The 112,214-nt window shown below is 68.7% G+C and carries 105 protein-coding genes (1 of these 105 running past the window's edge); 43 read left to right on the forward strand and 62 right to left on the reverse strand.

Going from position 1 to position 112,214, the window contains the following annotated elements:
- From AC3A57_RS00005 to AC3A57_RS00020, 4 genes are all read right to left on the reverse strand, one after another.
- The coding region (locus tag AC3A57_RS00005; RefSeq protein WP_487576982.1) for a DUF7507 domain-containing protein at positions 1-1,289 on the reverse strand (1,289 nt) is incomplete at its 3' end.
- Between the two features lie 998 nt (positions 1,290-2,287).
- Positions 2,288-2,656, reverse strand: a complete 369-nt coding sequence (locus tag AC3A57_RS00010; RefSeq protein ID WP_487576983.1) for an EF-hand domain-containing protein — start codon at positions 2,654-2,656, stop codon at positions 2,288-2,290.
- 318 nt (positions 2,657-2,974) lie between these two features.
- A complete protein-coding gene (locus AC3A57_RS00015) occupies positions 2,975-4,147 on the reverse strand; it encodes a winged helix DNA-binding domain-containing protein (protein ID WP_487576984.1) in 1,173 nt (390 codons plus the stop codon).
- A gap of 60 nt (positions 4,148-4,207) precedes the next feature.
- Positions 4,208-4,396 (reverse strand): CPXCG motif-containing cysteine-rich protein, encoded by a 189-nt coding sequence (locus AC3A57_RS00020; RefSeq protein WP_487576985.1) that lies wholly within the window; start codon positions 4,394-4,396, stop codon positions 4,208-4,210.
- A 271-nt stretch (positions 4,397-4,667) separates the two neighbouring features.
- Between AC3A57_RS00020 and AC3A57_RS00025 the strand changes: the two genes are divergently transcribed.
- Together AC3A57_RS00025 and AC3A57_RS00030 are read left to right on the forward strand one after the other, a co-directional pair.
- A complete protein-coding gene (locus tag AC3A57_RS00025; protein WP_221669960.1) occupies positions 4,668-5,171 on the forward strand; it encodes a hypothetical protein in 504 nt (167 codons plus the stop codon).
- A 226-nt stretch (positions 5,172-5,397) separates the two neighbouring features.
- Positions 5,398-6,546, forward strand: a complete 1,149-nt coding sequence (locus AC3A57_RS00030) for a PQQ-dependent sugar dehydrogenase (RefSeq protein WP_487576986.1) — start codon at positions 5,398-5,400, stop codon at positions 6,544-6,546.
- Positions 6,547-6,625: 79 nt separating this feature from the next.
- Here AC3A57_RS00030 and AC3A57_RS00035 read toward each other — a convergent pair whose 3' ends face one another.
- Together AC3A57_RS00035 and AC3A57_RS00040 are read right to left on the reverse strand one after the other, a co-directional pair.
- Positions 6,626-7,429, reverse strand: coding sequence for a lytic transglycosylase domain-containing protein (locus tag AC3A57_RS00035; RefSeq protein ID WP_487576987.1), 804 nt, complete (start codon positions 7,427-7,429; stop codon positions 6,626-6,628).
- 170 nt (positions 7,430-7,599) lie between these two features.
- Entirely contained in the window at positions 7,600-7,791 is a 192-nt protein-coding gene (locus AC3A57_RS00040) for a hypothetical protein (protein WP_487576988.1), read from the reverse strand.
- A 468-nt stretch (positions 7,792-8,259) separates the two neighbouring features.
- Between AC3A57_RS00040 and AC3A57_RS00045 the strand changes: the two genes are divergently transcribed.
- From AC3A57_RS00045 to AC3A57_RS00055, 3 genes are all read left to right on the forward strand, one after another.
- Positions 8,260-9,546: an APC family permease gene (locus AC3A57_RS00045; RefSeq protein ID WP_487577693.1), complete on the forward strand. Its 1,287-nt coding sequence runs from the start codon at positions 8,260-8,262 to the stop codon at positions 9,544-9,546.
- Positions 9,547-9,735: 189 nt separating this feature from the next.
- Positions 9,736-10,311 carry an NADPH-dependent FMN reductase gene (locus AC3A57_RS00050; protein WP_487576989.1) on the forward strand — a complete coding sequence of 192 codons (576 nt, stop codon included), beginning with the start codon at positions 9,736-9,738 and terminating at the stop codon, positions 10,309-10,311.
- Positions 10,308-10,835: a RidA family protein gene (locus tag AC3A57_RS00055; RefSeq protein ID WP_487576990.1), complete on the forward strand. Its 528-nt coding sequence runs from the start codon at positions 10,308-10,310 to the stop codon at positions 10,833-10,835. Before AC3A57_RS00050 ends, AC3A57_RS00055 begins: the two co-directional genes overlap by 4 nt.
- 3 nt (positions 10,836-10,838) lie before the next feature.
- On the opposite strand, the gene AC3A57_RS00060 is transcribed toward AC3A57_RS00055, so the two are convergent.
- From AC3A57_RS00060 to gnd, 4 genes are all read right to left on the reverse strand, one after another.
- Entirely contained in the window at positions 10,839-11,618 is a 780-nt protein-coding gene (locus tag AC3A57_RS00060; protein ID WP_487576991.1) for an N-acetylmuramoyl-L-alanine amidase, read from the reverse strand.
- Positions 11,619-11,707: 89 nt separating this feature from the next.
- Positions 11,708-12,181 (reverse strand): hypothetical protein, encoded by a 474-nt coding sequence (locus AC3A57_RS00065; protein ID WP_487576992.1) that lies wholly within the window; start codon positions 12,179-12,181, stop codon positions 11,708-11,710.
- A gap of 218 nt (positions 12,182-12,399) precedes the next feature.
- Positions 12,400-13,653: a family 8 glycosyl hydrolase gene (locus AC3A57_RS00070; RefSeq protein WP_487576993.1), complete on the reverse strand. Its 1,254-nt coding sequence runs from the start codon at positions 13,651-13,653 to the stop codon at positions 12,400-12,402.
- A 460-nt stretch (positions 13,654-14,113) separates the two neighbouring features.
- A complete protein-coding gene (gnd, locus tag AC3A57_RS00075; RefSeq protein WP_487576994.1) occupies positions 14,114-15,121 on the reverse strand; it encodes a phosphogluconate dehydrogenase (NAD(+)-dependent, decarboxylating) in 1,008 nt (335 codons plus the stop codon).
- Between the two features lie 211 nt (positions 15,122-15,332).
- Here gnd and AC3A57_RS00080 point away from each other — a divergent pair, with 211 nt between their 5' ends.
- Positions 15,333-15,734, forward strand: a complete 402-nt coding sequence (locus AC3A57_RS00080; RefSeq protein WP_487576995.1) for a YciI family protein — start codon at positions 15,333-15,335, stop codon at positions 15,732-15,734.
- A 40-nt stretch (positions 15,735-15,774) separates the two neighbouring features.
- Here AC3A57_RS00080 and AC3A57_RS00085 read toward each other — a convergent pair whose 3' ends face one another.
- The 5 genes from AC3A57_RS00085 to AC3A57_RS00105 all read right to left on the reverse strand — a co-directional run bounded on the left by AC3A57_RS00085 (position 15,775) and on the right by AC3A57_RS00105 (position 20,630).
- Positions 15,775-16,653 (reverse strand): aldo/keto reductase, encoded by an 879-nt coding sequence (locus AC3A57_RS00085; protein WP_487576996.1) that lies wholly within the window; start codon positions 16,651-16,653, stop codon positions 15,775-15,777.
- Positions 16,654-16,818: 165 nt separating this feature from the next.
- Complete coding sequence (locus tag AC3A57_RS00090; RefSeq protein ID WP_487576997.1) at positions 16,819-17,430, reverse strand: HD domain-containing protein; 612 nt, start codon at positions 17,428-17,430, stop codon at positions 16,819-16,821.
- 140 nt (positions 17,431-17,570) lie between these two features.
- The gene (locus tag AC3A57_RS00095; RefSeq protein ID WP_487576998.1) at positions 17,571-17,993 is read right to left on the reverse strand and encodes a RidA family protein; all 423 of its coding nucleotides are present in this window, start codon (positions 17,991-17,993) and stop codon (positions 17,571-17,573) included.
- Positions 17,994-18,155: 162 nt separating this feature from the next.
- Complete coding sequence (locus AC3A57_RS00100; protein WP_487576999.1) at positions 18,156-18,848, reverse strand: HAD family hydrolase; 693 nt, start codon at positions 18,846-18,848, stop codon at positions 18,156-18,158.
- A 273-nt stretch (positions 18,849-19,121) separates the two neighbouring features.
- Positions 19,122-20,630 carry an amidohydrolase family protein gene (locus AC3A57_RS00105; RefSeq protein ID WP_487577000.1) on the reverse strand — a complete coding sequence of 503 codons (1,509 nt, stop codon included), beginning with the start codon at positions 20,628-20,630 and terminating at the stop codon, positions 19,122-19,124.
- A gap of 173 nt (positions 20,631-20,803) precedes the next feature.
- Between AC3A57_RS00105 and AC3A57_RS00110 the strand changes: the two genes are divergently transcribed.
- From AC3A57_RS00110 to AC3A57_RS00120, 3 genes are all read left to right on the forward strand, one after another.
- Positions 20,804-21,484 (forward strand): SIR2 family NAD-dependent protein deacylase, encoded by a 681-nt coding sequence (locus tag AC3A57_RS00110; protein WP_487577001.1) that lies wholly within the window; start codon positions 20,804-20,806, stop codon positions 21,482-21,484.
- 133 nt (positions 21,485-21,617) lie between these two features.
- Positions 21,618-22,112, forward strand: a complete 495-nt coding sequence (locus AC3A57_RS00115; RefSeq protein ID WP_487577002.1) for an SRPBCC family protein — start codon at positions 21,618-21,620, stop codon at positions 22,110-22,112.
- Positions 22,112-23,002 carry a sterol desaturase family protein gene (locus tag AC3A57_RS00120; RefSeq protein ID WP_487577003.1) on the forward strand — a complete coding sequence of 297 codons (891 nt, stop codon included), beginning with the start codon at positions 22,112-22,114 and terminating at the stop codon, positions 23,000-23,002. Before AC3A57_RS00115 ends, AC3A57_RS00120 begins: the two co-directional genes overlap by 1 nt.
- Here the strand turns inward: AC3A57_RS00120 and AC3A57_RS00125 are convergent.
- From AC3A57_RS00125 to AC3A57_RS00135, 3 genes are all read right to left on the reverse strand, one after another.
- Positions 22,975-23,427 (reverse strand): hypothetical protein, encoded by a 453-nt coding sequence (locus tag AC3A57_RS00125; RefSeq protein ID WP_487577004.1) that lies wholly within the window; start codon positions 23,425-23,427, stop codon positions 22,975-22,977. The two genes, AC3A57_RS00120 and AC3A57_RS00125, sit on opposite strands and share 28 nt — an antisense overlap.
- A 143-nt stretch (positions 23,428-23,570) precedes the next feature.
- A complete protein-coding gene (locus tag AC3A57_RS00130; RefSeq protein ID WP_487577005.1) occupies positions 23,571-24,188 on the reverse strand; it encodes a glutathione S-transferase family protein in 618 nt (205 codons plus the stop codon).
- A 38-nt stretch (positions 24,189-24,226) separates the two neighbouring features.
- Positions 24,227-25,678 (reverse strand): M20/M25/M40 family metallo-hydrolase, encoded by a 1,452-nt coding sequence (locus tag AC3A57_RS00135; protein WP_487577006.1) that lies wholly within the window; start codon positions 25,676-25,678, stop codon positions 24,227-24,229.
- Between the two features lie 115 nt (positions 25,679-25,793).
- Between AC3A57_RS00135 and AC3A57_RS00140 the strand changes: the two genes are divergently transcribed.
- On the forward strand, positions 25,794-26,270 hold the full coding sequence (locus tag AC3A57_RS00140; RefSeq protein WP_487577007.1) for an Lrp/AsnC family transcriptional regulator: 477 nt from the start codon (positions 25,794-25,796) through the stop codon (positions 26,268-26,270).
- 101 nt (positions 26,271-26,371) lie between these two features.
- Positions 26,372-27,409 (forward strand): pyridoxal-phosphate dependent enzyme, encoded by a 1,038-nt coding sequence (locus AC3A57_RS00145; protein WP_487577008.1) that lies wholly within the window; start codon positions 26,372-26,374, stop codon positions 27,407-27,409.
- Between the two features lie 9 nt (positions 27,410-27,418).
- On the opposite strand, the gene AC3A57_RS00150 is transcribed toward AC3A57_RS00145, so the two are convergent.
- Positions 27,419-28,351, reverse strand: a complete 933-nt coding sequence (locus AC3A57_RS00150; RefSeq protein WP_487577009.1) for a LysR substrate-binding domain-containing protein — start codon at positions 28,349-28,351, stop codon at positions 27,419-27,421.
- Positions 28,352-28,439: 88 nt separating this feature from the next.
- Here AC3A57_RS00150 and AC3A57_RS00155 point away from each other — a divergent pair, with 88 nt between their 5' ends.
- Entirely contained in the window at positions 28,440-29,180 is a 741-nt protein-coding gene (locus AC3A57_RS00155) for a glutathione S-transferase family protein (RefSeq protein ID WP_487577010.1), read from the forward strand.
- A 247-nt stretch (positions 29,181-29,427) separates the two neighbouring features.
- Here AC3A57_RS00155 and AC3A57_RS00160 read toward each other — a convergent pair whose 3' ends face one another.
- Together AC3A57_RS00160 and AC3A57_RS00165 are read right to left on the reverse strand one after the other, a co-directional pair.
- The gene (locus tag AC3A57_RS00160) at positions 29,428-30,567 is read right to left on the reverse strand and encodes a fatty acid desaturase family protein (protein ID WP_487577011.1); all 1,140 of its coding nucleotides are present in this window, start codon (positions 30,565-30,567) and stop codon (positions 29,428-29,430) included.
- 16 nt (positions 30,568-30,583) lie between these two features.
- Positions 30,584-31,690, reverse strand: a complete 1,107-nt coding sequence (locus tag AC3A57_RS00165; RefSeq protein ID WP_487577012.1) for a ferredoxin reductase — start codon at positions 31,688-31,690, stop codon at positions 30,584-30,586.
- A 108-nt stretch (positions 31,691-31,798) separates the two neighbouring features.
- Between AC3A57_RS00165 and fabR the strand changes: the two genes are divergently transcribed.
- Positions 31,799-32,458: an HTH-type transcriptional repressor FabR gene (gene fabR, locus AC3A57_RS00170; protein ID WP_487577013.1), complete on the forward strand. Its 660-nt coding sequence runs from the start codon at positions 31,799-31,801 to the stop codon at positions 32,456-32,458.
- 199 nt (positions 32,459-32,657) lie between these two features.
- Here fabR and AC3A57_RS00175 read toward each other — a convergent pair whose 3' ends face one another.
- The 11 genes from AC3A57_RS00175 to AC3A57_RS00225 form a co-directional block, all read right to left on the reverse strand.
- Entirely contained in the window at positions 32,658-33,638 is a 981-nt protein-coding gene (locus AC3A57_RS00175; protein WP_487577014.1) for a cyclase family protein, read from the reverse strand.
- Positions 33,639-33,781: 143 nt separating this feature from the next.
- Positions 33,782-34,696 (reverse strand): LysR family transcriptional regulator, encoded by a 915-nt coding sequence (locus AC3A57_RS00180; protein ID WP_487577015.1) that lies wholly within the window; start codon positions 34,694-34,696, stop codon positions 33,782-33,784.
- 148 nt (positions 34,697-34,844) lie between these two features.
- The gene (locus tag AC3A57_RS00185) at positions 34,845-35,846 is read right to left on the reverse strand and encodes a hypothetical protein (protein WP_487577016.1); all 1,002 of its coding nucleotides are present in this window, start codon (positions 35,844-35,846) and stop codon (positions 34,845-34,847) included.
- Positions 35,847-36,203: 357 nt separating this feature from the next.
- A complete protein-coding gene (locus AC3A57_RS00190; protein WP_487577017.1) occupies positions 36,204-37,643 on the reverse strand; it encodes a hypothetical protein in 1,440 nt (479 codons plus the stop codon).
- On the reverse strand, positions 37,640-38,254 hold the full coding sequence (locus tag AC3A57_RS00195; RefSeq protein ID WP_487577018.1) for a hypothetical protein: 615 nt from the start codon (positions 38,252-38,254) through the stop codon (positions 37,640-37,642). The genes AC3A57_RS00190 and AC3A57_RS00195 overlap by 4 nt, the downstream gene beginning before the upstream one ends.
- A gap of 260 nt (positions 38,255-38,514) precedes the next feature.
- Positions 38,515-38,808, reverse strand: coding sequence for a hypothetical protein (locus tag AC3A57_RS00200; protein WP_487577019.1), 294 nt, complete (start codon positions 38,806-38,808; stop codon positions 38,515-38,517).
- A 107-nt stretch (positions 38,809-38,915) separates the two neighbouring features.
- Entirely contained in the window at positions 38,916-39,158 is a 243-nt protein-coding gene (locus tag AC3A57_RS00205; RefSeq protein ID WP_487577020.1) for a helix-turn-helix domain-containing protein, read from the reverse strand.
- 99 nt (positions 39,159-39,257) lie between these two features.
- Positions 39,258-39,554, reverse strand: a complete 297-nt coding sequence (locus tag AC3A57_RS00210) for a hypothetical protein (protein WP_487577021.1) — start codon at positions 39,552-39,554, stop codon at positions 39,258-39,260.
- A gap of 106 nt (positions 39,555-39,660) precedes the next feature.
- A complete protein-coding gene (locus AC3A57_RS00215; RefSeq protein WP_487577022.1) occupies positions 39,661-40,566 on the reverse strand; it encodes a hypothetical protein in 906 nt (301 codons plus the stop codon).
- A 201-nt stretch (positions 40,567-40,767) separates the two neighbouring features.
- Positions 40,768-42,411 carry a M28 family metallopeptidase gene (locus AC3A57_RS00220; protein WP_487577694.1) on the reverse strand — a complete coding sequence of 548 codons (1,644 nt, stop codon included), beginning with the start codon at positions 42,409-42,411 and terminating at the stop codon, positions 40,768-40,770.
- Between the two features lie 216 nt (positions 42,412-42,627).
- Positions 42,628-43,188, reverse strand: coding sequence for a GFA family protein (locus tag AC3A57_RS00225; RefSeq protein ID WP_487577023.1), 561 nt, complete (start codon positions 43,186-43,188; stop codon positions 42,628-42,630).
- A 122-nt stretch (positions 43,189-43,310) separates the two neighbouring features.
- On the opposite strand from AC3A57_RS00225, the gene AC3A57_RS00230 reads away from it, so the two are divergent.
- The 3 genes from AC3A57_RS00230 (at position 43,311) to AC3A57_RS00240 (ending at position 47,207) form a co-directional block, all read left to right on the forward strand.
- On the forward strand, positions 43,311-43,664 hold the full coding sequence (locus AC3A57_RS00230; protein WP_487577024.1) for a winged helix-turn-helix transcriptional regulator: 354 nt from the start codon (positions 43,311-43,313) through the stop codon (positions 43,662-43,664).
- Between the two features lie 274 nt (positions 43,665-43,938).
- Positions 43,939-44,838 carry a class A beta-lactamase gene (gene bla / locus AC3A57_RS00235; RefSeq protein ID WP_487577025.1) on the forward strand — a complete coding sequence of 300 codons (900 nt, stop codon included), beginning with the start codon at positions 43,939-43,941 and terminating at the stop codon, positions 44,836-44,838.
- Positions 44,839-45,098: 260 nt separating this feature from the next.
- Positions 45,099-47,207 (forward strand): NHL repeat-containing protein, encoded by a 2,109-nt coding sequence (locus AC3A57_RS00240; RefSeq protein ID WP_487577026.1) that lies wholly within the window; start codon positions 45,099-45,101, stop codon positions 47,205-47,207.
- 69 nt (positions 47,208-47,276) lie between these two features.
- On the opposite strand, the gene AC3A57_RS00245 is transcribed toward AC3A57_RS00240, so the two are convergent.
- The 3 genes from AC3A57_RS00245 to AC3A57_RS00255 form a co-directional block, all read right to left on the reverse strand.
- Entirely contained in the window at positions 47,277-47,780 is a 504-nt protein-coding gene (locus AC3A57_RS00245; RefSeq protein WP_487577027.1) for a GNAT family N-acetyltransferase, read from the reverse strand.
- 614 nt (positions 47,781-48,394) lie between these two features.
- Positions 48,395-49,012, reverse strand: coding sequence for a glutathione S-transferase family protein (locus AC3A57_RS00250; protein ID WP_487577028.1), 618 nt, complete (start codon positions 49,010-49,012; stop codon positions 48,395-48,397).
- A gap of 148 nt (positions 49,013-49,160) precedes the next feature.
- Complete coding sequence (locus AC3A57_RS00255) at positions 49,161-50,264, reverse strand: polysaccharide biosynthesis/export family protein (RefSeq protein ID WP_487577029.1); 1,104 nt, start codon at positions 50,262-50,264, stop codon at positions 49,161-49,163.
- Between the two features lie 853 nt (positions 50,265-51,117).
- On the opposite strand from AC3A57_RS00255, the gene AC3A57_RS00260 reads away from it, so the two are divergent.
- The 16 genes from AC3A57_RS00260 (at position 51,118) to AC3A57_RS00335 (ending at position 72,356) form a co-directional block, all read left to right on the forward strand.
- Positions 51,118-51,552, forward strand: coding sequence for a low molecular weight protein-tyrosine-phosphatase (locus tag AC3A57_RS00260; protein WP_487577030.1), 435 nt, complete (start codon positions 51,118-51,120; stop codon positions 51,550-51,552).
- A 34-nt stretch (positions 51,553-51,586) separates the two neighbouring features.
- A complete protein-coding gene (locus tag AC3A57_RS00265; protein WP_487577031.1) occupies positions 51,587-53,806 on the forward strand; it encodes a polysaccharide biosynthesis tyrosine autokinase in 2,220 nt (739 codons plus the stop codon).
- A gap of 842 nt (positions 53,807-54,648) precedes the next feature.
- Positions 54,649-57,012: a non-hydrolyzing UDP-N-acetylglucosamine 2-epimerase gene (gene wecB, locus AC3A57_RS00270; protein ID WP_487577032.1), complete on the forward strand. Its 2,364-nt coding sequence runs from the start codon at positions 54,649-54,651 to the stop codon at positions 57,010-57,012.
- Between the two features lie 143 nt (positions 57,013-57,155).
- Entirely contained in the window at positions 57,156-58,415 is a 1,260-nt protein-coding gene (gene wecC / locus AC3A57_RS00275) for a UDP-N-acetyl-D-mannosamine dehydrogenase (protein ID WP_487577033.1), read from the forward strand.
- A gap of 40 nt (positions 58,416-58,455) precedes the next feature.
- Positions 58,456-59,748 carry an oligosaccharide flippase family protein gene (locus tag AC3A57_RS00280; protein ID WP_487577034.1) on the forward strand — a complete coding sequence of 431 codons (1,293 nt, stop codon included), beginning with the start codon at positions 58,456-58,458 and terminating at the stop codon, positions 59,746-59,748.
- Entirely contained in the window at positions 59,745-60,266 is a 522-nt protein-coding gene (locus AC3A57_RS00285) for an acyltransferase (protein WP_487577035.1), read from the forward strand. The genes AC3A57_RS00280 and AC3A57_RS00285 overlap by 4 nt, the downstream gene beginning before the upstream one ends.
- A 7-nt stretch (positions 60,267-60,273) precedes the next feature.
- Entirely contained in the window at positions 60,274-60,807 is a 534-nt protein-coding gene (locus AC3A57_RS00290) for an acyltransferase (protein WP_487577036.1), read from the forward strand.
- Positions 60,808-60,823: 16 nt separating this feature from the next.
- Positions 60,824-62,155, forward strand: a complete 1,332-nt coding sequence (locus AC3A57_RS00295; RefSeq protein WP_487577037.1) for an oligosaccharide repeat unit polymerase — start codon at positions 60,824-60,826, stop codon at positions 62,153-62,155.
- The gene (locus AC3A57_RS00300; RefSeq protein WP_487577038.1) at positions 62,152-63,255 is read left to right on the forward strand and encodes a glycosyltransferase family protein; all 1,104 of its coding nucleotides are present in this window, start codon (positions 62,152-62,154) and stop codon (positions 63,253-63,255) included. The genes AC3A57_RS00295 and AC3A57_RS00300 overlap by 4 nt, the downstream gene beginning before the upstream one ends.
- An 88-nt stretch (positions 63,256-63,343) precedes the next feature.
- Complete coding sequence (locus tag AC3A57_RS00305) at positions 63,344-65,503, forward strand: bi-domain-containing oxidoreductase (RefSeq protein WP_487577039.1); 2,160 nt, start codon at positions 63,344-63,346, stop codon at positions 65,501-65,503.
- A complete protein-coding gene (locus AC3A57_RS00310) occupies positions 65,500-67,152 on the forward strand; it encodes a heparinase II/III family protein (RefSeq protein ID WP_487577040.1) in 1,653 nt (550 codons plus the stop codon). Before AC3A57_RS00305 ends, AC3A57_RS00310 begins: the two co-directional genes overlap by 4 nt.
- 6 nt (positions 67,153-67,158) lie before the next feature.
- On the forward strand, positions 67,159-68,412 hold the full coding sequence (locus tag AC3A57_RS00315) for a glycosyltransferase family 4 protein (RefSeq protein ID WP_487577041.1): 1,254 nt from the start codon (positions 67,159-67,161) through the stop codon (positions 68,410-68,412).
- Positions 68,413-68,416: 4 nt separating this feature from the next.
- Positions 68,417-69,184: a YdcF family protein gene (locus AC3A57_RS00320; RefSeq protein ID WP_487577042.1), complete on the forward strand. Its 768-nt coding sequence runs from the start codon at positions 68,417-68,419 to the stop codon at positions 69,182-69,184.
- Positions 69,185-69,637: 453 nt separating this feature from the next.
- The gene (locus AC3A57_RS00325) at positions 69,638-70,351 is read left to right on the forward strand and encodes a tRNA-dependent cyclodipeptide synthase (protein ID WP_487577043.1); all 714 of its coding nucleotides are present in this window, start codon (positions 69,638-69,640) and stop codon (positions 70,349-70,351) included.
- Between the two features lie 11 nt (positions 70,352-70,362).
- Positions 70,363-71,571 carry a cytochrome P450 gene (locus AC3A57_RS00330; protein WP_487577044.1) on the forward strand — a complete coding sequence of 403 codons (1,209 nt, stop codon included), beginning with the start codon at positions 70,363-70,365 and terminating at the stop codon, positions 71,569-71,571.
- Between the two features lie 17 nt (positions 71,572-71,588).
- Positions 71,589-72,356: a class I SAM-dependent methyltransferase gene (locus AC3A57_RS00335; protein ID WP_487577045.1), complete on the forward strand. Its 768-nt coding sequence runs from the start codon at positions 71,589-71,591 to the stop codon at positions 72,354-72,356.
- Positions 72,357-72,557: 201 nt separating this feature from the next.
- Here the strand turns inward: AC3A57_RS00335 and AC3A57_RS00340 are convergent, their stop codons facing one another.
- From AC3A57_RS00340 to AC3A57_RS00350, 3 genes are all read right to left on the reverse strand, one after another.
- The gene (locus AC3A57_RS00340; protein ID WP_487577046.1) at positions 72,558-73,685 is read right to left on the reverse strand and encodes a peptidoglycan DD-metalloendopeptidase family protein; all 1,128 of its coding nucleotides are present in this window, start codon (positions 73,683-73,685) and stop codon (positions 72,558-72,560) included.
- A 513-nt stretch (positions 73,686-74,198) separates the two neighbouring features.
- Positions 74,199-75,626, reverse strand: a complete 1,428-nt coding sequence (locus tag AC3A57_RS00345) for a phospholipase effector Tle1 domain-containing protein (protein WP_487577047.1) — start codon at positions 75,624-75,626, stop codon at positions 74,199-74,201.
- A 67-nt stretch (positions 75,627-75,693) separates the two neighbouring features.
- A complete protein-coding gene (locus AC3A57_RS00350) occupies positions 75,694-76,626 on the reverse strand; it encodes an NAD(P)/FAD-dependent oxidoreductase (RefSeq protein ID WP_487577048.1) in 933 nt (310 codons plus the stop codon).
- 106 nt (positions 76,627-76,732) lie between these two features.
- On the opposite strand from AC3A57_RS00350, the gene AC3A57_RS00355 reads away from it, so the two are divergent.
- Positions 76,733-77,182 carry an Rrf2 family transcriptional regulator gene (locus AC3A57_RS00355; RefSeq protein ID WP_487577049.1) on the forward strand — a complete coding sequence of 150 codons (450 nt, stop codon included), beginning with the start codon at positions 76,733-76,735 and terminating at the stop codon, positions 77,180-77,182.
- A 56-nt stretch (positions 77,183-77,238) separates the two neighbouring features.
- Here the strand turns inward: AC3A57_RS00355 and AC3A57_RS00360 are convergent, their stop codons facing one another.
- Complete coding sequence (locus AC3A57_RS00360; protein WP_487577050.1) at positions 77,239-78,285, reverse strand: tetratricopeptide repeat protein; 1,047 nt, start codon at positions 78,283-78,285, stop codon at positions 77,239-77,241.
- 368 nt (positions 78,286-78,653) lie between these two features.
- Between AC3A57_RS00360 and AC3A57_RS00365 the strand changes: the two genes are divergently transcribed.
- Positions 78,654-79,199 (forward strand): hypothetical protein, encoded by a 546-nt coding sequence (locus tag AC3A57_RS00365; RefSeq protein WP_487577051.1) that lies wholly within the window; start codon positions 78,654-78,656, stop codon positions 79,197-79,199.
- A gap of 126 nt (positions 79,200-79,325) precedes the next feature.
- Positions 79,326-80,513, forward strand: coding sequence for a hypothetical protein (locus tag AC3A57_RS00370; protein WP_487577052.1), 1,188 nt, complete (start codon positions 79,326-79,328; stop codon positions 80,511-80,513).
- A gap of 38 nt (positions 80,514-80,551) precedes the next feature.
- Here the strand turns inward: AC3A57_RS00370 and AC3A57_RS00375 are convergent, their stop codons facing one another.
- The 5 genes from AC3A57_RS00375 to AC3A57_RS00395 form a co-directional block, all read right to left on the reverse strand.
- Positions 80,552-81,469, reverse strand: coding sequence for a lysylphosphatidylglycerol synthase domain-containing protein (locus AC3A57_RS00375; RefSeq protein ID WP_487577053.1), 918 nt, complete (start codon positions 81,467-81,469; stop codon positions 80,552-80,554).
- On the reverse strand, positions 81,456-82,505 hold the full coding sequence (locus tag AC3A57_RS00380; protein WP_487577054.1) for a glycosyltransferase family 4 protein: 1,050 nt from the start codon (positions 82,503-82,505) through the stop codon (positions 81,456-81,458). Before AC3A57_RS00380 ends, AC3A57_RS00375 begins: the two co-directional genes overlap by 14 nt.
- Positions 82,502-83,440 carry a glycosyltransferase family 2 protein gene (locus AC3A57_RS00385; RefSeq protein WP_487577055.1) on the reverse strand — a complete coding sequence of 313 codons (939 nt, stop codon included), beginning with the start codon at positions 83,438-83,440 and terminating at the stop codon, positions 82,502-82,504. Before AC3A57_RS00385 ends, AC3A57_RS00380 begins: the two co-directional genes overlap by 4 nt.
- A 153-nt stretch (positions 83,441-83,593) precedes the next feature.
- Complete coding sequence (locus AC3A57_RS00390) at positions 83,594-85,645, reverse strand: hypothetical protein (RefSeq protein ID WP_487577056.1); 2,052 nt, start codon at positions 85,643-85,645, stop codon at positions 83,594-83,596.
- Between the two features lie 510 nt (positions 85,646-86,155).
- A complete protein-coding gene (locus AC3A57_RS00395; RefSeq protein ID WP_487577057.1) occupies positions 86,156-86,827 on the reverse strand; it encodes a hypothetical protein in 672 nt (223 codons plus the stop codon).
- 137 nt (positions 86,828-86,964) lie between these two features.
- Here AC3A57_RS00395 and AC3A57_RS00400 point away from each other — a divergent pair, with 137 nt between their 5' ends.
- Both AC3A57_RS00400 and AC3A57_RS00405 read left to right on the forward strand, forming a co-directional pair.
- A complete protein-coding gene (locus AC3A57_RS00400; protein WP_487577058.1) occupies positions 86,965-87,108 on the forward strand; it encodes a hypothetical protein in 144 nt (47 codons plus the stop codon).
- A 133-nt stretch (positions 87,109-87,241) separates the two neighbouring features.
- Positions 87,242-88,063, forward strand: coding sequence for a CPBP family intramembrane glutamic endopeptidase (locus tag AC3A57_RS00405; RefSeq protein ID WP_487577059.1), 822 nt, complete (start codon positions 87,242-87,244; stop codon positions 88,061-88,063).
- 27 nt (positions 88,064-88,090) lie between these two features.
- Here the strand turns inward: AC3A57_RS00405 and AC3A57_RS00410 are convergent, their stop codons facing one another.
- The 3 genes from AC3A57_RS00410 to AC3A57_RS00420 form a co-directional block, all read right to left on the reverse strand.
- Positions 88,091-88,906: a hypothetical protein gene (locus AC3A57_RS00410; RefSeq protein ID WP_487577060.1), complete on the reverse strand. Its 816-nt coding sequence runs from the start codon at positions 88,904-88,906 to the stop codon at positions 88,091-88,093.
- 264 nt (positions 88,907-89,170) lie between these two features.
- Positions 89,171-89,986: a hypothetical protein gene (locus AC3A57_RS00415; protein ID WP_487577061.1), complete on the reverse strand. Its 816-nt coding sequence runs from the start codon at positions 89,984-89,986 to the stop codon at positions 89,171-89,173.
- Between the two features lie 171 nt (positions 89,987-90,157).
- A complete protein-coding gene (locus AC3A57_RS00420; protein ID WP_487577062.1) occupies positions 90,158-90,451 on the reverse strand; it encodes a hypothetical protein in 294 nt (97 codons plus the stop codon).
- Between the two features lie 229 nt (positions 90,452-90,680).
- On the opposite strand from AC3A57_RS00420, the gene AC3A57_RS00425 reads away from it, so the two are divergent.
- The 3 genes from AC3A57_RS00425 (at position 90,681) to AC3A57_RS00435 (ending at position 94,212) form a co-directional block, all read left to right on the forward strand.
- The gene (locus AC3A57_RS00425) at positions 90,681-91,463 is read left to right on the forward strand and encodes a uracil-DNA glycosylase family protein (RefSeq protein ID WP_487577063.1); all 783 of its coding nucleotides are present in this window, start codon (positions 90,681-90,683) and stop codon (positions 91,461-91,463) included.
- Positions 91,464-92,277: 814 nt separating this feature from the next.
- Positions 92,278-93,573, forward strand: coding sequence for a S41 family peptidase (locus AC3A57_RS00430; protein ID WP_487577064.1), 1,296 nt, complete (start codon positions 92,278-92,280; stop codon positions 93,571-93,573).
- A 219-nt stretch (positions 93,574-93,792) separates the two neighbouring features.
- Positions 93,793-94,212 carry a hypothetical protein gene (locus AC3A57_RS00435; RefSeq protein ID WP_487577065.1) on the forward strand — a complete coding sequence of 140 codons (420 nt, stop codon included), beginning with the start codon at positions 93,793-93,795 and terminating at the stop codon, positions 94,210-94,212.
- A 249-nt stretch (positions 94,213-94,461) separates the two neighbouring features.
- Here the strand turns inward: AC3A57_RS00435 and AC3A57_RS00440 are convergent, their stop codons facing one another.
- The 13 genes from AC3A57_RS00440 to AC3A57_RS00500 all read right to left on the reverse strand — a co-directional run bounded on the left by AC3A57_RS00440 (position 94,462) and on the right by AC3A57_RS00500 (position 107,910).
- On the reverse strand, positions 94,462-95,946 hold the full coding sequence (locus tag AC3A57_RS00440; RefSeq protein ID WP_487577066.1) for a delta-60 repeat domain-containing protein: 1,485 nt from the start codon (positions 95,944-95,946) through the stop codon (positions 94,462-94,464).
- A 613-nt stretch (positions 95,947-96,559) separates the two neighbouring features.
- A complete protein-coding gene (locus AC3A57_RS00445) occupies positions 96,560-96,991 on the reverse strand; it encodes an ester cyclase (RefSeq protein ID WP_487577067.1) in 432 nt (143 codons plus the stop codon).
- Positions 96,992-97,416: 425 nt separating this feature from the next.
- Positions 97,417-98,100: an alpha/beta fold hydrolase gene (locus tag AC3A57_RS00450; protein WP_487577068.1), complete on the reverse strand. Its 684-nt coding sequence runs from the start codon at positions 98,098-98,100 to the stop codon at positions 97,417-97,419.
- Positions 98,101-98,290: 190 nt separating this feature from the next.
- Positions 98,291-99,244 (reverse strand): zinc-binding dehydrogenase, encoded by a 954-nt coding sequence (locus AC3A57_RS00455; RefSeq protein ID WP_487577069.1) that lies wholly within the window; start codon positions 99,242-99,244, stop codon positions 98,291-98,293.
- 114 nt (positions 99,245-99,358) lie between these two features.
- Complete coding sequence (locus tag AC3A57_RS00460; RefSeq protein WP_487577070.1) at positions 99,359-99,814, reverse strand: DoxX family protein; 456 nt, start codon at positions 99,812-99,814, stop codon at positions 99,359-99,361.
- Positions 99,815-99,868: 54 nt separating this feature from the next.
- On the reverse strand, positions 99,869-100,639 hold the full coding sequence (locus AC3A57_RS00465) for an SDR family NAD(P)-dependent oxidoreductase (RefSeq protein WP_487577071.1): 771 nt from the start codon (positions 100,637-100,639) through the stop codon (positions 99,869-99,871).
- A complete protein-coding gene (locus tag AC3A57_RS00470; RefSeq protein ID WP_487577072.1) occupies positions 100,636-101,193 on the reverse strand; it encodes an ester cyclase in 558 nt (185 codons plus the stop codon). Before AC3A57_RS00470 ends, AC3A57_RS00465 begins: the two co-directional genes overlap by 4 nt.
- A gap of 37 nt (positions 101,194-101,230) precedes the next feature.
- Positions 101,231-101,665: an ester cyclase gene (locus AC3A57_RS00475; RefSeq protein WP_487577073.1), complete on the reverse strand. Its 435-nt coding sequence runs from the start codon at positions 101,663-101,665 to the stop codon at positions 101,231-101,233.
- A gap of 72 nt (positions 101,666-101,737) precedes the next feature.
- Positions 101,738-102,337 carry an NAD(P)H:quinone oxidoreductase gene (wrbA, locus tag AC3A57_RS00480; RefSeq protein WP_487577074.1) on the reverse strand — a complete coding sequence of 200 codons (600 nt, stop codon included), beginning with the start codon at positions 102,335-102,337 and terminating at the stop codon, positions 101,738-101,740.
- Positions 102,338-102,413: 76 nt separating this feature from the next.
- Positions 102,414-103,076: a hydrolase gene (locus tag AC3A57_RS00485; RefSeq protein WP_487577075.1), complete on the reverse strand. Its 663-nt coding sequence runs from the start codon at positions 103,074-103,076 to the stop codon at positions 102,414-102,416.
- 153 nt (positions 103,077-103,229) lie between these two features.
- The gene (locus AC3A57_RS00490; RefSeq protein ID WP_487577076.1) at positions 103,230-103,895 is read right to left on the reverse strand and encodes a response regulator; all 666 of its coding nucleotides are present in this window, start codon (positions 103,893-103,895) and stop codon (positions 103,230-103,232) included.
- A 40-nt stretch (positions 103,896-103,935) separates the two neighbouring features.
- Complete coding sequence (locus AC3A57_RS00495; RefSeq protein WP_487577077.1) at positions 103,936-106,941, reverse strand: sensor histidine kinase; 3,006 nt, start codon at positions 106,939-106,941, stop codon at positions 103,936-103,938.
- A gap of 81 nt (positions 106,942-107,022) precedes the next feature.
- Complete coding sequence (locus AC3A57_RS00500) at positions 107,023-107,910, reverse strand: LysR family transcriptional regulator (RefSeq protein ID WP_487577078.1); 888 nt, start codon at positions 107,908-107,910, stop codon at positions 107,023-107,025.
- 95 nt (positions 107,911-108,005) lie between these two features.
- Between AC3A57_RS00500 and AC3A57_RS00505 the strand changes: the two genes are divergently transcribed.
- The 3 genes from AC3A57_RS00505 (at position 108,006) to AC3A57_RS00515 (ending at position 110,001) form a co-directional block, all read left to right on the forward strand.
- Positions 108,006-108,866: a pirin family protein gene (locus AC3A57_RS00505; protein ID WP_487577079.1), complete on the forward strand. Its 861-nt coding sequence runs from the start codon at positions 108,006-108,008 to the stop codon at positions 108,864-108,866.
- A 67-nt stretch (positions 108,867-108,933) separates the two neighbouring features.
- Positions 108,934-109,353 (forward strand): DoxX family protein, encoded by a 420-nt coding sequence (locus tag AC3A57_RS00510; protein ID WP_487577080.1) that lies wholly within the window; start codon positions 108,934-108,936, stop codon positions 109,351-109,353.
- A 54-nt stretch (positions 109,354-109,407) separates the two neighbouring features.
- Positions 109,408-110,001 (forward strand): NADPH-dependent F420 reductase, encoded by a 594-nt coding sequence (locus AC3A57_RS00515; RefSeq protein WP_487577081.1) that lies wholly within the window; start codon positions 109,408-109,410, stop codon positions 109,999-110,001.
- Between the two features lie 444 nt (positions 110,002-110,445).
- Here AC3A57_RS00515 and AC3A57_RS00520 read toward each other — a convergent pair whose 3' ends face one another.
- Together AC3A57_RS00520 and AC3A57_RS00525 are read right to left on the reverse strand one after the other, a co-directional pair.
- A complete protein-coding gene (locus AC3A57_RS00520) occupies positions 110,446-111,918 on the reverse strand; it encodes a cation:proton antiporter (RefSeq protein WP_487577082.1) in 1,473 nt (490 codons plus the stop codon).
- A gap of 6 nt (positions 111,919-111,924) precedes the next feature.
- Positions 111,925-112,214: the 3' portion of a carboxymuconolactone decarboxylase family protein gene (locus tag AC3A57_RS00525; RefSeq protein ID WP_487577083.1), read on the reverse strand. 106 nt of this gene lie beyond the right edge of the window; 290 of the gene's 396 nt are visible here — the last part of the coding sequence; its start codon lies off the right edge, out of view; its stop codon occupies positions 111,925-111,927.

Raw genomic sequence — 112,214 nt, forward strand, 5'->3', positions numbered from 1 at the left:
ACCACGTTGGTCAGGTTGCCGCTGGCGCTGGTGTTGGTCACGGTGACCGTGTAGGTCAGCGTGTCGCCCAGGCTCACCGTGCCCGAACCGTCTTCGTCGGCGTTGCCGGTCAGCGCCTTGCTCAGGCTCTGGCTCAGCGGGGTCACCGGCGTGGTCACCGTCGTGGTGCAGGCCGGGTCGGTGCTGCCCGCCGGGCAGATCGCGCTCGTCGACGTCGCGGTGTTGACGACATTGCCTGCGGTTACATCGGCTGCGGTCACCGTATAGGTACCGATCAAGGTGCAGGTGCCGCCCGGCGCGACGCTCGCGCACGGCGTCGTGCCACCGGTCGGAGTGATCTTGCTGTCGCTCACCACCACGTTGTTCAAGTTCGTGGTCGTGCTGGTGTTGGTCACGGTGACCGTGTAGGTCAGCACATCGCCCAAGGACACGGTGCCGCTGCCGTCGTTATCGGCATTGGCCATGGTCTTGGCGATCGTCTGAGTCGGCGGAATGTCGTCGTTGACGATGGTGCAGGTCGCGCTGACGCCGTTGGCCAGAGTCAGGCTGTTGCCCGACAAGGTGCCCGCGGTACAGCTCCAGCTACCGGCGGTGTAACCGGCCACGCTGGCTTCGCTCAGGGTGTAGACGCCGGCGCTGACCGGCGCATTGGTCACCGTCGCCGTGCCGCTGACGCCGGTGATCGTGGTCGGGCCGTTCGCGGTCAGCGGGAAGTTGCTCACCGTCGCCGTGCCGCCGCTGTCGTTGGTCACCGTCTTGACCAGGGTCAGGGTCGCCGGCTGGTCGTTGTTGTTGATGGTGCAGGTGGCGACGTCGCCAAAGGCCAGGGTCAGCGAATTGCCGGAGACCGGCGCACCGCCGTTGATCACGCAGCTGTAAGGAGTGGCGGTGTAGCCGCTGGGGCCGGTTTCGGACAGGGTGTAAGTACCCGGGTCGACCGGGAAATTGGTCACTCCGGTCGAACCGGTGGCGCCGGAAGTGGGAGTGGGCCCGCTGGCCGTCAGCGTCCAGGCGGTCGCTACCGCGGTGCCGCCATTGTCGTTGGTGACCGTCTTGACCAGGGTCAACATCGGCCTGATCGAATCGCTGTCGGTCGCGCTGTTGCACGGCGGATTGGCGACATTGCAGGTCGGGTCGGTCACGCCGGTCGGCGTCTGCACCGTCGCGGTATTGGAGGCCGTCTGCGCCGCCACGGGTCCGGAGGAGAACAGCAGGGTCGCGACGACCGCTGCCGGCATGATCAGGCGACGGCTCACCGCAGTCGCGAGGGCTTGGAATTTGGCGATCACGCTGTCTACTCCCCGGTTGTCGCCGCGCCCCGAGCTCTGGGGCAGGCGACGTGTCACTCAACTGATTCAGAAGATCCGAAACCGCTCCCCACTCCCCTGCCCGTGCCGGAGGCCGCTCGCGGAGCACCCGCTGCGTCGTCCGGCCCGGTCTGTCGTCCTGTTGTCTGAACAGGCAGATCCGACAAATCGGGAAAAAAGGCCGTGGCCATGCAGGCTGCGAACGCAAAAACCGTGCCACCGTTCTCATTTCGGAAAACTGGTGATGCCGATACCAGTCCTCCTGACGGCAACTGCCCCAAAGTGTCAGTTCCGTCACAATTCTCGCCAATTTGAGACTCGTGTCTCAAATTTGACCGCCCCGTCCCACTGCCGCCCATACGCGCGCACCGCCCCCTCTCGGGGACGGCCGGCCGCATGAACGAAGAAATCAGGAACGGGCACTCAGATTCGCCACGAGCCATACCCCCTCCCCCCGGGACCCGTATCGCGCTCTTTCCTTGACAGGCAGCACGCTCCGCACCGGAAGCGCCTTTCGGCTTTCCGAATCGGGCCCAGTCGGACGGCACGGAGCAATTCGAGCGCTGGCGAGGCCCTTCGGCCTCAGAAATATGATATAGCGCTCATTTTCCGTGCAACGATCCGCCTCCTTGAGGCCGATTGCCATTGCCGATGAAAAACAGCCTGCGCGCAATGCCGATGTAAAAGGCGACCGCTCGTCGCCTGAATGTCGACTGCGTCACTTAACTCAATGAACGACGAGACAGCCTGAAGAATTCATCATTCCAGCTGGGTCTCGCCCGCCGTCCGTCCGCTGTTGGGCCTTGATTTCGTTGGCAACTCGCGCCGGACGGTCGATCCGGCCGCCCCCCTCTCCGCGCTCGAGGGGCGAGGTCCCGGCCGCGGCGCCCCCGACGGCCCGGCTCGAACACAAAAAAGGCGGCCCGAAGGCCGCCCTTACACACACAACGCAGGAAAACCTGCCCCCAAGGGCAGCGGGGTCAGCCGCCGCTCTTGCTGGCGCCGCCGCCGTTGGACTGGACCTTGGCGACGTAAGACTTGTATTCGTCCGGGGTCAGCGAGCCGTTGGCGTCGGCATCGGCCTGGTCGAAGACCTGGCCCAGCGCCGGCACGGCCGAAGCCTCGCTCTTGCTGAGGTTGCCGTCCTTGTCGCCGTCCACGTCGGACCAGCTCTTCTTCTGCGGCGCGGCGGCCGGCTCGGCGGCAGTGGCCGCCTCGCTCTGGGCCCCGGTCGCCGGGGACGCCGCATCGCTCGCGGTCGGTGCGGTCTGGGCCATGGCCAGCGGCGCGGACAGCGAAGCGACCACGGCCAGCGCAGCGAGCAGCGACTTGCGGGAATGAAGGGTCATGGGAGTCTCCTTATTGAAAGGGATACGACAAAGGAATGCATTCGAGGGGATGCGGATCGCGCGGCCCTCGGCCGGTGGCGTGGAGTCCGCCGTGGGCGCCTGCCGCACGGGGTCCACCTTGCCGCGACGGTTCTGAACCGATCGGACGCCGTAACCGTTAAAGCTACGTTGGCTTAACCACAGCCCCGGCGAATGACGTTAGGCCGGCGCAGCGCAGGCCGCGTTGCGGCCGTCAAACCGTGATCTGCGCGCAGCTTTGCCGCGTTCGCGGCCTGCGCTGGCGGCTGAACGCAACACAACCTTTACGAACTCGGGCATTCACGCCTGCGCGGCGAGGAACCGCACCTCATGCCGCGCGCACTCGGGCGCGGCCGCCGCCATGCAGTCCAGCGCCTCGCGTTCCAGCGCCGCACGCACCTCGCTCGGCAGGCGCGAGGCGAACGGCGCGATCGTCGCCGTCGCCGAATCGCCGCTGCGCTGCAGCTTCCAGGTGCCGGCGACGAAGCCGTCGACCAGAAAGGTCGCCGCGACCAGGCCGTTGCGGGTGAAGATCGCGCCGCGCCGCTGCGCATCGAAGATCCGCGCGCGTTCGGCATGCGCGAGCAGGACGTTGTCGAACTCCGGCAGCAGCCGCGGCGGCACCGGCAGGGACGGATCCGGGCGCGGCGCCTCGGGCAGATCGAACAGCTCGATGCCGGCCTCGTCGCGCCCGCTCCACAGCCGCGGGCGCAGCCGCTCCAGCCGCTCGCGAGTCCCGTTCAGGCCGGACCAGACCGCGGCGTCGCGGGCGCTGGCCGGGCCGAAGGCGCCCAGGTAGCGCAGCAACAGGGCATCGGCCGCTTCGTCGCCGCCGTCTTCGTCGACGACCGTGCCGAGCCAGTCCGAGGCCAGGGCGAAACGCGCCGGCGCATGCTCGTCCCAGATTCCCGCCGGCGGCACATGCACCACCGGTTCGGCGCCGCGCACCAGCAGGGCGAGTTCGCCGGTGTCGTGCCCGGGCCAGCGCGCACGCAGCGCCTCGCCCAGCGCTTTCGCGCTCAGCGCGGTGCCGCGCAGCGCGGCGCGCCCGGCCTCGCGCACGCTGGCCAGCTCGAGCCCGTTCAAGGCGCGCGCATGGCCGCTTTGCAAAGACAGACGCTGCAGCATCGGCTGCAGCGCCGGGCGCAGCGCGCGGTAGTCGGCGGCGCTGACCAGGTGCAAGGTGCCGCGCATCATCGTCGCGCGCACCACCCGCCGCGCCTGCATGGCTTCGCTCAATTGTTCCAGGCGGAACTCGCGCAATCGCGTCCACAGCCCCAGATAGGGCGGATTGGGCGCCTGCGCCTGCAATCCGACCAGGCGCTCGATCATCGCCAGCGGCGATTCGTCGCTGCGCTCGATCAGGCTTTGCCGGGCCAGCAGGGCGCGATTGAGCGCGCGCGCATCCAGGCGCTGCGCGTCGCGGGATCGGTTTGCGGCGCCGGCGCGGCCGCCACGCGTATTCGACGCCATCGGCTCAGCGCCCGCGCAGGTGCGGCCGCAACCGCGTTTTGCGAGCCCCGAGCAAGACCGTCATGCTTCGTCCTCGGCGTGGACCGTCACCTGCGGTTCGCCGTCCTCGTCCAGTTGCGCATCGACCACGATCGGCCGGCAGCAGACCTGGCAGTCCTCGATGTAGCGCTGGTCGCCGGCCGAGTCGTCGATCAGCAGCACGATCGCTTCGCCGCAGTATGGGCATTGGACTTCGACGCCGGGCAACATGGCGGATCTCCTGCGGACGGGTCGCGACGGAACGCGGCGAAAGCATGCGACGACCGCCGCGCAGCGTCCAGTGACGAAGCTCACCCGGCCGCGGGCACCGGCACCGGCACCGTTCGTCGCCTGCCGCGCCTCGCTCACCCCGCGCTAACCGAGCGCGGCGGATGCTGATGACAGTACGGCCCGGACCGGCATCGGCCGTCGTGCCGGTTCCGGGCGAACCGCGTCCGCCGCGACGCGACGACGGCGCAGCGACTCGTGTCCGGAGACCGAGATGAAGACCCGCCACGTGTTCAGCACGCCCGACCTGGCCACCGCGCAGGCGACGATGGACGCCGCGCGCCAAGCCGGCGTGGACGACAACGACATCCTGCTGATCGCCCGTTCCGACATCGAGCTCGAATCGATTCCGAACGAGCGCAAGGAGGCCGACACCGACCTGATGCCCGCGGCGCTGCGCGGCGCCGGCTACGGCGGCGCGGCCGGCCTGCTCGCCGGCCTGGTCGCGGTGGTGGTGACGCCGATCGGCCTGACCATCGCCGGCGCCGCGGCGGCGGCCGCCGCCGGCGCGATGGTCGGTTGCTGGGCCTCGGCGCTGATGGGCTCGGCCCTGCCCGACCCGATCCGGCGCAAGTTCGACGAGCAGATCCGCCAGGGCCGGATCCTGGTGGTCATCGACGGCGACCGCGAGCTGTTGACCCAAGCCGAAGCGAGCGTGCTCGCGCGCACCGCCGGCGCCGAGCTGTTGCCGTTCGACGCGCCCAAGGCCTTGGCCTGAGCCGCGCGCCTTGAGCCATTCGCCTCGCGCCGCGCCGCGGCGCGCACCGCGCTAACGTCCGCATAGCGCCGCGTCCGCATTGCGCGCGTGATCGCGTTTGCGTTTCCTCGCTGCGCCCGCGCCTGCGCCGCGAACTGCAGAACCGGTCGCAAGACCGGACCTTGTTCGATGTCAATCTCGGCCGGCTTTCCCACCCCGACCCGGCCATCGAACACGGAGATCCGCAATGAAACGCTCGATGCTCTCCACCGTCTGCTTCGCCGCGCTGTTCGGCGCCACCGCCGTCGCTGCGGTCCATTCCGCCGCCGCATTCGCGCAGGAAGCCGGCGCCGACGCGGCCAAGGCGCCGCCGTTCACCGCCACCGAAGTCGCGCGTTTCAACGAACCCTGGGCGATGACCTTCCTACCCGACGGCCGCCTGCTGGTCACCGAGAAGCGCGGCGTGCTGAAGCTGCAGACCATCGGCGGCAGCGCGATCACCGTCAGCGGAACGCCGGCGGTGGCCTACGGCGGCCAGGGCGGACTCGGCGACGTGATCCTGCATCCGCAATACGCCACCAACCAGCTGATCTACATCAGCTACGCCGAGCGCGGCAGCACCACCGGCACCGCCGGCGCGACGGTGATGCGGGCCAAGCTGGGCTATGGCGCCACCGGCGCCTGGCTGACCGAGAAGCAGATCATCTGGCGCCAACCCAAACTCAGCGGCAGCAACCACTACGGGCATCGCCTCGCCTTCGGCCCCGACCGCAAGCTGTGGATCACCTCCAGCGAGCGGCAGAAGTTCGACCCGGCGCAGGACCTGAACTCCCCGCTCGGCAAGGTCATCCGCCTCAACGACGACGGCAGCGTGCCGACCGACAACCCCTTCTACAGCCGCGGCGGCGTTGCGGCGACGGTGTGGTCCTACGGCCATCGCAACCTGCTCGGCATCGCCTTCGACTCGCAGAACCGGTTGTGGACCCACGAGATGGGCCCGCGCGGCGGCGACGAGCTGAACCTGATCGAGCGCGGCAGCAACTACGGCTGGCCGCTGGTCTCGCAGGGCGATCATTACGACGGCACGCCGATCCCGCGCCACAGCACCCGCCCGGACCTCAACGCACCGGAGAAGTGGTGGACGCCGGTGATCGCGCCGGCCGGCTTCGTGATCTACTCCGGCACCCGCTTCCCGGCCTGGAACGGCAGCGGCCTGATCGGCGGCCTGGCTTCGCAGGCCCTGATCCGGGTCACGTTCAGCGGCAGCGGCGCGGCCGAGGCCGAACGCTACGCGATGGGCAAGCGCATCCGCGAGGTCGAGCAAGGCCCGAACGGCGATGTCTGGCTGCTGGAAGACGGAACCAATGCGCGGCTGCTGCGGCTTACCCCGTTGTAAGCAGAAGCGAGCGCAGAGGAGCGAGAAGTGAGCAATAGCTTGCGCTCGCTCCTCGCTTGTCTACGCCATTTCCTCGCTTTCACTGCGCCGCGCGCAGCGCCGGCTTGCCGGTGCCCAGCGCCAGCCGGTACAGCTGGTGCAAGGCCTGCACCTTGGCGATGTAGTCCTGGGTTTCGCGGTACGGCGGCACGCCGCCGTAGCGCGACACGGTGCCGATGCCGGCGTTGTAGGCCGCCGCCGCCAGGGTCAGGTCGCCCTTGTAGCGGCGGATCAGGCTCTTGAGGTGGCGCGCGCCGGCGGCGATCGATTCGGCCGAGGAAAACGGATCGGTCACGCCGTATTCCTTGGCGGTCTCGGGCATCAGCTGCATCACGCCCTGGGCGCCCTTGCTCGACACCGCCTTGGCGTCGAAACCGCTTTCGGCGTGGGCGATCGCGCGCAGCCAGGCGTCGTCCAGGCCGTTGGCCTGGGCCGCGGCGCGGAACTGGCCGGTGAACTTGTCGGTCTGCGGCTTGCCGACCTTGCCCAGGCCGGGATGGGCCGGCTCGCCCGGCGGGGTTTCGACGGTGAAGCCCATCACCCGCACCGAGCCGGGCAGTTTGCGCGTGCTGTAGACAGTCTTGCCGTCCTGCTGGCGTTCGTACAGCGAACCGTTGATGACGCCCATCTCGCCCCACAGGTTGGGCAGCTTGACCGCATCGTCGGGGATCTCGCGCGGCTCGCAGCGCGAACCCGGCTCCGGCGCCGTGGCCAGGCTGACGCTGCCGTCGCGCACGCAGCGGTACACGGTGCGCGCCTGCGCCGCGCCGGGCAGCGCCCAGGCCGCGAGCGCCAGCACGGCGATCAGGACGGCGGGAACGGCAGGGGCGGAACGTGCGCTCATGGGGCGCGATTCTAGGCCGCAGCGGCCGCCGCGCCAGCGCCGGTGGTCATGTCATGGGCGCGGCATTCACGATCGCGAAGACCGGGGGCCGAAAGCGTTCAGCCTCGCGGCCACAGTCCAAGCCCTTCATGCGACGGGGCGGCACGGCGCACCGCCCCGTCGCCTCGCACTCAGGTGCCGGAACCGTCGCCGCTGGCCGGCGGCGGGGTCGTGGCCGCATCGGCCGGTGCGGCCTCGGCGGCCGGCGGCGTGCTCGATGCGGCCGGCGCGTCGGTGGTCTCGCCCTTGCTCGCGCAGGCGGTGAGGCCGAGCAGGCCGAACACGGCCAAGGCGTACAGCGGAGTGCGGGTATCGATCTTCATGGTGCGGTCTACCTCCGTTCGAGATCCTGGCTACGGCGCGAAGCGCCGTTCGGTGCGCGCCGTTGCGGTGCGCGTCTCGACACTGCCGTCGCCTGGATGAACCGCGCCGCCGCCGCGAATCGAATTGCGACGATTCCTTAACCCCCTGCCCGGCGATCCGCGCTAGCGCCCGCGTCCGAACTGTGACCGCTTGCGCGCTCGACGCCCCGCCGGGCGCGCGGGCGCGCTGAACCCAACACAACGTTTACGAACCGGCCCGGCGTCGGGCTCATGCCCCGCGGTTGGGCGCAGATGCCGCAGTGCGGATTGAAAGGCGCCGCCCGCAGGCTCTAAGGTGGGGCGGAACCGGCACGCCTGCGCTCCTTCGCAGCCTTGGCCGCATCCGCCACGAGCGAGGGGAACCATCGTTTGAGCCAGCCGACGCCGCACGCGCCCGATTCGTCCCTGCCCGCCGCCGATGCGGCCCCGATCTCGGACGACGGCCGTCCCGGCACCGTCCGCGCGGTCAGCCGCTGGCAGATCGTCGGCCTGTCCATCAACGACGTGATCGGCAGCGGCATCTATCTGTTGCCGGCCACCGCCGCCGCCCTGCTCGGCCCGGCCAGCCTGTGGGCGGTGCTGCTGGCCGGCTTCGCGGTGGCCTTGCTGGTGCTTTGCTACGCCCAGGCGGCGAGCTATTTCGACCAGCCCGGCGGCGGCTATCTGTATGCGCGCGAGGCCTTCGGCCCCTTCGCCGGCTTCGAGGTCGGCTGGATGCTGCTGGTCACCCGCATCTCCACCGCGGCCTCGCTCAGCAACGGCCTGGCCGAGGCGGTGGGGCTGTTCTGGCCGGCCGCGCGCGAAGGCGCGGCGCGGGTGTTCGTGGTCGCCGGCTCGCTCGGCCTGCTGGTGCTGATCAACGTGCTCGGCGTACGCACCGCGGCCCGCGCCGGCGTTGCCCTGGCGATCGGCAAGCTGTTGCCGTTGCTGCTGTTCGTGGTGCTGGGCGCGTTCTATGTCGATCCCAGCCTGCTGCGCAGCGATGCGCCGATGCCGGTCGACCACCTCGGCGAGGCCGCCTTGCTGCTGCTGTTCGCCTATGCCGGTTTCGAGAACCTGCCCGCCGCCGCGGGCGAGTACCGCAATCCGCGCCGCGACGTGCCGTTCGCGCTGCTGACCATGATCGTCCTGGTCACGGTGATCTACTTCAGCGTGCAACTGGTCGCGCTGGGCACCCTGCCGGGCATCGCCCAGTCGACCAGTCCGCTGGCCGAGGCCTCGGCGCAGTTCGGCGGCACCGCCCTGGCGCTGGTGCTGACCGTGGGCGCGGCGATCTCGATCCTGGGCACCAACAGCAATACGGTGATGATGGGCCCGCGCTATCTGCTGGCCCTGTCCCAGGACGGTTACGGCCCACGCGCCCTGTCGGCGATCCACCCGCGCTTCCGCACACCGGCGCGGGCGGTATTGCTGCTCGGCGCGATCGCCCTGGTGCTGGCGCTGACCGGCTCGTTCAAGCAACTGGCCCTGCTGTCGGTGGTGGCGCGGCTGTGCACCTATATCGGTACCGCGGTGTCGGTGCTGGTGCTGCAAAAGCGCCATCGCGGCCGCGAAGGCGCCCTGCACCTGCCCGGCGGCCCGCTGATTCCGCTGGCGGCGATCGTGCTGTCGCTGGGCCTGCTGGCCAGCGCCAGCACCCAGAACCTGATCGCCGCGGCGATCGCGCTGGCGATCGGCGCGGTGATCTACAAGTTCCGCCGCGCGCCGGCCACCTGATCCGCGCCCGGATGCGGCCGCGCGCGCAGCGCGGCCGCGTCTTCGCAGCCATGGGCGTCGTACTCGCGCCGACGGCGCCCCCCGCCCGAACGCGCCGCCGGGCCGAAGCCGCCCTTGACCTGAAGCCCCCTTGACCTCAACCAAAGCTGAGGTCTTAGCCTGCGCGGGTGTTCCTTAACCGAACTTCCGATGAACTTCGATATCCGATTGGCGCTGATCTACGGCAGCGCCCGCGAGGGCCGGTTCTGCGACGTGGTCGTCGACTGGGCGCAGCGCAGGATCCAGCGCCACGGCGGCTACGCGGTCGAGCGCATCGACCCGCGCGACTGGCCGCTGGGCGGGCCCTCGCTGCGCGACGACGAGGCGCGCCTGCAACAGCTGCGCCAACGCCTGCACGCCGCCGATGCGTACCTCGTGGTCACGCCCGAGTACAACCACGGTTACCCGGCGCCGCTGAAGGCGCTGATCGACGCCTGCTACGAGCCCTGGCGGGCCAAGCCGGTGGCCTTCGTCAGCTACGGCGCCAGCTCCGGCGGGATGCGCGCGGTCGAGCAGTTGCGCCAGGTCTACGGCGAACTGCATGCGACCACCCTACGCGACTGCGTGCACCTGATGCACGCGCGGCGCCTGTTCGGCGCCGACGGCGAACTGCGCGAACCGCAGGCCGTGCACGAGGCCATGGGCGTGCTGCTCGCGCGGCTGGGCTGGTGGGCGCGGGCCTTGCGCGATGCGCGCACCGCCCTGCCCTACGAGGCGGCCGCATGAACCTGCCGCCGCCCGCCGTCCCCGTCATGCCGCAGCGCGATGCGCCCGAGCCGCTGCAACGGCACGAGTTCGAACACGGCCACGCGCAGGGCCCGCAGGCCGGCGACGCCCTGCTCGGTTCCGGCGCCGCGCTGCCTTTCCTGATCGGCGCCACCGTGCCGGCCGGCCGCCGTCTGCTGCTGCTCAGCGGGCATACGCCGCCGGTGATCGATACCCGGGCTCCGCCCGACAGCATCGCCGCCTTCGGCGACACCTATGCCCAGACCGACGGCACGCTGCGCGAAATCGAACGCAGCCTGCAGCGGCTCGGGCTGGGCATCGGCGATCTGGTGCAGTTGCGGGTCTATCTGGTCGGCGACCCGGCGCTGGGCGGACGCATGGACAGCGAAGGCTTTTCCCGCGCCTATGCGCAGTGGTTCGGCACCGCCGCGCAGCCGCACAAGGCGGTGCGCACGCGGGTGCAGGTAGCGGGCCTGGTCAACCCCGGCTGGCTGGTGGAGATCGAAGCGGTGGCGGTGGCCTGAGGCTCAGCGCGGCGCCGGCGCGCCGTCCGGCAAGGCCATCGCCTGAAGCTGCAGGTCGTACAGCACGGCGGCGTCCTCTGGCTGCCACTCGCGGCCCTCGTGGCTGCGATAGCGGCGATGGAACGCGGCCAGCGCGGCCGCGGGGTCGCTGAGGTCGTAACCGATCAGGCGCAGCGCCGCCCACGGGTCGAAGCCGGGCGGCGGCTCGGCGCGCGGTTCGCGCGGCCACAGGCCGTAACCGGCCTGGGCCAACTGCGGCCAGGGAAACAGCACGCTCGGGTCGCTCTTGCGCCCGGGCGCGAGGTCGCCGTGGGCGACGATGGCGTGGCGCGGGATGCCCAGCCGCGAGGTGAGATCGGCGAGCAACCGCAGCAGGCTCTGGATCTGCGCCGGCGCGAACGGCTCGCTGCCGTCGTTGTCGAGCTCGATCCCGATCGAGACCGAGTTCAGATCGGTCAGTTCGCCCCAGCGCCCGGCCCCGGCGTGCCAAGCGCGCGCCTCGTCGGCGACCAGTTGGTAGATGCGGCCGTCCTCGCCGATCAGATAGTGCGCGCTGACCGGCCCCTGCGAGTTGCGCGTCTGCAAGGTGCGCAAGGCGCGCTCGGCGCTCTCCATCTGGGTGTGGTGCAGCACGATCAGCTGCGCCTTGCGCGCATTGTGGTTGGGCGAACCCTGCCATTGCGCCAGCGGATTGCGCGCCGGCTGCACCGTGGCGCAGCCGGCGGCGAGCGCCGCCGCCAGCAGTGCGCCGGCGACGCGCCAGGTAGATGCCGTTCCGATCATGCGGGCAAGCCCCTTATCGCGAACCGCAGCGACGATGGCACGAATGCGCCATCGCGGCAATCCGGCCGGCCGGGTGCCGGCGCGGGTGTTTACTGGCAGCCTTCCGGACCGCAGGGCGAGGCCGCACGGCTCTGCAGCATCTGATCGGCATTGTTCTTGCTGGCCTCTTTCTCCGCACGCCGCTGCGCCACGGTCTTGCACACCCGCTCGACCCGGTTGCTGCCGGTGGTGCGGATGCGCTCGCAGACCAGGCGGTCGTCGTCCTGCTTGCCGGCGTATTCGATCCAGGCCATGTTCAAGCGCGCCTGATCCTGTTCCTCGGCGCTCAGCTGCTCGTAGCTGCGGCCGTCCAACAGCTTCAGCAACTGGTCCTGGCGCTCGCGCACTTCCTGGCGGGTGGCGATATCGAGCTTGCCGTAAACGCCGCGCTTGGCTTCGATATCGGCGCGTATCTGCTGCTGTTGCGAGATCACCGCCTGGGCGTCGAACGGCGTGCGCTCGGGCGCGGCAACGGCGCCGGTGCAGGCCGCGGCCAGAATCAGGGTCAGTACGAATTTGCGCATGGTTCCTTTGCCTCGTCTGTGGCGGCGCGAACGCCGCGGCCGGTCCGTCGCTGCAGCGACCCGGCGTGTCCGTGGATGGTGGCGCCACCGTCCCTCGGTGGCGCTTCGATCCTAACCGCGACTAGCGACACACTCCATAGGGTCTGGCGCCACGATCGGCAAAGTCATGCCTGGCCGCGATTCGGCCGGGGCGGAGCGCTCCGCCCCGGCCGCCGTACTCAGGGCCGCAGCCAGTTGTTCGATACCGCCAGCATCGACAACAGGCGCACGCTGTCGCCGTAGTAGTCGCCGGCGCCGCTGGTGGCCATGTGGTTCCACAACCGGTCCAGCCAGGCTTGTCCGTCCGGATCCACGGTCGCGGCGACCGCGAACGGCGCGGTGAAGAACATGCTGTTGTAGTTCTCCACCACCGAACCGTCGAGCTTGTAGCCGCTGCGCACCCGCAGCGGGTCGTTGCCGGTCTTGGCGCGGATCCACTGGCTGAGCTTGCGCGCCGCGGCGCGCGAGCGCGCATCGCCGCTGGCGGCGGCGTCGATGCCGATCCGCCACGGCACCCGGCCGGCGTTCCAGGAGTAATAGCCGTCGTAATCGCCTTCGAGGAACCCGGCCGGCGCCGGCCGCGCGCGGGTGTGGGTATCGACGACGAAGTCCGGCACCAGGCCGGTGCCTGCGGCGTAGCGGCTTTGCATATCGGCCAGCGCGGCCTGGTGCGCATCGAGCACGCCGGTCCAGTAGCTGTCGCCCAGGCGCGAGGCGAAGGCGCGGAAGTGGCCCATCATCCAGTCCGAGCTGCGGCTGCCGTTGTAGCGGACGGGCGATCCCGAATCGACCCAGTCGCCGAGGTGGGTGAGCTTGGTGGTCGGGTGGATGTTGCTGCGTCGGATCGCCGCGATCGTCCGCTTCGCCTCGGCCAGGTAATTGACGGTGCCGGCCGAGCCCCACTGGCGATCGGCCAGCAACAAGGCATAGGCGATGTCCAGATCGCCGTCGGTGGCCGAGGCGGTGCCGCCGACGTTGCGGCAGGAAGCATCCTGCGCCCAGGCGGTCAGGTCCGGATCGATCTCGCTGCGGTGATTGCGGTTGTAGCGGTGCAGGCCGTCGAACAAGGCCTGCGCCTCGGCGTCGCTGCCGGCCATCATCGCCGTGATCAACATGCCGTAGCCCTGGCCTTCGGAAACCACGTAGGCATCGTCGGTGTTCGCCACCACCCGGTATTCGCCGCTCTTGCAACCCGGCTTGAGATGGCGCTGCTTCCAGGTGCGGTAGAACGAAGCGGTGGACTGGTCGGCGGCGGCGCGGCCGACGCTGGGGCTCAAGGTGCCGGCGACATAAGGCTGGCGATGGCTGCCGAACGGGAAGTTCGGCGCAGCCGCGGCATTGCCGGCGAACAAGGCGGCCGACAACGCCAAGGCAAGGCCGTACAGGCCACGGCGCAACGGCGCGCGCGGGATGGATCGCGATAAGACGGGCATGGCGAGTTCTCCGAAGTGGACGGGGAGGCGACCGCCGCACGCAACGCTCCACCCGCGACCGCACAAGACGGACGCGCGAACACTCGCGGATTCGGAAAGCGGGCGGCGACGGCGTCCGCTCGCTGACGCGGCGGACGCGAACGCAGGCTAGCGCGCCCGTATTACGGCCGCCGTGACCGCACGTGTGAAGCCGGCTTGCCCGGCGCCACAGATCGACCTTGGTCTATGGCTCGTGGCTCGTGGCTCGTGGCTCGTGGCTCGGGACTCGGGACTCGGGACTCGGGACTCGGGACTCGGGACTCGGGACTCGGGACTCGGGACAGCAAAGCGGGAAATCGGCTTGCATGTCCATCGTCAGCTCGATCTATCTTCTATCCTCGAATCCCAAACCACGAACCACGAACCACGAACCACGAATCCCGAGTCCCGAGTCCCGAGTCCCGAGTCCGGAGTCCCAGCCTCACTCCTTGCGCAGCGCATGGCCGCCGAACTCATTGCGCATCGCCGCCAGCAGCTTGTCGGCGAACGAGTCTTTCTCGCGCGAGCGCAGCCGCTCCATCAGCGAGGCGGTGATCACCGGTGCGGACACGTCCAGGTCTATGGCTTCGGCCACGGTCCAGCGCCCCTCGCCGGAGTCCTCGACATAGGGCGCGATGCCGTCCAGGCGCGGGTTCTTGGCCAAGGCGTCGGCGCTGAGGTCGAGCAGCCAGGAGCGGACCACGCTGCCGTGGCGCCAGATCTGCGCGATCTGCTCCAGGTCCAGGCCGAACTCGGCCTTGCGGCCGAGGATGGCGAAGCCTTCGGCATAGGCCTGCATCAGGCCGTATTCGATGCCGTTGTGGACCATCTTGGTGTAGTGGCCGGCGCCGCTCGGGCCGACCCGGCCCCAGCCGCGTTCGGGCGCCGGCGCCAGGGTCTCGAAAATCGGCCGCAAGCGCTCCACCGCCGCCGCTTCGCCGCCGATCATCAGGCTGTAGCCTTCCTTCAGCCCCCAGATGCCGCCGCTGGTGCCCGAGTCGACATAGTGCAGGCCGTGCTCGGCCAGCCGCGCGGCGCGGCGCTGGGTGTCCTTGTAATTCGAATTGCCGCCGTCGACGACGGTGTCGCCCGGCGCCAGCAGCGGCAGCAGGGCGTCCAGGGTCGCATCCACCGGCGCACCGGCCGGCACCATCAGCCAGACCGCGCGCGGCGCCGGCAGGGCCGCGATCAACTCGGCCAGCGAGCCCGCCGCCTCGATGCCGCGCGCGGCGGCCTGTTCGCGCGCCGCCGCGCCGGGGTCGAATCCCACCAGCCGATGCCCGCCGCGCACCAGGCGCTCGGCCATGTTGGCGCCCATGCGACCCAGACCGACCATACCCAGTTCCATGCCCTCTCCTTCGTTGCCTTGGTTGCGCAGCGGCGTCGCCGTTGCGGGTGCGCGGCCATTGTCGTGGCGCGCGCGGTAATTCGCCGTGATCGTCCGCCACATGAGCGCGGTGCAGGCACGCTACAACCGCAGCGGCTGCAACGCTGCGATCCAGCCCGGCCGTTGCGCCCCCGACGGACCGGCGGCGGCGACGGCCGCAAAGAAAAATAAAAAAACTTCCCCGCCGCTGTCGATCCTTGCAGCCTGGGTTCGTCGCCTAGGCAAGAGCGGCGATCGGGCCGCACTGACAACCCAACCTCACCGGAGTACACCCATGCGCTTCATGCTGCTGATGATTCCCCAAGGCTACGAAACCGCCGCCGCCGACGCCCAGCCCAGCGTCGAGCAGGTCGAAGCGATGACCGCCTACAACAACGCCCTGATCGAGGCCGGCGTGCTGCTCGGCGGCGAGGGCCTGCACCCGCCGGCGACCGGCGCCCGGGTCAGCTTCGCCGGCGGCAAGCCGAAAGCGGTCGACGGCCCGTTCCCGGAAGCCAAGGAAATCCTCGGCGGCTACTGGATGATCGACGTCGCCTCGCGCGAGGAGGCGATCGAGTGGGCCAAGCGCTGCCCCGGCTCGCCGAACGAGATCATCGAGGTGCGCAGGGTGCAGGAGTTCGAGGATTTCGCCCCGGAACTGCAGGCCGCCGCGGGCGTCGAAGCCCAGCGGAGTTGAAACCGGGCGGGCTTGAGCGAGCTCGGCCGGGCGAGGCGGCTCAGGCCACCTCGCGTCCGGCGCCGGCCTGCCACACCGCGTACCAGTCCTCGGCGCTCAGGCGGATCGACAGGGACGCCGCCGCCTCGCGCAGGCCCTCGATGCGGCCGCTGCCGGTGATCGGCCACGGCCGCGACGGATGCCGCAGCAGCCAGGCATAGGCCAGGGTCGCCACCGAGGCGCCGCCATAGCGCGGCGCCAACTCGGCCAGCGCCGCGCGCACCCGTTCGGCGCGCTCGTCGCCGCCGCCGAACAAACGTCCGCCGGCCAACGGCGACCAGATCATCGGCCGCAGGCCCAGGGCCTGGCATTGGTCCAGGGTGCCGTCGTCCAGCGGCGCCAGGTGCAGCGGCGACCACTCGATCTGATGCGTCGCCAGCCGGTGCCGCGCATGCAGCAGGGCCAACTGCGAGGGGCTGTGGTTGGACACGCCGACATGCAGCACCTTGCCCGCGGCCTTGAGCGCCTCGAAGGTCGCCGCCAGTTCGTCGGCGTCCATCAGCAGGTCGGGCCGGTGGATCAGCAGCAGATCGATGCGGTCGGTGCGCAGCGCGCGCAAGGAGTGTTCGACCGAGGCCAGGACGTGCTCGCGCGAACTGTCGTAGGACTTGATCCGGTGCTGCGGCCGCTGCGCCGAGGTCAGCCTGATCCCACACTTGGTCACGATGCGGAGCCGGTCGCGCAGCCCAGGCGCGGCCGCCAACGCCTCGCCGAACATGCCCTCGACCGAGTAGTCGCCGTAGATGTCGGCATGGTCGAAGCTGTCGATGCCCAGTTCCAGGGCCGCCTCGATCCAGCGCTGGCGCTGGGCCAGGTCGAAGTTCCAGTCGCGCATCCGCCAGGCGCCGGCGACGATCGGAGAGAGTTGCAGGTTCGGCATGGGGTAAGGGCCGGGAATAGAGGATGGGAGGGGAATGGGCGTAGGCGGCCAGTCTAGCCGTGTCCTCATGCTCGCATCGCACGGCGCGCCACCGCCTGTAGGAGCGGCCCAAGCCGCGACCGGGAGGGCGCAGGACATCGTCCATCGGCGTCGCCTCGCGCAGCGCTACAACTCCCCCACCCGCGCCAGCAGACCGTCGAACACCTGCTCCAGCCCCGGATGCACCCCGCGCACGCCGGCGATCACCTGCGCCGACCAGGCGAAATACTCGCGCTTGCGTTCGACCGGCCAGGCCTGCGGCGGCGCGGTCAGCAGATCGCGCAGATTGCAGATCTTGTCGGCCAGCTTGACCAGTTGCGCCTCGCGCGTGGCGTGGGCGGCATGTTCGATCTGCAGGCGCTTGCGCTCGGCCTTGGCCAGGCTGCGGTCGTCGCTGACTTCCGCCACCACCGCGGCGATGCGCGCGCCGAACGCGGCCTCCAGTTCGGCGGCGGTGGTGTCGGTGTCTTCCAGGGTGTCGTGCAACAAGGCCGCGCACAGCACCACCGGGTCGTCGATACCGCCTTCGTTGGCCAACACGTCGGCCAGCGCGATCGGATGATTGATGTAGGGCGAGGCATCGGCGTCGCGGCGGCGCTGCTGCCGGTGGCGTTGCGCGGCGAAGGCGGCGGCGCGGATCAGCAGGCCGGCGACGCCGGGCAACGGACTGCCTGGGGCGGGGCCATTGGGCGTCGAACGATCGGAAGTCGGGCTCCTGTACACCGGGGTTCTGAACATGAGGCCTCCTGGCGGGGCATGGGTTCGCGTGCAGCCCTCGGCGCCACGCAGCGGAAGCTGCGCGGCGCGACGGGAGCGAGGGGGCGGCCCGGCGCGGAATTGCGCTGGCCGTGGCCCTATTGTACGCCGCCCCGGCAGGATCAGGCCGCGACCGCAGCCAGCGCCTCGATCTCGAACAGCATGCCGTCCAGGGCCAGGCGCGGCACCGGAATCAGGGTGCAGGCCGGGCGATGCTCGCCGAACGCGGCCGCCAGTTCGGCGCCGAACACGTGCAGCCGCGCTTCGCTATGGTCGACCACCAGCACGGTCAGCTTGGCGACATCGCGCGGCTGCGCGCCGCCCGCGGCCAGCGCAGTCAGCAGATTGCGCATCGCCTGACGCACCTGGGCCCGGAAATCGGGATCGAGCGCGCCATCGGCGGTTTCGCCGCCCTGCCCGGCGACGAACAGCCAGCGCGCCGGCGCGGACACTTCGGCCAAGTGGGAATAACCGTTCGGCGCCGGGTCGTACAGGCCGTCCGGGTTGCGAAGAGCGACGACGGAAGCGGTGGGTACAGCGTTCATGAGAATCCTTGCGCTAGCGAGAGGGATCGAATCGGATCGGCCCGGCCGAAGATTCGGCCGGTGCGACGGCATCGGCCGCCTGCATGGATACGACGATCCACCCCCAACGCCCGTGACATGCCGAACGGCTTCCGGCGCGGACCGCGCCGGGCGGGCGTTCGTTCAGCGCCGGCGCTGGCTGCGCTGATCGGCGTCGTTGCTGGCGGAGCGCTCGTCGGCCTGCCAGATCGGGGTTTGCGCATGAGCGCACAAGGCCCCGCTTTGTTCCAGCCATTGGCGCAGGCCGGCCGGATCGCGGTAATGATGGCTGTGCGCGCCCAGCGCGGCGGCGGCGGCGGCGTTGGCCTGGTCGTCGTCGACGAACAGCGCATGGCCGGCCTCGACGCCGGCATAGGCGAAGGCCGCGCGCAGGCAATAGCTGTCCGGCTTGGCGTGGCCCAGTTCGCTGGAATTGACCACCGCATGAAAGCGTTGCGCCAGGCCCAGCGCCTGCAAGTCGCGCGGCAGCCGCGAGGTCGCGTTGCTGACCAGCACCAGGCGCAGTTCGGGCCGGCACGCATCGAGCACGGCCAGCACCTCGCGGTCGAGTTCGCCGACCGCGGCCGACCAGCGCGCGACCGCCTGCCGGGCCTGGCTGTCGGGATGCTCGCGCTGCAGGTCCTGGGCGACGCCTTCGCGCCATTGCTCGTCGCTGATCCGGCCGAGCACCGCGGGCCCGACCCGTTCCGGCGCGAACGCGATGCGGCGCAGGCTGCCGGCCGGCAGGCCATGCGCGGCCTCCAGTTCGGCATCGTCGTCCGGCCAACGGCGCAGCACGCCGTCGAAATCGATCAGCAGGGCGTCGAATCGCGTCACGCCGCAGTCCTGGTTGACCCGGCACCGATTATGCGCAGCCGCCGCGCAGTATGTCGTGACGGTCGCCGGACCGGCGCCTGCGTGACCGACGTCCCAGTCCCGCACATCCGCGGCTGCGCGGCTGTCCGCTCACCGCCGCTTCGCCCGTGATTGATCTACCGAGGCCGCCCGCAACGCGTCGGCCACCGCTTGCGATCCCTGCCAGGACGGCACTGCCGCGACGCCCCTGCGGGGGCGCGCGGCAGGGGATCGCGTTTGCGCCCTGGCCTGCGCTTACTTCGCCTGCGGCGCCAGCCGCTCGGCCAGATCGCGTTCGAACGCCGCATCCTGCGCCAGCAGCGCCTCGATCCGCTCGCTCGGCCACCACTGCCCACGCACGAACACACCGGCGATCCGCGACACGTGGTGGATGTCGGCCAGCGGATCGGCGTCCAACAGCACCAGATCGGCGCGCTCGCCTTCGCGCACCGCGCCGCGGCCCTGGGCCGGGTCGAACAGCCGGTGCGCGTTGATCGAAGCCGCGCGCAGCACTTCGACCGGACTCAGGCCGAGCTCGCGCAGCTCGATCATTTCCTGCTGCACCGACACGCCGAACGCCAGCCCCGGCAGGGCCGCGTCGGTGCCCACGGTCAGCGGCACCCCGCGCTTCCATAATTGCCGGGTCAGCACGCGGGCGAAGTCGTAGCCGGCGGAAAAGCTGTCGGCGCCGTCCTGGGCGCGGAAGGCCTCGCTCAGATAGCGGTTGGCCGGCGGGTTCCATTCGCGCCGGGTGACCGGATCGACCCGCTGCGCCCAGTCGCCAGGCACCGCCGGCACCGCGCGCTGCACGTACATGGCGACGATGGTCTTGAGCGTAACCAGGGTCGGGGTGACCGAAGCGCCGCTGGCGGCCACCGCCTGCGCCAGCGCGTCGATGTCGGCCGGCGCCAGGTCGCTGCCGACGCGGGCGTAACGCGCCAGCTCCTCGCTGTGGGCGATGTTGCGCAGCGGATGGGCGAAGGCGAAATCGCGGTCGGCGCAATCGGCGCAGCCCAGCTCGGGCAGATGGCCGGTGGTGATCATGCCCTGCCGCTGCGCTTCCTCGACCACCGCACGATAGGTCTCGCGATTGAGGTGCTGATAGGGCTTGATGAAATCGTAACCGCGCTCGCGCGCCCGCCGCACCGCGGCGATGCCGTCGGCGGCGACGGTCGGCGCGTCCACGCTCGAGGCCGGCACCGCGCCTTCGGGCCGGACCGCGACCGCCGCGCGCGGGCCGTTGATGCGCTTGCCGACGTACAGCGTCGGCCCCGGCATGCGCCCGGCGGCGATCTCGTCGCGCAGCCACAGCAGATGCTCGTCGCTGGCCGCGCTGCCGCCGAGGTTGGCCGCGCCGGTGACGCCGGCGCGCAGCAGGTTCAGCAGGATGCGGCGGTCGTAGCGATGGCCCTCGCCCAGGGGCAGGCCGGCCAGCGCCGGATCCTTGCTGGCGCGGATCGCGCCCTCGTTGGCCAGATGCAGGTGCGCGTCGACGAAGCCGGGCACCAGGTATCTGCCGCGCCCGTCCACCACCTCGCCGTCTTGCGGCCGCAGCGCCGCGCCGGCGTCGAGGATGCGGGCGATGCGTCCGTCGCGGATCAGCACGGTGCGATGCCGCAGCACTTCGCCGGTGTCGGCCGGAATCACGGTGACGTCGCGCACCGCCCAGGCCGGCGCGGTGGCGACGCGCGCGGCCGCCAAGGCCGGCGCCGCGGCCGCGCCCAGCCACAGGCCGAGGATTGCGCTCCAGGCGCGTTTGCTCATGCTGCTCTCCCGTCTTGCCCGAGTCGAAGGATAGTCGCGGCCGCGGCGTTCCCGCACCCCGCACCCTGCAGCCGCCCGGCCGCGCAACAGCAGATGCGCCGGGCGGCGATATAGTTGAAATCCGATCGCCCAAGCGCCTGGGCGCCGCCCCGGCCGCCCGGCAAGAGAGCCTGATGAAAGACAAGATCGTGGTATTCACCGGCGCTGGCGTCAGCGCCGAAAGCGGCCTGAAGACCTTCCGCGACATGGGCGGGCTGTGGCATCAGTACCGGCTGGAGGAAGTCGCCTCGCCGCAGGGCTGGCAGCGCGATCCCGCCACCGTGCTGCGCTTCTACAACGAACGCCGCAAGGCGGTGCTGGCGGCTCGGCCCAACGCCGCCCATCGCGCCATCGCCCGGTTGGAAGAGAAGTACGAGGTGGTGGTGATCACCCAGAACATCGACGACCTGCACGAGCGCGCCGGGTCCAGCCGGGTCGTCCACGTCCACGGCGAAATCCTCAAGGCGCGCAGCACCGCGCTGCCGGAGCGGATCTACCCGCTCAAGGGCCCGACCATCGAACTGGGCGACCGTTGCGAGCGCGGCAGCCAACTGCGTCCGGACGTGGTCTGGTTCGGCGAAGCGGTGCGCTACATGGACGAGGCCGAAACCCATTTCTCCACCGCAGCCAAGGTGCTGGCGATCGGCACCTCGCTCAGCGTCTACCCCGCCGCCGGACTGGTCGCCCACGCGCCGTTCTCGGCCGAGCGTTGGTTCGTCTCGCCCGAGCCGCAGGAGATCCCGCGCGGCTATCGGCTCCTGGAGGGCAACGCCGCCGCAGTGGTGCCGCCGCTGGTCGAGCAATGGCTGGGCTGAGCCCGTCCGGTCGTCGCATCGGCTTGGACTGAGGCGCGCCAGCGAGACCCGCGCCGCCGGCGAAACCGGCCGGCCTGCGCAGAACCCGCGCCGGCGCGTGGATTTGCCGCCGGCGCCTGCCTAGACTGGCCGCATGCACGTCTCCCTGCTCGCCGAACGCAGCATCGCCGCGGCGCCCGCCGCGGTCTACGCGCTGGTGCTCGACGGCAATCGCTTCGCGCCGCTGTTCCAAGGCCACGGCCCGATTACCGGCCTGGATCGGATCCAGCCGCTGGGCCCGGTCGGGGTCGGTGCGGTACGCGAGGTACGCGACCTGCGCGGCGCGGTCCTGCACGAGCGCATCACCGCGCTGGAGCCGTCCGAGCGCCACGCCTACACCTTGTACGACCTGCCCGCGCCGCTGTCGTGGCTGGCGCGCGAGGGCCGCGCCGAATGGCGCTTCCAGGCCATGGCCGACGATCCGGGCGCGACCCGGGTCAGCTGGCGCTACGATTTCGAACTGACCGGCCCCTGGGCCTGGCCGCTGGCCTGGCCGCTGCTGCGCGGGGCGATGCAGCCGGCGATGCGCGGCTGCCTGGAACGCATCGCCCAGGCACTGGAACAGGCCTGGCGCGCGGAGCGGCGTTGATGGAAGAGTGGATCCTGCTCGGCCTGGCGCCGGTGTTCCTGATCCTGATCGCGGTCGAAGCCTGGTACTGGCGTCGGCGCGCGCCGGAGCGCTACAGCCTGCGCGACACCGCCTCCAACGCGGCCCTGGCGCTGATGCACCAGGCCAGCGACGCGATCGCCTGGCTGCTGGTGATCGGCCTGTACTACGCGGTCTACGCGCACCGCCTGTTCGACCTGCCGCCGGCCTCGCCGTGGACCGTGGCCGCGCTGTTCGTGGCCCAGGATTTCTTCTACTACTGGTTCCATCGCGCCAGCCACCGCATCCGCTGGCTGTGGGCCTCGCACGTCACCCACCATTCCTCCGAGCGGCTCAACCTGTCGACCGCGTTCCGGCAGAGCCTGACCTATCCGATCTCCGGCATGTGGCTGTTCTGGCTGCCGCTGGCCTGGATCGGCTTCGAGCCGCGCCACATCGTCGCGGTGGTGGCGATCAACCTGGCGTTCCAGTTCTTCGTCCACACCCAGGCGGTGGGCAAGCTGGGCTGGCTGGAAAAGGTGTTCAACACCCCCTCGCACCATCGCGTCCACCACGCCCGCAACCCGCAGTACATCGACCGCAACTTCGCCGGCGTGCTGATCGTCTGGGACAAGCTGTTCGGCACCTACACCGAAGAGGACGACGCGGTGCCCTGCGAGTACGGCATCGTCGGCCAGGTGCGCGGGCACAATCCGATCCGGTTGACCTTCCACGAATGGGTCGCGATGTTCGGCGACGCCTGGCGCGCGCGCGGCCTGCGCGGCGCGCTGGGGCAGTTGTTCGGCCCGCCGGAGCGCTCGCACTCGCATTTGCGCGCCAGCGCCGCGATCGCGGACGCGCCGGCTCAGGTCTTGGGCGAAAGCCCGAAGTAGGCGTACGCCGCCGACACCGCCAGTCCCAGCCAGGCCTGGCCGTGGGTGGTCAGCGCCGGCAGTTCCTTCGGGTGGTACAGGCCGACCAGGAACGCGCACAGGCCGGCGCCGATCCAGACCAGCACGTACAGCACCGACACCACGGTCACCGCGCGGGTGGCGTTGCTCGAGGCGCCGGCGTCGAGCACGCGCGCACCGGGCGCTTCGCCTGGCTTGGCCAGGGCCAGCTCGGCGATCACCAGCGCCGACACCAGACCGCCGATGACCGACAAGGCCTGGGCCATGCCGTCGTTGAAGTAGCTCAGGGGATACAGCGTGCAGCCGGGGCCGGACACGCAGTCCACCACCCGCACCGCGACGCTGATCAGGTGAACGTAGACGCCCAGCAGGATCACCGAAACCAGACCGCCGAACAGATTTTTCATGCGCCCCCCGGACCGCTCGCGCCGCCGCGGCAAGAGCGGCGCCATCGCGGCGCGCGTCGTCGCCGGCGCGGCCTGGCGCCGCGCCGTACCCCTGCCCTGCCTGAGTCAACGCGGCGCCGGCCCGGCGCAGGCCAGCGCCCGGCTCAGTCGTGGGTCTCGCCCGACAGCGGCGTGGCGCGCATCGAATCGCGCCGTTCGAAGGCGTCGAACCAGGCGCTCAGGCGCGGCCGGCCGGCGCGGAAACCGGGCAGTTCGCGGAACTCAAGCCAGCTCAGCGCGGTCGCGACCGCGATGTGGCCGAGATGCAGCGGCGCCGCGTCGTCGAGCTCGCGCTCCAGCCAGTCGTAGCTTTCGATCAGCTTCTGGGCGTAGCCCTCGCCCAAGGCCGGGTAGCGCAGCGGCTCCGGCCGGCGCACGGTTTCCCAGCGCACCTTGATGCCGAAGTCGGCCAGGCCCTGGGCGAGCGCCTGCAGGCGCAAGGCATGCCAGCGCGCTTCGCCCTCGGCCGGAATCAGCTTGCGGCCGTCGTGCAAGGTGTCGAGATAGGCGCAGATGATGTCCGAGTCGAAGATCGGCGCCTGCCCGGGGCGCAGCAGCACCGGCACCTTGCCCAGCGGGTTCTGCGCATACACCGCTTCGTTGCGCAGGGTCGGGCTGGTCTCGTGGTGGATCACTTCGATCCGATCGGCCAGGCCGGCCTCGCAGGCGAACACCAGCGCCTTGCGCGCGTAGGGGGAATGGGTCTGGTAGAGCAGTTGCATCGGGGTCTCCACGACAGTAACAAGCAAAGGACCGCGGCTCAGGCCGCGGCGGCGGCCTGCGCTCGTGCAGGCAGCCGCGCCTCGGCATCCGCCGCATCGTGCAGCACCTGGGCCAGCGCCGCGGTCAGTCGGCGCGCGGTCGGCAGGTGCAGGAACTCGTTCGGCCCGTGCGCGTTCGATTGCGGCCCGAGCACGCCGGTGACCAGGAACTGCGCCTGCGGATAGCGTGCGCCGAGCATCGACAGGAACGGGATCCCGCCGCCTCCGCCGATCAGCGCCGGCGGCGCGGCGAAGGCCTGCCGCGAGGCGCGCTCCAGGCTGGCCTGCAGCCACGGCGCGGTCTGCGGCGCATGCCAGCCGGGACTGAGCAGATCGAGCGAGAACTCCAGCTCGGCAGCGTAAGGCGGATCGGCCAGCAACAAGGCCCGCAACCGTTGCCCGGCTTGCACCGGGTCGACCGTCGGCGGCAGGCGCAGGCTCAGTTTGAGTTGCAGCGACGGCTGCATCACCGCCGCCGCCGCGGCGACCGCGGGCAAGCCGTCCAAACCGGTCACCGCCAACTGCGCGCGCCAGGCGCGGTTCAGCGCGAGTTCGCCGGTGTGGTCCGCGGCCGCGCGCACGCCGGGGCGGAACGGGAAGCCGTCCAACAGCTCCGCTCCCAGGGCCTGCGCCGCCGCTTCGGCCTCGCGTCGCCGCTGCGGCGGAATCCGCGCCTGGAAGTCGGCGATCACCTCGCCGCTGTGCGGGTCTTCGATCCGCGACAGCAACTGCCGGGCGATGCGGAAGCTCGACGGCACGATCCCGCAGGCGTCGCCGGAATGCACGCCTTCCTCGAGCACGCGGATGCTCAAGGTGCCGGCGACCTGGCCGCGCAGCGAGGTGGTGGTCCACAGTTGACGGTAATTGCCGCAACCGGCATCGAGGGCGACGATCAGCCCCGGCGCGCCGAGCCGCGGCGCCAGCGCCTCGATGTAGGCCGGCAGGTCGACGCTGCCGGATTCTTCGCTGGCCTCGATCAGGATCAGGCAGCGCGGATGCGCCAGGCCTTGCGCGCGCAGCCCGAGCAAAGCGGCGATCGCCGCGAACAGCGCATAGCCGTCGTCGGCGCCGCCGCGCCCGTACAGGCGCTCGTCCTCGAACACCGGCGTCCAGGCCGCGCGGCCGGGCGCCCAGCCGTGCATCGGCGGCTGCTTGTCGAGGTGGCCGTAGATCAGCACCGGCGCGGCCTCGTCGCCGGGCACCTCGATCAGGATCAGCGGCGTGCGCCCGGGCAGGCGCAGCGTGTCCACGCGCGCGCCCTCGACCGCGGCCAGCTGCCGCTGCGCCCATTGCGTCATCAGCGTCGCGGCCGCTTCCATGTGGCCGCTGCGCTGCCAGTCCGGATCGAACGCCGGCGATTGGCAGGGAATGGCGATGTAGCCGCACAGCGCCGGCAGGATCTGCGCCTGCCAGTAGCCGTCGACGAAACGCTGCAGTGCCGTAAAGTCCATGACGTCGCCTCGGGAAGAGGCGAAAATCCTAGCCGCGCGCCGGCGCGCTTTCGCCGCGATCGGCCGCCGCCCGGCGCGGATTTTCCGCGTCGCGCCGCCCTAAGATGCCCGGACCATGAAACTCGACCGATTCGACCGCCAATTGCTCAACCTGGTGCAGGAAGACGCCGGCCAGACCGCCGACCGCCTGGCCGAACAGGTCGCGTTGTCGCCGTCGGCGATCCAGCGCCGGCTGCGCAAGCTGCGCGAGCAGGGCGTGATCCAGCGCGACACCGTCGTGCTCGACCCCAAGCAGGTCGGCAAACCGACTTTCTTCGTCGTCGCCCTGCAGGTCGAACGCGAGCGCCCCGAGCTGCTGGCGCAACTGCGCAAGTGGCTGACCGGGCAGGCCCAGGTGCAGCAGGTGTTTTACGTCACCGGCGAGGCCGACTTCGTCTTGGTGGTGACCGCGCCCGATACCGAAAGCTACGACGCGCTGATGCTGCGCATGGTCGCCGACAACCCCAACATCAAGCGCTTCACCACCAACGTCGCGCTGAGCCTGGTCAAGCGCGGGCTGACCATCCCGGTCGCGCCGGACGAAGACGACTGAGCGCGGCGCGGCCGCGCCGGACGCCCGCCGCGCGCGTTTTTCCCGCGCGCAGCGGCGGCGAACGCGGCGCAAGCGCGCGACCCGGCGCCGACACTGTCGGCATGAACGATCATTGGCTCGACGATCCGGCCGCGCTATGGCCCGACTACCGCCCCACGCCCTTGCTGGACCTGCCCGCCCTGGCCCGCCGCCTGGGCGTGGCGCGGGTCCTGGCCAAGGCCGAGAACGAGCGTCCGCTGGGCAACTTCAAGGCGCTCGGCGGCCTGACCGCCGGCCTGCGCGCGCTGGCGCGCGCGACCGGCGCGGCCGATCCGGACGATCTGCGCCGTCGCTGCCGCCAGGCGCCGCCGCGGCTGTTGTGCGCCAGCGACGGCAATCACGGCCTGGCCGTGACCGCCGCGGCCCAGCGCGCGCAAGCGCGGGCCAGGGTGTATCTGCCGGCGGCGGCGAGCGCGGCGCGCGCGCAACGCATCGCCGCACTCGGCGGCGAGGTCGTGCGGGTCGACGGCAGCTACGACGACGCGGTGCTGGCCGCGCGCGCCGCGGCCGGACGCGGCGAGGGGCTGCTGATCGCCGACACGTCCGACGACCGCGACGACCCGGTGGTCGCCGACGTCATGGCCGGCTACGGCCTGATCGCACGCGAGTTGCGCGCTCAGTTGCCGGCCGAAGCGCGCGACCGGCCCAGCCATGTGTTCGTCCAGGCCGGCGTCGGCGGCCTCGCCGCCGCGTTGGCCGACGGCCTGTACGGCGCGTTGCAGGCCTCGGCGCGGATCGTCGTGGTCGAGCCGGCGAGCGCGGCCTGCGTGATGCGCGCCCTGGCCGCGGCGCGGCCGGTGCGGCTGCCGGGGGAACTGGCCACCGCCGCCGAAATGCTGTCCTGCGGCTTGGTCTCCAGCCCGGCCTTGGCGGTGCTGGCGCGCCATCGCGCCGCGGCGCTGACCGTCGGCGAAGACGAACTGCTCGCGGCGCCGCAGCGCCTGCGCGAACACGGCGGGCCGGCGAGCACGCCGTCCGGCGGCGCGGGCCTGGCCGGCTTGTGGCGCGCCGCGGCCGATCCGGCGCTGCGCGAGCGCCATGCGCTCGACGCGCATAGCGCGGTGTTGCTGACGATCACCGAAAGCGCGGCGCCGGCCTGACGCCGCGATCTACGCCGGCTCGCGCAGGCATTCGATCAGGAACTCGACCGTCGCGCGCACGCCCGGCAACTGGCCGCGCCGGTGCGGCATCACCAGGGTCGTGGTCACCCGGCCCGCATGCCAGTCCGGCAACACCCGGCGCAGGCGGCCGTCGCCGAGTTCGGCGCGGCAGATCTTCGCCGGCAGGCAGGTCAGGCCCAGGCCGGCGACCGCGGCCGCGGTCAGCACCCGGCCCTCGTTGGCGGTCATGCGCGGCTGCGGTTCGACCTGCACCGTAGTGCCGGCGGCGTCGCTCAGGGTCCACAGGCTGCGTCCCGACTGGCCGGTCATCAGCGCGTCGTGCCCGGCCAGTTCCTGCGGCGTGCGCGGTTCGCCGCGCTCGGCCAGATACCCGGGCGCGGCGACCACGACGATGTCCTCGACCGAGGCCTGGCGCTGGATCAGGCCCGAATCCGGCAGCGGCGCGAAATGGCTGCGCACGGCGATGTCGTAGCCGTCCTGGACCACGTCGACCATGCGGTCGCTGACGTCCAGCTGCAGGTGCAGGCGCGGATAGCGCCGCGCCAGTTCCGGCAGATGCGGCGCCAGGTACTCCTGCGCGACCGGCACGTTGCAGGTCATCCGCACCCGTCCGCTGGGCTCGGCGGCGCGGCGCCGGACCAGGTTCTCCGCCGCCTCGGTTTCGATCAGCGCCGCGCGCGCGTGCTCGTGGAAAGCCTGGCCGGTGTCGGTGAGGACGAAGCTGCGCGAAGTGCGGTGGATCAGGCGCACGCCCAGCTCCTGTTCGAGCGCGGCCACGCGCTTGCTGACCGTGGACTTGGGCACGCCGAGCCGGCGCGAGGCCGCGGCGAAGCCGCCGTGTTCGACCGCGGTGGCGAACAGGACCAGATCGTTGAGGTTGAGCATGCCGGCAAAGTACACATATGTGGACTTTGAGTCCATTTTCTGCCGACTACACGACCAAAGTACACGCACCTACAGTGAGCTCACCCCGCAACGACGGGCCCAACCCCCTCACTGGAGAGTCCCAATGTCCGCTGCCAAGACCGCTACCTCGACCGCTGCCGCTCCGATCCTGTTCTACGGCGTGCCGTCCGGGTGCTCGTTCGGTTCCATCGTCGCCCTGGAGTGGGCCGGCCAGCCTTACCGCCTGGCCCGGGTCGAAATGCCCGAACAGATCCACACCACGGCGTTCAAGGCCCTCAACCCGGTCGGCGAGACCCCGGTGCTGGTCAGCGACCGCGGCGACGTGGTCACCGAGAGCATGGCCATCCTCAACCACATCGGCGCGCGGGCGATCGAACGCGGCATCGCCTTCGCCCAGGGCACGCCGCAGTTCGACGAACTCAACCGGATGCTGGCCTTCCTCAACACCACCTTCTTCGGTTCGTTCTCGTCGCTGTGGCACGTGCTGGAACACGAAGTCGACGAGGCCTCGCGCGAGGCCCTGGTCGAGTACGGCCGCGGCCGGGTGGTGCAGGCCCACGCCAAGCTGGAAGCCATGCTCGGCGACAAGCGCTGGCTGCTCGGCGACCGCCCGACCCTGGCCGACGCCTACTTCGCCGGCATCGCCCGCTGGACCAAGTACCACAGCGTCGTCGACCGCCGCGATTACCCGAACCTGCAGCGTCTGTTCGATCAGCTCGAAGCCGACCCGGCGGTGATCTTCGCTCACGCCATCGAACAACAGCGACCGGCGGTCAGCGCCGGCGGCTTCCAGGGCGAGGTCGCGCTGGAGGAGGCGATCGCGGATTACCGCCTGGCGGCGTAAACGGTGCGGGGGATGGGCCGGAGCAAAGCAACGGCAAATCCCCCTGGCCCCCTTTTCAAAGGGGGAATGCTTCGGGAGGTGTCGGAGGCGTGGTGGCCTGTGCTTCGCCCGTATCCGAAACAGCGCCGCTGCCGTTGCCCCGTTTGAACAAGGGGGCGGCGACCGCGCAGCGGCCGCGGGGGGATTCACTATTGCTGTGCTGTTGCTGCTGTTGTGGCCGTGGCGTGACTGCCGCCCCCGCAGCGCCTCAGGCCTGCGCTTCCGCCCGCACCAGCGGCCGCCGCGCGCGCGGACGGCTCGGCCAGGCGTGGCGCAGGATCCGCCACACCACTTCGCCGAACTGCCGCGGCAGCGAGCCGGTATCGTAATGCTGGCCGTAACGGCCGCAGATTTCGCGCACTTCCACCGCCATCGCGGCGTAACGCCAGGCGGGAATGTCCGGGTAGAAATGGTGTTCGATCTGATGGCTCAGATTGCCGGTCATCAGGTCCATCCACTTGCCGCCGGTCAGATTCGACGACCCGCGCAACTGGCGCAGATACCAATGCCCGCGCGACTCGTTGCGCACCGACTCCTTCGGGAACACTTCGGCGTCGATGGTGAAGTGGCCGCAGAAGATCACCGTATAGGTCCACACGTTGCGGATCAGGTTGGCGACCAGGTTGCCCAGCAGCACCGGCAGGAAGAACGGCCCGGCCAGCAGCGGAAACAACACGTAGTCCTTCAACAACTGCTTGCCCATCTTGCGCCCGACCGGCACGAACTTGCGCCACATCGCCCGATGCTTGGTCTTGCCGGTCAGCCAGCGGCCCAGGCGCAGGTCCTGTATCGCCACGCCCCACTCGAACAGCAGCGCGAACACCACCGCGATCACCGGCTGGGCGAGGAAGAACGGCTTCCAGCGCTGCTCCGGGAACAGACGCAGCAGGCCGTAGCCGATGTCGTCGTCCATGCCGCGCACGTTGGTCCAGGTGTGGTGCTGGTAGTTGTGGGTTTTGCGCCAGTTGTCGCCGGTGGCGACGATGTCCCACTCGTAGGTCTTGCCGTCCAGGTGCGGGTCGCGCATCCAGTCGTACTGACCGTGCATGACGTTGTGGCCGACCTCCATGTTCTCCAGGATCTTCGACAGCGCCAGCGACAGCGTGCCCAACACCGCGGCGGTCCACAGCAGCCAGGTCAGGCCGAACGCCAGGCCGGCGGCGGCGACGAACAGCAGCAGCCGCCCGCCCAGGCCGAACCAGCGCACCGCCGCGACCACGCGCCGGATGTAGGCGGCGTCGATGCGGCCGACCTGGGCCAGGGTGCGCGCGCGCAGCGCGTCGAGTTCTTCGCCGAAGCGGTCGAGTTCCTGCGCGCCCAGCGCGCGGTTGCGTGGTTTGGCGGTCATGGTCGGTACGGTCGAATTACAGGTCGAGAACGAGATCGCTGCTGGCGGCGTTGACGCACAGGCGCAGCGCGGACGCCGGCTCGCTGTGGACGTCGCCGGTGTGCAGATGGCGAGTGGTGCCGGAGGCTTTGCCGCAGGCGCAGGTATTGCACAGGCCCATGCGGCAGCCGGACGCCAGCGACAGGCCCTGCGCTTCCAGCGCGCTCAGCAGGGACTGGCCGCGCGGCAATTGCAGGCGGCGGCCGCTGCGCGCCAGTTCGACTTCGACCGTGCCGGTATCGTCGTCTTCGCGCGGTGGCGGGGTGAAAGCTTCGGCGGCAAAGCCGACGGCGCGCGCCCCGGTGAGTTCGCGCGCGGCGGCGACGAAGCCGCCCGGGCCGCAGGCGTAGATGCGCCGCTGCGCCCAGTCCGGCGCATGCTGCGCCAGCAGGTCGGCGTCGATGCGGCCGCCGGCTTCGCCGGGATGCTGCGGCGCCTGCCGGGTCAGCAGCAGGCGCAACTCGAAATTCGGGTGGGTCGCCGCGAGTTCGCGCAGTTCGTCGGCGAAGCACAGCTCTTCGCGCTGCCGGGCCCAGTACAGCAAGGTCAGCGGCACCGGCATGCCGCGTTGCGCCAGTGCGCGCAGCATCGCCATCAACGGGGTGATGCCGCTGCCGGCGGCGAGGAACAGCCAGGCGCCGTCGACGCGCTCGGGCAGCACCATCTCGCCGAACGCCGGACCCAGTTCCAGCACGTCGCCGACTTGGGCGCGGTCGTGCAGATGGCGGCTCAGGCGCCCGCCCTCGATCGCCTTGACCGTGATCGCGATGCGCCCGTCGGCGCGCGGCGCGTCGCACAGGCTGTAGCTGCGCGAAACCGTGGCTCCATCGATGCGCGCGCCGATCATCAGGTGCTGGCCGGCGACGAAGCCGCGCCAGTGCCGGTTCGGCTTCAGGACCAGGGTCACCGCGTCGGCCGAGGCCTGCTCGCGCGCCTCGATCCGCGCCAGGGAACGCTCCCAACTCCAGGTCGGATGGAGCCTGGAAGCCCAGAAATCAAAGACTTGCGGCTTCACAAAGGGGGCCACCAGACCGCGAAGGCGGCTGCGCGGGCGATGGACGGCGGGGCGGACGACGGCGTTCATGGGCGCAACTATACACATATCCGCACAAATATATGCACACGTGTATAGCAATTCAGCTTAGGGAGTATCATGTCGGCTGCCGCCCCTGTGCCCGCCAGCCCGCCGCCCGTGAGCCAACGCCTCCACCCCGACATCGACGTCGATTCGCACCCGGGCCGCAAGGCGACCATTTCGCGCGAGGACCTGATCGCCGCCGCGCTCAAGCTGATCGGCCCGCATCGCAGCGTGTCCAGCCTGAGCCTGCGCGAGATCGCGCGCGAAGCCGGCATCGCCCCGAACAGCTTCTACCGCCAGTTCCGCGACACCGACGAATTGGCGGTAGCGCTGATCGACCTGGCGGGCCAGTCGCTGCGCAAGATCGTCGGCGAGGCGCGCCAGCGCGTCGCCACCCGCCGCAGCGCCGTGCGCAGCTCGATCGAAGCTTTCATGGAGCAATTGCGCGCGGATGACAAACTGCTGCACGTTCTGTTGCGCGAAGGCACGGTCGGCTCGGACGCATTCAAGCGCGCGGTCGACCGCGAGCTGTCGTTCTTCGAAGAAGAACTGCGGGTCGACCTGATCCGCCTGGCCGCCCACGACGGCGTGACCCTGCACGAACCGGCCCTGGTCGCCCGCTCGATCACCCGTTTGATCTTCGCCATGGGCGCCACCGCGATGGACATGACCCCGGAGAAGGACCGCGAACTCATCGAAGAGATGAGCACGATGGTGCGGATGATATTGGCCGGTTCGCGGGCGCTGGCGCAGCGCGGCCGCGCTGCGGGCTGATCGCCGGCGCGCTCGAGCGGCGACGCCGAGACCTGCGCGCCGCTCCTCTCTACGCAGCCCCGATGGCCTCCCCCCTTGAAAAAGGGGGCCAGGGGGACTTGCCTTTGCTCTTCTCTCAAGAAGCTTGGACCGGCTCGTTCTGCTGTTGCGCGAACCAGAGCGCGCGCATCGAGCGCGCGCTCCGCCACCGCAGCGGCGCTCAGCGCACCGGCAAGGCGATCGGCCGCAGCGGCGCGGCGTCGCCGCCGCGGATCTTCAGCGGCCCGCCGATGAAGGCGAACTCGTAGACCTTGTCGCGCGACAGTTCCTCCAGCGCGACCAGTTCGATGATCGGCACGCCGTGCTGGGCCAGCATATAGGTATGCACCGGGATGTAGTCGCCGGCGACTTCCGAGGGGAAGGTCTCCAGACTCAGGTTGTCGGCGCCGACGATCATCGCCCCGCCCTCTTCGACCAGGAACTTCGCCGCGTCCAGTCCCAGGCCGGGCGGGTTGGCCATGTAGCCGGCGGCGTCGCCGAAGCGCTGCATGCGGCCGGTGCGGATCAGCACCACGTCGCCGCGCTGCAGGCGCAGCTTCTGCTTGGCCAGCGCGTTGCGCAGGTCCTGGTGGGTGATGCGGTAGTTCTCCGGCAGCATCGGCAGGCCTTGCGCCGCGGCCACGTCGATCAGCACCCCGCGCGCGATCAGCGGCGGGAACTTCTCGATCCCGGTCTTCTTCCAGCCGCGGTCGCCCAGATGCTCGTCGGCGCTGAAGCCGTTCCAGATCTTGCCGTCCAGGCCGAAGTGATTGAGCGCGTCGATGTGGGTGCCGCTGTGGCTGTACATCGAGAACGCCGCGCCGGTGTAGCTGACCCGGTGGTTCATCTCCCGGCCGACGCCCATCGGGTCGTCGGCGATCGTGCCGCGCGGGGTGTGGGTCATCCAGAACTGGTAGTGCGGATCGCCCGCGGCCTGCCAGCTCGGCATGCCGATGTAGTAATCGGTGGCCAGGTCGTAGACCCGCTCGCCCTGCACCCGCGACAGGATCGCCGCGCGCGATTGCGGGGTGATCAGGTTGAGTCGGCCGATCTCGTCGTTCGGGCCCCAGGGGCTGGTGCCGACGCGGTCGGCGGCCTGGACGGAAGCGGCGACGCCCAGGGCCAGCAGGCCCAGGGTCGGCAGAAGAGTACGCAATTTCATTTCGGCTCCTGAAACGCGCCGGCCTCGTGGGCGGCGCTGACGTGGGGGCGGCGCCGCGAACCGCAGCGCCGGAACGACGTCAGGATGAGCCCCGCTCCCGCGGCGAAACAGCGCGCGCCGGTTGCGACAGTTTTCGCCCGCGCTCAGCAATCGGCCGGCGGCGGTTCCAACAACGGCGGCAGTTCCGCGGCCAGGAACTCGACCAGCGCCCGCACCTTGGGCTGCAGATGGCGCGTGGTCGGGTAGACCGCGTAGATCTGCCGCGGCGCGAAGCGATGATCCGGCAACACTCGCACCAGCCTGCCCGCCGCCATCGACGGCCGGGCCAGGAACGACGGCAGCGCGCCGATGCCCAGCCCGGCCTCGAGCAGGTCGCGCAGCACCAGGCTGTTGCCGACCGCCGCGCGCGGCAGGCCCTGCACCGCCACCGGCCCCTGCGGTCCTTCCAGCGGCCACACGCCCGGCGGCTCGGCCAGGCTGTAGTGCAACGACGCATGCCCCGCCAACGCCGCCGCATCGGCCGGCACGCCGTGTGCGGCCAAGTACGACGGCGACGCGCACAGCATTTGGCAGGCCTGCCCCAGCCGGCGCGCGATCAGCGACGAATCCGGCAACTGCGCGCGCAACCGGATCGACACGTCGAAGCCCTCGGCCACCGCATCCAGCAGGCGGTCTTCCAGCACGAGGTCCAGCTGCAGCTGCGGATAGCGCTGCAGGAACCGCGCCAGCAACGGCGACAGCACGCTCAACGCGAACGATAGCGGCGCATTGACCCGCAGCCGCCCGCTCACCTGCTGCGACTGCCCGCGCACCGAGGCTTCCAGCGCATCCAACTCGTCCAGCAAGCGCACGCATTCGCGGTAGTAGGCCTCGCCGACCTCGGTCAGGCCCATCCGCCGCGTCGTGCGCTGGATCAGCACCGCGCCCAGGTGCGACTCCAGCGCGCGCAACTGCTTGCTCAGGCCCGCCGCCGACACGCCCAGGTCCTCGGCCGCCTTGGCCAGACCGCCGAGTTCGACGATGCGGCGGAACGAGCGCATGAGGGTGAAGGAGTCCATGGGCGACTGAAAACAAGCGGGCCGCCATTGTCGGCGGCCCGCTCCTTCCAGCCAACACGCGCGGCCGAGATCAGGACCGGCCCGCCCCGCGAACGCGCCCCGCTGGGGGCAAGGCGACGACCGCGGAACGGGCGGAGGCTTCAGCGGCTTACTCGACCTTGACCAGCCCGCGCCAGGTGTTGCCGCCGCCGCTCATGACCGTGTCCGGCCAACCCAGCCACAGGTTGAGGTTGAACCAGTCCTCGTCGTCCTGGTGTACCCAGCCGTGCGCCAGCGCCCAGGGCTTGGGGAAGTTCGACGGTGCGTGCACGCCGTGGGCGAAGCCGAGCTTGGGGAAGCTGCCCATGTGGCCCAGCCACGAAGGCGCGCCGCCGTCGTAGTGGCAGTACCAGGTCATGGTGAAGTTGCCGAACTGCGCGCTCGGGAAGATCCCGCCCGAGTTCCAGTTCTGGTTGTTCCACAACTCGTTTTCCTGCAATCGGATCACCCGCCGCGCGCCCGAGGGGCACAGCGCGCCCAGGCTCAGCACCGCGTAGTCGTACTGGTTGCCGAAGTACGGCAAAGGCCGGTACGACAGCGCGCGCAGCGAATCGATGCGGCAATAGCGCCAGGTGGTGTTGTTGTTCGAGACGGTCGCGCCGATCCAGCCGCCGCGGCCGTTGGCGTTACGGCGGTCCTCGTCGTCGTGATGGAACTGCACCAACGGATACTGCGAGGGGCAGTTCAACCGCTCCGGAATCACCCCGATCGAGAACAGCCGCGGGTCCAGCCACGCCCACCAGCGCGCCAAGCCCGCCTTCGCCGTCTTGGCCGCGGCCGGAACGTAGGGCACGAACACCTCTTGCCCGTCGCGGATCTCGACCACGCAGGGCCCGTCGAACCCGATCGCCCGGCAGTAGCGCAGGGCCACGCCCTCGCCTTCCTCGGTCAGGAACTTCTCCGGATCGACCTGGGCGCTGTCCGGATAGCGCCGGTCCAGCTCGGCCATGTGATCGGCGAAGGCCTTGATCCGCGGCGGCATCTGCTCGAGGGTGGCGGCGTAGTCGCGCTCCTCCTGCGGGGTTTCCTCCTGCGAATCCTCGGCGAAGGCCGGCGGCGAGGCCGCCGCGGCCAGCGCCAGCCAAGCCAGACTCCATACGCTCTTGTTCATCACGCGATTCCTTTGAGAGAGAGACCGCCGGACCGGTGGCGGTCCGCCGCGCCGGCCCCGCCGGCAGGAATCACGCTAGGCCGCGCCCGCGGGCCGCGGCCAGGAACAATCCGGGAACGAATCGGCTCGGGATGGGAAGCGATGGGCGCACAATGCCGATGCAATCACAGGAAAAACCGACCTCGGTCGCATAGGCTTCGATGGCGCGGCGGACTCCTGCCGGGCCGCGCGCCGGGACTCACTTCGTGGGAATGCCATGGCGTGCTGGGCCGGCAGCACCGCTTCCAGCCACCCGACCATGCGCTTCGGCGCTCTAGTTGCGTTGGACGTTAAAAGGCGTGCCGGCGGGGCGTGCCTTCAATGCTGATGAGACATCCTGGGTCCAGCCTGGACTTGCGACTCCAGTTGCTGCGACCGCTCGTTCTGCTGCGCCTGCTGCAAACCGAGCTGCTCCACCTGAGCCAAGCTTCGCTCGACTGGAATTTGCACCGCTTTCGAGGCCTCTACGCTGGTCACGAACCGGGGTTCCCGGTCGCCATGCGGCAGGTACTCCGCGAATACATAAGTCTCGCCCGTGGCGGTGGGCCGGCCAATGGTGACCCGGTCCAACCGCTGACTGAGCGGGTCGGCCTTGTGCTCCACCAGCAACGCCGCCGCAATATTCCGGCTCTGCGCTTCATCCCAGCGCCCGTCAGCGCGCAGGGCGGAAAAGATCGTGCCGAGTACGGGCGGCTCCGGAACTGCGGATGCTCGCATAGCGGGCAAAACAACGTTCCCGGCCTCGACCTCGCCCGCCAGCGCACGTGGCGCATCGTTTCCCTCGCCAAGCGCGGTATGACGCGCCGTCGCCAGTTGCAGTTGGCCGTGGCTGGTATCGGTGAATCCGAACGAACGCCCGTCCAGGTCCAGTCCATTGCGTTCGATCTTACGGATGTCCAGTTCCAGCTCGGCCATGTTCAGGCGGACGTCGGCGGCGGTTTTTCCGCTCGATCTGGCGTAGGCATCTTCCGAGTGCCAGCGCTTTGCCACAACCTGGAACAGATCTACGCCGTTGTAGTTCTGGTACCCGGTGTCGCCATGAGGCCCCAAAGTACTCGACTTGTCGTGATAGCACTGGGCGATGGCTTCTACCGCAGATCGGTCATGGGCATCTTGGAAGCCGTACGTGTTCAAACGAATGCCTGGCGCCAAGGTCGGATCGTCAAGACCACGACGCGTCGCACAGGAGCTGACCGCGACCGCGCGGTCGGTGAAGTCGTCGAGCTTGAACTGGCCATCGTTCTCTACCCGAATGCGGCTAGCCAAAGCGTTCAAGCCCGTTTGTTCGGCCAGAGCTTCGTTGTAACGAATTTCGCTCAAATAGGCCTTGGCTGCGGACGTCAGATCGACAAAGGACTCGTTACCGGTCGCCTCTTGCAACCGCAGCTGCACCGTTTGCGCGAACCGATCCAGCGACTGCAATGCAACCGTCGACCGGATGGCGTGCGAGGCTTCGTGGCCCAGGGTCGCCGTCAACAGGTCGCCCTGCTGTTGCGGCGTATATCCGGGATCGTCCAGCGTGTTCGGCGACAGCAGGATAAATCTACTTTGGTAGTCGTAGCTTCCGGCTTGGTTCGGTTTGTTGCTTACCCCGATACCCAGCAAGCGGCCGCTCGCTGCCGCCCGATCGAGCATGATCGCCAGATACGGTGAGTTGACGATTGCGGCCTCGACTTTATCGATGTCGACCTGGCTTATGCCCGACCGCGTGTGCATTGCCTGGATCAGCCCCTGAACCCTAGGGGGAACATCGCTCATCCCCGGCTCCGATCAGCATTGACATCCACGCTCGAAACACAGGCGCGCCCTTCTTCGGTGCCATCGTCCACACGGTACAGATGCACTCCGATATAGATCGAGGTTCCGGCAGACGTCGAAGGGCGAACGAAGCCCCAACGCTCCAAATGCCTGACACCGCTCTTTCCCATGCTGTACCCCATCGCTACCAGTTCGTCGGCGAAGGGTTTGAAATCGAAGGTGCAGCTCCGAGGGGCATCGGGGGCGAATGTGATCTCGACGCTCTTACCTGGGGCGCCCTTGTACAACCGCTTCGAGCTTACGTAATACGATTCCAGATCGCGCACCTTGCCGACGGCGACGCCTTCGCCGATGGCCAGCAGTTCGGGAGCGAAGTGAATACCGAAGACCCGGCCGATATGCGCCGCCTCGGTCTGCAACGGGTCATTCAGACCCGACGCCAGTGTCAGCAACCTGGTACGCAACTCTGCCAACGACACGGCAGGCGCTACTACCTTCCGTCTGGGCACGGCGGGTGGCTTGGGATTGGCGCGCATCTGTGCCTGGTGAATGCGTTCGGCCGCTTCGACGGCCTCCACCGAAGCGGCAACGCCCGGATCGTTCGCGGCCATGGCTGGCTCCTGGCCCTTGGGTTCGCGTCCTGATGGCTGGGCGCAGGCGGACAATGTGCCTAGGCCCAGCGCCAGCCATAGCGGCCAAACGAATCGGCTCCGTTTCACACATCCTCCATGCCGTGCGGGGGCTGTGGTGAGGCTGCCCCAAGCGCGGTGAAGCTGCAAGGCGTACTTTTAGTTGCGCGCTAGACAGCAGCTTGCGCGAAATCGCTAGCCCCGCAATGGGTATTAGGTACCGAGCGCGTGAGGAAATGCGTTCAGGTCTGTCGCCTCGAATGCAATCGGTTCTTACGCCCTGACTCGACGGATGGTCCGCAGAGACTGACGCGCGACTTCAACTCCACCGCAAGCAGGCGTTGCTCATGTTCGGGCAACAAGCCGAAGGCCAGGATGACCTCCGCCAGATCACCGTTGTCGGCGTAGAGATAGGCCAATGGCACGCCGAAAACCTCAGCCCATTTGCGAACATCAGTCGGCACAACGTCGATGAAAGGTGCGTCAAGCCCCTTCAACGAAACCCGAGGTGCGGCAATCCTTTTGCGCACAGGCATGGTCGGTTCCTCTCATCACAAAGCGGCCTCAACTCCTTATACCCCAATTCGGGATATTCGTAAGCTGCTTGATTGTGCCGAGCAGCACCGCAATCGGAAGAAGGGCGCTACTTCTTAGCTTTTGTGATTTGACGAAGGATGTCGCCCGGATCCACTTCAAGGCAGGCACAGACGTGCATGAAGTCGATCACATCCAGCCGGCGCTCGCCCAGTTCGTACTTAGAGACGAAGGACTGAGCACGTCTGAGCTTCTGCGCAACCTGAACCTGAGTCAGGCCAGCACGTTCTCTAGCCTCTGCTAGCAACTGCCGGAGACGCTGGTATTCGGGCTGGGTGATAGATGTAGGCACGCCATAAGACTAAAGCCCAGGACCAAATAACCCATTTTGGGCTACTCGATCTTTTCAAACCAGTCCATTGACTACACACCAACCATCACCCGGGCGAACTCAATCCCTGGCAGATTCTATTGCACCCTTTAAAAGCATAATTACAGGTAAAGTGCTAAAACCCAGCATAATCAAATCCGAAGCCACCAACCAAGCCACCATCTCGATATATCTCTGGGTCGGCGCCACAAAAAAAAGCCGCAAAGAGACGCCAAAAGTAGCTATCAGTTCCAAAACAGTTAACCCCATAACTATTAGTAATGTTCTAAGATGCCCCTTTTTATGATACCGAACCAAGTGTCGCGAGCCGGCGGTAATACCAAACAACGCCAGGATCGCTGCCAGAAACCCCGCCATCGTAAATGCAAAGCTAGCTAGTAAGGATGCTAAAGACTCGACCCGCCCAGACGCTCCCCCGAGCACCTTGGCCGCATCGCATGGGACAAAACACAACACGGCTGCGCTAACGCTGTGGCTTAGCAGGATTATCGAGATCGGCAAACGTAGCTTTTTTAATAGCTGCATCTTCTCTCATCTCCCTGAGCTTTTCCTGAAGAAGAGCATTCTTCTTCATCTGATTGTCAAAATCCCTTTGTATTTTTCCGTCGCTATCGCCAGATATAGGATTGCGCACAATCCCCTGCCCCACTAAATACACATCTACAACCTTATCTGCCACTGCGGTAACTGCCCTGGCCTCGAAATCACTTACACCTGCCACACCAATATTATCGGAAACGCCTTGCAAGAACTTCTTGATATCACCCTTTCTTTTTTTTGGCCGAACAGATATTTCAACAGGGCCGATTTCTTCATAATTGACACCAAGCTCACCACCCAGAAACTCCATTAAATCTTGATGAAGCTTATTATCGCGCTGCAACTCCAAAGTAACTCGGCCAACACGCACCAGCTTTGATATATCCTTCCTCGCCATTTGATGGGTAAGCGCGACAACGTGAAATCTGTATGGGAGCGCCAAGGCCACAAAAACTTCATTCACATAATCAGCAAATACGGCACACCTTGGCGATAAAATCTTGCACGCGATCCCAAAAAAATCTTCACGAAAATTCACATATGACGCAAATCCCGCAGAATCATCCACAAGATACGCCTTCAGATCTGCCAAGGTCAGATTGTTTGAATCAATTTTTTTAATGATCTCATTGTCCAGCGTGTGAAGAAACATAAACTGATCGCCAACCGCATGAACAAGATAAAGCCGCTCTCCGTTATGAGTGAATTGCGCCTTGAATTTCGGCAACTTCCATGAGCAGTACTTCCTCAAGAATGGCCGAATATCCACCCAGTATTTCTTAGCCGAATTCCCTTTCGTAATATAATACTGATAATACGTTGCTTGCACGACGCCCCCTATACGCTATCGATGGCTTACCCATAGATTCACAGCCGCAAGCGACCCATAAAGTACTAAAGTCAGATCTCTGAGACTGCGACGCTTCTGAAGCCGTTACGTACTTTGAGGCAAAGATCGGCCATATCGTCAAAAAAAACCGCAGGAGATAGACTCCCGCGGTCTGAACATCTCTAGTGGACTTCAGATAGATTATTTGGCCGGCCGCTCGCCTGCCGTCTCATCCCGCGCCCCGCGGAACTCCGAGTCCTGGGCCCAGTTCGGCCAGCGGCGCGAGTTGGCCAGGTCGTTGCCGAGGGTGTAGAGGATCTGCAGGTCGCGGGCCATGCCGGTGAAGCTCCAGCTGGCTTCCCATTGGTCGGCCGGCTGGTGGTAGCGGTCCTTGACGTAGGCCTCGCTCTCGGCCTTGCCGGCTTCGACGCCGCCGTCGACCTTGTCCTCGCCCGAGCCGAACGACACCGCCGGCACGCCGCGCTTGGCGAAGGGGAAGTGGTCGGAGCGGAAGAAGTGACCGGCCTCCGGCTTGGGGTCGGTGACGTACTTGAGGCCCCAGCGCTGGGCGGTGGCGATCAGCTCGTCCAGCAGTTCCTGCTTGGCGCTGCCGGAGGTGGTGAAGTCGCGCGCCGGGCCGGTCGGGTCGAGCGCGTCGGTGTTGATCACCGCGACGGTCTTGGCCAGCGGGTACAGCGGCTTGGAGGCGTAGTACTCCGAGCCGAGCAGGCCTTTCTCTTCCGCGGTCACCGCCAGGAACACCACCGAGCGCTGCGGCTTCTTGCCCTTGGCGAAGGCGCGGCCCATCTCGATCAGGGCGGCGGTGCCGGTGGCGTTGTCGACCGCGCCGTTGTAGATGGTGTCGCCCTTGGCGTCGGGCGCGCCGACGCCGAGGTGGTCCCAGTGGGCGCTGTAGATGACGGTCTCGTCGGGCTTCTTGCTGCCGTCGATGCGGCCGACGATGTTCTGCGAGGTGATCACTTCGCTCTTGACCGCGTAGTTGGCCGACAAGGTCACGCCCTTGAGCGTCACCGGCTTGAACTCGCGGGTCCGGGCCTGCTGCTTGAGTTTTTCGAAGTCCAGGCCGGCGCTCTTGAACAGGCTCATCGCCAGGTCGCGCTGGATCCAGCCTTCCATGCTCGGATGGGCCTGGCCGGGCTGGTCGCGGACCACGTCGAACATGGTGTTGGTGTTGGAGTTCTTGACCGTGGCCCAGCCGTAGGAGGCCGGCTCGGTCTCGTGCACGATCAGCAGGCCGAGCGCGCCGCGGCGCGCGGCCTCCTCGTACTTGTAGGTCCAGCGGCCGTAGTAGGTCATGGCCTTGCCGCCGAAGTCGCCTTCGCCGGTGTCGAAATCCGGGTCGTTGATCAGCACGACCGCGATCTTGCCCTTGAGGTCGACGCCCTTGAAGTCGTCCCAGTCGCGCTCCGGCGCGCTGACGCCGTAACCGGCGAACACCAGCGGCGCGTTCTTGAAGGCGACGTTGTCGGCGCCGTTGAGCGCGGCGCGCACGGCGATTTCGTTGCCCTGGGTCAGCGCGCGCGACTTCTTCTTCACCGTCACGGTCAGCTTGGGCGAGCCCTCGATGTTGGAGCGCAGCAGCGGCACGGCCTGGGTCCACAGGCGCTTGCCGTCCTTGAGGTCGCCGCCGGGCTGCACGCCGGCCGCCTTGAGCTGGGCGACGACGTAGTCGATGGTCTTGGTCTCGCCGGCGGTGGCGGGGCCGCGGCCTTCGAACTCGTCGGAGGACAGCGCCTTCACTTCTTCGGACAGGCGCTTGGTGTCGAAGGTCGGCGCCTTCGGCGGCTTGGGCGCCTTGGCCGGCTTGGCGGCGAAAGCGGGCATCGACAGGGCGGCGGCGCAGAGCACCGCCAACGGTGTGGCGATCGGCAACTTCATGGGGAGGCCCTCGGGTGGTCGGGCCGATACTAGCCAGCCGCCCGGGGCCGGTCCATCGGCCAGAGGGCATGGCGCCGGGGCGGAAGGCGGATTTGCGTAGTTTGGCGTGAAGGCATCCGCCGGCGCGCAACGCGGGCGGGCGGCTTTGTAGGAGCACCGGTTTTACAACAAACGACAGTCGAGTTCGTACCAGCGGTGGCGGCGGGCGCTGCGGTGCAGCGCGCCGGGGGCGGCGAAGTCGGGGTCGGCGAAGGCGCCGATCGAAATCACCACCGCGTCGGACAAGGCTTCGGCTTCCATGTAGACCAGGCTGCCGCAACGTGGGCAGAAGCAATGCTCGACCCAGCGGCCGGCGTCGCTGCCGCGGCGCCAGCGGCGCGGCTCGCCGTCGACGGCGATGCGGTCCTTGGCGTAACGGGCGCGGTAGGAGAACGCCGACCCGGTGGCGCGCTGGCATTCCAGGCAGGCGCAGGCATAGACGCTGAGCGGTTCGCCGCGAGCGGTCACGCGCAGTTCGCCGCAGGCGCAGGCGGCGACGCGGGCGGGCGCTATCGCTGCGGCGGCATCAGCCGACGTGGCGGCCGGCGCTGCGGCGGATGCGCTGTTCGTCGGCATCGCGCCGCGGCGGTCGCCGCCATCGGCGAGCGCAGGGGTTCGCGCTTCGTTCGAGCCGGAGTAGCGGCCCTCGGCGCCATCGACCTCGTTCGCGGGGTCCGGGTTCATGTCCTGCTCCTGAAGCATTCGCGGCGGTCCGCCGCGCGCCGCACAGCGTGCCGCTCCCATCGACGCCCTGTAAATTAGCCACTTTCCGGTAAGCGCTTACCTGCACGTAAGGAGTCTTCGCGATGAAACGCCTGCCCGGCGACGCTTGCGGCCTGGCCACCGCGCTCAATGCGATCGGCGGCAAGTGGAAGACGATGATCCTGTGGGAGGTCAATCTGGCGCCGCGCCGCTTCGGCGAGCTGCGCCGCCTGCTGCCGGGGATCAGCGAGAAGGTGCTGACCGAGCAACTGCGCGAGATGGAGGCCGACCTGCTGGTCCGGCGCGAGGCGTTTCCGGGCGCGGTGCAGAAGGTGGTGTATTCGGTGACCGAGTACGGCATCGGCTTGAACGAGGCGGTCGCGGTGATGTCGGCCTGGGGCAAGGCGCACGAGGCGCGCCTGGCGCAGCGCGATGCCGCCCCTGTAGGAGCGGCGTGAGCCGCGACAGCCGAAGCGACGAAATACCCTGCTGACGGCCGAAGCGAAAACCGATGGACACCGCCGGTGGACCGCAGCCTCGGCGACGACGCTGACGCACACCGCTTCGGTGTCGCGGCCCATGCCCGAAGGAAATCCCGTGGGACGCCGCTCCTACAGGGACAGCATCGTCACGGCCGCTGCAAGAAAATCTTTCGGCAGCTCTTAGAAATCGTCGTTTGCGGCGATCGCGCGGCGGTTTCGATAATCGCCGCTCCTCCGAGGAGAGACTTCCATGCATCGACGCGACTTTTTGCAACGCAGCGGCGCCGCGTTGCTCGCCGCCGGTTTCGGCGGCTCCAGCTTCGCCCTGCTGGCGCGCTCGCCGGCCAAGGAGATCGGCGCGCATTGGACCGCGCAGCTGACCCGGCTGGAACGCGACAGCGGCGGCCGGCTGGGCGTGGCCGCGCTGGACACCGGCAACGGCCAGCGCCTGGCCTGGCGCGGCGGCGAACGCTTCCCGATGTGCAGCACCTTCAAGTTCCTGCTCGCGGCGGCGGTGCTGCGCGAGGTCGACCGCGGCAGGCTGGACCTGCAACGCAAGCTGCCGATCGCCAAGAGCGACATCATCGCTCACTCGCCGGTGACCGGGCCGCTGGTCGGCGTCGGCGCCAGCGTCGCCGCCCTGTGCGAGGCGACCATGACCCTCAGCGACAACGCCGCGGCCAATCTGCTGCTGCCGCTGATCGGCGGTCCGACCGGACTGACCCGCTTCCTGCGCGGCATCGGCGACCCGGTCACGCGCCTGGACCGGACCGAGCCCGAACTCAACGTGGTCGGCCCGGGCGACGAACGCGACACCACCTCGCCCGATGCGATGCTCGATAGCCTGCGCACGCTGGCGCTGGGCGACGCGCTCAAGCCGGCCTCGCGCGAACGACTGACCGCCTGGCTGGTGGCCAATAAGACCGGCGACAAGCGCCTGCGCGCGGGCCTGCCCGCCGGGCTCAAGGTCGGCGACAAGACCGGTACCGCCAACACCACGGCCAACGACCTCGCGGCGATCTGGCCGGCTGCGCCGCGCAAGCCCGTGCTGCTGACCTGCTACCTGACCGATGCCGGCAAGATCGACGCGGCCGGCCGCGACCAGGTGCATGCCGAAGTCGCGCGCACCCTGGCGCAGATCTGGCTGTAAGCCGGCCTTTGTCGGAGCGGCGTCAGCCGCGACCCACCACAGCGGTGTACGTCAGCGCCTTCGCCGAAGCCGCTGACCGCCAGCCCTGTCCACCGATCCTCGCTTCGGCGGCCGGCGCGGCTGTACGCCGCTTCGGCTGTCGCGGCTGACGCCGCTCCTACAGAAGCCCGGAGCGGGACACGGAACCCACCGCGCGTTCTAGAATCGGCCGATTCGCGAAAGCGCCGCCGGCCTGGGCGGCGCGCGCAATGAGGATGCGCATGACCCGAACCCATTGGCTGTGGCTGGCGATCGGCCTGACCGCGGCGGCCCTGGCCGCGACCTATGTCTACGAGTGGCAGCAACGCGAATCGGCGCCTGCCGCGCCGCGCGGCCCGGCGCCGACCCCGTTCGGCTGGCAGGGGCAGTTGCAATCGATCGCCGGCGACGGCATCGCCGGGCTGCGCGACGGCGCCGCGGCGCAGGCGCGCTTCGCCGATCCTTACGGCCTGGCGCGCGCCAGCGACGGCAGCCTGTACATCGCCGACGGCGGCGACAACAACCGCATCCGCCGGATCGCGCCGGACGGCCGAGTCAGCAGCTTCGCCGGCGGCGGCGAAGGCTTCGCCGACGGCAACGGCGCGGCGGCGAAGTTCCATACCCCGTCCGGCCTGGCCTTCGATCGGGCCGGCAATCTGTATGTCGCCGATACCGGCAATCACGCGATCCGCCGCATCACCCCGCAGGGCGCAGTCAGCACCGTCGCCGGCACCGGCGCGGCCGGCTATCGCGACGGGCCCGCGGCGCAGGCGCAATTCGACGGACCGGTCGGCGTCGCGGTCGACGCGCGCGGCCGGATCTTCGTGGCCGACACTTACAACGACCGCATTCGCGTGATCGGCACCGACGGCAACGTCAGCACCCTGGCCGGCGGCGCGCACCCGGGCTTCGTCGACGGCGCCGGCGCGACGGCGCGGTTCGACACCCCGACCGCGCTCGCGGTCGGCCTGCGCGGCACGGTGTGGGTCGCCGACACCCGCAACGACGCGATCCGCCGCATCGACGCGCAAGGCACGGTGACCACCCTGCCCGGCACCGGTCCCGACAGCGAGAGCGGCGCGCCGCACCGCCCGATCAGCCTGGCGCTGAGCCACGACGGCTTGCTCTACGTCGGCGAAATGACCTGGGGACGAGTGCTGCAGTTCAAGCCCGACGGGCAATGGCGGCCGATCAGCGGCCGCGAGCAGGCGCAGCGCCTGCCGCGTCCCTCCGGCCTGGTGCTGGACGGCGCCGGCGGCCTGTACGTCAACGACGCCGCCAGCTATCGCGTGCACCGCGTCGCCACCGCCTCGGCGCCGGCCTCGGCGTTGCCGCTGGAAGTCGGCCCGTCGCTGGACAACCCCTTGCCGGCCACCGCCGGGCGCTGGCCTTTGCGTCCGCAGGACGGCTGGCACGAAGTGGTCGGCACGCTCGGCGAAGTACGCGGCGACGGTCGCGGCGAAAGCCGCCACCACCTGCACGGCGGCCTGGATATTCGCGGCGACGTCGGCCAGGAGGTGCTGGCCATCGCCGACGCCAAGATCGGCAGCCCGGCCGCGGCCTGGGGCTATGGCGGACTCGGCGAAGGCCTGATGCTGGATGCGCTGAGCTATATCCATATGCGCGTCGGCCGCACTGCCCAGGGCCAGCCGCTGGACCCGCAGCGCTTCCAGGCCCTGACCGACGACGCCGGCGCGAAGCCGCGCATGCGCGTGCGCCGCGGCGCGCGCTTCCAAGCCGGCGACGCGCTGGGCACGATCAATCCGATGGCGCACGTGCACCTGGCCTACGGGCCGTTCGGCTTCGAGCGCAACGCCGCCCTGCTCGGCTTCGTCAACTACGCCGACAGCTACCCGCCGCGGATCGAGCGCATCCAGTTGCTCGACCCGTCCGAACAGCCGCTGGCCGAACGCCAGGACGGCCGCCTGCTGCTGTCGCGCGCCCTGCCCGGCGTGCACATCGTGGTCGAGGCCTGGGACCAGGTCGACCGCAACCTGCCGCGGCGCCGGCTGGGCCTGTACGCGCTCGGCTATCAGTGGCTGAGCGCGGCCGGGCAACCGCTGCCGGGCTACGAGAACCCGCGCATGAACATCCAGTTCGACCGCATGCCGGCCGCCGACGACGCGGTCAAGGTGGCCTATGCGCCGGACAGCGGCATCACCGTGCACGGCAGCGCGATCACCCGCTTCCGCTACATGGTCAGCAATACCGTGCGCGACGGCCGCCTGGCCGCGGGCAGCTATTCGCCGAGCGAACTGCCCGCGGGGGATTACCTGTTGCGGATCACCGCGCGCGACTACAGCGGCAACGTCGCCGCGGCCGGGCGCGATCTGGCGGTGCGGGTGCAGTAGGCGGATCGCGCACTCGGCGGCGACGCCGGGACATCCGGCCTCTCCGATCCGGCCGGGGCCGGACTTGGCTCAGCCGCGCTCGATCGCGTACAGCCGTTCCGGACGCGGGTCGCCGGCGAGCATCAGTTCGCCGGCGGGCCGCAAGCCGAGCTTGCGCAGCCAGGCGTCGGCGGCGACGTGATCGGGATCGATCGAGGCGATGATGCGGCGCAGGCCCAGGTGGTCGAAGCCGTAGTCGAGCACGGCCTGCGCGGCCTCGCTGCCGTAGCCGCGCCGCCACCAGGCCGGGGCCAGGCGCAGCATCAGTTCGGCCTCGCGGCCACCGTCGCCGGGACGCAGCGCGGTCAGGCTGGCGTAGCCGATCACCTGCTCGTCGGCGCGATCGGCGACCGCCCAGGTGCCGAGGCCGCGTTCGCCGGCCAGATGCGCGATCCAGCTCGCCGCGTACTGCGCCGGCTGCGCGCCGATGCGGCTGTAGCGCATCGCCTGCGGATCGCCGAACACCGCCTGCAGGGCGTCGGCATCGGACGCGAGCACGGGACGCAAGGACAGGCGGCTGCTACGGAGCATCATGGACGGCGATACGACGGCGGAGTGCAAGCCGCATTGTAGGCCGCGTGCGCGGCCGCGGCTTGTCCGCTTTCAGCCGGGAGTCATCGAAAGCGCACAGCGCGAACGACCGCATCGGCACAGTGCGTTCGTGCGCAAGGGCACGTAGCGCCGCCGCGCGCGTACATTCCGCGGCCCAGGCACGTGCGCGGCACGACCGCGGTCACGCCGGGACGGTGTGACGGCAGCACAGCGGGCTTGGAGATCCGCCTGGATGCAGCCCTGGGCTCCCGCCTGCGCGGGAACGACGGCAGGAGGGTCGAGCGGCGGCTGGACGGCTCCGCGCTGTACCGTCGCCACCCTTCGCGATAGCCGGATGCCTTGCCGCACCGTCATCCCAAGAGAGCAGGAAGTCTTGCCGCAGGTCATCCCCGCGGAAGCGGGGATCCAGAGACTTCAGCGCCTTGTCTCCGCCGGGCGAAGGGGCGCGCCGCAGAAGCGAACGAGTGCGTCTGCGCTGGCTTCCCTCACCCGTCCCTCTCCCGCAAGCGGGAGAGGGACTCGCGGTGCAAGGCTGCCGCTACGACCTCAGCGCCATCCCATTTTCCACTCCAACCACCCCGCTTGGACCGATGCGCTCACGCCGCCTGCGGCCAGGGCTCGGCCCAGGCCGGCAACGCCATCAGGCCGTCCAGCCAGGCCAACAGGTTCGGATAGCCGTGCAGGGGCATCTGCGCCTGGCGCCAGTCGCAGGCCATCGACGCGGCCTGGAAGTCGGCGATGGTCAGGCGGCCGCAGGCGAGATGGCGACGGCCGGCCAGATGATCGTCGAGCACGCGCGCGTAGCGGTGCAGCGCGGCTTCGCTGGCGGCCAGCAGGTCCGGGTCCTGCTCGCCGATGCCGAACTGCGGTTTGACCACGCGTTCGAAGTAGAACGGCGACACCGCCGGGTCCCAATGCTGATCGTTCCACGACAGCCAACGCAGCACTTCGATCTGTTCGTCCGCTCGGCTCGGCCACAACTCGGAGCCGGCGCGCCGGCACAGGTAGGCCATGATCGCCGACGACTCCCACAGCGCGTAGTCGCCGTCGACCAACAAAGGCGCCTTGCGGTTGGGATTGAGCGCGGCGTAGTCGGCGGCCTGCAGTTCGCCGGCCATCAAGTCCTTTTCGACCAGCTCGACCTCCAGGCGCAGATGCTTGGCCAGGGCGAGGACGCGGCGCGGGGCCTGGGTGCGGATCCAGTAGATCTTCATGCGTAGCGATTCCTTGGGAGGTATCGGTACGACGAAGCGGGGGACGGCGGATCGACAGGGGGCGTGCGGGAAGAGCGAAAGCAAATCCCGCGCCCCCCTTTTCAAAGGGGGGAAAGGCTCGATGGCGAACGGGATTACGCCGCCAGGCTCAGCGCTCCAGCAGGTCCTGGGTATTGGCCGAGTTGTTCAGGATGTTGGAGAACGGCAGCAGCTGGTTGACGAAGCGGTTCCAGCGGGTGACGCCGGCCGGGCCGACGAACACCACGTCGCCGGGCCTGACCGAGAACTGACTCGCCAGGGCGAAGGTCGCCGGCGACTTGGCCGCGAGGTGATAGATCTTGGCCGGCTGCTCGCGCAGGTCCTGGCTGCCGCCGCGGATCACGTACACCGCGTCGCCGTTGGCGGTCAGCGGGTTGAGCCCGCCGGCGCGGCCGAGCACTTGACTCAGGCTCATGTCGGTGGTCTTGAAGCCGATCGCCGCCGGGCGCACCACTTCGCCGACCACATAGACTTCCTTGCGGTCGTTGTAGGGCAGATAGATGTGGTCGCCGGCCTTGAGGAAGATGTCCGGCGCGACCGAGGTGCGGTTGAGCGCGTCCAGGTCGAGCGGGTACTGGTGGCCGTCGCGGGTCAGCACCAGGCCGGACAGGTCCGCGCGCAACGGGTCGATGGTGGCCGCGCCGATCGCCTGGGCCAGGGTCAGCGGGGTGGCGGTGATGCGCTGGCGCTCGGTCTTCACGAACGCGCCCTGCAGAGTCACCTGCTGGCTGCCGTAGTCGATCACGGTGACGTCGACCTGCGGCGACTCGACCACCGCCGCGATGCGCTGGGTGATCAGCGAGCGCAGTTCCTCGATGGTCTTGCCGCGCGCCTGGATCACGCCGACATAGGGATAGAACAGGGTGCCGTCCGGGCGCACCAGGCGGCCGTTGGCGGCCGGCTGCTGCTGGTTGCCGGCCGGCGAGGTCAGCTCGGGGTGGTCCCAGATGGTGATGTACAAGGTGTCGCCGGCGCCGATCCGGTAGGCCTCGGGCTGATAGTCGAGCAGCTCCGCCGGCACCGCCGCGGTATCCGCCGAGGCGCGCTCGCTGGCCACCAACTGAGCGTTGATCGGCACCAGCTCGACCTCGTCGGCCTGCAACGCGTCGCCGCGCAGCAGTTGGTTCGGGCTCATGTGCTGGCCCGGCGCCCACATGCAGCCGTTGAGTCCGATGGCGGCCAACAGCGCCATGCCAACTGAAAGCTTTCTCATGAACGAATCTGTCTCTAGGTCGTGGTCTTGCCGAGATGAAGCCGGCCGTGGTGAAGCCGCAAACGCGCGCTGCGACGCCGGCCGCGCCGCCTTCCCTGCGGTGCGACACGGCCAACCGAGCGCGAAAGCCCGCCAGCGTTGCTTCGGCAACGAAGTACGGACGTCGAAAGTGGAACGCTGCGCCGGAACTGGCGCAGCCGTGGCGGAAACCGGATCGGCCGGCCCGATGGACGGGGCGCAGGGACGAGATCGGTGACGCGAATCTGTGGCGGGACGTGACTCCTGATGTTGCGTGCGAACGGATCGCGCGAGTTAGCCCCTGGGCGCAGTATAGCCAGCGACGGCGGCTGCGGCGGGAGGCGACGGCTTCGGTAAGAGCATCGCATCACAGTTATGAATCCTCGCTACCCGCGGACAACCGGCCGCAGAGCGCACGGCATCGGCGTATGACGCGGCGATGACGAGCGCGCCGTTCGATGCATCGCGCGGCCGCGCATTCGGGTTTCGTTCACTTGCGTCGCCGCGGCCCGTGCGCATCGCCGCAAACGCAACAGCGGCGGGGATTCGCCGCGCGCGAGGCCTCGTTCACGATTGCGCGCTCGGCGCGAGTTCGCGGGTGACCGACGTCACGTCTCGACGGTCGCGCCGGCATCGGCGGTTGACCCTGCCGGAGGCGGCTCGTACATTCCGCACCGTCGTAATTCGATGCACCGCAGCATCGCGGCCCCCGCGTGTCGGCATGCGTCGCTGTTCGGTTCACTGCCGGGCGAACGGTCCTCCGGGCCGGTCGCGCCATCAACCAAACGCTGTCGGCGCCGTGCGCGCCGTGGTTCAACAGTGAGACGTAGCGCGCGTGTTCAAACGGGTATTGATGGTCTGCATCGGCAACATCTGCCGGAGCCCAACCGCCGAAGTGCTGCTGCGGCATCGTATGCAAGGCAAGGACATCGTCGTCGAATCGGCCGGGCTGGCGGCATTGCGCGGCCATCCGATCGACGCCACCGCCCTGGCCCTGCTCGAACAGCACGGCCTGGACGGTACGTTGCACAAGGCGCGGCAGATCGATCGCGAGATCATCGACGCCGCCGACCTGATCCTTACGATGGAACGTAAGCACCTCGACGGCGTGCTGGCGCTTGCGCCGCACGCGCGGGGGAAGACGTTTCTGCTGGGCAAGTGGTTGGACGATGCCGGCGTGCCGGATCCCTACCGCCAGTCGCACAGCGCGTTCGAACGGGCCTACCAGCTGATCAACTCAGGGGTGAGTAGCTGGGTGCCCTACTTATGACGTAGGACTCCAACTTTTTTAAGGCCCTCACCCCATGCCGACCAGTTCCGCCGCCCTCGACGTTCAACGGGACGGCAACGAAGAAATCGACCTGGCCGCCCTGCTCGGCACGCTGATCGACCACAAGTGGCTGATCGCCGGCGTGACCGCGGCCGGTTTCGCTCTCGGCACCGCTTACGCCCTGCTCGCGCCGCCGGTGTACCAGGCCAACGCGATGATCCAGGTCGAGCCGAACACGCCGACCCTGCCGGGTCTGGACGCGGTGTCCCAGGTGCTGACCGATTCGGCGCCGCAGGCGGTGACCGAAATCGCCCTGCTGACCTCGCGCACCGTGCTCGGCAAGGCGGTCGACGACCTGCGCCTGGACGTGCAGGTCGAACCCAAACGGTTCCCGCTGATCGGCGGGGTGATCTCGCGTCGCTACGAGCCGGCGACGCCCGGCGCGGTGGCCGAGCCCTGGTTCGGCCTGGACGGCTACGGCTGGGGCGGCGAGCATCTGGACGTGTTCAAGCTGTCGGTGCCCGACGCGCTGGTCGGCACCGAGATGGAGCTGGTCGCCGACCAGGCCGGCGGCTACCGTCTCTACGACGAGGACGGCGGCCTGCTGCTCAACGGCAAGGTCGGCGAGGAAGCCAGCGGCCGCGGGGTCAAGCTCACGGTCAAGGCGCTGGCGGCCAATCCGGGCATGCGCTTCGAAGTGATCAAGCTGCAATCGCTGGCGATCATCACCTCGCTGCAGCGCAACCTGACCGCCGGCGAGAAGGCCAAGGACTCGGGCATCATCCAGCTCAGCTACGAGCTGCCCGATCCGGTCAAGGCCACCCAGACCCTGGACGCGATCACCCGCCAGTACACCCGACAGAACGTAGAGCGCAACTCGGCCGAAGCCGCCAACCGGCTGGTATTCGTCAAGGAACAACTGCCCAACGTACGCCGCGAACTGGAAAAATCCGAGCAGGCGCTCAACGCCTATCAGTCGCAGTCGCATTCGGTCGACATCAGCCTGGAAACCAAGTCCTACCTGGACCAAATCGTCTCGCTCGATACCAGCATCTCGCAGCTGAAGATGCAGCAGGCCGAAGTCAGCCGCCGCTACACCCCCGCGCACCCGGCCTACCGCGCGCTGATGGCGCAGCTGGGCGAGCTGGAAGGGCGCAAGAACGAGATGAGCAAGCGCATCGAAGGCTTGCCGGAAACCCAGCAGGAACTGTTGCGCCTGACCCGCGACGTGCAGGTCGGCACCCAGACCTACACCAACCTGCTCAACCAGGCGCAGCAGCTCGACATCGCCCGCGCCGGCACGGTCGGCAACGCGCGCATCGTCGACCGCGCCGTGGTCGACGTCAGCCAGCCGGTCAAGCCCAAGCGGCTGATGATCGTGGTCATCGCGACCTTCCTCGGCGGCGCCTTGGCGATGGCCTGGATCCTGCTGCGCCAATTGCTCAACCGCGGAATCGAGGACGCCAAGGAGATCGAGCAGCTCGGCCTGCCGGTGTACGCGTCGGTGCCGATGAGCACCTATCAGCGCGATCACGAAAGCGTCGACAAGCACGCGCGCACGCCGTCGAAGATCAGCCGTGCGCGGCTGCTGGCGGTGGACGCCCCGGGCGATCTGGCGATAGAGGCGATCCGCGCCCTGCGCACCGGCCTGCACTTCGCCCGACTGGAGGCCAAGAACAACGTCCTGATGATCTGCGGCGCCAGCCCGAACGCCGGCAAGACCTTCGTCTCGACCAACCTGGCCACGGTGATCGCCCAGGGCGGCCAGCGCGTGCTGCTGATCGACGCCGACCTGCGCCGCGGCACCCTGCACCGGGTGATGGGGCTGAACGGACAGGAGGGGCTGTCGGACCTGCTGACCGGGCGCATCGACTTCAACAGGGCGGTGCACGCCTCCTCGGTCGAAGGCCTGCACTTCATCGCCCGCGGCCAGGTTCCGCCGAACCCGTCCGAGCTGCTGATGCATCCGAACTTCCCGGCGCTGCTGAACACCGCGTCGCAGCGCTACGACCTGGTGATCGTCGACACGCCGCCGATCCTGGCGGTGACCGATGCGGCCATCGTCGGCCGCCACACCGGCACCAACCTGCTGGTCGCGCGCTTCGGCTTCAACACCGCCAAGGACATCGCGGTGGCCAAGCAGCGCTTCGAGCAGAACGGCATCGAGCTCAAGGGCTCGATCCTCAACGCGGTCGAACGCCGCCACGGCGCTTATCACGCTTACGGCTACGATTATTCTCCGATCGAAAAATGATCGGCGGCCCGCGTTCGCGCGGGCATCGCGCCAACGCGCCGCCGCCCGCCGAACCGTCTACGCGAAGCGCCACGCCGGTTAGCGCATCGCCCACGCACGCTCACGCGGGTTCGCGAATCCGCTCGCAATTTTTCGCCGACCGATGAACGAAAGCAAAACGAAGAACGGCTCGAAGCGCATTGCGCGCACCCTGGAAGTGAAGGAAAACCCCGCTAAAAATAGGGTTTTCGCAGATTCATTTGCGGATAACGAAATCGCATAAGGCGAACTACGCAATGCGTAAACGCGACGCATCGACGCGCGACCGCACATTGCCGCGTAACGCCGCCGTTATTCCGCGCCGCGCATCGCAAACGCGATTTGATCGAAGACAGCAAGCGCGATCCGCCGGATGAATCGCAGCTGACACAAAGCAGATTCGCGCACGAATCGGCCCCGTCACCGCGACCGCACAACAAAAAGCCTTACGGTTTCACAGTATTGATCGCGCGACGAATGGCAGTCTATTCGCACTAAACAGCAGTTCGCGCGCACTCGTAGGGGGAGCGCGACGCGGACGCGGACCGACGAGATGTCATAAAGATCGGGCACAAGAGCAAGAGCGGAACGTTGTACGTAGCGCATCGAACCCACGGCGGACGGACGCGCCACTTCAATCCACCCCTACCACCACAGCGACAACAACCCAGCATCGCTTCGCCCGACGCGGCCTCGCCGCTGCGTCTGGCTGCGGCACCACTACGACTCTTAGAAAATTCAGAACACATCGATGGATGATCGACCGCGGGGGGCGGCGATCGTTGGCTTTGTCTAACGAAGACTTATTCCCCGGACCTTACGTCATGCTGGACACCAAGATCGCGATCGCATGCGCCCTGGCGCTGTGCATCACAGGCATCGCCATCTACGCGATGCGCCCCCTGGCCAAGTCGTTCGGCCTGGTCGACCGCCCTGGCCAACGCAAGCGGCACCAAGGCGACATCCCGCTGATCGGCGGGCTGGCGATTTTCGCCGGTCTGTTGTGCGGGGCCGCCTTGCTCGGCCTGGCCGACCGCTTCACCCTGTCGCTGCTCGGCAGCACCGCGCTGATCGTCATCGTCGGCGCGATCGACGACTCCAAGGACCTCAGCGTGCGCGCGCGTCTGCTGGTGCAGAGCGGCGCCTGCGTGCTGATGATGATCGGCAGCGGCTTGTACCTGAACGACCTGGGCAACCTGTTCGGCCGCGGCCCGCTCTCGCTCGGCCTGCTCGGCGTGCCGTTGACGGTGATCGGCGTGGTCGGCCTGATCAACGCCTTCAACATGCTCGACGGCATCGACGGACTCGCCGGCAGCCTGACCCTGGTCTCGATCGTCGCGATCATGCTGTTCGCCGACGGCGTCGCGCCCTCGTCGATTTCGCTGCCGCTGCTGCCGGTGCTGTTCGCGGCGATCGTGCCCTACCTGTTCGCCAACCTCGGTCTGTGGCGCGGGCACAAGATCTTCATGGGCGACGCCGGCAGCATGGCGATCGGCTACCTGCTGGCCTGGAGCCTGGTGTATCTGAGCCAGCGTGGCGGCGCGCGGCTGGACGCGGCCGACGCCCTGTGGTGCGTGGCGCTGCCGGTGCTGGACACCCTGGCGGTGATGTACCGGCGCATGCGCAAGGGCCTGTCGCCGTTCAAGCCGGACCGCCAGCACCTGCACTACATGCTGCTCGACAGCGGCTGCTCGCCGCGCACCGCGCTGGCGATCCTGGTGGTGACCGCGACCGCCCTGGCGGCGGTCGGCTATTCGTTGCGCAACCTGCCGCTGGGCGTGGACCTGGCGATCTTCGCCGCGCTGCTGATCGCCTACACCGTCGGCCTGACCCACGGCTGGAAGTTCGAGCCGCGCCTGCCGAGCTGGCGCCCGGAGAACGACGCGATGGAGCTGGAAGCCGCGCATGCGCCGGGCCTGAGCCTGCCCGACGCCGCCGTCCTGCCCGCGCACGCGCGCACCGGCCTGGCCGAGGACGCCTCGGCGGTGACCAAGCTGCCGGCCGCGGCGCCGGCCGCCGCCGCGGTCGCCGCGCCGCGCAAGATCAAGACCCTGTGCGTGTTCGGCACTCGTCCGGAAGCGATCAAGATGGCGCCGCTGGCGCTGATGCTGAACGCCGATCCGCGCTTCGAAGCGCGGGTGTGCGTGACCGGCCAGCATCGGCAGATGCTCGACCAGGTGCTGAGCCTGTTCGACATCCAGCCCGATTACGACCTGGCGATCATGAAGCCGGGCCAGGACCTGACCGACATCACCACCGCGATCCTGACCGGCATGAAGAAGGTGCTGGCCGAGCTGAAGCCGGACGTGGTGCTGGTGCACGGCGACACCTCCACCACCATGGCGACCACCCTGGCGGCCTATTACCAGCAGGTGCCGGTGGCCCACGTCGAGGCCGGCTTGCGCACCGGCAACCTGTACTCGCCGTGGCCGGAAGAAGCCAACCGCAAGCTCACCGGCGCGCTCGCGGCGATGCACTTCGCCCCGACCGACCTGTCGATGCAGAACCTGCGCGCCGAAGGCATCGCCGCCGACCGCATCTCGATCACCGGCAACACCGTGATCGACGCGCTGAAGGAAGTCGTGCACCGGATCGAGCGCACCGACTCGTTGCGCGAGCAGCTGTCGCAGCAGTTCGGCTTCCTCGACCCGAAGCGGCGCATGATCCTGGTCACCGGCCATCGCCGCGAAAGCTTCGGCGGCGGTTTCGAGCGGATCTGCCACGCCCTGCGCGACATCGCCCTGCGCCACCCGGACGTGGACATCGTCTACCCCGTGCACCTCAATCCGCAGGTGCGCGAGCCGGTCAACCGCCTGCTGCGCGACATCAAGCAGATCCACCTGATCGAGCCGCTGGACTACCTGCCGTTCGTGTACCTGATGAACGCCGCCCACATCATCCTCACCGACTCCGGCGGCATCCAGGAAGAAGCGCCCTCGCTGGGCAAGCCGGTGCTGGTGATGCGCGACACCACCGAGCGCCCGGAAGCGGTCGCCGCCGGCACGGTCAAGCTGGTCGGCACCGACCGCCAACTGATCGCCGACGGCGTCAGCGCCCTGCTCAGCGACCGCTCGGCCTACGAGGCAATGAGCTTCGCCCACAACCCCTACGGCGACGGCAAGGCCTGCGAACGCATCGTCGAGGCGCTGGCCACGATCAAGGTCGAGGTCTCGCAGTTGGCCGCCTGATCCGCGCCCCATCCATCGGGCGCGGGCCGTTCCGGCGCGCGCGACGCACAGGCGGCGAGATCCCTCGCCGCCTTGTGCGTTGAACGAACCGGCCGCCCGCGCCGCCGCATCCCCCCGCTCCACGGGAGCACCTCGGAGTCCTTATGCAATTCGAAACCGTTTCGGTCATCGGCCTGGGTTACATCGGCCTGCCCACCGCCGCCGCGTTCTGCGCCGCCGGCAAGCGCGTGATCGGCGTCGACGTCAACCGTCGCGCGGTCGAGACCATCAACCGCGGCGAGATCCACATCTTCGAGCCCGAGCTCGACGTCGCCGTGTACGCCGCGGTCAACAAGGGCCTGCTGCGCGCCACCGACACGCCGCAGGCCGCCGACGCGTTCCTGATCGCGGTGCCGACCCCGTTCAAGGGCGACCACCAGCCCGACCTGAGCTACATCGAGGCCGCCGCCAAGGCGCTGGCGCCGGTGCTGGCCAAGGGCAACCTGATCGTGCTCGAATCGACCTCCCCGGTCGGCGCCACCGAACAGTTGGCCGCATGGCTGGCCGCCGCGCGTCCGGACCTGAGCTTCCCGCAGCAGGCCGGCGCCCAGGCCGACGTCAACGTCGCCTACTGCCCGGAGCGCGTGCTGCCGGGCCACGTGATGCGCGAGCTGATCGAGAACGACCGCATCATCGGCGGCATGACCCCGCGCTGCGCCGAACGCGCCTGCGAGCTGTACCGGGCCTTCGTCCGCGGCGAGTGCATCGTCACCGACGCGCGCACCGCCGAGATGTGCAAGCTGACCGAGAACGCGTTCCGCGACGTCAACATCGCCTTCGCCAACGAGCTGTCGATCATCTCCGACAAATTCGGGATCAACGTCTGGGAGCTGGTGCGCCTGGCCAACCGCCATCCGCGGGTCAACATCCTGCAGCCCGGCCCGGGGGTCGGCGGCCACTGCATCGCGGTCGACCCGTGGTTCATCGTCGACAGCGCGCCGGAAGAAGCGCGCCTGATCCGCACCGCGCGCGAGGTCAACAACAGCAAGCCGCACTGGGTGATGGACAAGGTCGACGCCGCCATCGCCGAGGCCAAGGCCGCCGGCAAGGAAGACAAGAACCTGACCATCGCGGTGTTCGGCCTGTCGTTCAAGCCCGACATCGACGACCTGCGCGAAAGCCCGGCGCTGGACATCGCGATCGAGCTGGCCCAGCGCCATCCGGGCAAGGTGCTCGCGGTCGAGCCGCACATCGACGTCCTGCCGGAGAAGCTCAAGTCCTCGCCGAACGTGATCCTGGTGGACTTCCCGACCGCCAGCGCCCAGGCCGACATCGGCCTGCTGCTGGTCGACCACAAGCCGTTCAAGGAGCAGGCGGCGCCGACCCATCTGCGCCTGGTCGACACCAAGGGCATTTGGACCTGAGCCCGGCGCCGGCCGCCCGCACCGACATGACCGAAGTCCGATGATCCGCAGACTGATCACCACCGCCAGCCTCTCGGCGATCAGCGCCATGGCCTCGCGCGGCGCGATCTTCGCCGGCGTGCTGCTGATCGCCTACTTCCTGGGGCCGGAGGCCTTCGGTCAGTTCACCCTGATCCAGACCACCGCGCTGCTGTTCACCACCTTCTGCGCCCTCAGCCTGGGCCAGATGGCGACCAAGATCGTCGCCGAGGCGGTGGACGGCCCGCGCGAGCGGCTGCAGGTGGCGTTGTCGGTGTCGTACGGCTCGGCGCTGCTGATCGCCCTCGGCTTCGCGGTGTTGATCGTAGCCCTGTCGCCGCTGCTGTCGCGCCAGGTCGGCCACACCGCGGCGCTGACCCCGGTCTACGCCAGCGCCAGCATCCTGGTGCTGGCCGGCTTCGTCACCGCGATCCAGAACGGCGTCGCCCTGGCCCTGCACCGGGTCAAGGAGCAGGCCTACGCCAACATCGCCAGCGCCCCGATCGCGTTCGCGATCATGGTGCTGGCGGCGATGCGCCACGACCTGCACTGGGCGGTGTACGGCTACATCGCCTCGCAGGCGGTGATCGCGATCGGCCAGGAACGCAGCCTGCGCCGCTATCGCCGCGAGCACGGCCTGCGCCTGTCCTGGCGCGCGACCCGGCGCGAGGACTGGGCGGTGCTGTGGAAGCTGGGCCTGCCTTCGTCGCTGGCCGGCCTGCTGACCGTGCCGGCGATGTGGATCGTGATGGTGATGCTGTCGCACACCGCCGACGGCGCGGTCGACCTGGGCAACTTCGCCCTCGGCAACCAGGCCCGCTCGATCCTGCTGTTCGGAATCGGCGTGGTCGCCAACGCGGCCCTGCCGATGCTGTCGGCGGCGCTGGCGCGCGGCGACCGCGACGGCGCCTCGACCGTGCTGCGCCATTCGATGCTGCTGCTGATCGCGGTCACCGGCGGCATCGCCCTGCTCGCCGGCCTCGCCGCGCCGCCGCTGATCCACGCCTTCGCTCCGGACTACGCCGGCTCGACCGAGCCGCTGCAGTGGTTGCTGGCCTCGGTGGTGGCGACCGCACCGACCACGATCCTGATGCGCAAGGCCACCGCCGACGGCCGTCCCGGCATCCTGCTGGCCGGCAACGCGGTGTTCTGCGTCGTCCTGCTGGCCGCCGCCGCGATCGCCCTGCGCCTGCACGGCGGCGCGACCGGCCTGGCCCAGGCCTATTTCGTCGCATCGATCCTGCAATTGCTGACCTTCGCTTTGTTCAACCGCAACGAGCTGCGCTTCAAAGCGGTGGCCCGGAGTAATCCATGAGAGTCGTACGTCTGCTGAAGAAGTCCGTGATCCTCGGCGCGATCCGGGTCGGCTGGCTGATCAAGCCGGGCCTGGTCACGCGCATGTTCACCTGGTACCTGAAGTCGGAGGGCGCGCAGATCGACGGCATGCCCAACTACCTGTCGGCCAAGATCTGGTTCGACGGCACCGACTATTCGCTGATCCGGCTCGGCGAGGGCTGCACCATCTCCAGCAACGTGCGCATCCTGACCCACGACGCGGCGATCAATACCGCGGCCAAAGAGCTGGGCGTACGCTTCGAGCGCCCCGAGATCCGGGTCAAGCCGGTCTCGATCGGCCGTTACAGCTTCGTCGGCACCGGCTCGATCATCATGCCCGGCGCCGACATCGGCCCGGGCTGCATCATCGGCGCCGGCAGTGTGGTGCGCGGCAAGATCCCGCCGCTGAGCATCGTGGTCGGAAGTCCCGGCCAGATCGTCGGCTCGGTGACCGAGTACGTGGCCAAGCTCTATCCCGACCAGGTCCGGGCCGGCTGAGGCGCGCATGTCGTCCTTGTCCAAGACCGCCTACGTGATCGCCCGCACCCTGTCGGCCTTCGGCCTGCCGGGGCTGCGCGGACTGCGCACGCGCATCTACGCCTGGCATTTCCGCGCCGCGGGGATGAGCGTGTCCGACCGGGTGATGGTGGTGGCCGCGCATCGCAGCGACAGCGCCTCGATCGCCTTCGGCCGCGGCGTCGAGCTCGGCGCCGACAGCTACATCGACTACTCCGGCGGAGTGCGCATCGGCGACCACGTCGCGGTGTCGGAAGGCGCCAAGGTCTTCACCCACAACCACGTGGTGCGGCGCGGCCACGCCAACTGGCACCGCAACCCGATCGAATTCTCGCCGCTGCATATCGAGGACTACGCCTGGATCGGCGCCGGCGCGACCGTGCTGCCGCGGGTACGCCGGATCGGCCGCGGCGCGATCGTCGGCGCCGGCGCGGTGCTGGCCGAGGACGTGCCGGATTTCGCCGTCTACGCCGGCAACCCCGCGCGCGAGATCTTCCGCCGCGACATCACCGAGCAGGACTGAGGGAGGCCGGACCGGTTTGGCGACGCTCTACGTCATCTTCTTCATGAGCCTGGGACTGCTGGCGTTCGCGCGCATCGGCGGCCGGTTCGATCGCCTGTTCGTCAACCCGATCCTGGCCTTCGTCCTCACCGTGGCCTTCATCTATGGCTTCATCCCGTGGCTGAAGGACCTGCAGCAGGTGCAGACCTACCCGTTCTACTACTCCTTCGACGCCAAACTGTTCGCCCTGCTGTTCTCGCTGGTGTTCTGCCTGTCCGGGATCGGCGGCTACCTGCTCGCCGGCGGCGGCGCGCGGCCGGCGCTGCCGCAAGTGCGCGCGCTGACCAAGCGCGAGCGGCGCCGGGTGCTGGTGCTGGTCGGCATTCCGGCGATGTGCGCGGTGCTGTATCTGGCCCGCACGGTCTCGGCCTACGACCTGGCCGACTACATGAAGGACCGGATCATGATCCGCCGCGGCATGGGCCCGGCGGTGGTGCTGGCGTTCGCCGCGATCTGCTACGCCGCGATCCTGGTCACCGACTACTTCGCTTCGCGGCGCACCTCGAGCCGGCCGATGTCGCGCTGGCGGCTGCTGCCGATCGGCGGCGTGGTGCTGCTGGTCGCGGTGGCCTTCGTCGCCATGGGCAACCGCAACTTCGTCTTCATCCTGATCGCGATCGTGCTGTTCGCCTCGCTGTCGATCTTCAAGGGCCGGATCAGCCGCGCGCTGATGCTGCTGCCGGTGATGCTGGCGATCGCCCTGGGCCTGTCGGCCTGGGCCAAGATCCGCACCACCCTGGACAGCGCCGACGCCTCCAGCGTGACCAGCGAGGGCCCGGTGCAGTTGCTGGTGTACGGCCTCAACGGCGCCTTCGGCAACGCCGAGAACCTGATCTGGCTGGCCCAGCACGAACGCGACTGGGACCCGGTCTACGGCGCCACCGTGGTCGCCGCCGCGCTCAATCCGATCCCGCGCGCGTTCTGGCCGGACAAGCCGTTCGGCGGCGGCCCGGCGCTGCGCAACATGATCTACCCCGGCAGCTACACCCTCGACGGCGAAAAGCTGACCTCCTACACCACCGGCCTGCCGACCGAGGGCTACATGAACTTCGGCCTGCTCGGCCTGGTGCTGTTCGGCCTGGCCAACGGCGCCTGCCTGGCGGCGATCCGCAATCTCTACGCGCGACGGCGCGAGGTCACGCCGGTCGGCGTGGTCGTCTACAGCTTCTCGATCTTCATGTTCTCTTCCGGATTTCTGTATATGGAACTGCTCGGCGGCTGGAGCCGTTACTTCATCACCGTGCTGCTGTTGTTCGCGGTCACCTGGCTGGGCAATCGTCCGATCCGCATGCGCGGGGTGACGGCATGAACGCGATCATCCTCGGCCAGGGCAATCCCTACCTGAAGAATCCTTACCTCAGCAAGCTGTCGCAGGTGTTGGATGCGGCGGCGATCCCGTACGAATTCTGGATCTGGAGCCGCGACAAGCAGGCCGCCGAGCTGCCCAAGGTCAAGGTGCTGCTGAGCTTCGGCTCCTGGGGCGGCGGCGCGGTCAACGCGATCGGCTATGCGCTGTGGGTGGCCTGGCTGACCCTGCGCGTATTCGTCCAGCCGCGCGCCGGGGTGTACTTCTGCTCGCGCCTGGACGCGGCCCTGCCCTGCGCCCTGGTCGCCAGCGTGCGCGATTGCCAGTACGTGTTCCTGGACCGCGACAAGCTGTCGAAGAGCTATGCCTGGCCGAGCCCGGTCAAGCGCGCGATCGAGGCGATCGAACGATTCGTCGGCCGCCGCGCCACCCTGCACGTGGTGCCGGGCGCGTCGCGCGCGGTCGACGGCGACGGCGGCAACATCCGCATCGTCCGCAACACCCCGCACAGCGACGTGATCCAGCGCGCGCGCGGCCTGGTCGCGAGCATGCCGCCGCGCGACGGCCGCCTGCGGGTGCTGATCAGCGGCCTGATCTCGCCCGAGCGCGGCGCCAGGATGATGCGCGAAGCGGTCGAAGCGGCCGGCGACCGGATCGAATTCGTCGCCGCCGGGCGCCTGCTCGGCGAGGACGCCAAGCGCCTGGCCGAACTGCTCGGCGAGCGCTACCGCGGCATCGTCAGCAACGAGGACGCGCTGGCCCTGCTGCTCAGCGCCGACCTGGTGCTGGCCTTCTACGACCCGTCGCTGGAGATCAACCGCCTGGCCGAACCGAACAAGTGGTTCGACTGCGCGGCGCTGCAGATCCCGTTCGTGACCAATCCCGGCCTGGACACCTCGCAGCCGTTCGAGGCCGCCGGCGCCTGCTTCCTGTGCGACTACGGCGACGGCCGGGTGCTGGCCGAGGAGCTGCTGCGCATCGCCGCCGACCCGCAGGCGCTGGAACGGCGCCGCGCCGGCTTGCGCACCCTGCGCTACGAGGCCTGGGACACCGCGATGGCGCGGGTCATCGCCGAGTGCGCCGGCCTGAGCCGCGCCCGCTGAGACCGCGCATCGAGCCGAACCGACCGATAACGCGCCGCCGCCTGCCCCGCCGCGACGCCCCACCTTCCCCCTTCGTACTGGAACCACCATGCAACAGGTCCTGCAAAATCTGCGCGACGGCAGCACCGAAGTCGTCGACGTCCCGGTCCCGGCGCTCAAGCCCGGCCATCTGCTGATCCGCACCGGCACCACCCTGGTCTCGGCCGGCACCGAACGCATGCTGGTCGAGTTCGGCAAGGCCAACATGCTGCAGAAGGCGCGCCAGCAGCCGGACAAGGTGCGCATGGTGCTGGAGAAGGTCCGCACCGACGGCTTGGCCACCACCATCGACGCGGTGCGCAGCAAGCTCGACCAGCCGCTGCCGCTGGGCTACTGCAACGTCGGCACGGTGATCGGCGTCGGCGCCGGGGTCAACGGCTTCGAGGTCGGCGACCGGGTCGCTTCCAACGGCAAGCACGCCGAAGTGGTCGCGGTGCCGGCCAATCTGTGCGCGCGCATTCCCGACGGCGTCGACGACGAGGCCGCCTCGTTCACCGTGCTCGGCGCGATCGCCCTGCAGGGGATCCGCCTGGTCCAGCCGACCCTGGGCGAGGCGGTGGTGGTGACCGGCCTGGGCCTGATCGGCCTGATCACCGTGCAGTTGCTGCGCGCGCACGGCTGCCGCGTGCTCGGCATCGATTTCGACCCGGCCAAGCTGGCCCTGGCGCGCAGCTACGGCGCCGACACCGTCGACCTGTCCAAGGGCGAAGATCCGGTCTCGGCCGCGCAGACCTTCTCGCGCGGCCGCGGCGTCGACGCGGTGCTGATCACCGCCTCGACCAAGAGCAACGAGCCGGTCTCGCAGGCCGCGCACATGTGCCGCAAGCGCGGCCGCATCGTCCTGGTCGGGGTCACCGGCCTGGAGCTGTCGCGCGCCGACTTCTACGAGAAGGAACTGAGCTTCCAGGTCTCCTGCTCCTACGGCCCGGGCCGCTACGATCCGTCCTACGAAGAACGCGGCAACGACTATCCGGTCGCATTCGTGCGCTGGACCGAGCAGCGCAACTTCGAGGCCATGCTCGACATGATGGCGGCCGGCTCGATCCAGACCCGGCCGCTGGTCAGCCATCGCTACGCCATCGCCGAAGCCGAGCAGGCCTACGCGGTGCTCGGCGGCGCCGAGCCCTCGCTCGGCATCCTGCTCGACTACGGCCGCCCCGACGATGCGCTGGCCACGCCGCTGCGCCGCACCGTGCCGCTGCCGACCGCGGTGCAGGCACCGGCGGCGCCGACCACCGTCGGCAACGGTTCGGTCGCCTTCATCGGCGCCGGCAACTACGCCGGCCGGGTGCTGATCCCCGCCTTCGCCAAGGCCGGCGCGTCGCTGCACACGGTCGTCTCCAGCGGCGGAGTCAGCAGCGTCCATTTCGGCCGCAAGTTCGGCTTCCGCAACGCCAGCACCGACACCGACGCGACCCTGCGCGACAGCGGCAACGATTCGGTGGTGATCGCCACCCAACACGGCAGCCATGCCGCGCTCACCACCAAGGCGCTGCGCCAGGGCAAGCACGTGTTCGTCGAAAAGCCGCTGTGCCTGACCCTGGACGAGTTGGCCGAGATCGAAAAGGCCTATGCCGATTGCGCGGTCTATGGCCGTCCGCCGGTGCTGATGGTCGGCTTCAACCGCCGCTTCGCTCCGCAGGTGCGAAAGATGCACGCGCTGCTGGCCGGGGTGCAGGAACCCAAGAGCTTCATCATGACGGTCAACGCCGGCGCGATTCCGGCCGACCACTGGACCCAGGACCCGAAGGCCGGCGGCGGTCGCCTGATCGGCGAGGCCTGCCACTTCGTCGACCTGTTGCGCTTCCTCGCCGGCACGCCGATCGTCGGCCACCAGCTGACCGCGGTCGGCAACGTACCCGGCGTCGGCATCCGCAGCGACCGGGTCAGCTTCAGCCTCAGCTTCGCCGACGGCTCCTTCGGCACCGTGCATTACCTGGCCAACGGCGACAAGAGCTTCCCCAAGGAACGCCTGGAAGTGTTCGCCGCCGGCCGCGTGCTGCAGTTGGACAACTTCCGCCGCCTCAGGGGCTACGGCTGGCCGGGCTTCAAGTCGATGAACCTGTGGCGCCAGGACAAGGGCCAGAACGACTGCGCCCAGGCCTTCATGGCCGCGGTCAAGGGGCGCGCCGAATCGCCGATCCCGGCCGAGCAGTTGTTCGAGGTCGCCCGCGCGACCATCGAACTGGACGCTGCGGTTCGCGCATGAACGCCTCGGCGCGCGCTCTGCGGCTGTGGCACACCGTGCGCCATCTGCGCCCGGTGCAGATCTACGGCCGCGCCTGGCACCGGCTGCATCGGCCGCGCATCGACCTGTCGCCCGCGCCGCCGCCGATGCCGGCGCGGGGCCAGTGGCAGGGCTGCGCGCGCGCGGCCTCGATGCTGGGTCCGAACCGGTTCCGTTTCCTCAACGCCGAACACGGCCTGCGCAACGGCGACTGGAACGACCGCGCCCTGCCCAAGCTGTGGCTGTACAACCTGCATTACTTCGACGACCTGGTCGCCGACGGCGCGCCCCTGCGCGCCGGCTGGCACCTGGAACTGGTGCGCAGTTGGATCGCCGCCAATCCGCCCGGTACCGGCAACGGCTGGGAGCCGTATTGCCTGTCGCTGCGCATCGTCAACTGGATCAAGTGGCTGCTGTCCGGCCACGCGACCGGCGACGAAGCCGCGCGGCGCGAGCTGCTCGACAGCCTGGCGGCGCAGACCCGCTACCTGGCCGGGCGCCTGGAACGGCACCTGCTCGGCAATCATCTGTGGGCCAACTACAAGGCGCTGCTGTTCGCCGGGCTGTTCTTCGACGGCGAGGAAGGCGCGCGCTGGCTCGGCATCGGCCTGCGCGGCATGCGCCGCGAGATCGGCGAGCAGATCCTCGCCGACGGCGGCCATTTCGAACGCAGCCCGATGTACCACGCCACCCTGCTCGAGGATCTGCTCGACCTGATCCAGCTCGGCGAGCGCTACGCCCCGGCGGTGTCGCGCGAAGACCTGGAGCTGTGGCGCGCGCGCGCCACCGCGATGCTCGGCTGGCTCGCGGTGATGACCCACCCCGACGGCGGCATCGCCTTCTTCAACGACGCCGCCCATGGCATCGCTCCCGAGCTGGCGCCGCTGCAGGATTACGCGCGCACGCTGGGACTGGATCCGCCCGAGCGTTCCGGCGAATCCCTGCAGCTGCTGCCCGAGTCCGGCTACGCGCGCCTGCAGTACGGCGACGCGGTGCTGATCGCCGATATCGGCGAGGTCGGCCCGAACTATCTGCCCGGCCACGCCCACGCCGACACCCTGAGCTTCGAACTGTCGCTGCGCGGACGCCGGGTGCTGGTCAACGCCGGCACCTCGCGCTACGACACCGGCGCCGAGCGCCTGTGGCAGCGCGGCACCGCCGCGCACAACACGGTGCAGATCGACGACCAGGACTCCTCCGAAGTCTGGAGCAGTTTCCGGGTCGCCCGCCGGGCGATGCCGCTGGCGATCAGCCATGGCCAGGACAGCGGCGGCGTCTGGTTGGAAGCCGGCCACGACGGCTACAAGCGCCTGCCCGGCCGCGCGGTGCATTACCGGCGCTGGCGCCTGCAGGAGGACCAACTGCGGGTGGAAGACCGGATCGAAGGCGGCTTCGCCCGCGCGATCGCCCGCTACCGCACCCCGCCGGGGCTGCGCATCGGCGCGGCGCGCATCGCCGGCGAAGGGATCGAGGCGCTGCGCTGGCGCAGCGATCCCGAGGACCTGAGCGCGAACGTCGCCGCCAGCACCTACCACGCCGGCTTCGGCCGCAGCGAGGCCTGCGACGTGCTCGAACTGGCCCTGCCGCGCGACCCGGGCAGCGCCGCCATCGTGTTCACCTGGACCAGTTGAGCCCTCATGCGCATCCTGTTTCTCACGGACAATTTCCCGCCGGAAGGCAACGCGCCGGCCACCCGCACCTACGAGCACGCGGTGCGCTGGGTCCGCGCCGGGCACGAGGTGACCGTGATCACCTGCGCGCCGAACTTCCCCGAAGGCAAGCTGTTCCCGGGCTACCGCAACGCCTGGCGCAGCGTGGAAACCGTCGACGGCATCCGCGTGGTCCGGGTCAAGACCTACATCACCGCCAACGAAGGCTTCGCCAAGCGCACCCTGGACTACCTCAGCTTCATGGCCGCTTCGGTCGGCTTCGGCCTGTTCGAACGCCGCCACGACGTGGTGGTGGCGACGTCGCCGCAGTTCTTCTGCGCGCTCGGCGGCTGGGCCCTGGCGCGGCTGCGCCGGCGCCCGTTCGTGTTCGAGCTGCGCGACCTGTGGCCGGCTTCGATCACCGCGGTCGGCGCGATGCAGCGCAGCCCGGCGATCCGGGTGCTGGAAAAGCTGGAGATGTTCCTTTACCGCAGCGCCGACGCGATCGTGCCGGTGACCCAGAGCTTCCGCGACGAGCTGATCCAGCGCGGCGTCGACGCCGGCAAGATCCACGTCGTGCTCAACGGCGTCGACCTGCAGCGCTATCGCCCAAGTCCGCGCGACGAGGAGCTGGCGCGCCAGTACGACCTGGACGGGCGCTTCGTGGTCGGCTATCTCGGCACCCACGGCATGGCCCACGGCCTGGAGAAGGTGCTCGACGCGGTCGAACGCCTGCGCGACGAGCCGCGCATCGCCTTCTTCTTCGCCGGCAGCGGCGCCGAACGCGCCCGCGTCGAGCAACTGGTCGCCGAGCGCGGCCTGGACAACGTGCGCATGATTCCGCGCCAGCCCAAGCAAATGATGCCGCGGCTGTGGAGCCTGTGCGACCTGTCGCTGATCCCGCTGCGCGACACGCCGGTGTTCAGCAGCGTGATCCCATCCAAGCTGTTCGAAGGCATGGGCATGGGCATTCCGGCGCTGATGTCGCTGCCGCGCGGCGAGGCCACCCGGATCGTCGAAAGCACCGGCTGCGGCGTGTGCGTGGCGCCCGAAGACGGCGCGGCGATGGCCGAGGCGATCCGCGACCTGGCCGCCGATCCCGAACGCATGCGCCGCCTGCGCGAAGCCAGCCTGGCCGCGGCACCGGCCTATTCGCGCGACCGCCAGGCGACGCTGATGACCGACGCGCTGAGCCGTCTGCTCGACGACGACACCGGCGGCCTGCTGCGCGCCTCGAAGTGAGGCGATGAGCGGGTTGAGCGAGCTGCTGCGCTGGCCGGCCGAGCCCTTCCACGGCTCGCTGTGCCTGGCGGCGCTGGGCCTGCTCGCCGCCGCGCTGCGCTGGCGGCGCAGCGCCTGGGCCTTGCTGCTGATCGCACCGCTGTGGTCGCTGTGGTGGTCGCTGCCGGCGGCCGCCGACGGTCTCGCCGCGCTGCTCGCGCGCGGTTACCCGGGCGTGAGCGAAACCCAGGCGCGGCGCGCCGATGCCATCGTCGTGCTCGGCGGCGACATCGGCCGCGCCGATCAGTACGCACAGGGCGATGCGGGCGCTTCGGACCTAGCCGGCAACCGTCTCGCGCTCGGCGCGCGGCTGTGGCGGCGCGGCCTGGCGCCGCAGCTGCTGCTCAGCGGCGGTCCGACCGCGCACACTCCCGGCGGCAGCGAAGCGCAGCGCATGGCCGACTCGATCCGCGGCTTCGGCGTGCCGGCTTCGGCCCTGGTACTGGAAAGCCGCAGCCGCAACACCGCCGCCAACGCGCGCCTGAGCCGCGCGATCGGCGAAGGCCGCGGCTGGAACTCGATCATCCTGGTGACCTCGCCCGAGCACATGCCGCGCGCAGCGCTGGCATTCGAACGCGCCGGCTGGCGCGTGCAAGGCGTCGCCACCGCGGCAACGCCGCTCGGCGATGCGCTGCCGCCGTGGCGGCCTTCGCCGCGCGCCCTGCGCCGCAGCGGCCGCTTTCTCAAGGAAGCCGCCGGGCTGTGCATCGCCAGGATGGGCACGCTGCATTAGCGGCGCCCGTCGATGAATTCGCCGGTTGCGGACACTGGCGCACGGCGAAGCTGCGTCGCGGCGCGCAAATCCGCGCGCCGCGAGCGACGCTTTCGCGATAGCAGTGATGCCTATCGGCTTTCGCGCGACGCTTCGCGATGGCCGATCACCGACGCTCACTTCTGGCTGAATTCAGTCAGATAGCACACTATCGACGTGCGCGATCCGGCGATTTCAATCACGGTTCGGCGCGGTTCGCGCGGGTAGTTTGTGCGCCGAACGAAGTCAGGGGCTCAGTCCGACACGACGCTCGCCGACCGATGACGCCGGCGGCGTTCGCTCCCCGAATCGGTACCTGCGCAGCGCGGCGCAAGCCGTGCAAGCGACGGCGTCCGTCGCCTTCGCATCGCCCTGGCCATCGATCTTCGCCGTCGCTTTCGCCCTTCCGCCACCGGAGTCGCCGCGATGCAACTGATGAGCACCGATCCCGCCGCCGTAGCCGCCTCGCCGCCGGAGTCGGCGCAGGCGCAGCCTTACACCGCGCGTTGCCGCGCGCTACTGGATGCCGGCGAACACGCCGTGATCGGCCTGAGCCCGTTCAACGGCGCGTTCAACCCGCATACAGTGCAGCGCCTGATCGGCTGGGGCGTCGGCCGCTTCCGCCGCATCGACGTGCTGCTGCCCGGCTACGAGGCCATCCACACCCTGGTCGCCGCCGGCATGCATCCGCTCGACGCCGCGCGCCGGCTGCGCCGCGCGCTCAACGGCCTGCGCAACAACGCCGTCAGGCAACTGCGCGAACACGGCATCGGCGACGCCGAAACCCGCGTGCATACCTGGACCCGGCTGCAGGAGCGCAACGCCTATTTCGATCTGCGCCGCAGCCTGGAGCAGCGCTACCGCAGCCAGCCCTGGTTGCGCCAGGCCTGCGACCGCGCCGCCACCGCCGCGGTCCGGGCCAGTGCCGTCGGCGAAACGGCCGCGCCGGCGCTGGCCCTGCGACAGGCGGCGCAGTACGCCCTGGCCGAACTGCCGTTCTTCCTCGACAGCCCGACCATCTTCGCCGCCGACAGCTCGGTGTTCGTCTATCCGCGCCCGATCGCCCTGGTCCACGACCTGCTCGAGCGCAACGAGATCCTGCCGCGCCATCGCGGCCAGGGCTACGTCAGCTTCCACCACCTGCCGTGAGCGCCGCCGCCATGAGCCAACCCCTTGGTCAACAAACCGAACTGATCGATTACCCGTTCCCGATCGGCCCGCTCGGCACGCCGCCGCAGACCATCGCCTGGGCGCGCAAGCACCGGCCGCTGTGCCCGATCCGCCTGCCCAGCGGCACGCCGGCCTGGATGCTGACGCGCAAGCAGGACATCGCGCTGGTGCTCAGCGACCGGCGTTTCTCGCGCAACCTGACCTTCCACGGCGCGCCGCGTTTCGTCGGCGAGGACTTCACCGCCGTGCCCGGCGGCATCTTCAACCTCGATCCGCCCGACCACACCCGGGTGCGGCACGTGATCGGCCCGTTCTATACCCGCGCCGGCGCCGAGCGCTATCGGCCCTTGATCGAACGCCATGCCCAGGCCCTGCTCGATGCGATGGCCGTCGGCAGCAATCCGGTCGACCTGATGCAGGCCTATTCCAACCTGCTGCCCCTGCACAGCAATTGCGAAATCCTGCAGGTACCGGTCGAGTTCCGCGCCCAGTACCTGGAGTACTTCCATACCCAGACCAACTACGAAGCCAGCGCCGCCGAAGTCGCCCAGGCCACGGCCAAGGTGATCGACTTCGCGCGCCAGATGATCGAACTGCGCCGCAGCAGGCCGCAGCACGAGGACCCGATCGGCGCGCTGATCCAGGCCGAGCGCGAGGGCACGATCAGCGAGCAGGAACTGCTGGGCACGGTCTGCTACCTGTTCGTGACCGGATCCGAGCCGCTGATCCCGCCGCTGTCGACCGGCCTGCTGACCTTGTTCGTGCATCCGCAACAGCTGCGCCAATGCATCGAAGACCCGACGCTGTGGCCGCGCGCGGTCGAGGAAGTGTTGCGCTATCACCACAACGGCGTGCTCGGCCTGCCGCGGGTGGCGACCGAGGACGTCGAAGTCGGCGACGGCCTGATCCGCCGCGGCGAAGCGGTGTGCGCGACCATGCTCGGCGTCACCTGGGACCCGAAGTACTACCGGCATCCGGAAAAGTTCGACATCCACCGCGACACCGACGGCACCGCCACCTTCGGCAGCGGCCCGCATTTCTGCCTGGGCTCGTCGCTGACCCGGGTGTTCCTGGAGTCGGCCTATCGCCTGCTGTTCGCGCGCTTTCCCAGCCTCGCCCTGGCCTTGCCGCCGAACGAGATCCCCTGGGAGCGCAACATTCTCTTCATCCGCCCGGTCAGCCTGCCGGTGGCCTGGTAATCGCGAGGACTGCGCTCATGAATCACGCCGACAGCCAATTCGACGCCCTGGCCGATGCCTACGAAGACAGCATCGAGCAAATGCCGTTCCGCAAACACATCGAGATGCACAGTTTCCTGCAGGTGCTCGGCGACACTGGCGGCCTGCGCGTGCTCGACCTGGGCTGCGGCAGCGGTCTGTACACCCGCGCCATCGCCCAGCGCGGCGCGCGCCGGGTGGTCGGCCTGGACGTGTCCGAGGGCATGATCGACTACGCCCGCCAGCGCGAGGACCGCAGCCCGCTCGGCATCGGCTACCGCTGGCGCGACGCGACCCGCGCGCCGGACACGGTCGCCGACGACCTCGGCGAGCGCTTCGACCTGGTCACGGCGATCTACGTGCTGCCCTACGCGCCGACCCTGGACGGGCTGACTTCGATCTGCCGCACCGCCTATCACGCCTTGTCGGCGCCGGGCGACCGCTTCGTCGCCGCGGTGCTCAACCCGGAGTTCTCGCGCGATCGCGGCTGGTACCGCCATTACGGCATGGAGCTCAGCGCGCCGCCGGACCTGTACGAAGGCGCGCCGGTGCACCTGCACGCCTGGTTCGGCGGTCACGTGCTCGACCTGGACGCGTTTTATTGGTCGCGCGCGGCGCACGAACGCGCCTTCGCCGACGCCGGCTTCGCCGCACTGCGCTGGCATGCGCCGGTGCTGGCCGACAGCGGTCGCGACCTGCAGCCGAGCGAGTTCTGGCGCAACTACCTGCACTGCCCGCACGCGATGATCGTCGAGGCGCGGCGCTGACGACGCCGGCCCGAGGCAGGCCGGCTTGAAGCAGGCCTGCCCGAAACAGCCCGGCTCGAAACAGGCCGGTTCGAAACGGGCCGGTTCGAAACGGGCCGGCTCGAAACGGGTCGGCTCGAAACGGGCCGGCTCGAAGTAGGCCCGCCCGAAACAGAGCGGCTCGAAACAGAGCGGCTCGAAGCGGACCGGTCCGCGGCGCCGCTATTCGGCGAACATCACCACGCTGTTGGAGGCCGGCGCCTCGCCGCGGCGTTCCTGCGCGGCGTCGGCCGCCGGCGCCTGCCAGCGCTCGCGGCCGAGCCGGTCGATCTGCGGATAAGCGCCGAGCCGCTCGAAGCGTTCGAACTCGAACGGCAGCCCTTCCGAGGCCAGCGGCCGAGCGCCGTCGGCGACATGGAAGTGCAGATGCGGGCCGGTGGAGTCGCCGGTGAAGCCGAGCGCGGCGATGGTCTGGCCGCGCCGCACCCGCTCGCCGACGCGCACACGCAGGCTGCCGGGACGCAGATGTTCGTACGTCGCGTAGCGGCCGTCGGCCAGCGCCAGCACCAGGTAGTTGCCGGGCGCCTGGTCCAGCGGATGCTTGCGCCGACCGGAGAGCGTCGCGCTCTCGCCGATGCCGTCGCGCGCCGCGACCACCTGGGCGTCGGCCACCGCCAGCACGTCGGCGCCGTAGCCCAGCGAGTTGGCCGCACGGTCCGCATCGCCGCGGGCGCGGCGCCCGGCGCTGTCCACCGCGACCCAGTCGATCGCATGCCGGCCGGGCAGGCGGGCGCGCCCGTCGAGGGTGTAGAACACGCGCCGGTGGCCGCGCGGCCATTGCGGCGCGTGGACCGCCGCCCACGGTCCGCCGCGCAAAGGCGGCCCGAGCAGCAGCGTCGAAGCCGGCGCGACCGCGACCGGCGCGCCCTCGACCTCGTCTTCTCCGCGCTCGCCGAGCAGGCCGATGCGGTGGCGCAACCCCGCCGGCGGCGCAGCCCCCGCCGGCAAGTCGAATTCGACGAACACCACCACGCGCTCGCCGGGCCGCACGGCCGCATCAATGCCCGCGGCCTGGCCGATCGACTGCCGTCGCGCGCTCAACTGCTCGCCCCCGAAACTCGCCAGCACCGCACCGCCGTCGCGGTCCAGCGCTTCGACCCGCTGCAGACGCACCGGCTCGGCGCTGAAGTTGGTCAGATGCAGCTCGTACATCAGCCGCTGCCGTCCCTCGACCCGGAACGGCGCCGGCGCCTGCGGCACCGTCATGTCCAGCGATTCGTTCATCGCCGCGGCGGCCGCCGGCGAGGCGGACAACAGCAGCACTAGGGCGCAGGCGAGCGAGCGCAGCATCGGGGACGGTTCCGGATCGCGGACGGGACATGCGCGGGCACGCCGCCTGCGCGAGGCCCGCATGATCCCACGGCCGCCGCGGCGCGGCAGCATGTCGGTGGTACTAGGTCTTTTGGCGGGGATTGGGACTGGGGACTGGGGACTCGGGACTCGGGACTCGGGACTCGGGACTCGCAAAATCTAAGGCGCTTTCGGCTCGGCTTTTGCCGTAGAACACCGAGTCCCGAGTCCCCAGTCCCGAGTCCCGCCCCCTCAAGAGGCACCGAACAACTGCGCCAGCGCGCGGCGCTTGCCCAACAGATCGACCAGGGTGTAGCGCGGTCCAGCACCTGGAAGAAGGCGCGGGTGGCCTGGGCCAGGATCCCGGGCAGGCCGCAGGCCGGGGCGATCGGGCAGTCGCCCAGGCCGGCGTGCCGGGCGAACGCATCCATTACGAGTTGTTCGGCCCCAGCGACGAGGCGCTGGCGGCGTAAGCCGATCGACTAAGCCACAGCGGCACCGCCCCGACCGCGATCAAGCGCCCAGCATGTCCTGCAGGACCTCGCGGCTTTCTTCCACCGGCGTCTGCACCGCGTTGCTCAGGCTGAAGCCGGCCGCGCCGTCGTCGCCGACGGTCTGTTCGATCACCATCTGGTCCGCCCCCTCCAGGCGCATCCGGTCGATACGGGTCATGCCGGATGCAGCCGCGATCGCCGCGGCATAGGCGGCCAGTCGCGCTCGGTCGCCATCGAACAGGTTCACCAGGCCGTTCTCGTCGCGCAACGTCGCCGCCTTCTGCATGCTCTGCAGCAGCAGGTCGACCGCGTCGCCGCGGCGCCGGCGCGGCGCCACCACCGGCGGGCCGCGGAACGGATCGATATGGCGATAGCTCAGGCCGGCCTTGGTGTCGTTGCGCCGCTCGCCTTCCAGCGGCCAGGCGCCGGTGTGGTAGATGTACTTGCGGTCCTGCACGCGCGGCTTGCCCCACCAGGTCAGCTTGCCGTTGCGGTACATGCTCGGCGGCGCCAGGTCCTTGTCGCGTCCGCTATCGAGCTGGCGGTTGCCCTTTTTGCGGCGCCAACCGCCGGGCACGGGAATCAGGTCTTCCTGGTGGGCGATATTGCTCGGATCGTCCAGCGGCACGCTGCGCCGGGCCAGGAACGGCACCTCGCTCAGACCATTGAGGTAGTCGATCATCAGATCGCCGGCCTGCGCTTCCAGGCCGCCGCCGGCATAGCCGCCGCCGACGTCGGAATGCGAGCCGGGCAGCACCACCGACAGGAAGCGGCCGTTCTCGCTCAACCCCGGCGGCAGGATCGGATTAAGCGGAAATTCCTTGCGCTCCTCGTCGCGCGACTGCAGCTGAAAACCGGACACCACCGTCGACGGCAGGCGCCGGTCCTTCTCCTGCGGCGTGCCGGTGGCGACCGGGTCGAACAGGCCGATCGCCTGCGGCACGTCGGCCGGCGCACGCAGTTGCACGCCCTTACCGGTGGTCACGCCGCGCTCGCCGACCATCACCGCGAAGCCGGCCGCCTGCACCGCGCCGCGGCTGAAGCCGATCGTCACCAGGCGGATCTTGGCGCTGGCGTCCTCCTCGATCCAGCGCTTGGCCTGGCGGACGAAACGGTCGTACATCTCCTCGATGCGGGCGCCGTAGGTCGAGCCATACAGGGTGTCGCGGATGCGTTCGGCGCGTTTGCTCTGGGTACCCGGCCCGGCCAGGTAGGAGGTCACGATGCGCGGATCGTCGCGCACCTCGATCTGGCGCGCGATCAACGCGATATTGGTCGGCGCGTCCGGCTGCTGGGCGACGTCGTTGCCGGTGCCGTCGAAAGCGGCGACGAACATCCGTTCGTTGACGCCGTCCGGCTGCAGGAACAGCGGAATCCGCAGCCCCAGCATTTCCTCGCGCGCCGCATCGTACAGCGCCATATCTTCCGCTTGGGGTACCCAGGACATCGCAGCCTCGTGTTCGCGTAAGGGACGCCTTCTTCAACGAACCAGCGCAGGCTGCGTGAACAACGGCCTAGGCCGCCAGCAACCCCGGGCGTTCCTCGAGCAGGGAGCGGTGCGCGCTCAACCCCGCCATCGCGCCGGCCGCCAAGGCCAGCGCCGCGCTGTGCATCGGCGCGGCCAGGTCGCCGGCGGCGAACACGCCCGGCACCGAAGTGCGCTTGAGCTCGTCGACCTTCAGATAGGGCCCGAGCAGGCCGTCGGCGAACTCGCAGCCCAGTTGCTGCGCCAGGTCGCCGACCGGCTCGATCCGCGGCGCGACGAACATCGCTTCCACCGGCAAAGCGCGGCCGTCGGCGAGCACCGCCTCGGCCAGGGCCTGGCCTTCGCCGCGCAGGGCGACCACCGGCGCCGGCTCGATCCGCACGCCCAGCGCCTGCAACTGCCGGCGCGTCTCGGCATCGGGGTCGGTCAGTTGCTGGGTGAAATAGGTGGTCGGCCCCCACTCCGGAATCAGCATCGCCTGGTGCAGGCTGACATCGCCGGTGGCGAGCACGCCGAGCGGCCGGCCGGCGTACTCGAAACCGTGGCAATAGGGACAATGCAGCACGCTGCGGCCCCAACGCTCGCGCAAGCCGGGCAAGTCCGGCGGCACGTCGCGCACCCCGGTCGCCAGCACCAGCTTGCGCGCCGACACTCGCGCGCCGGAATCCAGGCCCAGGACGAACCCCGTCGCCGTGCGTTCGGCCGTGGTCGCGATCGCCTGCTTCAGGCTCACGCTCGGGTACGCCATCAACTGCGTCAACGCCTCGCCGAGCAGGTCCTGCGGCGTCTTGCCGTCGTGCCCCAGCACCCCGTGCGAATGCGCGGCGAAGCGGTTGCGCGGCCGCCCGGCGTCGATCACCAGCACCCGCTTGCGCGCCCGCGCCAGCATCAGCGCCGCCGACAGGCCGGCGAAGCTGCCGCCGACCACCACCACTTCGTAGTCCGAACCCTCGATACCCATGGCGGATCTCCAATTCGTAACAATTGAAGAGCCAATATAAGGCGCGCCGAGGCGATATGCAACTTCAGATGATATGATTTAACCGGACCCGACCCGACGAGCCCCCATGAGACTCGACAGCCGCCTGTCGCGGATGCTGCACGTGCTGGTGCATATGGACAGCCACGAGCAGCGCGCGACCTCCGAGACCATCGCCGGCATGCTCGGCACCAATCCCACCGTGGTCCGCCGCACCCTGGCCGGCCTGCGCGAGCACGGCATCGTCGCCGCCGAGCGCGGCCCCGGCGGCGGCTGGGTGCTGGCGCGGGCGCTGTCCGAGATCAGCCTGCTCGACGTCCACCGCGCCCTCGGCAGCCCCAGCCTGTTCGCGATCGGCGTCGCCGACCGCAAACCCAAGTGCCTGGTCGAACAAGCCGTCAACGAGCGCATCGAATCGGCCCTGGCCGAGGCCGAAGCCACCGTCCTGGCCCGCTTCGGCGCGGTCAAACTGGCCGACTTGGCGGCCGATTTCCACCGCCGGCTGAAGGCGCGCGGCGGCTGGACCCACGAGTTGTAAGCGCAGTGCGAGGCGGGCCATCGCCCGCCCCGCGGCCTTTCAAGCCAGTAACTGGCTTATTCCTGCGGCCTCACGCCGAGATAGGCGCCGGCGACGTACTGAGTCAGCCACGGGTCCTTGCCTTCCAGTTCGAAGGCCCGGTCGAACAGGCGCTCGGCAGTCGCGCGATCGCCCTGCAACAGGTAGTTCGCCCCCACTTCGGCCAGCGCCCTGGCGTCGTCGTGGTTGTTGGCGAGGAAGCGCTCGAACAAGGGCTTGGCCTTGTCCCATTCGCCGGCCTCGGCGTACACCCGGGCAATGCGGTACACGTCGCTGTCTTCGTGCTTGCCGCCGAGAATGGCGTCGAACACGGCCTGCCCTTGCGGCTTCAGCCCACCGAGGTAATAAACCCGGCCGGCGCCGATCCGCTCCCAGCTGCCGTTCTTGCCCGCTTGCACCAGCGCCAGCTGCAGCAACGACTTGGCGGCGTCCTCGCCGGCCTGGCCGCGATAGGCCTCGGGCGCGGGCTGCGGCTTCTTCGCCGCATGGCCGGCACCGGTACCGGCAAGGAACAGGATCGCGGCCGCCGCCGACATGATGTGTGCTTTCATACGCCCCCTGATGACGTGCATGGTTCGCAAAACTAACACGCCATCGGTCACGTTTTGATCTGCACCAAGGAGGGCGCTGCGGCACATAACCGCGTGACCAGCGGGCGAAACCGGTCCGTCGCCGGAACCGGCCTCGTCGAGCGAGGCGCTGCGATCGGCGCGTCGCGTCGCCGCTCGATTCTTCGAACACGCTCGCCCACCAACGCCGATAGCCGGTTGGAGGCCATGACGACAGACGACGGCGACTTCAGCGGCGTCACTGTCTGACGCGCGCTTGGTTCTCGGTCGCTTGCTCGGCATAGAACGGTTCGGGGCGCCTTTGTCATGGGCGACGATCGCATTCTGGCTTGCGTCGATCAGCGCCTCGATGCCAGCGCTCTCCCAGCAAGGGCCGATGGCAGGAAGACTGACCGTACGCAGCGCGCAGACGAAATCACCGTCGCCGTACTGGCGACGCCGGACCAATGGAAAAGCGCAGCGTATCGCCCTGCTGCAGTCGCTCGGTCGCGACATCCGCGCACCGTTGCGATCACTCCGTCCGCGTCGATCTCTATCGCATGCCCGCCCACACGCGCTTCCACGGCGGAGAATCGCATGCGCCAGAAAACGCGCGAGCTCACCGATGCCATCGCGCGACTCACGCTCGCTCACTCTTTCTATCCGTCGACTCGAGCCGCCGTTACGGGCGCGTCGCGAAGCGCGTCGCGGCGGTCTCAGGCCGCGTCGGACCGGCGCGCGACATACCGCTCAATTCACATTGGCGCGCGTCTCCAGTACTCGGCACGACCGTTCGCGTTCAGGCCGCTTTTCCCGGCCCGATCACGTTCTTAGTTTTGCCGAAACGATAAAAGCTGAAACGTACTTAAGTCTGCGGATCCGTATTGGAACTCGCGCGCACAATGCGCCGCGAGCAGCAATCGTCGTTCAGACAGGAGCACCTCATGGCATCGACGCGGGTACGCGTGCTGTTGGCCGTTTCCATCGCATTGGCGGCCGTACTTTTTCTGACCCAGCCCCTCCGTTCTCCGCTCTCCGCCGACAAGCCCACGGCCGGCTCGCCCTCGCCGGCCGAGCCGCGCGCCGGCGCGCCGACTGCGGACGGCACGACCGCGCCTTCCGCGATCGAACCGATCGGTTCCGTCGTTCCCCCGGCCCAGGCCGCGCTGGCCGAACGCGTCCGCAGCGCGGCGCCGCAGGCGCAGCCGCCGCGGACCTACATCGGGCCGGACGGGAAGCCGCACGAGATCGTCTACAACCAGGGGCTGGTCCTCTCTTCCGGCGCGCGCGAGCAGCTCAAGCAGGAATTGCTGGCGCAGATGCGCAAGCATCCCGACGCCGTATCCCAGATCTACGGCGTCAGTCGCGCCGATATCGCTGCCGTGCTCGACGGCACCAAGCCCTTTCCCGAATCGCTGTTGAACCAATAACGCTTCCGATCCGGCGGCGATGCGGGCAGGACCGGGCGCCGGCAGGCGGCGCTTCGGTGGAGCAACGACCCGTGGGTTTCGCCCACGGCCACGAATGGACAGGATGAAGGACAGGAGAGGATGCGAATGAAAGCCTACAAGTACTGTCTGCTGGCTGCCGCGCTCTGGGCCGGCAACGCGCTCGCGCAAAGCAGCGACGGCTATGGCACCACGGTCCGTATGCCATTGGTCGTCAGCAGCACCAGTTATGTATCGACGATCTATGTCCGCAACGCCGGCACCACCAACGCCAGCGTGCGCGTCGAATACTTCGGCGCGACCGGAACCCCCTTGCCCGGCCCTCGCCTCTGCACCACGCTCAGCGTCGCACCCGGCGCCGTGGTCGAGGGTTCGTTGGCGACGCTGTGCGGCATCACCCCAAGCTCGTCGAGCAATTACGGCCAGCTGTCGCTGACCGAACAAAGCGCCACCACGGTACCGATTTCGGCTTACGCGCGCGTGCAGTCCTTCACCGGCGCCGGCTATTCGGTGGAAGGCTTCAAGATCGGCTCGCTGACCGGCGGCGGCGCGAGTCCGTCGATCGTCGCCGGCTTGCGTCGCCAGGCCGCGGCTCCCGGCTATCAGTCCAACTGCTTCATCGGCTCCCTCGGCGAGCCAGTCCAGGTGACCTGGTCGCTGCGCTCGGCCAGCGGCGCGCTGCTGGGCAGCCAACAGGTGACCAGCCTCAGCGCCAACGAGACCCTGCGCTTCCTCGACGTGCACAGCCAGGTCGGCGCGCCGGCCGGCGACTACGAGAACGTGCAGGCGGTGTTCGAGGAGACCACGGCCGGCTCCAACCCGGGCTTCGTCGCCTATTGCACGCTGCAGGAGAATCAACGTTTCGACGGCGATTTCCGTCTGGCCAAGGAAAGCGATCCGGGCGACTTGCGCACCAAGAAGGTCGGCCTGTCGACGACCAGCGCCTTGGGCTCGGTGCTGGGCCTGATCAGCGGCCAGGACCGGTTCGGCCTGTACTTGCAGCACCCCGACTGGGTGCAGTGCCGGATCAACGGCGCCAACGCCTCGCAGTTGGAGATGCGCCTGGAAGATCCGCAAGGCAATGTCGTCGCCGGCGGCAACGACATCAGTTCGTTCCAGAAGGTCTATCTGGGCGAACGCAGCACCCGCAACGACGGCACCAACGGCCTGTGGATACTCAAGGTGGAGTCGCGCGCGCTGCTGGCCCTGTTGCTGTCGTACTCGTTGACCTGCGAAAGCGGCAACGGCTCCAATCCGCCGCTGTTCGTCGGCCATTCCGGGGTCGAGGAGTTCTGAGCGTCCATCGCGGGTCCCGGCACCGTCCGGGACCCGCACTAGCGGCGCTGCAGCAGCGGCACGACAAATCCCGCGCCGGCGAACGCCACCTCGGCGGAAGTCACCGCCACCCGCCAGAACAAGGCCAGGGCGGCGGCCTCGGCGACGCCGATCAGCGGCGCCAAGCCCCATACCAATCCAGCCTCGCGCACGCCCAGTCCGGCCGGCACGAACACCGCGGCAACGCCCGCCAGACCGGCCAGGCACATCGCGGCTGCGGCTTGCAGCAAGGCCATGGACGGTTCGACATCCCAGGCCAGGCTGACGAATCCGGCGCACAACGCGGCGTAGGCGCCGCCCTGCACGACCCAGGCCCAGGCGATCGCGCGGTACGGCGGCCGGTCGCGCTCCCAGCCGCGCCACGACGGCCGCAGCCGCGTCAGCCACGCGGTCGGCCACCGCCGCCACACGCCAGCCGCCGTCAAACCCAGCGCGACGCACAGCAGGCCCGACTGCAACCACGCGCCGGTGCGGGCCGGCAGCGCCGCTGGCGCATACATCGCGGCAAGCGCGGCGCACAGGCCCAGCGACAGGCATTGCTCGCGCAGGAACAGCAACAACGCAGGGCCGGCGCGGCCGTCTTCGGCGTACAGCGCGCCGCGGGCCACGCCCTGCCAGATCTTGCCCGGCAGATACTTGCCGGGCAGGCTTTGCGCCCACCGCAGTACGTCGGCGACGACGCCCGACTTGCGCCAGCGGCCGTGCGCGAGCACATGCCAGGCCAGCGCAAACAGGATCTGGCTGAGCAGGCACCAGGCGACCGCGGCGGCGAACCGGCCCGAGGCCAGTTCCTGCCACGTTCTGGCAGCATCCGCGCCGTTTCCGACGGCCTGGACTGCGACCCAAACCAGCGCGCCCAGGCCCAACGCCAGCCCGAACCAGCGTGCGCAGCGCCGCGACGCTTCAGGCCAGCGCATCGAGGCATTCCTGGTAGCGCCGTCCCATGTCCGCCCAGGAGTGGCGGAGGACGACGAACGAGCGCGCCTGACGCCCCAGCGCGCGCAGTCGTTCGCGATCCGCGCACACTCCGGCGATCGCCGCGCACCACGCCGCCGGATCGCTATCCGGCAGCAGGCGGCCGTTGTGCGGCGGCTCGATCGCGTCGCGCAGACCTTCCAGATCCGAGGCCAACACGTACCGCGCGCCGACCGCCGCCTCCAGGGCGACCAGGCCGAAGCCTTCCGGGTCGCCCTCGGCCGGAATGTTCGGCATCAACACCAGGTCGCTGCGCGCCAGCAGGTCGAGTTTGATCGACTCGTCCACTTCGCCATGCACCGTCACCCGGGCTTGCAGGCGCAGCTCGGCGATGGCGGCCGCCAGCGCCGCCCGGTCCGGTCCGTCGCCGACGATGTCCAGCCGGATCGGCAGCGCCGCGGCGACCAGGCGCGGCATCACTTCGCGCACGAACCACAGGGCGCCCTTGCGCCGGACCAGCCGACCGAGAATCAACAGGCGCCTGGGCGACTGCGGGTCGGACGGCGGATCGCCGGCCGGCACCACGCTCACCCCGGGATGGATCAACGTGCAGCGCTCGTCGGCGATGCCCCGCTCGCGCAGTTGCTGGCGGACATAGCGGCTGATGCAGATGTAGCGGTCGAAGCGATGATCGAAAGCCGAGCCCAGATAGCGTTGGTACCAACGCGCCGGGTAAAGGATGTCCAGGCCGTGCACCACCACCGCGGTCGGCACGCCGGCCCAGCGCGCCGGCCAGGCCAGCAGGCTGAGCGCCGGATCGCCCAGCAGCAGCACCCGCACCTTGCGCCGGCACAGGCCCCATCCCAGGCGCATCGCCGCCCAGGCCAGGTACAGGGGCGCGCCCCACTGGCTGCGCCCCCACTTCAGCACCGTGGTCGGCGTGCGCCCGCGCAGTTCATCGGCGATATGGAAGCTCAACCGTTGCATGCCGCCGCGGCTGGGCGGGAACTTGCGGGTCAGATACCAGATCTCGCTCACGGACCGGCGCGCCACTCTCTGCGTCGCCCGTCTTGCTGCAGCTCCTCGAGCAGACGCCGGTTGACCGCCATTTGATGGGCGAGCAGGCCGATCGTCGCAGCCACGCCGGCGCCGAGAATCAACACCGCCGCGAGAATCAGCGACTGTATGTGTCCCTCGCCGTCGCCGCGCAGGTAGTCGGCCACGAACGCGGCGCCGATGGCCGCGCCGCTCAGCGCGCCCACTGCGGCCGGCAACAGGAAGAACTCGAGCGGCCGGTAGGTGAGGCAGGCGCGCAGGATCGCCAGCACCGATCGGCCCACATAGGCGGGAATGCTGCGGATCAGGCGCGAGGGCCGGGTCGGAGGATTGACCTCCACCGCGACCGCGCCGACGCGAAGTCCGGTCTGTCCGGCCTGGATCAGGGTTTCCAGCGTGTAGGTGTATCGCGAGTACACGTTGAGCCTGATCGCCGCCTCGCGGCTGTACGCGCGAAAGCCGCTGGTCGCGTCTTCGATGCGCACCCCGGCCGCGGCCCGCACGACCCGGCTGCCCAGCCGCTGCAGCCGCTTCTTGAGCCAGGAAAAATGCGCGATGCGGTCGATCGGCCGGCAGCCGACCACAATGTCGGCCCGACCGTCCAGGATTTCGCCGACCAGGGCCGGTATCGCGCGGGCGTCGTACTGATTGTCGCCATCGACATTGACGATGATGTCCGCTCCGCGCCGGCAGGCCAGTTCCAGTCCGGCTGCGAACGCCCGCGCCAGACCGTGGTGTTCGCTCAGGCGCAGCACGGTATGCGCGCCGTGCGCCGCGGCGACGGCGGCGGTACCGTCGCTGGAGCCGTCGTCGATGACCAGCCACTCGACGTCGTCCACCCCCGGCAAACTGGCCGGCAGCGCGGCCAGGGTAGCCGGCAACTGATCGGCTTCGTCGCGACAGGGAATCTGGATCACCAGCTTGGTCCGCTTGCGCGCGGCCGCCGGCTCCGCTGCCGGCGCGCTCCGCGGCGCCTCATCTCCAGCACTTTCGACACGAACGAACCGATGCACGTTCATACGACCTCCTGGCAGATTCCTTGGCTGACCGGTACGGCCGGCGCGCCCGACTCAGGGACCGATTCGGGTGATGCGCCAGTCGCTGCGCTCCTCGTGAACGCCCCGCGCCGGGGCATGGAAAGCGGTATTGCGCCGTACTCGCGCGATCGGCAGCTCGGCCACGATGCGTGCGCCTGCGCCGGTAATGGCCAGCCCTTTCGGGTGCACGATCAGGCAGGGGCCGCCGGCGCAGGCGCCGTAACGGCTCAGGCGTTCGACGCTCAGCGGGCCCAGATCGGCCGGCAACATCGCGACCGGGCGGCCGTAGCCGCTGAGCAGGGCGCTGGTCAGCGGCCCAGAACCGGCGACGTAGCTGACCCGGTCCGCGGGAAGATGACCGGCGATCGCGCCGATCTGCGCGACCAGATCGCGGTCCTCGCGCAGGAACAGCGACTCGCGCTGCTGCCACAGCAACTGCGCGCTCAGCGCCACGGCGATCGCGGCGGCCGCCGCGCGTTGCGTGCGGCGCGGCCATCGCTGGGCCAGGAATGCGATACCGACCGCCGCGAACGCGATGCTGGCCGGGAACACCGCCGGTACCCAGCGGCGCGCGGCCCAGACATGATCGGGCGAGATCATCGGGCGCCACAGGTACACCAGCGTCGGCACCAGCAGGAACAGCATCGTCCAGTCCACGGCGGTGGCGGCGCGATGCCGCAACACCCGCCACACCGCGACCGCGGCGCCGAGCCCGGCCGCCAACACCACCCACAGGCCCAGATAAGCCGACAGGTTGCGCAAGCTGATCTCGCGATAGTCACGCATGCCGTTCAGATGAGGCACCAGCTTCGATTCGATCAGGGCGTACGGCAGCACATCGGGCCGAATCCACATCGCGTAAGCGAATACCGCCAGCAATGCGGTCGCCGCCAGCCACGCCGCCGCGCCCCAGGCGCGTTCCGGCATCGGAGCCGGACGCACGCGCGAATACAACCAGGCGCCGAGCAAGCACGACAGCGCGGCGATCATCGCCGGCAGGGCCAGGTCGGCCAGGCCGACGAAGTACGGCCGCACCAGCAAAGCGAAATACAGCATCGCCGCGACGCTCGCCGCCAGGCAGCCGGCGCCGACGCTGAGCGCGGCGCGCGCGCCGCCGCGTCCGCGGGTTCTGTCGACCGCGGAAAAGACCAATGCAGCGCAGGCCGCCGTCAGCGGGAACACGACCGCGTCGATACGCACCAGGGCCGACATGCCCAACAACAAGCCCGCGGCCCAGCCCAGCGACTGCGATCGTCGCGCGATCGCCAGCGCAGCGACCCAAACGCCGTTCAGAACGAACCAGGCGCAGAACGGTTCGCTCAGGCTGTTGCGCGATATCCATACCTGCGCCGGCTGCAGCGCGAATATCGCCAGGGCGGCGATCGCCCAATGCCGCCGCCCCGGCGGGAGACAACGCAGCATCAAGGCGTAGAAGGCCAGGCAGTTGAGGGCGCCGATGACGGCATTGAAACGGAAGATCGCCTGCGGCCCGAGCACGGCCCCCAGCATCGCCATCCACACCGGGGTGGCGGACGAGAACTGGAACGTCCACCGCGTCCCGGTCGGATAGATGCCCGGAAGCTCGGGCGAGCGCTTGTGTTCGATCGCCGATACCGCCGGATCGGACGCGATGCCGAGCGCCTGCAGATCGATCCTGGAGTCTGCGCTGCGCAGCAAATGCAATGCATGCTGGGCATAGATGCCTTCGTCGCGCTCGCCGAGCAGGCTTTGCTTGGGGAACCCGGCATACAGCAAGCCGGCCGCCAGCACGATCGCCCCGACCGCCAACAGCGATGGGCGCCAACGCGGCAACGCGGTCCGCATCGCTTGGCGCAAAGGCGCGCGCGACACGGCGGCGGCGGTGGCCGCCCATCCCATGGCGCCGATCCATGCCGGATAGAACAGGCCGGCCGCGGCCAGCGCCATCAACGCCAAGGTCCATGCGGCGCTGCCTACGCACAGCATCGCCAGTGCGCTGCGGCGAAGGAGCCGAAGCTTGGCGCCGGCGAGGACGACGAGCCATACCCCGATCGGGTACACGGCCGGCCAAACGCCGAATTCCGCCAGCGCTTTCAGGTATTCCATCGAATCCCCTCGCCAATGGCAACGAGTTTACTGAGCGGAAAATCGACGAACTACACAATGCGTCAAGCTTCGCCACCTCGGGTCGGCCTAGGATGGCGCATGGAAACGCTGCCGATCGCGCGTGCGCGCGATTTCGGCGCGCAGCGTCGTTCGACGGCCTTGCGCGCATGTCGAAGTTGCGGGACTTGCAGGCGATCTAGTGCTTGAACGTATTTTCCGCGGCAGCAAGGCCAGCGCCGGCATGTTGCGCCGCGACGCTCCCGCCTGTCGCGCGGTACCTGACGCATACGGCGTCGCGCTCGTCGCCGACGATGGATGACGCGATCGACGGCCCGGCCGCGGCGGGCCATCGACCCGGCGCGTGCGCATTCAGCGCGGATCGCTGCCCTGGGGATTTTTCCGGCGTAGCGGATGCCGGATGACACCGCGGCTGCCCCCGCTTGGTATCCCCGCAGCCAGGCCATGCGGCTGTCGCCGGATCCGCAGCGGCGGACCGGCGGCAGGCGGCGGTCATCGACTCGCTTGGCTGTTCAGCTCTTCGAACACGCTCTTGCCCACCGACGCCGACAGGTGGTTGAGGCCCATGACGATATTGGCCGAGGTGTCGGACACTTCGAATACGCGGTCGCGGTACGTCACCCGCAGGCCGAGGCGGTCGCGCCCGGCCATGACGCCGAACATCACCCGCACCCCGGGCGGACGCTGGCGGATGTCGACGATGGCGACCTCGGCGATGTCGTTGTCGGACACGCGCGCTTCGTTCTCCGCCGCTTGCTCGGCATACGCCTGCTCGATCAGCGGCGGCACCTTGTCGTTATGTTCGCATTCGCCGCAATCCCAGCGGATGCTCAACTTCGGCACGCTGCGCGCGGCGGCGGCCGTGGGCGCGTCGGCGGCATCGGCCGATTGGGCCAGCGCGACGGGCGATGCCGCGGCAGCCAGCAGGGCGATACAGAACCAAACATCCTTGCGCATACATTCCCTCGTATGAACGTTCCCGGCCCGGGCCCGGCCTCGCTGCGCGGCGACCCATCCGGGCCCGCGCAGACCCGCGCGGATCATAGCAATGCGTCGGCGCCGCGATGCATCGGCATTGCCGCCCGAGCGTCCGCGCCCGGGCGTACCCGCCAAGCCGTCGCGCTGGCGTTGGGTGGCGCCCTGGCTCGAAAACGGCGGCGGCATCGCGCCCCCGCCGGGTCGCTCAACCGAGCAGGGCCGGCTGGGACCGGTAGTGCAGGGTCGGCGACGCGTACTTGCGTTTCGCTTCCCGCCACAGCACCGCGCCCGCGCAACAACGCGGACATCTGGAACGCCGTGGCGTGCCGATCCCCGCCTTCGTCGGCGCCGCGCTCGCCGCCCGGGCCGCGCTGGCGGCCCTGGTCATGCAGCCCAGCGGATTCCCGCTGCTGGTCGCGATCGCGCTGATGCTGCTGGCGGGGTCGCGCCGCGCTCGCCGCGGCTGACGCCTCGGTCGCGGCGCCCCAGCCTTCGCGCCGGTGCGCCTGGGTTCGGTCGCGTATCGCTTGACGGTCGCGCAGACCCGCTCGACCATCGCGGCCAGCTTGCGCCGAACGCGCGCCGACCACAGGGAACTTCATGCCGCATCGCCGCCGTATCGGCCTGGCCGTGTTTTTCGCCGTCGCGTTCGCCGTGCCCTGGTTCGGCTGGACCCTGATCGACAACGCGGCGCTGAGCTTGTGGCTGTTCCCGCTATGCGTCAGCGCGGCAGGATTCGCCGCGGCCTGGGCCGAAGGCGGCCGCACCGGCCTGGGCGAATTCTGCCGGCGCACCTGCCGCGTGCGCGGCGCGATGCGCTGGACCCTGCTGGCGGCCTCGATAGCGCCGGCGCTGGGACTGGCTTATCTGCTCGCCACCGGCACGTCGCTGGCGTCGCTGCGGCCGGCGTACGAGGCCGGCCTGGCGACGACGCTGGCGGCGGCGGTCGTGACCGGCCCGCTGGCCGAGGAGTTCGGTTGGCGCGGCTATCTGCAGCACCGCTTGCTGGATCGGCTGAGCCCGTTGGCTGCGGCGCTGTGCATCGGCGCGGTGTGGTCGCTGTGGCACGTGCCGCTGTTCGGCGAGGCGGTGTTCGGCAGCGTCGAGTCCTCGCTGCGCTACCTCGGCTATCTGAGCGTCTGGTCGGTATTCATGGTGTACCTGGTCCGGCGCGGCGGCGGCTCGGTGTGGCCGGCGGTGGCGTTCCACTGGGCCGCGAACGTCCACGCCAATCTGCTGGCGGCGCTGTTTCCGTCCGTCGACGGCAGCCTGTTGCCCGGTGGTTCCAAGGGCATTGGGCTGTACCTGCTGGTGGCCGCGCTGTTCGTCGCGCTGCGCTGGCGTTTCTTCGCCGGGCGAGGCGCGGCGACCCAATCGGCCGAGCGCGCGCCACTGGCCGCGACGGCTGCGGCCGAACGCTGAGCGCCCGGCCGCAGCCGCCGCGGCGGCTCAGCTCTGGTGGATCTCGATCGAACCGTCGAAGCCGTTGGCCTGGGCGACGGGGAAGTTGCCCGGCAGCGCGCCGAGCACCGCGCCGCCGGCGACGTTGCCGGCTGCCGGCAGCACCGCCGCGCCGTTCATCACCGCCGGCAACTGCGGCAGCTGGAAGCCCTGCGGGAAGTTCACCACGCCGGCCATCGGGTAGTTGTCGATGTTGGCCGCCGCGGCCTGCGGCAGGACGTTGACCGGCTTGGTGATCGCCACCGCGCGCCAGGAAATCTTGATGAAGGCCGGCGCGTAGGAATACAGATTGGTGTCGGCGGTGGTGTTCGCATCCGACCACGGGTCCTGCGAGGCCTGGACGCAGTAGTACACGCCGTACCACACCGGTTGCTGTCCGGCCGTCTCGTACTGGCGGCAGGCAGCGAGATAGGCGTCGATGTAGCCCTCCACGGTGGCGTGGTTGGCGTTTCCGGTCGCGGTCAGCGGAGTCAGGTTCTGCCAGGTATTGCCCGGCCCGCCCCAGCGGCCGTTGATCAGGTGCGCGCGCACCCAGTTGTTGTTGGCGTCGGTGGTGAAGGTTTCGGCCGGCCCGGCGGGCAGCAGTTGGTCCCAGGGCGCGCCCAGGGCGGTCGGCAGGTTGTTGCCCTGCACCCCGGGCATGACCAGGTCCGAGCCCAGGATCGCCGCGGCGCTGGCGGCGCCGAAGTTGATCTGCTGCCGCGGCGCCAGGCCGCCGGTCTGGTATTGGGTCATCGTGAAGATGACCTGGTCGGTGCTCCAACGCGGGTTGTTCGGCGACCCGGTATAGATGATGCGGCTCATGGCGGTGTCCTGTCGGGTCGTGGGCGGCGGGATAGGCCGGATGACGCGCAAGACACGACCCTTCCTCCGTGCGCAGCGGTCCGAAGCCGTGGCCGCCGCGGTGCGTCGCGCGCGCTCGGGCGGCGAAGGGCGGGCCTGCGGCGGCACGAACTCGTCGCTAACAACGCGCGGGCACGGCAGCCGTGAAGCGCGCGGCCAAGGCGCCGGCGCGCTACGGCTCGCCGCGACGCGGCAGCGTCGGCGATGCCGCCGCACAGTGCCGGCTCAGCTCAGGTGGACTTCGATCCCGCTGTCGAACCCATTGTTCTGTGCGATCGGGAAGTCGGCCGGCAGCGCGCCCAGCACCGGCTCGCCGGCGATATTGCCGCCCGCCGGCAGCGTCGCCGCGCCGTTCATCGCCGCAGGCAACGGCGGCAGAACGAAGCCCTGCGGAAAGCTCGCCACGCCCGCGATCGGATAGCTGGCGATGTTGGCCGCCGCCACCTGCGGGCTGACGTTGACCGGCTTGACGATCGCGATCGCGCGCCAGGAAATCCTGACGAAGGCGGGGGCGTAGGAATACAGATTGGTGTCGGCGGTCGTGGGCAGCTGCGACCACGGATACTGCGAAGCCTGCACGCAGTAGTACACGCCGTACCACGCCGGCTGCTGCCCGGCCATCTCGTACTGGCGGCAGGCGGTCAGAAAGGCGTCGATATAGCCTTCGACCGTCCTCTGGTTGGCCTGACCGACGCCGGTCAGCGGCGCCAAATTCTGCCAGCTGTTGCCAGGCCCGCCCCAACGGCCGTTGATGAGGTGCGCGCGCACCCAGCTGTTGTTGGGGTCGGTGACGAACGTCCCGGCCGGTCCGCCGGGCAGCAGTTGATCCCAGGGCGCGCCGGTCGCCGTCGCCAGGTTGCTGCCCGCTACGCCAGGCATCATCAGGTCCGGGCCCAGGATCGCCGCGGCGCTGGCCGCGCCGAAGTCGATCTGCTGGCGCGGCGCCAGGCCGCCGGTCCGGTATCGGGTCATGGTGAAGATGACCTGGTCGCTGCTCCAGAGCGGCTGGTCCGGCGCCCCGGCGTAAACGATGCGGCTCATGGCGGCGTGTCTCCAAGGGATGAAGTCTGCCGAGACGGACGCCCCGACCCGCGCGCCTGCGCGCCAGCGGTCGGATCTCCGGCGTGCGGTCTCTGCGCACTGGACCCAGTGTAAGGCGCATCGAGGCCAGCGCCGCGGTGCGGGGCCTCTGCGCATGCGGGTGGCTCGCCGTCAGGCCCGGCGAGGCCGGCGTGCCAGCGCCGCGGCGATCAGGCCGGCCAGCGCCGCGAATGCCAGCCCCAGCGCCAGGTCGACGGCGAAATAGCCCAGGTGGAAGTCGTAGTTCTCGCAGCCCGCCGCGCCGCAATCGCCGCCGATGCGGCGGAACGCGTACGGAAACCCGGCGACTTCCTGGCCGTCGTAGCGATAGGCCTCGCGGGTGCGCCAGTAGGGCCAGGCGTTGACCGCGGCGACCGCTGCGAGCGCAAGGGAGAAGATCGAAGCGAAGGCGATTTTCGCGCGCATTGGGCTGACGTCCTGGTCGTTCCCTGGGCCGGCGGGGTTTGCCGGGCGTTGTTCGCACCCCCTTGGCGGAGCCCCTACCGCAGGCGCCGCCGCAGGCAGGCACTCTACACGAGCCTCGCCGGACCGCCCGGCCGGACCACAGCCCAGCCGCCGTGGCCGCAGGCCGGAAGCGGCCGCGTTCCCCCAATAGCCACGTCCGCAGCCGACGCGGGCGGCGAAGGAGCACGCGATGATCACCGACGCCTTCGATACCGGACCGACCGGCAAGTTCAGGACGCTGTGCCGCAACTACCCCGACGACACGGTCTACAACGGGGCCGACGGCTTTCGTTCGCTGTGGGGCCCGATCTTCTACCGCGGACGCGCCAACGGCAGCGCGCGCCTGCTGGTCATCGGCCAGGACCCGGCCCAGACCGAGGCGGTCACGCGCCGGATCCTCTCGGGCCAGGCCGGCCGCCGCGTGCAGGGCTTCGTCGAGAAGCTGGGCATAAGCAAAAGCTATCTGATGATCAACGCCTTCCTGTACGGCATCTACAACCAGAGCATGGCGATGCCGCACTTGAACGACGCCGGCATCCTGGCCTATCGCAACCAGTGGCTGGAAGCCGCGTTCGCGCCGGGCAAGATCGAAGCCGTGGTCACCTTCGGCAACGCCGCGTTCGACGCCTGGAAGGCGTTCAAGGCCACGCCGGCCGGCCAAAGCGTGAACGTCTTCCAGCAGCGCGCGCTGCACCCGACGGCGGACAAGCCCGGCGGCCCGATCACCCGCAAGGACCTGCTCGACAACTGGAACATCGCCCTGCAGCACCTGCACGCCAACCTGCAGACGCCCGATACGGTCCAGCCGCTGGCGCTTTACGGGAACAACTTCACCGCGGCCGAACTGCCCGAGATTCCCAGACGCGACTTTCCGATGGGCCTGCAAGCCTGGATGCGCAGCCAGGATTTCTGGGCCGGCATGTCCTCCGCGCCGGGCACCCAGCGCGCCAACATCTCGATCGAAGTGCCGTAGTCGCGCGACCGTCCAGCGGCGGTTGCGATCGGCCGGCGAAGTAGCCGGAGCGATCCAGATCGGCGAGCGAGCCCGGGCCGCCCGGCTGCCGGCCGCGCGATGCGCGGGTGCGCGCTGCAGGCGGGCATGTCCGCGGCGGCGAAATCGGCGCACCCGCCGAAGTGCCCGCGCTCGCGCGATTCGACGCGCACGCCGCGTTCGGGCCAAGGCCTGGCGGCGGCTTCGGACTGCCGCGGCGCCGAAACCTGCGGCAGGTCGCTCTCGCTGGCGGCGCGGCCTTGCGCGATCCGCGCCAGGCTCGAGGCGATCAGAAGCGGGCGTTGCGTTCCCTGCAACGCGCCGCCCAAGCCCAATCGCTTCGCCGCGTCGCGGAGGGCGCTGCGGCTTCAACCGAGCTTCATGCTCAGTTCGACGCCGTCGCCGAACGGCGTGGACAGGTAGCCGCTCGCGGGCGCGCGCACTCGCGCCAGGTAGCCCGGGCTGCAGTCGGCGTCGTCGGCGACGATCAGCGCGCCCGGCCGCAGGCGGTTTTCCGCCAGCGCCAGGATCTGCGGCTACAAGCCCTTGGCGCCATCGAGCAGCAACAGATCGATCGTCCTTTGCATCAGCCGCGTGCGCTCCTCGCGCGAGATGCCGGCCAGCGCGGGGCTGGCGGCCGAGGGGGCGGCAATTCCCGTGCTCGAAGACCGGCGTTCGGCCCTCGAAAACGGCGGTTCGTCCCTTGCCGTCGCCATCGCCGCCTCGAGCCGCAACCGACCACCACGGCCCCGTATCTCCTTGACCGCACCGCTTACCAGCGACCAAGGAGAACCTCATGCGCAGCACCCCCGCCTTTGCCGGACTAGCACTTGCACTTCTGTCGTACGCCTGTCCCTGCCTGGCGCGCGAGTCGCCACGCTCGCACGTGGAAGGCGTGGCGAGCGCGATCGAACAGAACTACTTCGATGAGAAGCGGGCCAAGCAGATCTCGAACGAGCTGCGCGGAGCGGCGGCGAAGGGCGAGTTCGACAAGCTCACCGACAAACGCGAACTCGCGTCCGCGTTGACCGTCAAGCTGGAGCCGTTCGACCGGCACTTCCGGGTGGGCTGGACGGACGCACCGCGCGAGCAGCCGGCAGCGGAAAGCCCGGTGATATCGCCGGCGCAATCGCAGGCCAAGTACCGTCGCGGCAACTACGGCGTGCGTCGCGCTGAAGTGTTGTCCGGCAACATCGGCTATCTCGATCTGCGCGGCTTTGCGCCGTTCGAGTTCGGCGTCGCCGGGCAGCCCGAGCGCCAGGCCATCGACGCGGCATTGCAGTTGCTCGCCGGCACCGATGCGCTGATCGTCGATCTGCGCGACAACGGCGGCGGCGCACCGCAAATGGTCGGTTACCTCAGCAGCGCCTTCGTCAAGAAGGAGGCGGACATCTTCAATACCTTCCATGGCCGCGACCGAAAGATGAGCGAGGCGCCGCTCGACTGGTATCCGCAGCCGCGCCTGGACACGCCGCTGTTCGTGCTGACCAGCGCACGCACCGCTTCGGCCGCGGAGGCGTTCGCGTACACGCTGCAGAGCGCCAAGCGCGCCACCGTCGTCGGCGAAACCAGCATGGGCGCCGCCAATCCGGGGGGCGACGTCGATGCAGGGCATGGCTTCTCGGTGTTCGTGTCCTTCGCCACGCCGATCAATCCGATCACCAAGACCAACTGGGAGGGCCGCGGCGTGACCCCGGACGTGGCGGCGGAGCCGGCGGCCGCCCTGGTCACGGCGCGCCGTCTGGCGCTGGAAGCGGTGCTCGCCAGGGGCCTGCCGCCGGAAGTGGCCACCGACACCCGCTGGGCGCTGGAAGCATTGCGCGCCGAAGCCGGGGCATGGCCGCAGGTGTCGGCCGACGACTATATCGGCGCCTACGGGATGATGGCGGTCGACACCGACCAGGGTCGCCTGGTTCTGCAGCAGGGACGCCGGCCGGTGCGCACGCTGCTGCCGTTGGGCGGCGACAACTTCGCCGTGCTGGAGAACGCAAGCCAGCGAGTGATGTTCCAGCGCGATGCCAAGGGGCTGGTGGAGGCGCTGGAACTGCGGCACTCGGATGGAGACGTCAAGCGCCATCGCCGCGGCCAATAGTCTGCCGCTGGCGAGAACCACGCCGAAACGGCAGCGCACTTTACCGACTGCGGGGACGCAGGGCATCGACAGATCCCTCCGCCCCCGCTTTCTTGTCGCGCGCAATTTCCGCGGCCCACCAAACTTCACCTGCAGACGCCAATCACGTTCCGATTCCGCGAGCGAGGCTAGGTTTTCCGTAGCCGCATCATCAGAAGACACAGCGCTCAGGAGAGTGAAATGAACCCGCAAGCGAAGATGATCATCGGCCTTCTGCTGGCCATGTCGCTTTCCAGCGCTGCGTGGGCCGAGAGCCTGGTTTCTCCGCCTGTGTTCTCAAAGGGCGGGCCGACCGGCGGAACGGTAACCTGCAGAATCTTTCAGTTCGCTCCGACCGTGGGCGAACCGCTTCGAGCTTTGGCGATCTACACCAATGCAAGCGCCGCTCCGCTCCCGCTGGTCTTCAACACATGCAACGTATCGGCTGGATTGAGGCAGAACGAAAACTGCAGTTACGGCGCCCGAATCGCAGGCAATTTGTCTCATACCTGCGTTTTCATCTCCGCCGGCGGGGCTGGCGCCCAATACACTGGCTCCATCGAGATCCAAGATAGCCAGTTCAATGTCCTGGAGCACGAGGCGATGCGGATCGTCCCGTAAGCGATATCCGAAGCGGCTCCCACGGCCATCCGCTGCGTTTAGCGGACGCCAGAAGTGGAGCTGGGCAGCGGTTGCCGGTTGGCCAGATATCCGTCCGTTTCAAGCCTGCATCGGGGCCGGGCCAAAGCAGGATCGTTGGCCCTCGCGGTCTACCCGGAATCAGCCGAGCAATGAGCAAGCCCCCTCCGCAGCGTGCGAGAGGGGGCTTTCCCGATGCGACCGTTCAGGCCTGCGATTGCGAGCGACGGCTTACTGGTAACGCGCCACCACGAAAGCCGCCGGCGAGTTGCCGTAGCCGGCTACGACGATCTTGCCGTCGCTTTGCACGGCGAGCCCTTGAACCGCGGCATTGGCGCTGCCCACGGCGGTGACGACCGGCCCGAAGCTGGCGTCCGGGTTGCCGAACGAATCGTAGCGATTCAAGGTCAACTGGCGGTAGCCGCCCGCATTGGAGTAGCCGCCGACCACGATTCCGCCGTTGGCGTCGATGGCGACATCGCCGCCGACCGCATCGCTGCTGCCGATGGCGGTCAGGACCTTGCCGGTGCCGGAGCCGAAGTAGTTGTCCAGCGCGCCGGCGCTGGTGTAGCGAACCACGGCGAATCGGTAGGTGTCGGCGCTCGCGCCCTTCGCGTAGCCGGCGGCGACGATGTTGCCGTCGCTTTGGATCGCCAGCGAGGTGGCGACGGCGGCGTTGCCGGCGGAGGTGCCGCCGACATGGGTCAGGACTTTGCCGCCGGTGCCGAACGTGGTGTCCAGCACCCCCTTCGTGGTGTAACGCGTCAACGCGAACACCGTGCCGCCGCTCGACGCGTAGCCGCCCAGCACGGGTTTGCCGTCCGCCTGGATGACCAGGCTGTTGGCGAACGCGGAGCCGGTGCCGACCGGCGAGGTGACGGTGCCGGAGCCGCCGCCGAAGCTGTAGTCCAAGGTACCGCCGCTGGTAAGGCGCGCCAGCGCAAAACCGGAACCGGCGTAGCCCGCCACCCAGATCGAGCTGCCCTGCACGGCAACGGCGTAGGCCTCCGAAGCGCCGGCGTAGAAACTGACCGTCGCCTTGCCCGAACTGCCGAAGCTGGCGTCCAGCGAGCCATCGGCGTTGTAGCGATAGATGGTGAAGTTGCGGGTGGAGTTGAAGTTCGGACACGAGGTGCCGGCCACGACGATCTTGCCGTCCGCCTGCAGGGCGAGCGCGCGTGCCTGCCCCGAGCAGCTGCCGGAGGGCGCGGTGGTGACCTTGCCGGTGCCGTTGAAGCTCGTATCCAGCGCGCCGTTGGCCGTATAGCGCGCCAGCGTGAATTCGCCCACTGCGTTCTGCCCGGCGGCGACGATCCGACCGTCCGGCTGGATCACCACCCGGGCGGCGGCGCCGTAATAGCCGAACGCGGTGGAGGTGATGCCTCCCGTACCGAACGTCTGGTCCAGCGATGCGGCCTGCGCCTGCATCGCGAATGCGCCGATGGCGCCGAGGGCCATGCCAAACGATACCTTCATCGTAGTGCTGATCACTGCGTGTTCTCCCTGTTGAACTCGATGGAATCCATTCTTGGTTCGGCTCGACCCGCCGCCGCTTGCCGTGCGGCGGCGTGCCGAGCGCGCAAGACTCCGAAGGGGCCGCGAGGGTGGCCTCGCTCGCCCAAGGTATCCGTGCTCGATGACGGCTATCGCGCAATCGGCCGTGCAGCGCGGCGTGGGTCGCCCCACCGCACCGACGATCCGTTCGCGTAGTCGCACTCCCCCTTTGCCGGACCGCGTCGCCCTGCCTCCCGGTCCAGCCCCCGCTTATGTGTGCGCTGGCGAACCGGTTACAGGTTCTGCGCGGACAGCCAGCGCCCCCTTGCGCCAAGTATGTCCCAGGCGGATCTCCGTCGTTGAGACGTTCCGGAGACGGGTTCCTCGCCAAGCTGGCAGGCTCTTTCCGACCGATGGAAGGATGCCGTAGAGAAACCCTTGCATGCGCCTCCGGCAAAAGCTTGGGGCCCCGAAGGACCGCAAGACTTGCGATCCACAGGTGCAGCCTACTGCGCGACCGGTCCGGATCGGTCGGGCGCTTGCGGGGTTGCCCGCTGACGCCATTGGCTGCCCGTCCAGGCATGGCGTTGCCGCAGAACTGGCCGTCGCTAGCAATCGCCCCTCAGGGCGCCATTTCCTCACGGGCTGCCAACCCAGTCGGTTGCGCGCTCCGCGCCGGAAACGGTTCCATACAGAGCATCCGCTCGGCGCTGCAAGCGCGATCGCGCCCCCGAGAGAGCGACCCACTGCGCGAGCCAGATCCGATCGACGGCAGAGCACTCTAGCCTGTCGACGCCGGCGCCCAGGCAGGATCGGGCGCAGACCCGCTGTCTCGTCAGGCCAGCTTTTCCGGGGCCAATTGCTTGAGCAGGTCGTAGAAATCGAAGTACGAATCCGCACGCATGATTTTTCCGTCCTTCAGACGGTAGACGTCACAGAAGTTGACCTGCATCGCCCTGCCGGTGGGCTGCAGTTCCCCGGCAGGCGAGTTGAACACGCCGCGGTGGGTACCCCGGCCAACGCCCTGCGCGATCACGTAGTCCTCCAGCGCGACCAGACTGCGCACTTCGCAGGTGGCGTCGGGGAAGATGTTGAACCAGCTTTTCCACGGATCGATGATCGCATCCACGCCATGGGTGGTGTAGTTGAACGGCACATCGAGCCATTCGCTCTGGGGCGCACCGAAGCCGGCGATGGTCGCCAAGTCCTTCTTGTTGACGGCTTCGTACAGGCCGCGAATCAATGTCTCGTTGGCGGTGTTGGTCATGGTCATGCTCCTGGAGTGGTGGAAGGGGCCTCGCTGCGCGAGACCATGAGTTCATGCTAGGTCGCCGGCCCGCGATCGCGAATGCCGATTCGTTTCGCGCTTTTGCCAAATCCTGTCGGCGCGGCTGAGGCGCGGTACGCGCAACCTAGGCTCGCGATCGCGGGGCGATAACCGGTCAAGCGCCGCCTGTCATTCCATGCCCCATGGCTAGGCGAGGAGTCGCGGGCGATGGCAGGACGTAGCGGTGAATGGCGCCGAGCCGATCGGGGCTGCGGATACGCGCCGGATGCCAACCCCACCGGCCGGTCGCGGCAGGTCTGGCCAACGACGGCGACAGCGCCCAGCCGCTGCCGGTCCGTGGAGCCGAGCCATCCGGTACCGGCGGAGGCAGGCCGCCGAATCGGCGCCCGACCAGTCAAGCTGGCCTACTGGGATGCCGCCTCTTCGATTACGGCGACGACCTGGCTCGGGTGGGACATCTGCAGCAAGTGCCCGGCGTCGATCTGGGTGATCTTGGCTTTCGAACGCTGCGACATCCGCCGTTGAAGCGCCGGGGCGATCGTCCGGTCGCGGGAGGCGATTACCGACCAAGACGGCACGTGGCGCCAAGCGGCGGCTTCGGCCTTATAGGAAAAAATCGAGGTATTCGCCGGCGTCTGGAACGCAGCGGTGTAACCAGCCTCTGCCTCGGACAACCCGTTGGCCACGTACGCGATCCAGGCCTTGGGCTCGACCACGTAATAGCCGTCGCCCGAGACCCGCAGGGCATCGGCCGGCAGCTCGGACGGCGCCGATGCGCTGAGAGAGGCGAGGCTCTCCCCGATATCAGGCTGGAAGGCCGCCACGTAGACCAATGCCTTCACGTCGGGGTCGGTACCGGCCCGACTGATCACCAGCCCGCCATAGGAATGGCCGACAAGCACCACCGGACCCACCTGGGCGTCGAGCGCCCGCTGCGTCGCGGCGATGTCTTCCTGGGTCGACGTCGTGGGTAGTTGCACGATCGTGACCCGATGACCGTCCGCCGTCAGGCGATCGTAGACCGCGCGCCAGGCACCGCCGTCCATGTTCGCGCCGTGGACGAGAACGACATTGTCGATCCTGGCCACGGCCTGGATGGGAAACGCCCCCGTCGCAACTGTCGCGATGCCAAGCCAAGTCAGTATCTCTCTACCACGCTTCATGCCGACCTCTCGCTTGCGCGGTAGCCAGGGTGGCCCCCATGCCTGCCGCCCGCCCTAGGGCATCCCGTAGCGGCCATCGTCCAGGACGGTTCCGGGCAAATCGGCCGGACCGCCATCACGGCACCAGGACCATAGGGCCGAACTTCCGGCGTGCGGCAATGTCGGCATGGGCCTCGGCGGCGTCCTCCAGGCGATACACCGCCGCTGCGTAGCTTCCGAACGTGCCGGCCCGGTACGCCGCGAACACGTCGTTGGCGGCGCTCAGGACTCGGCCTTGCAGGTGCTGGGCCATAGGCCCGCCGACGACCCGGACGTGGCGCTTGGACAGCGCGGCCGGATCCACTTCCGGCGCACCGGAAGCGGCGCCGATCGTGGCGATCGTTCCGCCGTCGCGCACGGACGCCGTCGACGCTGCGAAGGTGGCCTTGCCCACGAACTCGTACACCACGTCCACTCCCGCGGGCACAAGGTCGCGTATCTGCTCAGTGAACGACGGGTCGGTCGAAAGCAATGGATGATCCACCGAGCTACGAATCGCCGCCAGCTTGTCCTGCGAACCGGTAGTCCCAATGACGCGTGCGCCCAATGCCCGCGCCCAGCGTGCAACCAGCAGACCCACGTTGCTGGAGGCGCCCTGGACCAGGACGGCGTCGCCGGTGCTCAGCTTGTAGAACCCATTGAGCGCGGCCCATGCGGTCAAGCCTTTGGTGAGAACCGTAGCGGCTTCGAGCGAGGTCACGTCCTGAGGGATCGCGACCAAATCCGCGGCGTTGATCAAGCGGACTTCGGAATAGCTGCCAGGCGAAAGAAAGTACGCCATGCGGTCGCCCACCCGGACGTCGCCCACGCCAGTCCCGATCTCCTCGACCACGCCCGCGCCCTCCACCCCGGTCACGCCCGGCAGCGGCATGGGGAAGATGCCCTGGCGGAAGGCCGTGTCGATGAAGTTGACGCCGATAGCATCGTGGCGCAGGCGAACCTGGCCGGCGTGAGGGCGGCCTACGGTCTCGTCTTCGGCAACCAGAACCTCGGGGCCGCCGTACTGGTGAAATCGAATCGTGGTGGTCATTGCGCTGCTCTTAGTGGACTGGGCGAAGGGAGCGAATGAAGTCTAGGCATCGATCTGGCGACCAGAAGCCTATCTTTCCCGATGCCACCCATCGCGTGCGTCGATAGTTGCCGGCTACGCGGCCGACGGTTGGCTGCCGGCGGGCCGGCGAAACCTGGCGTCCAGACTGATCGCGCCCGGTCCGGAGGCGACGATTTGCAAGAAGCCGCCGGTCATGGCCAGGTTTTTGAAGAAGTGGATAAACTGGTTCTGGTCGTCGAACGCGGCGTGGAAGCTCACCGCCGTGACGACGCAGAACAGGGCCAGCACAGCGGCCACGAGTCGGCTGCGATAGCCCACGACCAGAGCTGCGCCGCCGATGACTTCTACGACGATGGCGACGACCAGCGCCACGCCGGGCAGCGGCAGACCAGCCGAAGCGATATAGCCTACGGTCGCCTCCGCGTTAGCGATCTTGCCGACACCGGAGATCAGAAAGATCGCCGCCATCAGTAGCCGGCCCAACAGGCCAGTCACCGAAGCAAGGGCGGCTGTATTGGAAGCGCGATCGGTATCGGACCAGGTGGCCATGGCAGTTCTCGTTGAAGGTCGGCAGGTTGCGCACTCATGCGCTCGGTCTATTGGCTACAGCACGGACAGCAATCCGCCATCAACAAGCAGCGCGATACCGGTCACGTAGCTCGACATGTCCGAACCAAGCCACACAACGGCGTCTGCGATTTCCGATGGCTTTCCCAGGCGGCGCAGCGGCGTGCGCTGGCGAAATCCTTCCGAGGCTTCCGCGACGCCGGGCGTGTTTCGCAGCAGGGCAGTGTCGATGGCCCCGGGGCACACGGAGTTGACCCGAATGCCCGATGGCCCCAGCGCATCGGCCATGGCCTTGGCCATCAACACGACCCCGCCCTTGCTCGTGGAATAGGCGACCGTCATGCCCGCACCCGCGATGCCGCCCATGCTGGCCATCATGACGATGCTGCCGGGCTTGGACAGAGACTGCATCTGACGTGCCGCCGCCTGCGCGCAGAACAGAACGCCATCCAAGTTGACCGACATCAGGCGGCGATAGTCCTCTTCGGCAACATCCGCGCCGTCCGAGCGCAGCGTGATGCCCGCGTTGCATACCATCAGGTCGACGCCGCCGAACTCTTCGGTCGCCGCGACCAGCGCATCGACCTCGTCGCGCTCGCTTACGTTGGTACGGACGAATCGTGTCTTCACCGCGAGCGCTTCGATCTGGCTCGTCGTGGACGGCCCGCCCTCGCGCGGCGCCTCGACCACGTCCGAAACGATGACGGCTTTCGCACCGTGCCGTGCGGCACCGACGGCAATAGCGCGTCCGATGCCGCTGGCGGCGCCGGTCACCACAACAACCTTTTCTGACAAAAGCCCGCTCATTTGTTCTGGCCTTCCTTTGCGGGCTCCAGCCCCTTCTGGAACGATTGGAACGCGGACTCTTTAGGCTTGGCCGTCAGCTGAGACTGGAACGTGGCGAAGTCCGCGACTTCCCAGTGCTCCGCCAGCTTTCCGCCTTCGATGCGATAGATCTGGAAGGCGCGGAAATCCACCTTGTTGCCAGACGCCTTCAATCCACCAAAATCGTGCAACTGGGTTCCGGAAACCCGATTCATTACGGCGACGCGATCGCCTTCAGCGACGATCTGCTCGATCGTCCAGGTGAAGTCGGGAAAGCTGGCTTTCAGGCCTTCGAGGTAGCTGCGGATGACATGGATGCCGGGCGTCTGCCCTTCGAGACGATCGCCGTAGTCGGCCGTAACGATCTCGTCCAGATGGCTGAAGTCGGCTCGGTTGAAGGCGTCGAAGTAGCGGCGCACCAACGCCTTGTTGGCCTCGATGTCGGCGGCGGGCTGCTTGGCCAGAACCGGCTGGATGGCGACTGGCATGAGCGCAGCCGCGATGGCCAGGCGAATGAGGAAGGCGGGGGTCTTCATGTAGCGCGTGTCCTTGTCTTCGAGAGCGCGGCAGGGGTCAGGAAACCGGAGGCAAGCCGCCGAGCTGCTGCATCAGCGAGAACAGGTTCGCCACGCCCCAGTGATCGGTTATCTTTCCGTCGCGTACGCGCATCGCGTCGACGGTCTCGAACTGGATCTTCCGCCCGGTCGGCGCGATGCCGAACAGCGGACCGCGGTGCGTTCCGTGATAGGTCTTGAAAGTGGTCACCACATCGCCGTCCACGGTCTGCCAGTGAATGACGGGATTGAAGTCCGGAAACGCCTCGCGAAGCCGGTGGTAAAGGACTCGGACCCCGTCCTTGTCGGGCGTCGTTCCCGGCTGCGGCGTGTGGTCGACGAAGTCGTCGGCGAACAGTTTTTCGAACAAGGCGAAGTCGCCCTGCCCCTGCACCTGCTCGGTGTTGGTGCGGACAATGGCTTTGGCCGCTTCGGAAGGCGTGCTACTGGTCATGGCTAACTCCAGAAAAGGGGCCGACAACGGACGCTCGATGGGGGGAGTTGGATCCGCGCCGGCCCGGAACGGTCAGTCGAACAACTTCGCCGCCGTGAGCGCGACCAGTTCGCCCTGATGGCGGGCGCCCGCCAGGTCGATTTCAGTCGGCTGCCTGGATCCATCGCCGCCGGCGACCGTGGTGGCGCCGTAAGGCGCGCCACCGACGATCTCATCGACGCTCATTTGTCCCTGATGGCTGTACGGCAGCCCCACGATCGTCATGCCGAAATGCAGCAGGTTCGTGATGATCGAGAACAGCGTGGCTTCCTGCCCGCCATGCTGCGTCGCCGTCGAGGTAAACGCCGCGCCGACCTTTCCGTTGAGCGCGCCGCGCGCCCAAAGGCCACCGGTTTGATCGAGGAAAGCGGCCATCTGCGAGGTGAGCCTGCCGTAGCGGGTCCCGGTCCCGATCACGATGGCATCATAGTTTTCTAGCTCTGCGACCGTGGCGACGGGCGCCTTCTGATCGAGCTTGTAGCGGCTGTTTCGCGCGATCTCTTCTGGAACCGTCTCAGGGACGCGGCGAATGTCCACCGTAGCGCCGACGTGACGCGCGCCCTCCGCGACGGCCTCGGCCATCTTTTCGATGTGCCCGTAAGAGGAGTAATACAGAACAAGAACCTTTGCCACGAGAGTCTCCGAATGTTTGTCGCGGTGGCGTCAACCGGGCGCGAGGCGCCCCGGTCGCGCGCTCAGAAGCGAGGCGTCAGACGCCGGTACCGGACCTGCCGGCGAGCAGTTGGAACTCCCACGACAGGTTGGTCGCGGTGGCGCCGCCGTGCTCGAGCAGTGCCGGGATCAGCTTGGCGGCCGACTCCTCGCGCGCCCAGTCACGCTGCAGCTCCGAGGCGAAAACGATCCAGGTCATAGGCACGGCGCCGGCCTGGATCATGCGGGCGATGCCCATCTCGTGAGCCTCCACGCTCGTGCCACCCGAAGCGTCCGTCACGAAGTAAACCTCGTAGCCGTCACCGAGGGCATGGATCACCGGGAACGCGAGACATACTTCGGTCCATAGAGCAGCGATCACGACTTTCTTGCGGCCGGTGCGCTTGACCCATTCCACGCACGCCGGGTCTTCCCAGGTGTTGATCGTGGTTCGGTTGATCGGCTTCTGTTCCGGAAAGACGTCCAACAGCGGCTTGACGATGTAGCCGCCGCGATCCTCGACCACACTGGTCAGCAGCGTGGGAACGTCAAAGACTTTTGCCGTCTTGGCGAGGGCCACCACGTTGTTCATCAGCAAGGCGGCGTCGATGTTCTTGACGCCGCTGAACTGAAAGGGCTGATGGTCGATCAGCAGAAGTACGCAGTTGTCAGGAGTGATCAGCGCTTCTTTGCCGACTTTTGCGGCGGTTGGATTGCTCATACGTGCCCTCGCTTCCATTGATTAGTGAGGGTCACGTTACGACGCAAGCTGGAAACCCGAAATCCGTCGTCGGCGTAGCTTGTTGCTACGCCTTTCGGTTACTTGCCGGAAAGTTCGCTGCCTGTTTGCATTGGAGTGCGCACGAAGCGCAACTCAATCCAGGTGGATGATGCCGCGCTTGAGGGCCGTGACGACCGCTTCGGTTCGGTCCTGCGCCTGGAGCTTGCTCAGTATGTGAAGCACATGCACCTTGACGGTCGCCTCGGTCCGGTGGATGCGTGCGGCGATCTCTTTGTTGCGAAGTCCGCCGGCCATCAATTGCAGGACTTCGAGTTCGCGCTCGGTGAGCTCGACACGCGGAACGTATTGGGCCAGTCGGCGCGCCACCGCGTCGGGGAGTATCCAGCCTTGGCGCCATACCGCTCGGATGGCATCGGCAACTTCGTTGCGCAGCACGTCCTTGAGCAGGTACCCGCGCGCGCCCGCTTCCAGGGCCCGGTGGATGTCGGTATCCCCCTGGAAGGTGGTCAGCGCAATGATCCGCGCCATCGGGAACTCGTCGACGATCTTCGCAATGGCCTCCACGCCGCCCATGACGGGCATGCTCAAGTCCATCAAGGTCACATCGGGCTGATGCGTTCGATACGCCTCTAGCGCCGACGCGCCGTCGCCTGCCTCGGCGACCAGCTCCAGGTCCGCATGCAGCGCGAGGACGGCAGCCAAGCCATCCCGGTAAATGGGATGATCATCGACCGCCAGCACGCGAATCCGCTGGGTCTCTTCGTTGACGGCCAGCGCCTGCTTCTTGATGACGGACATGGTTCGATGCTGCTCCTGTTGGGGACCGCCGACAATCCACCTATCGGCTAATCTTTTCGTTCCGCGCGAGCAATCCGCGTATCCGGGTCGCAATTCCCGGCATCCACCGCAACCAGCGCCAACGGGGCACCCGCAAACGCACTTCGGTGCCGGCGCCGGGCCGGCTGTCCACGGCAATGCAGCCACCGATGCACTGGGCCCGCTCGCGGATGCCCTGAAGCCCCCAGTGCCCCAGGCGCTTCGCCACCACGGCGGCATCGAACCCACGCCCGTCGTCGCGCACGGTGAGGCGCAAACCGCTGGGCAGATACTCGAGCTGAATCACGACGGTGAGGGCTTGTGCGTGCTTGCGCACGTTGACCAGGATCTCCTCCACGATCGAACGGATCTGGCTCCTGACGTCCGGGGCGAACTCGTACGTCGCACCGGGTGCGCAGACGACATCCACAGCGGTGTCGGAGTCGGCGAGAATACGGTGGGCGCTGACGTGAATGGAGGCGGCCAGGTCGTCCGCTTCGGCCGGCAGTCGAATATCCCAAACCACCTTGCGCGCTTCGGTCAGCGTACGATCCACCAGGCTCAGGATGCGATCCAGGCTCGCTCTCTCCTGGGACTGCTCGCCCAAACGCTGGTCGACGGCATGCAGTTGCAACGCAATGCCGCCGAACCCTTGCAACAGCGAATCGTGGATATCCCTGGCAAGCCGATTGCGCTCATCGAGTATGGCCGCGCCGCGAATGCGAAGAGCGGCACGGTGGTACATCCACAGCACCAGCGTCAGGGTGAGGATCACCAGGGCGACGAACCAAGCCTGGAGGTAGAACGGCGCCAGCACCCGGAGCGTGATCCGCGACTCCTGGGCAGACCAGCGCCCGCGTACGTCGCGGGCCGATACGCGGAATCGGTAGACGCCCGGCGCCAAGCGCGTGTACGAGGCCACGCGCTGCGTGCCGGCATCGATCCAGTCGGGATCGAACCCATCCAATCGGTAGCGAAAACGCACATCCGGGCCGTGCGACAGGTCTACCCCGGTGTAGCGGATGTCTATGCGACGCGTCGCCGGCTCGATCACCAGTTGGCGCAAATCCGCGTGCGGCACGCCATCGGTCGCGACCTCGTCTATGTAGACCCTCGGCGCCGCGCCCACGGGGCGGGCCTTGGCGGGATCGACCGAAACGATCCCATGCCCCATGGCGAACCACAGTTTTCCGCTAGGCTCCCGAAAGGACGAAGGATGCGGCCAGGCGGCGGGGTCGCCCCCCGGCAAACCCTCCAGGGACTTGAAGCTGCCCACGTCCACCAAACCGGGAAGCTCGCCGTCGGCCACCGCGATCAGTTCGGCAAGCCGGATGCGCGTGAGGCCGCCCAACTGCCCCAACCAGAGCTTTCCCGCCTGATCCGCTTCGGCCGCGCCTACCCAACTTTCCGGCAATCCGTCCTTGACAGCCACAGTGCGGACACGGCCGCCGCCGACGCGAACCAGCCCCTCGTCCGAACCCACCCACACGGTGCCTTTGGGCGCTTCGAACAGGACGTTGGGACGGATGCCGGTTTGCTGCGGCGTAGGCCACGGCACGAAGGTTTCGCCGCCCGTGGGGCCGATCCGGGTGACCCCTGTCAGGCTCGCGACCCACACCGCGCCGCTGGAATCTTTGAACAGCCGGAAGATGAAATCGTCTCTTTGCTCGACGCGTTCGAGCCGGCCGTCGCGGCCGCGGAAGAGCCCGCGCCAGGTCGCGATCCACAACGTCCGCGCCGGATCTTCGAGCAGATCGGTAACAGGAGGCAGCCCTTCGTAGCTGAGCTGCGCCGGCTGCCCGACGGCAAAGCGCGACACGTCGCCGTTGGGGCGCCCGACCCATACGCCCCCCTGCCGCGCTGGTGCCAGCGAAAGCACTAACTCCGCGGGGCTATCGCCCACCCGCTGAAACGACGATCCCGAGGAGGCGATACGGCCGTAGAACAGGCCGCCCGTCGGAGGCGTCAACCATACGCCGCCGTCCGCGTCGCGGAGCATCCCGCCCGGCATGTCGCTGGGAAGGCCGGTGCGCGCAGTGAACGCTTCCACCTCCAGCGGCCGAAACCGATTCAGGCCATCGCGCGTGGCCACCCATATGTTGCCTTGCCGATCCGGCAAGATGTCGATGACCCGGTCGTCCGACAGGCCGTCGGCGCGCGTGACCGATCGGAATCGTTTGCCGTCGAACCAGTGCAGGCCCGCGCCATAGGAGCCTACCCACAAGGTCCCCTTAGCGTCTTCGGCCATGGCCGACACGGCGCCGAAGCCATTGGTGGCCGGCAGCGGAAAATGCCGTATCCGCCCATCTTTCCATTGGGCGATGGCGGTTTGCGTGCCGAACCAGATCGCGCCGTCGCGGGTCGCATAGACACGACTTGGGTTGCGTACATCCGCGCCCTCGGGCAGCGCTACCCGGCTCAAGCGCCCGGCGCGGATGCGGTAGACGGCGCCTTCTCCCGCGGCGATCCAGATGTCGCCGTTGTTGTCCACCGTCATGCTGCTGCCGGAGTAGCTCACCCGCGTTCCGCGAAGTTCGCGCTGGCGGCCGTTTCGATCGATGACGAACACCCGGCCGCTCCGCGTCACGGCCCACAAGCGATCTTCGGGATCGACGGCCGCCGCATTGATGATGTCGGCCTTGAACGACTCGTTGGTTGCGATCAGTCGGACCTGATCGCCCGCTACGCGGAACAGCCCGCTGCCGCTTCCGACCCACAGACCGCCCTCGCGGTCTTGCGCAAGCGGTATGGTGATCAGCCGCGTGCGTCCGCGCAATGCCGGCGAGTTGTCCCCGGTGAAGGCCTTGAACCGCACGCCATCGAATCTCACCAGGCCCGACTGCGATGACAGCCACAAGTACCCATCGCGGGTCTGCACGAGGTTGGAGGTGAACGCCAGTTTTACCTCTTCCTGCGAGCGCCAGACGTCGACCTTGTACCGATCGAAGACGACCGAGGCCTGCTGCGCGGCGACGTGATACGGAAACGCGCCCAGGACCAAGGTCGTCAGAAGGACGTAACCCAGCAACGATTTCCTACCGCAACTACTCATGACGAAACCTTACAGGCAGGCCGTCCACGGCCTGCCTTGAATACGAATGCACTGACATCAATGTTTCAAGGCCTCGATGAAGGCACGTCCCACCGGGCCGGGCGGCGCATCTTTGCGGTATACCGCCTGCATTTCCAGACTGGCGCGTGCGTCTGCGTTCGCGTGCGTACGGATCTCCACCAACTGTCCTTGGTCCAGATCCGCTTGGACCATGTGCGCCGGCATATGGCCCCAACCGAATCCGGCCCGCAAGAAGGCATGCTTGGCGCCCAAATCCGCCAATCGCCAGGTCAAGGGCGAGATAACGCCGAAGTTGCGCCCTGCCGACAGCGGCGTGCGGTCGGTAAGCACCAATTGCACATGCTTGCTCAACTCGCCGCTCGACAGCGGCTTTCGCGACTTCGCCAACGGATGCCCGGGGGACACGACGGTGGCGAACGGCAATAGCGCCAGCGGCTCGGCTACCAGTTCGTCCGGCACGGTGGGGAGCGAGCCGATCACGCCGATACGGCATGAGCCATCCAGGACCGGTTGAACCACGCCGCCCAAGGCTTCGACGTACAGGCGCAGGGGCGTCCTGGGAAACAGTTGCCGGCAGTGGCCGACGGCATGGGTGATGGCCGGCATCGGATACATCACGTCCATCGCCGCCGACAGTTCCGGCTCCAAGCCTTCGCGAATCGAGCGAGCCCGCGCCTTGAAATCGTCCATGTGGTCGGCGACGGCGCGTGCGTCGCGCAGCAGGGACTGCCCCTCCTCGGTCAGTCGCGGATAGCGCCCGCTGCGCTCGAACAGCGGAACGCCCAGTTGCGCTTCGAGATTCGCCAGCGTGTGGCTGACGACCGACTGTGCACGGCGCAGCTTCCGGCCCGCAGCGGAAAAGCTGCCTTGCTCCGCCGCAGCGATGAAGGTGCGGATCTGGTCCAGCGTGACGCCGTCGAGCATATATCTATCCTTTCGATGGATAGCATAGAGAAATATAGGCTACCAAGATATATCGGCCAAGCCTACCGTGGCGTCACTTCCCCAGAGGTGCCGCCATGACCCGCCTGCCCCCCAAGCTCGTGCCGCCCGAAATGCTGTCCCCCGTCCGCCGCATCGTGTTCCAGGGACGCGGCACCACCCGCGGCCCGATCACCCGCCTGGTCAACCCCTCCGACCTGGGTCAACTGATCAAGCCGTTCGTGTTCCTGGACCGCGGCGCCCTGCCGCCGACCGGGGACACCTTTTTCGGCATCCACCCGCATTCGGGCATCGCGACGCTGACGATCGCGCTCAGCGGTGGCCTGCAGTACGAGGACACCACCGGTCAATCCGGACAAGTGCCCGCGGGCGGCCTGGAATGGATGAAGGCCGGTGCCGGCGCCTGGCACGACGGTCGCGTCTATACCGCCGATCCGCTGCGGTTCTTTCAACTCTGGCTGGCCCTGCCGGCGGAGTTGGAGAACTCGAAGGCCGAGGGCCAGTACATCCCGCCCGAATCGGTCGAGAGCGAAGGTCCAGTCACGGTCGTGCTGGGCAGCTACGGCCGGGCGCGCAGCCCCATCCGCGCCCCGGACAACATCAACTACTTCCTGGTCCGCCTTAGCGACGGCCAGACTTGGCGCTACCAGCCGCCGCAAGGGCACACCGTGGGTTGGATCGCCGTCGACGAGGGCGTGGTCAATACCCCAGCGCCCGTTGCCGCCGGCGAGATCGCGGTATTCGACGAGTCCGACGCGGCGCTCGAATTCGCGGCACAAGGGCCGACCACGTTCGTGATCGGCACCGCCATCAAGCATCCGCATGACCTGATCACCGGCTACTACTCGGTTCACACCAGCGCCGACGCGCTGGAACGAGGCGAAGCCGAGATCGAGCGCATCGGCGCCATCCTTCGCGCGGACGGACGGCTTCGCTGAACCCCCGTCGCGCAGTCCCAGCAGTACTCATCGTTTCGCTCCCCAACCGTCCATCCGGAGAACTCCCGTGTCCACCACCGCTTCCACCGCGTCCGCCGGCTCCAGCTTCGCCCGCAATACCGCCGAATTCGTCGGCCGCGTGCTCCTCGTCGTGCTCTTTCTCATGTCCGGCCTCGGCAAAATCAACGCTTACGAGGCGACCGCCGGCTACATGGCGTCCATGGGCGTACCGGGTTTCGCACTGCCCGCGGTGATCGCCCTGGAAGTCCTGGGCGCCGCCGCCATCATCCTGGGCTTCAAGACCCGCATCGTCGCCGCGGCGCTGGCCGGCTTCACCCTGGCGACGGGGGTGATCTTCCACAACAACTTCGCCGATCAGATGCAGACGATCATGTTCCTGAAGAACGTCTCCATCGCCGGCGCCTTCCTGATCCTGGCGAGCACCGGAGCCGGCGCTTTCAGCATCGACGCCAAATCCGCGAAATAAGTCCATCCCGTCCCAGGCGTCGGCCATCCGCCGACGCCTCACCCGAGCTTCGTCATGACATATTCAATCATCGGTTCCGGCGCCATCGGCAGCGCCCTCGCGACCCGGTTCGCCCACGCCGGCATCGATGTCCAGGTCGCCAATTCCCGTGGACCGACTTCCCTGCAGCGCCTTGCAAGCGAGTTGGGCCGTCGCGTCAAGCCGGCCTGGCTTGGACAGGCCTTGCAGGCGGACGTGGTCTTGCTCGCCGTGCCCTTCGCCGCCGCGCCCGCGGCGCTGGCGGGGCCGGGCGATTGGCAGGAGCGCATTTTGGTGGACGCCACCAACGCCGTAGAGTTTCCTTCGTTTCGTCCGATCGACCTGGGCGGGCGCCTATCGAGCCACGTGATCGGCGAACTGGCGCCGGGCGCGAGCCTGGTCAAAGCGTTCAACACCCTGCCCGCGGCGATGCTGGCCTCGGATCCGCGCAAGAACGGCGGTCGCCGCACGCTGTTCCTGTCCGGAGACCGGCCCGCAGCGAACGGCAAGGTCGTGGCGCTGATGGAAGCCTTGGGCTTCAGCGCCATCGATCTGGGCCCGATCGAGCGCGGCGGCCGCCTGCAGCACTTCGGCGGTCCGTTGATGGGCCACGACCTGATCAAGTTCTAGCGCGCGCGCAAGACGGCTGCGCAGGAACAAAACGAACGATTTCGCCGGCAAGTCGCTGCGTCGCGGGCGCCGGTCCCGACATCGGCCGCGAGGCGGCGTTGGGTTTCGCCCGTCGTGGCGCCAGGGCTTACGCCCCCGACACGGCGGCCGCGATGCAGGAATGCCGCGCGAGGATTACGCGCAAATGCGATCGCCCCCGGGCTGGACGCTGACGCCCATCGTCGCGGCCGACAGCCCAGCAGAATCCGGCCGTCGCGGCACCGGCGAAAAAAGCGACTGCCGCCAAGCGCGGTGCCCAGCCATCGGAAACCGAAGACGCCGCGATCCGGCTTCGGCTGCGACGAAGTCGGCTACCTGCACGCTCGCCTGCTCTTCGCCGTCGACGGCGGCATGACGATCGGCGGTTCGAGTTCTGAGCGCCAGAGCGGCGTGACAGGGCAAGCTTCAGGCCTCGGCGATCTCCCGCTGGGAAGACGGCGTGAGGCTGAGCTCCCGCCAGTCCAACTCTTCCTGCACGATTCGAAACGCGTCCTCGGGCAGCGTTCCCTCGCGTACTAAGTCGTGCAGCGCTTTTCGCTGGACGTCCACCAGCGCACGTTCGGCCGCTCGCCGACATGCCGGATCAGGTTGCGCTTGACCGCCTGCCGCGCCCGACGAGACGCTGTCCAGGACCGAACGGGCGAACTGCACATCGCGGTCCAACGAGGTATCCGGCGGAATAGCGAGCCAGCGGATCAACGGCGCGATCGTCGCGCCTTGCAGCACCAACGTTCCCAACACCACGGCGAATGCGCTGAGCACGATGAGATGACGCCCCGGAAAATCGCCCGGTAGCGACATCGCGGTGGCGAGGGTCAAGACGCCCCGCATTCCGCACCAGCCCACCAGGAACCGGGTTCGCACGGTTCCGGCAGAGGGTGCCCGAAGGCAGGGCAGTATCGGTCCCAGCACCCACCGGTAACTCAACACCCAGGCGATTCTCACGACGACGACGCACGCGAACACCAGCGCGGCGAAGCCGATGGCGCTCCACATCTGCGCACCCTGCAGCTGCGACAGAACGGTACGGGTTTGCAGCCCCATCAGGAGGAACGCGGTCACGTTCAATGCGAACACCGCGGCGTCCCACACCGCGAACGAGTGGACCCTGTCGCGTGCCGACTGGCGTCCATGGGCGAATCGCGCCACCCACATGGCATACGCCACCACGGCCAGCACCGCCGATACATTCAGCCGCTCGGCAGCGAGCCAGATCCCGAACGTGGATACGAATTCGATCAGCGTCGATCCCAGGGTGCCGGACCAGAACCGCCACAACGCCACGAACAGCGCGCCGGCGGCGGCGCCCAACAGGATTCCGCCCGGCACGGCCAGGACCAGCGAGGGAACTAGATCCGACAAGGACTCGCCGGATGCCACCGAACCCGCCGCAGCGGCGAAGATCAGCAGGGCGACGGCGTCGTTGAACAGGCTCTCGCCCTGCAGCACGGTCAACGTCCGACGCGGCAACCCCTGGCTCGTCAGTACCGCTTGCGCGGCCGCTGCGTCCGGCGGGGCCACGATCGCGCCCAAGGCGATCGCCGCGCCCAACGGCAGGCCCGCAACCTGCCAGCCGAGCCAGGCCACCGCGGCGGTGGTGAGGACCACGGCCAACAACGCCAGTGCCACCAGCGCAGCCCAATGCCGGCGGAGTTCGTACGGCGACATGTCGTAGGCGGCGCTGAGAATCGCCGGCGCGACGAAAAGCGCAAGCGCCAAGTGCGGATCGACTCCCAGCTCAGGAGCCCACGGAGTGGCGGCCACCAATGCGCCAGCGAGCGCCAACACGGCGGGGTATGGCAACCGGACCCTGCGGGCCAGATGGAGAAGCACGCAGGAAACCAACAGCAGCACTACGAGGGTCTCGAACAGAGCCATTGCCGGCTACCTCGACAGTTCGGCCGCAGACACGGCGCGGCCGCGCAAGATCTTCTTTGCGACGCTAGGTCCATTGGAGGCGGCAGCAAATCCGGCGTGGACCGCCATCTGCGGGATTGCTTCGGCGACCTGCCGCGGCATACGACCGACATCGAGCGCTACGGGCAGGCGCATCTCCAGTCGCGCCGCCGCTGCCCGCAACGCCTCCGGCGCGACGATCTGGCGAGCGGACCTGCCCGGCCACGGCGGCGACATGATGCCCCCGTCAGCGCATGCCAGGATCCAATCGGCGAAGT

It is taken from the genome of Lysobacter sp. Soil_C_15 (assembly GCF_057657315.1).

What these genes read in the sequence shown, in the direction of transcription:
- AC3A57_RS00395 (WP_487577057.1), bottom strand. Translation starts at nt 86,827, where the DNA reads ATGCCGCCGCCGTTTTCGAGCCAGGGCGCCACCCAACGCCAGCGCGAC.
- AC3A57_RS00310 (WP_487577040.1), top strand. Translation starts at nt 65,500, where the DNA reads ATGAACGCCTCGGCGCGCGCTCTGCGGCTGTGGCACACCGTGCGCCAT.
- AC3A57_RS00090 (WP_487576997.1), bottom strand. Translation starts at nt 17,430, where the DNA reads ATGTTCAGAACCCCGGTGTACAGGAGCCCGACTTCCGATCGTTCGACG.
- AC3A57_RS00285 (WP_487577035.1), top strand. Translation starts at nt 59,745, where the DNA reads ATGAGAGTCGTACGTCTGCTGAAGAAGTCCGTGATCCTCGGCGCGATC.
- AC3A57_RS00515 (WP_487577081.1), top strand. Translation starts at nt 109,408, where the DNA reads ATGACATATTCAATCATCGGTTCCGGCGCCATCGGCAGCGCCCTCGCG.
- AC3A57_RS00500 (WP_487577078.1), bottom strand. Translation starts at nt 107,910, where the DNA reads ATGCTCGACGGCGTCACGCTGGACCAGATCCGCACCTTCATCGCTGCG.
- AC3A57_RS00520 (WP_487577082.1), bottom strand. Translation starts at nt 111,918, where the DNA reads ATGGCTCTGTTCGAGACCCTCGTAGTGCTGCTGTTGGTTTCCTGCGTG.
- AC3A57_RS00410 (WP_487577060.1), bottom strand. Translation starts at nt 88,906, where the DNA reads ATGAGCCGCATCATCTATACCGGGTCGCCGAACAACCCGCGTTGGAGC.
- AC3A57_RS00200 (WP_487577019.1), bottom strand. Translation starts at nt 38,808, where the DNA reads ATGCCTGTGCGCAAAAGGATTGCCGCACCTCGGGTTTCGTTGAAGGGG.
- AC3A57_RS00015 (WP_487576984.1), bottom strand. Translation starts at nt 4,147, where the DNA reads ATGGCGTCGAATACGCGTGGCGGCCGCGCCGGCGCCGCAAACCGATCC.
- AC3A57_RS00130 (WP_487577005.1), bottom strand. Translation starts at nt 24,188, where the DNA reads ATGCAACTGCTCTACCAGACCCATTCCCCCTACGCGCGCAAGGCGCTG.
- AC3A57_RS00195 (WP_487577018.1), bottom strand. Translation starts at nt 38,254, where the DNA reads ATGGCCGCGAACGATCCGGGCGTTGCCGCTTCGGTGGAGGCCGTCGAA.
- AC3A57_RS00300 (WP_487577038.1), top strand. Translation starts at nt 62,152, where the DNA reads ATGAACGCGATCATCCTCGGCCAGGGCAATCCCTACCTGAAGAATCCT.
- AC3A57_RS00055 (WP_487576990.1), top strand. Translation starts at nt 10,308, where the DNA reads ATGAACCTGCCGCCGCCCGCCGTCCCCGTCATGCCGCAGCGCGATGCG.
- AC3A57_RS00305 (WP_487577039.1), top strand. Translation starts at nt 63,344, where the DNA reads ATGCAACAGGTCCTGCAAAATCTGCGCGACGGCAGCACCGAAGTCGTC.
- AC3A57_RS00420 (WP_487577062.1), bottom strand. Translation starts at nt 90,451, where the DNA reads ATGCGCGCGAAAATCGCCTTCGCTTCGATCTTCTCCCTTGCGCTCGCA.
- AC3A57_RS00030 (WP_487576986.1), top strand. Translation starts at nt 5,398, where the DNA reads ATGAAACGCTCGATGCTCTCCACCGTCTGCTTCGCCGCGCTGTTCGGC.
- AC3A57_RS00095 (WP_487576998.1), bottom strand. Translation starts at nt 17,993, where the DNA reads ATGAACGCTGTACCCACCGCTTCCGTCGTCGCTCTTCGCAACCCGGAC.
- AC3A57_RS00320 (WP_487577042.1), top strand. Translation starts at nt 68,417, where the DNA reads ATGAGCGGGTTGAGCGAGCTGCTGCGCTGGCCGGCCGAGCCCTTCCAC.
- AC3A57_RS00010 (WP_487576983.1), bottom strand. Translation starts at nt 2,656, where the DNA reads ATGACCCTTCATTCCCGCAAGTCGCTGCTCGCTGCGCTGGCCGTGGTC.
- wecC (WP_487577033.1), top strand. Translation starts at nt 57,156, where the DNA reads ATGCAATTCGAAACCGTTTCGGTCATCGGCCTGGGTTACATCGGCCTG.
- AC3A57_RS00360 (WP_487577050.1), bottom strand. Translation starts at nt 78,285, where the DNA reads ATGTCGCGACCGAGCGACTGCAGCAGGGCGATACGCTGCGCTTTTCCA.
- AC3A57_RS00070 (WP_487576993.1), bottom strand. Translation starts at nt 13,653, where the DNA reads ATGCCCGTCTTATCGCGATCCATCCCGCGCGCGCCGTTGCGCCGTGGC.
- AC3A57_RS00185 (WP_487577016.1), bottom strand. Translation starts at nt 35,846, where the DNA reads ATGAACAAGAGCGTATGGAGTCTGGCTTGGCTGGCGCTGGCCGCGGCG.
- AC3A57_RS00155 (WP_487577010.1), top strand. Translation starts at nt 28,440, where the DNA reads ATGTCCGCTGCCAAGACCGCTACCTCGACCGCTGCCGCTCCGATCCTG.
- AC3A57_RS00445 (WP_487577067.1), bottom strand. Translation starts at nt 96,991, where the DNA reads ATGACCAACACCGCCAACGAGACATTGATTCGCGGCCTGTACGAAGCC.
- AC3A57_RS00150 (WP_487577009.1), bottom strand. Translation starts at nt 28,351, where the DNA reads ATGGACTCAAAGTCCACATATGTGTACTTTGCCGGCATGCTCAACCTC.
- AC3A57_RS00340 (WP_487577046.1), bottom strand. Translation starts at nt 73,685, where the DNA reads ATGCTGCGCTCGCTCGCCTGCGCCCTAGTGCTGCTGTTGTCCGCCTCG.
- AC3A57_RS00035 (WP_487576987.1), bottom strand. Translation starts at nt 7,429, where the DNA reads ATGAGCGCACGTTCCGCCCCTGCCGTTCCCGCCGTCCTGATCGCCGTG.
- AC3A57_RS00325 (WP_487577043.1), top strand. Translation starts at nt 69,638, where the DNA reads ATGAGCACCGATCCCGCCGCCGTAGCCGCCTCGCCGCCGGAGTCGGCG.
- AC3A57_RS00315 (WP_487577041.1), top strand. Translation starts at nt 67,159, where the DNA reads ATGCGCATCCTGTTTCTCACGGACAATTTCCCGCCGGAAGGCAACGCG.
- gnd (WP_487576994.1), bottom strand. Translation starts at nt 15,121, where the DNA reads ATGTGGCGGACGATCACGGCGAATTACCGCGCGCGCCACGACAATGGC.
- AC3A57_RS00160 (WP_487577011.1), bottom strand. Translation starts at nt 30,567, where the DNA reads ATGACCGCCAAACCACGCAACCGCGCGCTGGGCGCGCAGGAACTCGAC.
- bla (WP_487577025.1), top strand. Translation starts at nt 43,939, where the DNA reads ATGCATCGACGCGACTTTTTGCAACGCAGCGGCGCCGCGTTGCTCGCC.
- AC3A57_RS00405 (WP_487577059.1), top strand. Translation starts at nt 87,242, where the DNA reads ATGCCGCATCGCCGCCGTATCGGCCTGGCCGTGTTTTTCGCCGTCGCG.
- wecB (WP_487577032.1), top strand. Translation starts at nt 54,649, where the DNA reads ATGCTGGACACCAAGATCGCGATCGCATGCGCCCTGGCGCTGTGCATC.
- AC3A57_RS00115 (WP_487577002.1), top strand. Translation starts at nt 21,618, where the DNA reads ATGCACGTCTCCCTGCTCGCCGAACGCAGCATCGCCGCGGCGCCCGCC.
- AC3A57_RS00280 (WP_487577034.1), top strand. Translation starts at nt 58,456, where the DNA reads ATGATCCGCAGACTGATCACCACCGCCAGCCTCTCGGCGATCAGCGCC.
- AC3A57_RS00455 (WP_487577069.1), bottom strand. Translation starts at nt 99,244, where the DNA reads ATGACCACCACGATTCGATTTCACCAGTACGGCGGCCCCGAGGTTCTG.
- AC3A57_RS00230 (WP_487577024.1), top strand. Translation starts at nt 43,311, where the DNA reads ATGAAACGCCTGCCCGGCGACGCTTGCGGCCTGGCCACCGCGCTCAAT.
- AC3A57_RS00210 (WP_487577021.1), bottom strand. Translation starts at nt 39,554, where the DNA reads ATGGCGGGGTTTCTGGCAGCGATCCTGGCGTTGTTTGGTATTACCGCC.
- AC3A57_RS00025 (WP_221669960.1), top strand. Translation starts at nt 4,668, where the DNA reads ATGAAGACCCGCCACGTGTTCAGCACGCCCGACCTGGCCACCGCGCAG.
- AC3A57_RS00240 (WP_487577026.1), top strand. Translation starts at nt 45,099, where the DNA reads ATGACCCGAACCCATTGGCTGTGGCTGGCGATCGGCCTGACCGCGGCG.
- AC3A57_RS00165 (WP_487577012.1), bottom strand. Translation starts at nt 31,690, where the DNA reads ATGAACGCCGTCGTCCGCCCCGCCGTCCATCGCCCGCGCAGCCGCCTT.
- AC3A57_RS00065 (WP_487576992.1), bottom strand. Translation starts at nt 12,181, where the DNA reads ATGCGCAAATTCGTACTGACCCTGATTCTGGCCGCGGCCTGCACCGGC.
- AC3A57_RS00355 (WP_487577049.1), top strand. Translation starts at nt 76,733, where the DNA reads ATGAGACTCGACAGCCGCCTGTCGCGGATGCTGCACGTGCTGGTGCAT.
- AC3A57_RS00370 (WP_487577052.1), top strand. Translation starts at nt 79,326, where the DNA reads ATGAAAGCCTACAAGTACTGTCTGCTGGCTGCCGCGCTCTGGGCCGGC.
- AC3A57_RS00345 (WP_487577047.1), bottom strand. Translation starts at nt 75,626, where the DNA reads ATGTCCTGGGTACCCCAAGCGGAAGATATGGCGCTGTACGATGCGGCG.
- AC3A57_RS00505 (WP_487577079.1), top strand. Translation starts at nt 108,006, where the DNA reads ATGACCCGCCTGCCCCCCAAGCTCGTGCCGCCCGAAATGCTGTCCCCC.
- AC3A57_RS00460 (WP_487577070.1), bottom strand. Translation starts at nt 99,814, where the DNA reads ATGGCCACCTGGTCCGATACCGATCGCGCTTCCAATACAGCCGCCCTT.
- AC3A57_RS00105 (WP_487577000.1), bottom strand. Translation starts at nt 20,630, where the DNA reads ATGAGCAAACGCGCCTGGAGCGCAATCCTCGGCCTGTGGCTGGGCGCG.
- AC3A57_RS00135 (WP_487577006.1), bottom strand. Translation starts at nt 25,678, where the DNA reads ATGGACTTTACGGCACTGCAGCGTTTCGTCGACGGCTACTGGCAGGCG.
- AC3A57_RS00125 (WP_487577004.1), bottom strand. Translation starts at nt 23,427, where the DNA reads ATGAAAAATCTGTTCGGCGGTCTGGTTTCGGTGATCCTGCTGGGCGTC.
- AC3A57_RS00245 (WP_487577027.1), bottom strand. Translation starts at nt 47,780, where the DNA reads ATGATGCTCCGTAGCAGCCGCCTGTCCTTGCGTCCCGTGCTCGCGTCC.
- AC3A57_RS00250 (WP_487577028.1), bottom strand. Translation starts at nt 49,012, where the DNA reads ATGAAGATCTACTGGATCCGCACCCAGGCCCCGCGCCGCGTCCTCGCC.
- AC3A57_RS00375 (WP_487577053.1), bottom strand. Translation starts at nt 81,469, where the DNA reads ATGCGCTGGCCTGAAGCGTCGCGGCGCTGCGCACGCTGGTTCGGGCTG.
- AC3A57_RS00110 (WP_487577001.1), top strand. Translation starts at nt 20,804, where the DNA reads ATGAAAGACAAGATCGTGGTATTCACCGGCGCTGGCGTCAGCGCCGAA.
- AC3A57_RS00465 (WP_487577071.1), bottom strand. Translation starts at nt 100,639, where the DNA reads ATGAGCGGGCTTTTGTCAGAAAAGGTTGTTGTGGTGACCGGCGCCGCC.
- AC3A57_RS00180 (WP_487577015.1), bottom strand. Translation starts at nt 34,696, where the DNA reads ATGGACTCCTTCACCCTCATGCGCTCGTTCCGCCGCATCGTCGAACTC.
- AC3A57_RS00040 (WP_487576988.1), bottom strand. Translation starts at nt 7,791, where the DNA reads ATGAAGATCGATACCCGCACTCCGCTGTACGCCTTGGCCGTGTTCGGC.
- AC3A57_RS00020 (WP_487576985.1), bottom strand. Translation starts at nt 4,396, where the DNA reads ATGTTGCCCGGCGTCGAAGTCCAATGCCCATACTGCGGCGAAGCGATC.
- AC3A57_RS00430 (WP_487577064.1), top strand. Translation starts at nt 92,278, where the DNA reads ATGCGCAGCACCCCCGCCTTTGCCGGACTAGCACTTGCACTTCTGTCG.
- AC3A57_RS00080 (WP_487576995.1), top strand. Translation starts at nt 15,333, where the DNA reads ATGCGCTTCATGCTGCTGATGATTCCCCAAGGCTACGAAACCGCCGCC.
- AC3A57_RS00175 (WP_487577014.1), bottom strand. Translation starts at nt 33,638, where the DNA reads ATGAAATTGCGTACTCTTCTGCCGACCCTGGGCCTGCTGGCCCTGGGC.
- AC3A57_RS00220 (WP_487577694.1), bottom strand. Translation starts at nt 42,411, where the DNA reads ATGCCCGCTTTCGCCGCCAAGCCGGCCAAGGCGCCCAAGCCGCCGAAG.
- AC3A57_RS00060 (WP_487576991.1), bottom strand. Translation starts at nt 11,618, where the DNA reads ATGATCGGAACGGCATCTACCTGGCGCGTCGCCGGCGCACTGCTGGCG.
- AC3A57_RS00415 (WP_487577061.1), bottom strand. Translation starts at nt 89,986, where the DNA reads ATGAGCCGCATCGTTTACGCCGGGGCGCCGGACCAGCCGCTCTGGAGC.
- AC3A57_RS00255 (WP_487577029.1), bottom strand. Translation starts at nt 50,264, where the DNA reads ATGAGAAAGCTTTCAGTTGGCATGGCGCTGTTGGCCGCCATCGGACTC.
- AC3A57_RS00350 (WP_487577048.1), bottom strand. Translation starts at nt 76,626, where the DNA reads ATGGGTATCGAGGGTTCGGACTACGAAGTGGTGGTGGTCGGCGGCAGC.
- AC3A57_RS00085 (WP_487576996.1), bottom strand. Translation starts at nt 16,653, where the DNA reads ATGCCGAACCTGCAACTCTCTCCGATCGTCGCCGGCGCCTGGCGGATG.
- AC3A57_RS00290 (WP_487577036.1), top strand. Translation starts at nt 60,274, where the DNA reads ATGTCGTCCTTGTCCAAGACCGCCTACGTGATCGCCCGCACCCTGTCG.
- AC3A57_RS00425 (WP_487577063.1), top strand. Translation starts at nt 90,681, where the DNA reads ATGATCACCGACGCCTTCGATACCGGACCGACCGGCAAGTTCAGGACG.
- AC3A57_RS00190 (WP_487577017.1), bottom strand. Translation starts at nt 37,643, where the DNA reads ATGAGCGATGTTCCCCCTAGGGTTCAGGGGCTGATCCAGGCAATGCAC.
- AC3A57_RS00435 (WP_487577065.1), top strand. Translation starts at nt 93,793, where the DNA reads ATGAACCCGCAAGCGAAGATGATCATCGGCCTTCTGCTGGCCATGTCG.
- AC3A57_RS00330 (WP_487577044.1), top strand. Translation starts at nt 70,363, where the DNA reads ATGAGCCAACCCCTTGGTCAACAAACCGAACTGATCGATTACCCGTTC.
- AC3A57_RS00485 (WP_487577075.1), bottom strand. Translation starts at nt 103,076, where the DNA reads ATGAGCAATCCAACCGCCGCAAAAGTCGGCAAAGAAGCGCTGATCACT.
- AC3A57_RS00470 (WP_487577072.1), bottom strand. Translation starts at nt 101,193, where the DNA reads ATGAAGACCCCCGCCTTCCTCATTCGCCTGGCCATCGCGGCTGCGCTC.
- AC3A57_RS00225 (WP_487577023.1), bottom strand. Translation starts at nt 43,188, where the DNA reads ATGAACCCGGACCCCGCGAACGAGGTCGATGGCGCCGAGGGCCGCTAC.
- AC3A57_RS00145 (WP_487577008.1), top strand. Translation starts at nt 26,372, where the DNA reads ATGAACGATCATTGGCTCGACGATCCGGCCGCGCTATGGCCCGACTAC.
- AC3A57_RS00475 (WP_487577073.1), bottom strand. Translation starts at nt 101,665, where the DNA reads ATGACCAGTAGCACGCCTTCCGAAGCGGCCAAAGCCATTGTCCGCACC.
- AC3A57_RS00120 (WP_487577003.1), top strand. Translation starts at nt 22,112, where the DNA reads ATGGAAGAGTGGATCCTGCTCGGCCTGGCGCCGGTGTTCCTGATCCTG.
- AC3A57_RS00140 (WP_487577007.1), top strand. Translation starts at nt 25,794, where the DNA reads ATGAAACTCGACCGATTCGACCGCCAATTGCTCAACCTGGTGCAGGAA.
- AC3A57_RS00265 (WP_487577031.1), top strand. Translation starts at nt 51,587, where the DNA reads ATGCCGACCAGTTCCGCCGCCCTCGACGTTCAACGGGACGGCAACGAA.
- AC3A57_RS00335 (WP_487577045.1), top strand. Translation starts at nt 71,589, where the DNA reads ATGAATCACGCCGACAGCCAATTCGACGCCCTGGCCGATGCCTACGAA.
- AC3A57_RS00050 (WP_487576989.1), top strand. Translation starts at nt 9,736, where the DNA reads ATGAACTTCGATATCCGATTGGCGCTGATCTACGGCAGCGCCCGCGAG.
- AC3A57_RS00490 (WP_487577076.1), bottom strand. Translation starts at nt 103,895, where the DNA reads ATGTCCGTCATCAAGAAGCAGGCGCTGGCCGTCAACGAAGAGACCCAG.
- AC3A57_RS00390 (WP_487577056.1), bottom strand. Translation starts at nt 85,645, where the DNA reads ATGGAATACCTGAAAGCGCTGGCGGAATTCGGCGTTTGGCCGGCCGTG.